Annotated in this window: 91 protein-coding genes, 11 tRNA genes and 2 pseudogenes (2 of these 104 cut by a window edge); 57 read left to right on the top strand and 47 right to left on the bottom strand. The window is 37.5% G+C overall.

What is annotated here, in order from left to right; genetic code table 11:
- The 8 genes from CXF85_RS16080 to CXF85_RS16045 all read left to right on the top strand — a co-directional run.
- Positions 1–61 (top strand) — tRNA-Leu (locus CXF85_RS16080) (it extends 24 nt beyond the left edge of the window).
- A 41-nt stretch (positions 62–102) separates the two neighbouring features.
- Positions 103–178: transfer RNA gene (locus CXF85_RS16075), tRNA-Gly, on the top strand.
- Positions 179–247: 69 nt separating this feature from the next.
- Positions 248–332: transfer RNA gene (locus CXF85_RS16070), tRNA-Leu, on the top strand.
- Positions 333–496: 164 nt separating this feature from the next.
- Positions 497–572 (top strand) — tRNA-Gly (locus CXF85_RS16065).
- Positions 573–699: 127 nt separating this feature from the next.
- Positions 700–784, top strand: a tRNA-Leu gene (locus CXF85_RS16060).
- 210 nt (positions 785–994) lie between these two features.
- Positions 995–1,930, top strand: a complete 936-nt coding sequence (locus tag CXF85_RS16055) for a trypsin-like serine peptidase (RefSeq protein WP_232771234.1) — start codon at positions 995–997, stop codon at positions 1,928–1,930.
- A 143-nt stretch (positions 1,931–2,073) separates the two neighbouring features.
- On the top strand, positions 2,074–2,340 hold the full coding sequence (locus tag CXF85_RS16050; protein ID WP_101229661.1) for a hypothetical protein: 267 nt from the start codon (positions 2,074–2,076) through the stop codon (positions 2,338–2,340).
- Positions 2,341–2,665: 325 nt separating this feature from the next.
- Positions 2,666–3,124 (top strand): hypothetical protein, encoded by a 459-nt coding sequence (locus CXF85_RS16045; protein ID WP_101229660.1) that lies wholly within the window; start codon positions 2,666–2,668, stop codon positions 3,122–3,124.
- A 338-nt stretch (positions 3,125–3,462) separates the two neighbouring features.
- On the opposite strand, the gene CXF85_RS16040 is transcribed toward CXF85_RS16045, so the two are convergent.
- The 9 genes from CXF85_RS16040 to CXF85_RS16000 all read right to left on the bottom strand — a co-directional run bounded on the left by CXF85_RS16040 (position 3,463) and on the right by CXF85_RS16000 (position 13,928).
- Positions 3,463–4,671, bottom strand: coding sequence for an IS256 family transposase (locus tag CXF85_RS16040; protein WP_101229659.1), 1,209 nt, complete (start codon positions 4,669–4,671; stop codon positions 3,463–3,465).
- Positions 4,672–4,779: 108 nt separating this feature from the next.
- Positions 4,780–4,986: a hypothetical protein gene (locus CXF85_RS22820; protein WP_157829122.1), complete on the bottom strand. Its 207-nt coding sequence runs from the start codon at positions 4,984–4,986 to the stop codon at positions 4,780–4,782.
- Positions 4,987–5,656: 670 nt separating this feature from the next.
- Positions 5,657–7,345 carry a hypothetical protein gene (locus tag CXF85_RS16030; RefSeq protein WP_101229657.1) on the bottom strand — a complete coding sequence of 563 codons (1,689 nt, stop codon included), beginning with the start codon at positions 7,343–7,345 and terminating at the stop codon, positions 5,657–5,659.
- An 11-nt stretch (positions 7,346–7,356) separates the two neighbouring features.
- Positions 7,357–8,022 carry a ParA family protein gene (locus CXF85_RS16025; RefSeq protein WP_101229656.1) on the bottom strand — a complete coding sequence of 222 codons (666 nt, stop codon included), beginning with the start codon at positions 8,020–8,022 and terminating at the stop codon, positions 7,357–7,359.
- 279 nt (positions 8,023–8,301) lie between these two features.
- Positions 8,302–8,964: a molecular chaperone TorD gene (torD, locus tag CXF85_RS16020; RefSeq protein WP_101229655.1), complete on the bottom strand. Its 663-nt coding sequence runs from the start codon at positions 8,962–8,964 to the stop codon at positions 8,302–8,304.
- The gene (gene torA, locus CXF85_RS16015) at positions 8,961–11,453 is read right to left on the bottom strand and encodes a trimethylamine-N-oxide reductase TorA (RefSeq protein WP_101229654.1); all 2,493 of its coding nucleotides are present in this window, start codon (positions 11,451–11,453) and stop codon (positions 8,961–8,963) included. The genes torD and torA overlap by 4 nt, the downstream gene beginning before the upstream one ends.
- Positions 11,454–11,482: 29 nt before the next feature.
- Entirely contained in the window at positions 11,483–12,661 is a 1,179-nt protein-coding gene (gene torC / locus CXF85_RS16010; protein ID WP_101229653.1) for a pentaheme c-type cytochrome TorC, read from the bottom strand.
- A 36-nt stretch (positions 12,662–12,697) separates the two neighbouring features.
- A complete protein-coding gene (torE, locus tag CXF85_RS16005; RefSeq protein WP_101229652.1) occupies positions 12,698–12,871 on the bottom strand; it encodes a trimethylamine N-oxide reductase system protein TorE in 174 nt (57 codons plus the stop codon).
- Between the two features lie 295 nt (positions 12,872–13,166).
- Positions 13,167–13,928 carry a TorF family putative porin gene (locus tag CXF85_RS16000; RefSeq protein WP_101229651.1) on the bottom strand — a complete coding sequence of 254 codons (762 nt, stop codon included), beginning with the start codon at positions 13,926–13,928 and terminating at the stop codon, positions 13,167–13,169.
- 407 nt (positions 13,929–14,335) lie between these two features.
- On the opposite strand from CXF85_RS16000, the gene torR reads away from it, so the two are divergent.
- Positions 14,336–15,064, top strand: a complete 729-nt coding sequence (torR, locus tag CXF85_RS15995) for a two-component system response regulator TorR (protein WP_101229650.1) — start codon at positions 14,336–14,338, stop codon at positions 15,062–15,064.
- Between the two features lie 18 nt (positions 15,065–15,082).
- On the opposite strand, the gene torT is transcribed toward torR, so the two are convergent.
- Positions 15,083–16,099 (bottom strand): TMAO reductase system periplasmic protein TorT, encoded by a 1,017-nt coding sequence (torT, locus tag CXF85_RS15990; protein ID WP_232771233.1) that lies wholly within the window; start codon positions 16,097–16,099, stop codon positions 15,083–15,085.
- A gap of 53 nt (positions 16,100–16,152) precedes the next feature.
- Between torT and torS the strand changes: the two genes are divergently transcribed.
- The 3 genes from torS (at position 16,153) to CXF85_RS15975 (ending at position 22,095) form a co-directional block, all read left to right on the top strand.
- A complete protein-coding gene (torS, locus tag CXF85_RS15985) occupies positions 16,153–19,161 on the top strand; it encodes a TMAO reductase system sensor histidine kinase/response regulator TorS (protein ID WP_101229649.1) in 3,009 nt (1,002 codons plus the stop codon).
- A gap of 266 nt (positions 19,162–19,427) precedes the next feature.
- Positions 19,428–21,098, top strand: coding sequence for a glutamine--tRNA ligase (gene glnS / locus CXF85_RS15980; protein WP_101229648.1), 1,671 nt, complete (start codon positions 19,428–19,430; stop codon positions 21,096–21,098).
- A 193-nt stretch (positions 21,099–21,291) separates the two neighbouring features.
- Positions 21,292–22,095 carry a hypothetical protein gene (locus CXF85_RS15975; protein WP_101229647.1) on the top strand — a complete coding sequence of 268 codons (804 nt, stop codon included), beginning with the start codon at positions 21,292–21,294 and terminating at the stop codon, positions 22,093–22,095.
- 147 nt (positions 22,096–22,242) lie between these two features.
- Here CXF85_RS15975 and ilvN read toward each other — a convergent pair whose 3' ends face one another.
- From ilvN to CXF85_RS15965, 4 genes are read right to left on the bottom strand one after another with little or no spacing between them, the layout of a single operon-like run.
- The gene (ilvN, locus tag CXF85_RS15970; protein WP_101229646.1) at positions 22,243–22,740 is read right to left on the bottom strand and encodes an acetolactate synthase small subunit; all 498 of its coding nucleotides are present in this window, start codon (positions 22,738–22,740) and stop codon (positions 22,243–22,245) included.
- Entirely contained in the window at positions 22,733–22,861 is a 129-nt protein-coding gene (locus CXF85_RS23335; protein WP_269801193.1) for a hypothetical protein, read from the bottom strand. The genes ilvN and CXF85_RS23335 overlap by 8 nt, the downstream gene beginning before the upstream one ends.
- Positions 22,854–22,982, bottom strand: a complete 129-nt coding sequence (locus CXF85_RS23330; protein ID WP_269801192.1) for a hypothetical protein — start codon at positions 22,980–22,982, stop codon at positions 22,854–22,856. Before CXF85_RS23330 ends, CXF85_RS23335 begins: the two co-directional genes overlap by 8 nt.
- A complete protein-coding gene (locus CXF85_RS15965) occupies positions 22,982–24,709 on the bottom strand; it encodes an acetolactate synthase 3 large subunit (protein ID WP_101229645.1) in 1,728 nt (575 codons plus the stop codon). Before CXF85_RS15965 ends, CXF85_RS23330 begins: the two co-directional genes overlap by 1 nt.
- 486 nt (positions 24,710–25,195) lie before the next feature.
- Here CXF85_RS15965 and CXF85_RS15960 point away from each other — a divergent pair, with 486 nt between their 5' ends.
- Together CXF85_RS15960 and CXF85_RS15955 are read left to right on the top strand one after the other, a co-directional pair.
- Complete coding sequence (locus CXF85_RS15960) at positions 25,196–25,774, top strand: DUF4136 domain-containing protein (protein ID WP_101229644.1); 579 nt, start codon at positions 25,196–25,198, stop codon at positions 25,772–25,774.
- A 169-nt stretch (positions 25,775–25,943) separates the two neighbouring features.
- Positions 25,944–27,500 (top strand): HD domain-containing phosphohydrolase, encoded by a 1,557-nt coding sequence (locus CXF85_RS15955; RefSeq protein WP_101229643.1) that lies wholly within the window; start codon positions 25,944–25,946, stop codon positions 27,498–27,500.
- Between the two features lie 205 nt (positions 27,501–27,705).
- Here the strand turns inward: CXF85_RS15955 and CXF85_RS15950 are convergent, their stop codons facing one another.
- Complete coding sequence (locus CXF85_RS15950; RefSeq protein WP_101229642.1) at positions 27,706–28,932, bottom strand: pyridoxal phosphate-dependent aminotransferase; 1,227 nt, start codon at positions 28,930–28,932, stop codon at positions 27,706–27,708.
- Between the two features lie 259 nt (positions 28,933–29,191).
- Between CXF85_RS15950 and CXF85_RS15945 the strand changes: the two genes are divergently transcribed.
- Positions 29,192–29,599, top strand: coding sequence for a GFA family protein (locus CXF85_RS15945; RefSeq protein WP_101229641.1), 408 nt, complete (start codon positions 29,192–29,194; stop codon positions 29,597–29,599).
- Between the two features lie 96 nt (positions 29,600–29,695).
- Here CXF85_RS15945 and CXF85_RS15940 read toward each other — a convergent pair whose 3' ends face one another.
- Together CXF85_RS15940 and CXF85_RS15935 are read right to left on the bottom strand one after the other, a co-directional pair.
- Positions 29,696–31,393, bottom strand: a complete 1,698-nt coding sequence (locus CXF85_RS15940) for a proline--tRNA ligase (protein ID WP_101229640.1) — start codon at positions 31,391–31,393, stop codon at positions 29,696–29,698.
- Between the two features lie 133 nt (positions 31,394–31,526).
- Positions 31,527–32,525 (bottom strand): ion channel, encoded by a 999-nt coding sequence (locus CXF85_RS15935; RefSeq protein WP_101229639.1) that lies wholly within the window; start codon positions 32,523–32,525, stop codon positions 31,527–31,529.
- A gap of 45 nt (positions 32,526–32,570) precedes the next feature.
- Here CXF85_RS15935 and CXF85_RS15930 point away from each other — a divergent pair, with 45 nt between their 5' ends.
- On the top strand, positions 32,571–33,053 hold the full coding sequence (locus CXF85_RS15930; RefSeq protein WP_101229638.1) for a GNAT family N-acetyltransferase: 483 nt from the start codon (positions 32,571–32,573) through the stop codon (positions 33,051–33,053).
- Positions 33,054–33,138: 85 nt separating this feature from the next.
- Here the strand turns inward: CXF85_RS15930 and CXF85_RS15925 are convergent, their stop codons facing one another.
- Together CXF85_RS15925 and CXF85_RS15920 are read right to left on the bottom strand one after the other, a co-directional pair.
- Positions 33,139–33,570, bottom strand: coding sequence for an RNA-binding S4 domain-containing protein (locus CXF85_RS15925; RefSeq protein ID WP_101229637.1), 432 nt, complete (start codon positions 33,568–33,570; stop codon positions 33,139–33,141).
- A gap of 24 nt (positions 33,571–33,594) precedes the next feature.
- Positions 33,595–34,014 carry a hypothetical protein gene (locus CXF85_RS15920; RefSeq protein WP_101229636.1) on the bottom strand — a complete coding sequence of 140 codons (420 nt, stop codon included), beginning with the start codon at positions 34,012–34,014 and terminating at the stop codon, positions 33,595–33,597.
- Positions 34,015–34,168: 154 nt separating this feature from the next.
- Here CXF85_RS15920 and CXF85_RS15915 point away from each other — a divergent pair, with 154 nt between their 5' ends.
- The 10 genes from CXF85_RS15915 (at position 34,169) to CXF85_RS15870 (ending at position 41,763) form a co-directional block, all read left to right on the top strand.
- Complete coding sequence (locus tag CXF85_RS15915) at positions 34,169–36,382, top strand: carbohydrate-binding family V/XII (RefSeq protein WP_101229635.1); 2,214 nt, start codon at positions 34,169–34,171, stop codon at positions 36,380–36,382.
- Positions 36,383–36,504: 122 nt separating this feature from the next.
- The gene (locus CXF85_RS15910; protein WP_101229634.1) at positions 36,505–37,197 is read left to right on the top strand and encodes a DUF3313 family protein; all 693 of its coding nucleotides are present in this window, start codon (positions 36,505–36,507) and stop codon (positions 37,195–37,197) included.
- A 649-nt stretch (positions 37,198–37,846) separates the two neighbouring features.
- Positions 37,847–37,922, top strand: a tRNA-Val gene (locus CXF85_RS15905).
- A 28-nt stretch (positions 37,923–37,950) separates the two neighbouring features.
- A tRNA-Val gene (locus CXF85_RS15900) sits at positions 37,951–38,026 on the top strand.
- Positions 38,027–38,087: 61 nt separating this feature from the next.
- Positions 38,088–38,163, top strand: a tRNA-Val gene (locus tag CXF85_RS15895).
- Positions 38,164–38,219: 56 nt separating this feature from the next.
- A tRNA-Val gene (locus CXF85_RS15890) sits at positions 38,220–38,295 on the top strand.
- A 30-nt stretch (positions 38,296–38,325) separates the two neighbouring features.
- Positions 38,326–38,401 (top strand) — tRNA-Val (locus CXF85_RS15885).
- A 61-nt stretch (positions 38,402–38,462) separates the two neighbouring features.
- Positions 38,463–38,538 (top strand) — tRNA-Val (locus tag CXF85_RS15880).
- 700 nt (positions 38,539–39,238) lie between these two features.
- A complete protein-coding gene (locus CXF85_RS15875) occupies positions 39,239–40,462 on the top strand; it encodes a hypothetical protein (RefSeq protein WP_101229633.1) in 1,224 nt (407 codons plus the stop codon).
- A gap of 668 nt (positions 40,463–41,130) precedes the next feature.
- Complete coding sequence (locus CXF85_RS15870) at positions 41,131–41,763, top strand: TetR/AcrR family transcriptional regulator (protein ID WP_101229632.1); 633 nt, start codon at positions 41,131–41,133, stop codon at positions 41,761–41,763.
- 148 nt (positions 41,764–41,911) lie between these two features.
- On the opposite strand, the gene CXF85_RS15865 is transcribed toward CXF85_RS15870, so the two are convergent.
- On the bottom strand, positions 41,912–45,118 hold the full coding sequence (locus tag CXF85_RS15865; RefSeq protein WP_101229631.1) for a TonB-dependent receptor: 3,207 nt from the start codon (positions 45,116–45,118) through the stop codon (positions 41,912–41,914).
- 311 nt (positions 45,119–45,429) lie between these two features.
- Here CXF85_RS15865 and tkt point away from each other — a divergent pair, with 311 nt between their 5' ends.
- The 3 genes from tkt to deoD all read left to right on the top strand — a co-directional run bounded on the left by tkt (position 45,430) and on the right by deoD (position 50,261).
- Positions 45,430–47,421: a transketolase gene (gene tkt / locus CXF85_RS15860; RefSeq protein WP_101229630.1), complete on the top strand. Its 1,992-nt coding sequence runs from the start codon at positions 45,430–45,432 to the stop codon at positions 47,419–47,421.
- A 251-nt stretch (positions 47,422–47,672) separates the two neighbouring features.
- Positions 47,673–49,304 (top strand): HNH endonuclease signature motif containing protein, encoded by a 1,632-nt coding sequence (locus tag CXF85_RS15855; protein ID WP_101229629.1) that lies wholly within the window; start codon positions 47,673–47,675, stop codon positions 49,302–49,304.
- 252 nt (positions 49,305–49,556) lie between these two features.
- Positions 49,557–50,261 (top strand): purine-nucleoside phosphorylase, encoded by a 705-nt coding sequence (gene deoD / locus CXF85_RS15850; RefSeq protein WP_101229628.1) that lies wholly within the window; start codon positions 49,557–49,559, stop codon positions 50,259–50,261.
- A 668-nt stretch (positions 50,262–50,929) separates the two neighbouring features.
- Here deoD and CXF85_RS15840 read toward each other — a convergent pair.
- The 4 genes and pseudogenes from CXF85_RS15840 to CXF85_RS23185 all read right to left on the bottom strand — a co-directional run.
- Positions 50,930–51,667, bottom strand: coding sequence for a substrate-binding periplasmic protein (locus tag CXF85_RS15840; protein WP_101229627.1), 738 nt, complete (start codon positions 51,665–51,667; stop codon positions 50,930–50,932).
- A 183-nt stretch (positions 51,668–51,850) separates the two neighbouring features.
- Positions 51,851–54,271, bottom strand: coding sequence for an endonuclease (locus CXF85_RS15835; RefSeq protein WP_101229626.1), 2,421 nt, complete (start codon positions 54,269–54,271; stop codon positions 51,851–51,853).
- Between the two features lie 80 nt (positions 54,272–54,351).
- A pseudogene (locus CXF85_RS23190) lies at positions 54,352–55,569 on the bottom strand (alkaline phosphatase); the annotation flags it as partial.
- A gap of 30 nt (positions 55,570–55,599) precedes the next feature.
- Positions 55,600–56,754 (bottom strand): annotated as a pseudogene (locus CXF85_RS23185) (endonuclease/exonuclease/phosphatase family protein); the annotation flags it as partial.
- 673 nt (positions 56,755–57,427) lie between these two features.
- On the opposite strand from CXF85_RS23185, the gene CXF85_RS15825 reads away from it, so the two are divergent.
- The 6 genes from CXF85_RS15825 to CXF85_RS15800 all read left to right on the top strand — a co-directional run bounded on the left by CXF85_RS15825 (position 57,428) and on the right by CXF85_RS15800 (position 63,837).
- Positions 57,428–58,648 carry a NupC/NupG family nucleoside CNT transporter gene (locus CXF85_RS15825; protein WP_101229625.1) on the top strand — a complete coding sequence of 407 codons (1,221 nt, stop codon included), beginning with the start codon at positions 57,428–57,430 and terminating at the stop codon, positions 58,646–58,648.
- A gap of 80 nt (positions 58,649–58,728) precedes the next feature.
- Positions 58,729–59,700 (top strand): transaldolase, encoded by a 972-nt coding sequence (gene tal, locus CXF85_RS15820; protein WP_101229624.1) that lies wholly within the window; start codon positions 58,729–58,731, stop codon positions 59,698–59,700.
- Between the two features lie 21 nt (positions 59,701–59,721).
- Positions 59,722–61,365: a glucose-6-phosphate isomerase gene (gene pgi, locus CXF85_RS15815; RefSeq protein WP_101229623.1), complete on the top strand. Its 1,644-nt coding sequence runs from the start codon at positions 59,722–59,724 to the stop codon at positions 61,363–61,365.
- Positions 61,366–61,531: 166 nt separating this feature from the next.
- Positions 61,532–62,710, top strand: a complete 1,179-nt coding sequence (locus CXF85_RS15810; protein ID WP_101229622.1) for a multidrug effflux MFS transporter — start codon at positions 61,532–61,534, stop codon at positions 62,708–62,710.
- A gap of 520 nt (positions 62,711–63,230) precedes the next feature.
- Positions 63,231–63,626, top strand: a complete 396-nt coding sequence (locus CXF85_RS15805; protein ID WP_101229621.1) for a hypothetical protein — start codon at positions 63,231–63,233, stop codon at positions 63,624–63,626.
- Positions 63,619–63,837, top strand: coding sequence for a helix-turn-helix transcriptional regulator (locus tag CXF85_RS15800; RefSeq protein ID WP_101229620.1), 219 nt, complete (start codon positions 63,619–63,621; stop codon positions 63,835–63,837). The genes CXF85_RS15805 and CXF85_RS15800 overlap by 8 nt, the downstream gene beginning before the upstream one ends.
- Positions 63,838–63,950: 113 nt before the next feature.
- Here CXF85_RS15800 and CXF85_RS15795 read toward each other — a convergent pair whose 3' ends face one another.
- From CXF85_RS15795 to CXF85_RS15785, 3 genes are all read right to left on the bottom strand, one after another.
- A complete protein-coding gene (locus CXF85_RS15795) occupies positions 63,951–65,162 on the bottom strand; it encodes a phosphopentomutase (RefSeq protein ID WP_101229619.1) in 1,212 nt (403 codons plus the stop codon).
- 104 nt (positions 65,163–65,266) lie between these two features.
- Entirely contained in the window at positions 65,267–66,583 is a 1,317-nt protein-coding gene (gene deoA, locus CXF85_RS15790) for a thymidine phosphorylase (protein WP_101229618.1), read from the bottom strand.
- 9 nt (positions 66,584–66,592) lie between these two features.
- Positions 66,593–67,018, bottom strand: a complete 426-nt coding sequence (locus CXF85_RS15785; protein WP_232771232.1) for a cytidine deaminase — start codon at positions 67,016–67,018, stop codon at positions 66,593–66,595.
- Between the two features lie 263 nt (positions 67,019–67,281).
- Here CXF85_RS15785 and CXF85_RS15780 point away from each other — a divergent pair, with 263 nt between their 5' ends.
- Positions 67,282–67,902: a hypothetical protein gene (locus tag CXF85_RS15780; protein WP_101229617.1), complete on the top strand. Its 621-nt coding sequence runs from the start codon at positions 67,282–67,284 to the stop codon at positions 67,900–67,902.
- Between the two features lie 94 nt (positions 67,903–67,996).
- On the opposite strand, the gene CXF85_RS15775 is transcribed toward CXF85_RS15780, so the two are convergent.
- Positions 67,997–68,611 (bottom strand): hypothetical protein, encoded by a 615-nt coding sequence (locus CXF85_RS15775; RefSeq protein ID WP_101229616.1) that lies wholly within the window; start codon positions 68,609–68,611, stop codon positions 67,997–67,999.
- 592 nt (positions 68,612–69,203) lie between these two features.
- On the opposite strand from CXF85_RS15775, the gene gltX reads away from it, so the two are divergent.
- The 7 genes from gltX to CXF85_RS15740 all read left to right on the top strand — a co-directional run bounded on the left by gltX (position 69,204) and on the right by CXF85_RS15740 (position 81,089).
- Positions 69,204–70,616, top strand: a complete 1,413-nt coding sequence (gltX, locus tag CXF85_RS15770; RefSeq protein WP_101229615.1) for a glutamate--tRNA ligase — start codon at positions 69,204–69,206, stop codon at positions 70,614–70,616.
- Positions 70,617–70,706: 90 nt separating this feature from the next.
- Positions 70,707–72,053, top strand: coding sequence for a DEAD/DEAH box helicase (locus CXF85_RS15765; RefSeq protein ID WP_101229614.1), 1,347 nt, complete (start codon positions 70,707–70,709; stop codon positions 72,051–72,053).
- Between the two features lie 218 nt (positions 72,054–72,271).
- Entirely contained in the window at positions 72,272–73,915 is a 1,644-nt protein-coding gene (locus tag CXF85_RS15760; RefSeq protein ID WP_101229613.1) for an FMN-binding glutamate synthase family protein, read from the top strand.
- Positions 73,916–74,293: 378 nt separating this feature from the next.
- Positions 74,294–75,586: an ammonium transporter gene (locus CXF85_RS15755; RefSeq protein ID WP_101229612.1), complete on the top strand. Its 1,293-nt coding sequence runs from the start codon at positions 74,294–74,296 to the stop codon at positions 75,584–75,586.
- A 46-nt stretch (positions 75,587–75,632) separates the two neighbouring features.
- Positions 75,633–79,181, top strand: coding sequence for a response regulator (locus CXF85_RS15750; RefSeq protein ID WP_101229611.1), 3,549 nt, complete (start codon positions 75,633–75,635; stop codon positions 79,179–79,181).
- A gap of 9 nt (positions 79,182–79,190) precedes the next feature.
- A complete protein-coding gene (locus CXF85_RS15745; RefSeq protein ID WP_101229610.1) occupies positions 79,191–79,553 on the top strand; it encodes a response regulator in 363 nt (120 codons plus the stop codon).
- Positions 79,554–79,571: 18 nt separating this feature from the next.
- Positions 79,572–81,089, top strand: coding sequence for a response regulator (locus tag CXF85_RS15740; RefSeq protein ID WP_101229609.1), 1,518 nt, complete (start codon positions 79,572–79,574; stop codon positions 81,087–81,089).
- Positions 81,090–81,095: 6 nt separating this feature from the next.
- On the opposite strand, the gene CXF85_RS15735 is transcribed toward CXF85_RS15740, so the two are convergent.
- Positions 81,096–82,043 carry an ion transporter gene (locus CXF85_RS15735; protein ID WP_101229608.1) on the bottom strand — a complete coding sequence of 316 codons (948 nt, stop codon included), beginning with the start codon at positions 82,041–82,043 and terminating at the stop codon, positions 81,096–81,098.
- Between the two features lie 53 nt (positions 82,044–82,096).
- Between CXF85_RS15735 and CXF85_RS15730 the strand changes: the two genes are divergently transcribed.
- Complete coding sequence (locus tag CXF85_RS15730; RefSeq protein ID WP_101229607.1) at positions 82,097–83,869, top strand: hypothetical protein; 1,773 nt, start codon at positions 82,097–82,099, stop codon at positions 83,867–83,869.
- Between the two features lie 69 nt (positions 83,870–83,938).
- Here CXF85_RS15730 and CXF85_RS15725 read toward each other — a convergent pair whose 3' ends face one another.
- Together CXF85_RS15725 and CXF85_RS15720 are read right to left on the bottom strand one after the other, a co-directional pair.
- Positions 83,939–84,790, bottom strand: coding sequence for a 23S rRNA (adenine(2030)-N(6))-methyltransferase RlmJ (locus CXF85_RS15725; protein ID WP_101229606.1), 852 nt, complete (start codon positions 84,788–84,790; stop codon positions 83,939–83,941).
- 94 nt (positions 84,791–84,884) lie between these two features.
- A complete protein-coding gene (locus tag CXF85_RS15720) occupies positions 84,885–86,477 on the bottom strand; it encodes an ABC-F family ATPase (RefSeq protein WP_101229605.1) in 1,593 nt (530 codons plus the stop codon).
- A 248-nt stretch (positions 86,478–86,725) separates the two neighbouring features.
- Here CXF85_RS15720 and CXF85_RS15715 point away from each other — a divergent pair, with 248 nt between their 5' ends.
- The 6 genes from CXF85_RS15715 (at position 86,726) to CXF85_RS15685 (ending at position 92,083) form a co-directional block, all read left to right on the top strand.
- Complete coding sequence (locus tag CXF85_RS15715; protein ID WP_101229604.1) at positions 86,726–87,223, top strand: Sbal_3080 family lipoprotein; 498 nt, start codon at positions 86,726–86,728, stop codon at positions 87,221–87,223.
- Positions 87,224–87,641: 418 nt separating this feature from the next.
- Positions 87,642–87,986, top strand: coding sequence for a hypothetical protein (locus tag CXF85_RS15710; RefSeq protein WP_101229603.1), 345 nt, complete (start codon positions 87,642–87,644; stop codon positions 87,984–87,986).
- Positions 87,987–88,528: 542 nt separating this feature from the next.
- Entirely contained in the window at positions 88,529–88,867 is a 339-nt protein-coding gene (locus CXF85_RS15700; RefSeq protein WP_101229602.1) for a hypothetical protein, read from the top strand.
- 145 nt (positions 88,868–89,012) lie between these two features.
- A complete protein-coding gene (locus tag CXF85_RS15695) occupies positions 89,013–89,369 on the top strand; it encodes a response regulator (RefSeq protein WP_101229601.1) in 357 nt (118 codons plus the stop codon).
- 29 nt (positions 89,370–89,398) lie between these two features.
- Positions 89,399–90,022, top strand: coding sequence for a chemotaxis protein CheC (locus tag CXF85_RS15690; RefSeq protein ID WP_101229600.1), 624 nt, complete (start codon positions 89,399–89,401; stop codon positions 90,020–90,022).
- A 9-nt stretch (positions 90,023–90,031) separates the two neighbouring features.
- The gene (locus tag CXF85_RS15685) at positions 90,032–92,083 is read left to right on the top strand and encodes an ATP-binding protein (RefSeq protein ID WP_101229599.1); all 2,052 of its coding nucleotides are present in this window, start codon (positions 90,032–90,034) and stop codon (positions 92,081–92,083) included.
- A 42-nt stretch (positions 92,084–92,125) separates the two neighbouring features.
- Here CXF85_RS15685 and CXF85_RS15680 read toward each other — a convergent pair whose 3' ends face one another.
- Complete coding sequence (locus tag CXF85_RS15680; protein ID WP_101229598.1) at positions 92,126–94,429, bottom strand: YgiQ family radical SAM protein; 2,304 nt, start codon at positions 94,427–94,429, stop codon at positions 92,126–92,128.
- 298 nt (positions 94,430–94,727) lie between these two features.
- Between CXF85_RS15680 and CXF85_RS15675 the strand changes: the two genes are divergently transcribed.
- The gene (locus tag CXF85_RS15675; protein WP_101229597.1) at positions 94,728–96,629 is read left to right on the top strand and encodes a DUF885 domain-containing protein; all 1,902 of its coding nucleotides are present in this window, start codon (positions 94,728–94,730) and stop codon (positions 96,627–96,629) included.
- Between the two features lie 159 nt (positions 96,630–96,788).
- Here CXF85_RS15675 and CXF85_RS15670 read toward each other — a convergent pair whose 3' ends face one another.
- The 4 genes from CXF85_RS15670 to purM all read right to left on the bottom strand — a co-directional run bounded on the left by CXF85_RS15670 (position 96,789) and on the right by purM (position 100,378).
- The gene (locus tag CXF85_RS15670; RefSeq protein WP_101229596.1) at positions 96,789–97,280 is read right to left on the bottom strand and encodes a hypothetical protein; all 492 of its coding nucleotides are present in this window, start codon (positions 97,278–97,280) and stop codon (positions 96,789–96,791) included.
- A 447-nt stretch (positions 97,281–97,727) separates the two neighbouring features.
- The gene (locus tag CXF85_RS15665; protein ID WP_101229595.1) at positions 97,728–98,489 is read right to left on the bottom strand and encodes a DUF3108 domain-containing protein; all 762 of its coding nucleotides are present in this window, start codon (positions 98,487–98,489) and stop codon (positions 97,728–97,730) included.
- 89 nt (positions 98,490–98,578) lie between these two features.
- On the bottom strand, positions 98,579–99,220 hold the full coding sequence (gene purN / locus CXF85_RS15660) for a phosphoribosylglycinamide formyltransferase (protein ID WP_101229594.1): 642 nt from the start codon (positions 99,218–99,220) through the stop codon (positions 98,579–98,581).
- 117 nt (positions 99,221–99,337) lie between these two features.
- Positions 99,338–100,378 (bottom strand): phosphoribosylformylglycinamidine cyclo-ligase, encoded by a 1,041-nt coding sequence (gene purM, locus CXF85_RS15655; RefSeq protein WP_101229593.1) that lies wholly within the window; start codon positions 100,376–100,378, stop codon positions 99,338–99,340.
- Positions 100,379–100,630: 252 nt separating this feature from the next.
- Between purM and CXF85_RS15650 the strand changes: the two genes are divergently transcribed.
- Both CXF85_RS15650 and hda read left to right on the top strand, forming a co-directional pair.
- Positions 100,631–101,980 (top strand): DUF2066 domain-containing protein, encoded by a 1,350-nt coding sequence (locus CXF85_RS15650; protein ID WP_232771231.1) that lies wholly within the window; start codon positions 100,631–100,633, stop codon positions 101,978–101,980.
- Positions 101,977–102,684 carry a DnaA regulatory inactivator Hda gene (hda, locus tag CXF85_RS15645; RefSeq protein WP_101229591.1) on the top strand — a complete coding sequence of 236 codons (708 nt, stop codon included), beginning with the start codon at positions 101,977–101,979 and terminating at the stop codon, positions 102,682–102,684. The genes CXF85_RS15650 and hda overlap by 4 nt, the downstream gene beginning before the upstream one ends.
- A gap of 136 nt (positions 102,685–102,820) precedes the next feature.
- Here hda and CXF85_RS15640 read toward each other — a convergent pair whose 3' ends face one another.
- The 5 genes from CXF85_RS15640 to CXF85_RS15620 form a co-directional block, all read right to left on the bottom strand.
- Positions 102,821–104,761 carry a hypothetical protein gene (locus tag CXF85_RS15640; protein ID WP_101229590.1) on the bottom strand — a complete coding sequence of 647 codons (1,941 nt, stop codon included), beginning with the start codon at positions 104,759–104,761 and terminating at the stop codon, positions 102,821–102,823.
- Positions 104,762–104,802: 41 nt separating this feature from the next.
- Entirely contained in the window at positions 104,803–105,210 is a 408-nt protein-coding gene (locus tag CXF85_RS15635; RefSeq protein ID WP_101229589.1) for a DUF2069 domain-containing protein, read from the bottom strand.
- 42 nt (positions 105,211–105,252) lie between these two features.
- Positions 105,253–105,603 carry an arsenate reductase (glutaredoxin) gene (gene arsC / locus CXF85_RS15630; protein ID WP_101229588.1) on the bottom strand — a complete coding sequence of 117 codons (351 nt, stop codon included), beginning with the start codon at positions 105,601–105,603 and terminating at the stop codon, positions 105,253–105,255.
- A gap of 69 nt (positions 105,604–105,672) precedes the next feature.
- Entirely contained in the window at positions 105,673–107,142 is a 1,470-nt protein-coding gene (locus CXF85_RS15625; RefSeq protein ID WP_232771230.1) for a M48 family metalloprotease, read from the bottom strand.
- Positions 107,143–107,182: 40 nt separating this feature from the next.
- A complete protein-coding gene (locus CXF85_RS15620; protein WP_101229587.1) occupies positions 107,183–107,791 on the bottom strand; it encodes a hypothetical protein in 609 nt (202 codons plus the stop codon).
- A gap of 135 nt (positions 107,792–107,926) precedes the next feature.
- Between CXF85_RS15620 and CXF85_RS15615 the strand changes: the two genes are divergently transcribed.
- From CXF85_RS15615 to CXF85_RS15605, 3 genes are read left to right on the top strand one after another with little or no spacing between them, the layout of a single operon-like run.
- Positions 107,927–108,175 carry a sulfurtransferase TusA family protein gene (locus tag CXF85_RS15615; RefSeq protein ID WP_101229586.1) on the top strand — a complete coding sequence of 83 codons (249 nt, stop codon included), beginning with the start codon at positions 107,927–107,929 and terminating at the stop codon, positions 108,173–108,175.
- Positions 108,176–108,181: 6 nt separating this feature from the next.
- The gene (locus tag CXF85_RS15610) at positions 108,182–109,261 is read left to right on the top strand and encodes an AI-2E family transporter (protein ID WP_101229585.1); all 1,080 of its coding nucleotides are present in this window, start codon (positions 108,182–108,184) and stop codon (positions 109,259–109,261) included.
- A gap of 32 nt (positions 109,262–109,293) precedes the next feature.
- Positions 109,294–109,758 carry a methylglyoxal synthase gene (locus CXF85_RS15605; RefSeq protein WP_101229584.1) on the top strand — a complete coding sequence of 155 codons (465 nt, stop codon included), beginning with the start codon at positions 109,294–109,296 and terminating at the stop codon, positions 109,756–109,758.
- Positions 109,759–109,954: 196 nt separating this feature from the next.
- On the opposite strand, the gene bcp is transcribed toward CXF85_RS15605, so the two are convergent.
- Together bcp and CXF85_RS15595 are read right to left on the bottom strand one after the other, a co-directional pair.
- Positions 109,955–110,428 carry a thioredoxin-dependent thiol peroxidase gene (bcp, locus tag CXF85_RS15600; RefSeq protein WP_101229583.1) on the bottom strand — a complete coding sequence of 158 codons (474 nt, stop codon included), beginning with the start codon at positions 110,426–110,428 and terminating at the stop codon, positions 109,955–109,957.
- A 48-nt stretch (positions 110,429–110,476) separates the two neighbouring features.
- Positions 110,477–111,004, bottom strand: a complete 528-nt coding sequence (locus tag CXF85_RS15595; protein ID WP_101229582.1) for a glycine cleavage system protein R — start codon at positions 111,002–111,004, stop codon at positions 110,477–110,479.
- 217 nt (positions 111,005–111,221) lie between these two features.
- On the opposite strand from CXF85_RS15595, the gene bamC reads away from it, so the two are divergent.
- Positions 111,222–112,391 (top strand): outer membrane protein assembly factor BamC, encoded by a 1,170-nt coding sequence (gene bamC, locus CXF85_RS15590; RefSeq protein ID WP_101229581.1) that lies wholly within the window; start codon positions 111,222–111,224, stop codon positions 112,389–112,391.
- A 369-nt stretch (positions 112,392–112,760) separates the two neighbouring features.
- Here the strand turns inward: bamC and CXF85_RS15580 are convergent, their stop codons facing one another.
- The 4 genes from CXF85_RS15580 to CXF85_RS15565 all read right to left on the bottom strand — a co-directional run.
- Positions 112,761–113,474, bottom strand: coding sequence for a M15 family metallopeptidase (locus tag CXF85_RS15580; protein ID WP_101229579.1), 714 nt, complete (start codon positions 113,472–113,474; stop codon positions 112,761–112,763).
- A gap of 52 nt (positions 113,475–113,526) precedes the next feature.
- Positions 113,527–114,717, bottom strand: a complete 1,191-nt coding sequence (gene dapE / locus CXF85_RS15575; RefSeq protein WP_442871877.1) for a succinyl-diaminopimelate desuccinylase — start codon at positions 114,715–114,717, stop codon at positions 113,527–113,529.
- Between the two features lie 75 nt (positions 114,718–114,792).
- Complete coding sequence (locus CXF85_RS15570) at positions 114,793–115,143, bottom strand: arsenate reductase (protein WP_101229577.1); 351 nt, start codon at positions 115,141–115,143, stop codon at positions 114,793–114,795.
- A gap of 188 nt (positions 115,144–115,331) precedes the next feature.
- On the bottom strand, positions 115,332–115,343 hold the final stretch of the coding sequence (locus CXF85_RS15565) for a LysE family translocator (RefSeq protein ID WP_101229576.1). It continues 630 nt past the right edge of the window; the window shows 12 of its 642 coding nt (coding positions 631–642); the start codon falls outside the window, past its right edge; its stop codon occupies positions 115,332–115,334.

Here is a 115,343-nt window from a genome sequence, read left to right as displayed (position 1 = left end):
ACAAGGGATTTAAAATCCCTCGCCGAAAAGCGTGCCGGTTCAAGTCCGGCTCCGGGTACCATTTGTTTAGATAATTAGTAGTAAAAGTAAAGCTCTCATGAAGCGGCTGTAGCTCAGCTGGTAGAGCATCACGTTGCCAACGTGAATGTCACGAGTTCGAGTCTCGTTAGCCGCTCCAAATTTTACTTAAGAATAAGTAGGTAACCAATACTTACTATAAAAAACCCTTTATCTTATAGATAACGATGCCCGGGTGGTGGAATTGGTAGACACAAGGGATTTAAAATCCCTCGCCGAAAAGCGTGCCGGTTCAAGTCCGGCTCCGGGTACCATTTATTTAGAAATAAAGTAGTAAAAGTAAAGCTCTAATGAAGCGGCTGGTGTCAGCTGGTAGAGCATCACGTTGCCAAAAGCGAAGTGAATGCCACGACTTATGTTGATGAGAGTAGTCTCGTTAACCGCTCCAATAAAGCTAGTAAACGAAAATATCTATGAAGCGGCTGTAGCTCAGCTGGTAGAGCATCACGTTGCCAACGTGAATGTCACGAGTTCGAGTCTCGTTAGCCGCTCCAATTTTTTATAATTTTATGACAAGAGTCAGTCATTTTAATAAAATGATAAGTAAATTTATAAAGAGTAGGTACCAACCTACTATAAAAATACTCCCTTATCTTTTGGTGCAAGCTAAAAAGATACAATGCCCGGGTGGTGGAATTGGTAGACACAAGGGATTTAAAATCCCTCGCCGAAAAGCGTGCCGGTTCAAGTCCGGCTCCGGGTACCATTCTAGTAAAATTTAATTTTATTAGTACTGAAATAGTAAAAGTTAATCTCCTCATAAATACCACATAAATACCACATAAATACCACATAAATTAAAACTTAATCGAGAAAACCACGCTAATATAAAACTGTAATGCTCTGCATTTACATAGATTTTAATTCCTATATAATATGCTCGAATTTTAAACTATTATCTCTGGTATATCTTATTTTGATGTTAAATCTCCTTTTTTTATTAATACTCATTACTTCTGGTCTTGTTAACGCAGAAAAAAATGTAAAACCCCAAGCCTTAGTCACAAGTATTATACAGTCATCTACTCTTGAAAATGTTAAAGGCTTCATAAAAACAACAGGATTTAGAGACTCTCACTTATTTCCAAAAGGTTATAAGGCCAGAAGGGGAGACGATAGGAAAGTTAGAAGTAGTAGTTCACCTAAATGGATGGAAGCTGTTGGTAAGTTAAATGTTGATGGTGTTAAAACTTGTACTTTAACACTAGTAGAAGAAGATGAAGATAAGGATTCAAGGATCGCTATTACGGCATATCATTGTATTGATATAGTTTTAGGTAATAAAAATAAAGAATTAAATGCTACTTTTACTTCTAATTCTGGGAAAGTAATAAAAGCAACGGCAAAAGTTTTGAACCATGGTGGGGGAGATCTTCATGATTGGGCCATACTTTTATTAGATAAAACTATTTCGAAGGAGGATGTTAGGCCTCTTCTTATCTCTGGAGAAAGTGTTGTTAGTCTTCGCGAGGGTGTTGAAGATGGAGACTACGAAAATCTTGTTGAAACAGCAGTGGGGCATTCAGCTGATGCAACTCGTAGTTTAGGAAATAAAGGAAAAAATCTTACATATGACAATGACTGCAAAATAAACATGGATCAAAATAATTACAGTTCAAGTCGTTGGGCAAAAGATTGTGACATTTACCCAGGTGCATCTGGTGGAGCTTATGTAACAAGCATCACATTTGATGATGGTGAAACTGAACATTACATTTCGGGGATAATAGAGGCTTCTTCAGGAAAAGGTCTTATGACATATGTAAGTTTAAGCTCTGAAGCATCTCGATATAATAGTACGCCTGTAATCGATATTCTATCTAATATCCTTGAGGATTATAATGAATATTAATAGAAAATATATACTTGAGTCATTAAATTATTTATCTCTTGGAACATGTAAAATTTTATAATTAATCTGGCTAATGCAGGGCGTTACCACTCTTAATATTATTCATTGTATAATTTGAATATATTAATGACCCAGGAGACCTCATGAAGTATCTATTACTTTCATCATTGTCTATTTCTACTTACGCTAATACCGATCTTTTTTGTAAGGTAAAAGGCGATGGAACTACTCATTATAAAACTAACAAAAGTCACTATATATTTAAGGGTAGAAAGCTTTATAAATTTGAAAATGAGATGACAACCCTTTTTCCATCTAAGTATCCAATAAAAGCAGTTAAAGAATATAACGACAAAATCTATATTCTGACTGGAGAGAAAAATAGCAGGACACCCAGAAGATTCGGCTAAATATTGAGCAATAACTATAATTAATAAACTGCTTATTTCTTTGTAGTGGCTTTCATCATGACTCAATCACGTAGTACACAAGTTTCCCTGCAAAATATCACTTAATTTTACGTCGTGTTCGGCGTACTTATCTTTGTGGATTTGATCCCTACAATCACGCCAATTATAAACACTGCAGGCAATGGATGGTCGATCGTATTCGTTGCCATTCATGGCACTCACCCTTCGGGCCAGCTAAAGCTGTTCTAATTTATTCCCTATAAATTAGTGGGGAGGACGGTTTAAATTACAGGCGTTATTAGATGAAAAATAGGTGTTAGCGTGTATGACCTACGTTGACTTAAATCCTATTCGAGCCAACATGGTCGATTCGGTTGATACCGCGCAGTTTACCGCTATATTTGAGCGTATTCACGACATAGCCAGCGACCAAGACGATAAAACCGCATTACCTTTTTCGGTAAAATCCTTACTTGGTTTTATTGGTAACGATCATCAACAAAGCCCCAGAGGTATTGCCTTTTCGCTACTCGATTATTTACAGTTAGTAGAAGAAACAGGCAAGGTGATTAGGGCAGATAAACGCGGTTATATTGATGAAAGCGCTTATCCTATACTTCAACAGTTAGGAATAACAGGGGATGATTGGTTAGATCTCGCTCAGCATTTTGGTAAACAATATCACCAAGCGGTAGGCTCAATCAAAGCGCTATCAGCTTTTGCCGCGCATACCAATAAAAAGTGGATAGGCGGACACCGACAACAAACAACGATATTTCACTAAATTCATTGTTATAAATTTAATTGAAACACTGTTGTCATTGATAGTGGTGTTTTTGTGTCTGTAAAGCACACTAATTGAACTTTTTAGCCTTTGAAAACCGAGGGTTACACCTTAAGGTTGAGCCGTTATTACTGAGTGTTTTTCAATTATTTAAGAAGACATGTTTTTATTATATTATCAATTAATGGCTGTCCTCTTTTCTCTGTTATTTGTAATCGTACTTGCTTATTCAGGGAATCAACGCTTATTTATCAGCCCAATACACCAGTATATAAGGAGAAAGTATCTAAGGATTACTTTTTTCAGACCCTGTAACAGATTTTGTGTAACTGCCAGTTTTAAATAAATTCCTTTAGACGGTCTTCGAACTCAATCATAAATCGATTCAAGGCCGTTTTCCAGTTTCTTATCGGCATCGTCCATTTTTTGGATGCCGCACCTATTGCAAGATAAACTACTTTTCTCGCTGAATCATCAGAGGGAAATAGTTTACGTTTCTTAACTGCCTTTCGAATAACACTGTTCAGTGACTTTATCGCATTCGTCGTATAGATGGCTTTCCGTATGTCTTGAGGGTATTTGAATAACGTATTTAGGTTCGTCCAATGCGCACGCCAAGACCGACTGATTTGTGGGTATTTACCATCCCAACGTAAGCAGAAATTATCGAGTTCAAGTAGCGCCTCTTCTTCTGTCACTGATTGATATATGCGCTTTAAATCACCGGTGACAGCCTTGTAATCCTTCCAGGGCACATACTTCATAGAGTTACGTACCATATGAACAATACAGAGCTGAACTTGGGTTTGAGGGAATACGGTATTAATTGCTTCAGGGAAACCTTTCAGGCCATCGACACACGCAATGAGGATGTCATTTACCCTTCGGTTTTGAAGTTCAGTCAGTACGTTCAACCAGAACTTAGCCCCTTCGTTTTCCGATATCCACATGCCGCGTAGCTCTTTATGACCTTCGGTATTCACGCCTAAAGCCAGATAAATAGCTTTATTGATAACGTGTTTGTCTTGTCTGATTTTTACGACTAAACAGTCGAGGTAAACAATGGGGTAGACTGAATCTAAAGCTCTGGCTTGCCATTCAATGACTTGCTCGATAACCGCATTGGTGACACGAGATATCAGTGTGGGTGAGATATCTGCATCATACATTTCCTTGAACGTATCAACGATTTCCCTTGTCGTCATGCCTTTGGCATATAGATACAAGATTTTGTCGTCCATTGAGGTAAACCGCGTTTGGTTCTTTTTGACTAATTTAGGTTCAAAGTTTCCTTCTCTATCACGTGGTGTTTCAAGGTCAACTTGACCATCTTCAGTGCGAATAGATTTAGAGGGGTAGCCATTTCGGCTATTGTTCGTGGTGGATTGCTCATGAAGAGCATAAACAAGATGTTCTTCAAGCTCTGCGTTTAAAGCGGCTTCAACGGTTATCTTGGTTAATATTCTACGAAAGTCGATTAAGTCTTGTTCTGACTTAATACCTTTGGCTGCTTGTTTAGCAAATACCTCTAGTTCTTTCTTGTTCATAGTCTGCCTATCCTAAACCCTATATGGGTATTAATGATAGGCAGTTACACAGATTTTGTTACAGGGTCGTAATTTTGATTATTACTTATCATTATCTGCGAATGAATGTTAGTTTTCTAGTTGTTGTATTTCTTTTTTCCTTTTGAGTTGTGCTCTTTGGTTTACTCGCTCTGAAGATAGCACTGATTCAGTTTTGGCTGTTGATACTTCAATTACCCGTTTATGGCAGTTTTTATTAGTATCGTCAGTTGATTCTAGGCAAACGGCATCGGTGCTTAGGTTATTATTTTTATGTGGTGCCCACATCTTCAACATTGAATCTCGCAGATTTCCGCATGTATCTGAGTTGATCGATGTTGTCGTTGCACATGCAAGATTGGTAATCATTATTGAAATAAAAAACAGTAAAACTCTTTTCACTTTGTGCGTTATCTTCATATTGTTATTTTGTCGTCATGGCATAAGTTACTTTATAGCTATATTGTACGCTGATTCATGTGTTTAATTGGAAAATCAGTATCTAATAAGTAAAGTATTAATTATAAAACCATTTAATATCAATGAGTAAACTATTTATGTTTGCGATTACACGAAGAATTTAAAATCCCTCGCCGAAAAGCGTGCCGGTTCAAGTCCGGCTCCGGGTACCATCTTTTTACTAAACACTCTGTTTAGTACAATCATAAAATAATAAAACTATATTGCTACAATAATTACCCATATAATATAATTGAAGACTATAGGACTATCTCGCGGCAATAATGTCTAAAAATTATCAATACCTAAATCCCTCAGAATTTAATACTTTTTCTTTATAAGAAAAAACGTCATGTTAAAATTGATACAATTCATAACCGCGCTTATTAGATACACAGATAGACACTTACTTCGTATCCATTACTTACTTCTTCTACGTCATCTATATACCTTGCTACGCTCTATACAAGGCCTAAGTCTTTTAATTCCCGCTAAGTAACCAAATAAATTACTCTGCTTGATATAACTCGGCTGACAAAATTAGCGCTTCTTGGTATAAATCAGCATCATTTTCTTGAAAATATTTAACTCTAGTCACAGCGGGAGGTAAATTCTGCTCAGCGGCATTAATTAACCAAGCGAGGCCTGATAATTGATCTTCGTCAATACCTTCTCCAAGAAAGTATGACCTTCCCATCGCGCCCATTGCTTTTGAATGTCCTCGTTTTGCTGCTTGTTCAAATAATAAGAAGGCTTTTTCGCTTTCGGCTTCTTGCCTCATGATCACCGCTTGAGCAAATAACTGCTCGGGTTCAGGTAATATTTGTTCACTAGGGCAGAGGGGAGCAGTTATTTCTATGTCAGCGGATTGCAGATTATCTTCTATGTCAGCGGATTGCTGATTATCTGCTATGTCAGCGGATTGCTGATTATCTTCTATGTCAGCTGATTGCTGATTATCTGCTATGTCAGTTGATTGTTGATTATCTGCTATGTCAGCGGATTGCTGATTATCTGCTATGTCAGCGGATTGGTGATTATCTGCTATGTCAGCGGATTGTTGATTATCTTCAATGTCAGCGGATTGCTGATTATCTGCTATGTCAGCGGATTGCTGATTATCTTCTCTGTCAGTTGATTGTTGATTATCTTCTATGTCAGTTGATTGTTGATTATCTTCAATGTCAGCGGATTGCTGATTATCTGCTATGCCAGCGGATTGCTGATTATCTGCTATGTCAGTTGATTGCAGATTATCTGCTATGTCAGTTGCTTGCTGATTATCTGCTATGTCAGTTGCTTGCTGATTATCTGCTATGTCAGTTGCTTGCTGATTATCTGCTATGTCAGTTGATTGCTGATTATCTGCTACCTCTGGTGTGGTCATCAGTGTACTTTGAGGTGACGTAGCGAGTTCTTTTAGCCTTTCATTATTTTTATCTATTTCAAATCCAGCGTCGGCGGACAATTCTCTTATATTATGATCTATTCTTTTTTCCTCTAATAAAGAGGTCATAACCGTATCATAGCTGTGATGTAAGTTATCAATGGTTTGCTGTTGTTTATCTATTTGCTGCTTATAATAATCAATGTCTTTTCGAAGCTCTGTGATATGAGATTCTTGCGATAAGCCTTGTTTATCTATTTGCTGTTTATAACTTTCAATGTATCCACGAAGTTCTGTGATATGAGATTCTTGCAAGAGCAGTTGTTTTTCATGAGCGGCTTTTATATTTGAAATATGCTCATCGTTGGATTTATCAATAGGTATTTGCTGAGCAGCGCTATAATGTTCCACGCTTTTTAAATCCAATGCGGCACTATGATCTTCGCTTGCTTTAATTTTTTCGACCGAGGAAAATGTTGTTTTTAACTGTTTATCAGTTTGACGCTCTAATGCCTTTATTGCCGTTCGGAGTATTTCACTCTTATTCAATGTCATGCCTTGAATAGCAAAACGTAGCTTAATGCTGTCAATTAAGTTGTCTTCTGATTGTAGTAACTTGAATTGACATGGCACAACGGAATCTTGAACAATGTCAGCCTTCTTTTTTTTGACTGTATTTTTTGTATTTTTAGCAGCAAAACTCACTTCTTTTTTTGCAAGTAAGATATCTGCTTTATCGAAGCGGTCTTTACTTGTTTTTTGCGCTTTATTACTTGTATTTCTAGCGGCTTGACTGAGATCTTTTGCCATGATGTCTTCCTTTAAATTAATTCAATAATTTCATCAGTGAGTGCTGTAAAGTCTTCCTGCAGTTTTTTACCCTTTGCCCCCATCTCGAAAATAGTTAATCCAAGCAACTGTGATTCTGGAACTAGCGTACTAGTCCTAATACGGGCATTAAAAACAGGAAATAATTTATCGCTTTCTACCACATCAATAACGGCTTTTACCAATCGAGTATTATTGACCATGTTATAAAATAACCCCCCCTTTAGCGGGTATGAGTCAATTTCAGAACGCATAATATCAACATCTTCGATATAAGCTTTAATGGGGGGTAATGCAGATAATTCTAAGCTTTTAGGAATAAAAGAAAGCACGTAAGCATCACTAATTAGTAAGCATCTTCTTAATATACCATTCTCTAAATTAGGCGGGGAATCGATAATAATATAGTCATAGCTATCGAAATACTTCTTTAGCTCTTTACTGATGAATTTAGCATTATTTTCTAGTACTCTTATTTCAACAGGAAAACCATCAGTTTCTTGAGATGCCCCAGCCCAATTGTAGGCACTGAGCTGTGGGTCAGCATCAAACATCAATACACTATGACCTCTACGCTGTAAGTCTACAGCGAAAGTGACTGCTGATGTTGTTTTCCCTACGCCACCTTTTTGATTACAGTAAGTAACTATTTTAGCCATGACTTTTTTATCACTCTATTAGTGTATTTGTTTTTATTTGTCATAGTACACTTTATACGCTAAATCTTTATTATACAAACCATGCAATCGATGGGTCTTATCTGACGTCGATATATTAGTTAGAGTAAAGGAGCTTATTGTAAGTATAAAAAATTCAATGCTTTACTGATAAAAGTGTTATCGGCTAAATTTTGGCAATAAAAAAAGCTGAACGAGTCAGCTTTTTTTCAATGGTAATTAACTTAATTTCTACACAGTAGGATCTACTTAACGAGTTATTTAGTCATTTACCTCTAACTTAACCCATTCAAACGTTAGCTCTGCCACTGCCGCGTAGAAATGACCCGCATCATGCTTTTTTACTTGCTGAGTAAAATCAGCTAACCAAGTCATCAAATATGTTTCGATGAAGTTGATTTGGTTATCTACACTGGTGGATAAGCAAAGGTGGCCAAGATACGCAAGTATAACTGCAAGATGATCGGCCGGCTCTGGAAAGTCACTGTGTATCTGCATATTACTGTTTGTTAAAAACTCAGTCATCTGCTGATGTAATTCGCCAAAGATCTGTATTTTATCGGCTTTATTATTACCACTAATCACATCACTAGGCTCATTAGCAATATACTGTCCAGCATAAAGTGAAACACTTGTTCTACCATCAACTAAGAATAAGCCACAAAAATCAGCGGCCAGTTCTAACAGCGATTCTTCACTATTTAGCTGAGTTAATTTAGTATTAATATCATCTATTGGAGCGGCTAACTTTGCTTCAAGGGAAAGCGAGCTTAAAAAGCGCTGGCCTTCTTTCGAGGTAAGTTGTTCAACTAAATCTGTATTTACTTCTTTAGCAAATAAAGAGGAGAGAAAATTATAAACTATGGCTCTCGCTTGATTTTCTTCAGCTATCTCTTTTGTCATATCGGGTATTTGTTGCTTCATGCGCCAATCTCCAATGGTCCAGAAAATGAAGTTACCTGCGGCAATTTACCGGTAAATTTCTCATAATCTACTAAACATGTGTAAGCAGAGCAAGCTTGAGCTAATTTAGATGAGCCAATATCTTGGGTTAAAGTATTTGGATCGCCATAGCTACAAAGTGCGCCAATTTCAGCTCCACCTGTGGTACTGCCATCGTCTCCTACAGGACCATACCAAGCACCTTCATGTATACGAATAACACCTTCAGGGAAGTTATCACTTACTACTGCGCCAGCAAGTAATTGGCCACGGTCGTTGAATACTCTAACCACGTCGCCATTTTTAATGCCGCGGTGTTTAGCATCCGCTGGATTTAAATAAACAGGCTCTCTGTCTTGTACTGTATAAGTAGAACGATATTCTTTTGATTCACACATTTGTGAATGCAAACGTTTGTCCGGGTGGCAAGACTGCATCCAAATAGGATGTTTTTCTGAGCCAGGACCACCGTGGCTACGTTCACTTTTTTCCATCCACGTTGGATGGCCTTTACAATCATCATATTGATAACGTTCTATTTTTCTACTGTGTATCTCAATCATTCCTGAAGGTGTGCCTAACGGGTTTATCTCAGGATCTTCTCTAAAATCTGCATGACGAGTCCAGGGTTTACCTTCGCCAAAGTGTACATATCCATCTTGCCAAAATTGTTCAAACTCAGGCATAACAAACTTACCGTCATTAGCTTTTTTACAATCATTATAGAGTTTTGTTAGCCAATCAAACTCAGTCATACCGCGGGTGTATTCTTTTTCTTTGCCTAAAACTTTGGCAAAGCGAGTGAATATTTCATAGTCGGATAAGCTATCAAATAGTGGCTCTACCATTTTCTGCATGGCAAGCAAACCACGATTAGCATAACTCCCATAAATATCGATGTCGTTTCTTTCCATGGTAGTACAGGCTGGTAGAACAATATCTGAGAAACGACAGGTTGCCGTCCAGTTGATATCGATACTGACCACACATTCCAATTTATGAAATGCTTTTTTCATACGATTTCTATCTTGATGATGATTCCAAGGATTATTACCCGAGAAAATCATCATTTTTATATCAGGGTAAGTCACTTTGGCACCATTGGCATCAATGACTTTACCTGGTGCTAATATAGCGTCAATCCAGCGCGCGACAGGAATAGTACTACTGGCACCTTTAAAATCATTATTATCAAATATTGGCTTTTGACCTTCGTCTACATTACGAGGGAAAGCTCCCGGTGCTGCTGCGCCAGAAGAGGGCACACCAATACTTGAATAATGGTGACCATAACTAATGCCGCCACCAGGTAAACCAATTTGACCTATCATGGTCGCTAATACAGCAGCCATCCAATAAGGTTGTTCACCATGTTGTTGACGCTGAATACACCAACCCATTAATAATTGTGTACGACCAGCGACCATGGTTTTAGCCAGTTCTTTAATTACCTCGGCAGGTACTGCGGTAATTTTCTCTGCCCACTCGACTGTTTTTGGAATACCATCTTCTTCGCCGGTTAAATACGGTACAAAGCGGTCGAAACCGAGGCTGTAACCTTCAATAAATTCTTTGTCATGTAAGTTGTTGCTATAAAGTTCATAAGCAATAGCCAGCATTAAGGCAACATCAGTTTGTGGATTAACATAGATTTTTTCACAACCTAAGTAATCTTGTGTTTTTGATGCCACGGGATCTATGCTGATCACACGGATCTTACCTTGTTTTACTTTTTCTTTTAGCTGAGCAAGATATTCAAAACTTTCATGAGTTTCCGCATTCCAGCCCACTTGTAAGTTTTTATAAGGGTCGTTCGCCCATAATACGATTGTCTTAGCATTGTCTAAAATTAATGGCCAAGAAGTGCCTTGAGCATATACTTCGGTTGAGCCTAAAACATACGGTAAAATTGTTTGACCTGCGCCGGTAGAGTAATCACCAATCTTTTTAACAAAATTACCGTGCATACCAACAGCGCGTTGCATGTGGCTAGTACTAGAATGTAATTGCCCAGTGGCACGCCAGCCCGTTTGACCTGCGTGCAAACCAGAGGGGCCATAATTCGTTTGTATTTCATCAAGTGATTGTTTAAATAACGTTAAGGCTTGATCCCAAGTAACTCGTACAAAACGAAAATCACCACGTTGGGTAGTATCACTTTTATGGCCCTTGAGCAAAAAGTCTAAGCGCACCATTGGGTAGCGAATACGTGAAGGGTTATAAACTAGCCCTTTAACTCCGTTGATCATATCGGTTGGATATTTATCTAAATCAAAGGGTTTTACTTGATCAATAACACCATTTTTCCGTTTGATTTTAAAGGCTCCAAAATGAGAACCTGTTGTTAGCCAATCATCACGGTTTTTAGCCCCTATTTTTGCTAAAGCGGTCAACGGTGTTAAAACCGATGCCGTACTAATAACGGTAAATGATGTCGCTAAAATGCCCTTTAAAAAATTTCTTCTTTTCATGATTATTTCTTTCATGGGATAGGCTCCGATTAATGTTCTTTTTTAACAAAAGTAGATGAATGTTGTTGCAGGTATTTTTGTACCAGCGCTTGTGTGTCTTGATCCATGTTGACAAAAGCTATCATGCCTTGGAACATACCTGGCCAAGTATTGGCGTCAAAGTGAGCTTCGTCAGGTTGGGTGTGACAAACACTACAGCTGCTTCTAAACGTGGTACGAGCATAATCCCAAAGCGGTTGCTGTTCGGTAATTAGGTATTCGGCATCAGTCCATAATGTCGTTTCAACACGTTGCCATTTCAAGCCTGTCATCTCGTCTTCTTTTTCTTCAAAACCATTGATGACACCTTCAGTTTTTGCCGCTTCTTTTGATAATTGTGCTGTCAGCATATTGATACCAAAATCAAAATAAATGACTCGACCAGCACCAATTTGTTTACGCCAACCACTAATGGAAACTTTCACTCTATTTTCTTTACTTTCTAATATTTTAACCTTAGTCGCGACATTCAATGTACCTGCTTCTACATCACCTTTAGCGCTAAAAAACAATGGCTTGGTCAAGGCACTGAAGTAGTATTGTTCATTGGTGAACTTACTTGGCCCAGTACCCACTTCAGCGATTAATTGTGGTGCTCTTGCGGTGCCCATATCAGGCAACGTATGGGCTATGCCTTTGTGGCAATCGACACAGCTTTGATCTTTTTCTGCGGCACGTTTCATTTGTTTTTGTGCCAACTTAGACATGCTTTCCCATTTCATTGAGTCATAGTTATGACAATTTTTACACGCCAATGAGTCATCTCTCTCGAAACGTGCCCATTCACGAGATGCCATTTCTAAACGTTTATCTTCGAATTTTTCACTGGTGTTAACTGTGTTAAAAACCCAGCCCCAAACATCACTTGATGCTTCCATTTTACGCGCTATTTTACGTCCCCAATTATGCGGTACATGACAATCCGGGCAGGTCGCGCGTACACCTGAATGATTAGACCAATGCACTGTCTGTTGTAATTCTTGATAAGGTTTGCTTTCCATACTGTGACAGCTGATACAAAACTCTTCAGTATTTGTCGCTTCTAGTGCCGTATTGAAACCGCCCCAAAAGATAATGCCCATGACAAAAGCGGTTAGACTAATTGAGCCTAATGTTAAGTATTTGGCAGGTTTGTTCAGTGTTTGCCAAAGATTCATTAACCATTTCATTGTATATTCCTTATTTCTTATCGTTTTATCGTAATATTAATGAGGTGTTACGCCGCCGAATATTTGCATTAACCAAATAATCAGACCATAACCACCGACAGCGAAAACACTTAACATGGGAAATAACACCACAATAATAAAACCTAGTGCTTTGAGCTCTTTACGCTTTCTTTTTTTACTTTCTTCTTGATCTATTTGTTTCGTTGTCATGCTGAAACTCCTGTCATTCATTAGAGGAATTGGTTTGATAGTTTATTATAGTTAAGTGATATGAATGACGATGAAGGGGTAAATGTCAGCTTGGGTAAAATTGTGAAAAAATATGAACAGTATTCTGTTGCATTAATTAAGTCTCGAAGTGAGACATCACGGTATTTGGTAAGAATTTTTTGGGGGGAGAGGAACGCTTAAAATGCTTTAGCAGCAATAAAAAACAGCTTAACCTTTAGGTTCAGCTGCTTTAAATTGGGTCAAATATGATCTATGAATTATTGAGAATTCAGCACTAGAAGCTTTTGCTGACACTAAAAACAAAACGTTGGTCAAATATCTTTTGTCCTTCTTCTGACCCGTAAACTTTATGGGAACTATCAACATCAGAGTCGTGATAACGTACATCAACATTTAAGCCATATAAATTCTTACTCATACCTAAGTTCCAGTGAGTCCAGCCTTCAGCACCTTCACCAGATAGCTCCTGATAACCAACAGAGCCCGACACTTTTATGCCATTATCAAAGGTGGTACTTGGGTGAATGGCATAGTTAACGCCACTCCAGCCTTCAACACCAAACCAGTCATTTAGTGTTGGGGTTATTTCAAGCTTCATGTTTACCGGACCAAAATCTTTAGCAACTTCCATCCAAAGTTCGGTGTAATCCATGTTTTCAACACCAGGATAGGTATAGTGGAATACAAAAACATTGTAGCTAATGTCGGTATCACCAAAGGTGCCGAATTTTCCAATATAAGGCGCAAGCACTGCTCTTATATCAGGTGACGATTCAAATTTATTGGTTGCGCCGAATACACCGGCATAAACACCATCTTCATGCGTCCAAGTAAAGCTACCTTTAATAGCAGGAATGTCACCATCGGCTGTTTCTGACTCACCACGGAAAACATAATCAGAGGCCATTTCTAACGATCCACTGAAGGTGCCATTAAATAATGTTTCTTTACTTTCTTCGCTACTTGCTAAAAAAGGGCAAGTTAGTAACATGGTGCCAACTAGAAGACGATTTGCTGTGTTTATTATTTTACTCATAACTTAGAACTCCAAGATTGATATACATCAGATAAACTATTTGTTGATTGAGTTATTGTAACGGTCAGTTATGAACAGCGTTGTGTAGTTAAATGAACGCAATATGTAAAAATGTTACTCGATTTTTGATAATACCAATTACGCTAATTAATTGATCAACGTCGAGTTGTATTAGCCAACTTAGAACAAGCGAAATTACTTAAACATAGTTATTCTATATTTATTTAATTTTGTGCCGTTATTAGTTTGCTAATGAACTCCCAAAGGGCGAGTGCCTAATTAAAGGTAAAGGCTTACATGCGTCGTTATTAATTTCAATCAATGCCTTGCCTCTAAGCCTTTTAACTCTCGCTAAGTGGTCAATTAATTAATGTACTTGGTATAAATAAGCTAATAGGAAATAAAGCTTGAACAATAAACATATTTTAGTGGTTGAAGATGAAGCGATAACGCGAGCCAAGTTGGTCGGTTATTTTCAACATGCCGGCTATCAGGTAAGTGAAGCAGAAAATAAAACACAAATGGATGTGGTATTAGAAAAGCATCACATTGATTTAGTCATGTTAGATATTAATCTGCCGGATGAAGATGGTTTGATGATCACGCGCAATTTACGTAGTCGTTCTAATATAGGCATTATATTGGTGACGGGTCGTACTGACTCTATAGATAAAATAATCGGCTTAGAAATGGGCGCAGATGATTATGTTACTAAGCCGTTTGAATTAAGGGAGCTATTAGTTAGAGTTAAAAATATTTTATGGCGAATTTCTTTGACTGAACAAATGCCGGCGATTACAACGCAAGCGACGCCAATTGAAGATGATGATTTATTTCGTTTTGGCCAATGCACGTTTGATATTCCTAAGCGTAAACTACTCAAAAACAATGTCCCAGTGAAGTTGACTAAAGCTGAATATGACATGTTAGTCGCTTTTGTTGCTAACCCAAGTAGGGTACTAAATCGGGATCGATTACTTAATCTTATTGATCATCGTGTTGATGCCCCGAATGATAGAACTATCGATGTACTTGTTCGACGATTACGTAATAAAATTGAAGATAATGCCAAAGAACCACAAATTTTTATCACTATTCATGGTGAAGGCTACTTATTTGCTGCTGACGTAAGTTAAGTTAAGTTATTGTTAATGTTAATTATTATTAACCCGATAAATAGGTTTAAAATGACTGGGTGATAAGGATAACTCAGCATCCAGTGTATTTATATTGCTTTGGTCTAGAGTGATAATTTCAGGGCCTTGGTCTGCTTTTAATTTACCGGTTAACAAATAAGTGACAGCTTGATTGATGGCCATTCTCCCCTGTAATACCATCTGGTCTGAATTCGCCATTAAGATTTTTTGACGCTTTATGCCTCTATACACCCCGTGACTAAGATAATGGCTAAGGATTTTGGGTTGCTGATCTTTAGCTAATTGCGCAACTTCATTAATTGCCATTTCAGCCATGACCGCATTACCCGCTAAGTAATCGATGTTTTTATATTTTTTCAAGGTACTTTTTAGTAAAGAGAATTGGGTGATTTTTTCATTTAAACCGTGCTGTATCGTCACTATTCCGATATTGCTGTGCGCTAGGGCCGCTTGTAAACCTTTTGTTGATTGTGAACTACCACCACCACTTTTAGGTCCTGGAAACCAAGCAAGCTGAGCAGGAGATTGGTTAGCTTTTATTTTGTGCCTTTTAACCAGGTACTCTCCTAATTTATAGCCCATTTGATACCAGGAGACGCCTGTTCTTCCTGTAATGCTTTTTGGCGAAATTTCATTTACTAAGGCAAAAATTGGCGTATGCTGGTTTACTTGTGCAAGCTTTTGATTCAATTGCTCAAAATTAACTGAGCCAATTAATATTGCACTTGCTTGCCAGTGAATGCATTGTTCTATTTGTTTTAACTGTTCATTAGTATTTTGATAACCACCCGCTTCAAGCACTTTTAACTCAATTGAACTTTGTTTTGCTTGTTCAGTCATGCCAAAATTGATACTAAGCCAATAAGAATCTTTCAGGTGAGGATAGACAGCACAGATTTTTATTTTGTGCATTGGCTGTTTACTCTTTGTCACCGCTTCAGCAGAATAAGCTGCGGGTGACAGAAAAAGTAAAGAATTAACCATGGTTAGCAGTAAAATTAAAGATATTTTCACAAAGAAACTCTATTTAAAAACTAATTAATCGCTCAGTAAAAGAGGATATTACATTGCACTTTCGTCGAAGTATAGGTAACAAATTATTATTTGCCTTTAGCTTTGTAGCTGGTTTGTTATTGTTTGTCAGTATCGTTGCATGGAATGGTCTTAGCCTTATTGCAAGTACCGGCGATACCATAACGCAACAAACATTACCGACACTCTCAAGTGCCCGAGAGTTGGCAAATATTAGCTTGAAAATAACTCACGCGACCACGTTATTAAAAAACACCACAGATGAAGCACAGCGACAAAAAAACAGCCAACAACTAGTGCTGCTTAATCTAGCTATTGAAGATAAATTTTCAGCCCTTGCATTACTCAATATTAATAATGAAAAATTAGTCGATTTATTAGCACTAAAGAATGAAATTACTCAAGATATTGAGCAACTTGATGGTTATGCTAAAGATAAAATTACTAATCAACAACAGCTTGATGAAACTTTTTTTATAGTGAAAACGTCGGTACATGAAATTTCAGTGTTATCTCAATCACAAGTGGCGAATGCCAGTACATTTGCTTTAGTCCGTTTATCAGGGCTTTATGATTTGATTGAGCAGAAGGATAAACTCGAACAAGCGCAGCACGATATTGATTTAATCATTGATGAGGATCTTAACCTGCTTGATAAGATGGCCGCGTTAGAACGACATGCGTTGGAACTAGAACAAATTGCCAATTTAGTTATTACCTCGAAGCAATATCAACCACTCAGTGAACTTGCGAATGAAAAAAATGCCCATTTGTTATTAATACACCATTTAGTAAATGCCATTACTGATCCCTACCGATTTAACTTAGCTCGTTCAGCGCTAGATAAACTGAAATTATTTGACAATTTTATTGTCTATCAACAAAGAGCGATTGAATTAGAACAAAAACAAAATTTATTACATCAGCATATTTCTAATCAGTTAGACCAATTAAATCAAGAAATTTTGAGCTTAATTAAACGTCAAGGTGAGTTAGCTAAGCAAACCAGTTTTCAACATCAAAAGCTGGTTTCTTGGTCGCAGAATGTTTTTTTAATCACCACGTTATTATCACTTATCGTTATCATATTTGTGATGTGGAAAGTTGTATATCAAGGCATTGTGTTTAAATTACAAAAACACACCGATGCAATTGAAAAGCTGGCAGCTGGCGATCTTGAAGTCACTGTTGAATCATCAAACGATGAAGAGTTAAAATATATGGCCGATGCACTCGATGTTTTTAGAGAGAATGCCATTAAAAAGCAGCAACTTGAAAATGAGCAACGTCAGACAGAAAAAGAATTACGCTTACACAAAGAAAATCTTGAACAACTAATTAATGCTCGAACTCAAGAGTTAATATCTACCAATGAAAAGTTAAATAATGAGTCTGAAGCACATGCCTTAGCCAAACAACAAGCAGAGCAAGCCAATAGAGCTAAGTCAGTCTTTTTGGCCAGTATGAGCCATGAAATACGTACACCAATGAATGGCATGATTGGTACGTTAGAGCGATTAACTGATACCACGCTTACGCCAGAACAAGCTAAATATGCCCAGACTATTCTGTATTCAGGAGAAAGCTTACTCGATATTCTCAATGATATTCTTGATTACTCTAAAATAGAGGCAGGGCATATTGAACTCTCTTATCGCGCTATTGATTTAGCGAGGCTAGGACAAGATGTTATTCATTTAATGCAAGCTAGGGCGAGCAATAAGGCGTTAATATTACGCTTTGAAATAGGAGATAATCTTGACGCTTGGCGCCTTGCTGATTTGGGTAAGTTACGGCAAGTCTTAATAAACTTGATTAATAACGCCATCAAGTTCACATCGAGGGGGAGTATTGTCTTATCAATATCAAGCAGTGATGAAAGTAAAAATGGCTCTGCAAATATCACCTTTTCGGTGACAGATACCGGTTGTGGTATTGCTAAGGATAAGCAAGGCGGTGTCTTTCAGGCCTTTACTCAGGTAGCGAACTTACAAACGGCAACCGGTACGGGCTTAGGTTTGGCAATATGTCAGCGTTTAGTGAGTGCAATGAAAGGCCATTTATCTCTGCAGAGTGAAGAAAATAGAGGCAGTTGTTTCTCCTTTAGTATACCGATTGAAAAAGCATGTTCTGAATCTATTGCTGCACAACAAATAATAACGATGCCAGTAAATATGCCATTAAAAGAGTTATCACAACGTTATAAGGTATTGATTGTTGAAGATAATGAAATCAACCTTGATGTTGCCTGTGCTTTGGTTGGTAAGCTTGGCCATAGCGTAACAGCCGCTAGCGATGGCACTAGCGCACTAAAATGCATGTTAGAAAACCAGTATGATTTAGCCTTACTCGATATTAATTTACCCGATATTGATGGTGTAGAGCTTTCCAAGAAACTTAAAGCAATAGCGAAATCAAGAGAAGAACATTTTAAAACTATTGCGGTATCAGCGCATGTTTTTAATGAAGATATTGCTAAGTTTATCGCTTCAGGTTTTGATGGTTTTGTCGCAAAACCGGTGCAAATGAAAAAGCTAAAACCAAGCATTGCTCAAGTGATGTTAAATGTTACCGGCTTACTCAATCAGCGCCTTGAAAATGGTACGACTGCAATAACTGAAGAAGGTGAGGGCTTAAATTTAAGTATAGATACCGTGGCAGACGTTATAAAGAACAATGATTTATTAAGTGAAGAGAGTGACAACGATGATAGCAATGGGTTGTTATTTGATGCTGAAATCCCAAATCAAGATATTGAGTATTTAGGCAGTGATAAAGTAAAACAACTGGCGTTGTTATTTTGCCAACAAGTTAACAATGAATATCGTGACTTTGCTAACTTAACAATGAGTGAGCAACAGCAAAAGCTTCATAAACTCAAAGGCGCAGCTATTGCTTTAGGCTTAGTTAGGTTATATCAGCTATGCCATCACTTAGAATCACATTGCCAAGCCGAACCGCTAAGTGAAAATCAGTTACTAATGCTTGACGAATTAAAAACTAATTCACTCATGGTGTTAAACAAATATGCCGATAACCTTTAACTTTAGCTGTGGTTATCGGTTTAAATAAGAGTATGGCTGGAAGAGTGTTTAGCTACTATTAGATTATGTTGAGTGAGTTGTGAGCGAATATTCAGCCACTTTTATAATTAAGTAATTTACTCTTATCTAACGCTATTCTCCCCCGTAAACACTTGCTATAATGCCGCTTATCTTGGTGCGTTAAACGTACTTTATATCCAGCTTTATACCCATCGGACTAATAAATTAATCCGAGTGTATTAGGTTATTTTCAGAGGTTTATTTTCATGTCGGATACCGAAAACCGCCCAACAAACTTTATTCGTAATATCATTGATGCAGATTTGGCTAGCGGTAAGCACACCAGTGTGCAAACACGTTTCCCTCCAGAGCCTAATGGTTTTTTACATATAGGTCATGCTAAAGCTATTTGTTTGAGCTTTGGTATTGCCCAAGATTATAACGGTTTATGTAATCTACGTTTTGATGATACTAACCCTGAAAAAGAAGATATCGATTACGTTCATGCTATTCAAAAAGATGTAAAGTGGTTAGGTTTTGAGTGGGCAGGAGAGATTAACTACTCTTCTAATTACTTTGATCAGTTACATGGTTTTGCGGTAGAACTTATCGAAAAAGGTTTGGCGTATGTTTGTTTCTTAAATGGCGATGAAACACGTGAATATCGTGGTACTTTGAATAAACCAGGTAAAAATAGCCCTTATCGCGATACCTCTGTAGAAGAAAATTTAGCCTTATTTGCCAAAATGAAAAATGGTGAGTTTGAAGAAGGTATTTGTTCTTTGCGCGCGAAAATTGATATGACTTCAAGCTTTATGTGCTTGCGTGATCCTATTATTTATCGCGTACGTTTTGCTCATCATCACCAAACGGGTGATAAGTGGTGCATTTATCCAATGTATGACTTTACCCATTGTTTATCTGATGCAATAGAAGGCATTACTCATTCTCTTTGTACGTTAGAATTTCAAGATAACCGCCGTTTATACGATTGGGTAATTGAAAACGTTTCAGTACCAAGTACGCCACATCAGTATGAGTTTTCTCGCCTAAACCTTGAATACACCTTGATGAGTAAGCGTAAGCTAAATACTTTGGTAGAAGAAAAGTTAGTTGATAGCTGGGATGATCCACGTATGCCAACGATTGCCGCTTTTCGTCGTCGAGGTTATACACCTGCGTCAATGCGAGAGTTTGCCAAGCGAATTGGTGTAACTAAAATGGAAAACACTATTGAGATGAGTGTTTTAGAAGCGTGTATCCGTGAAGATTTAAATGATAATGCGCCCCGAGCAATGGCTGTTTTAGATCCGATTAAATTAGTGATTGAAAATTACCCTGAAGACAAAAGTGAAGATCTTGTTGTTAAGAATCACCCGAGTGATGACGAGCAAGGGACACGTATTGTGCCATTTTCTAAAACGCTTTATATTGAAGCGGAAGATTTTAGAGAAGAAGCCAACAAGAAGTATAAACGTTTGGTCATCGATAAAGCAGTACGTTTACGTGGTGCCTACGTGGTTACTGCAACACGTTGCGATAAAGATGCAGAAGGTAATGTCACAACGGTTTACTGTACTTACAATGAAGATACTTTAGGTAAAAACCCAACGGATGGCACTAAACCTAAAGGTGTAATTCATTGGGTTGATGCAACTAAATCACTTGATGCGACAATACGTTTATACGACCGATTATTTACCGTGCCTAACCCGGCAGCAGAAGACGATTTTAATTCAGTTATTAATCCTGAGTCTTTAGTGACGATTAGCGGAGCTAAAGTTGAACCGTCATTAGCAGAGGCAAAACCTGAATGTGCATATCAGTTTGAACGCCAAGGCTATTTCTGTTTAGATAATGATATTAAAGAGCCAGGTGCTTTAATTTTCAACCGTACGGTTGGCTTACGAGATACCTGGGCTAAAATTAGTCAGTAATATAAATTAGTAAAAACACAGTAAATTTATTTGTAGTATTTACAGTAATTTATTAAAAAAGTCAGTGATGAGTTATTTAAACTCACCACTGGCTTTTTTTTTGCTAAATCTGCTATTGTGACAGATAAATTACATACCATTAGTTCGAGCATATTGAGTGAAGAAACCGTTAGCTATAATAGTGAGCTTTTTTATGCTGTTGAGTCTTACTGTTACTCCTGTAAAAGCAGCAGAAATAGAACCGGTACATTATGCTTATGCTAATTACCTGGGTAGTGGTATTTATAAAACCACAGGGCAACATGCTAGTTTGATCAGTTTGCCTTTCTCATACGAAATAGGACAGAAAGATAAAACAAGTTACGGTTTACGTTTACCTATTTCTGTCGGATTCTTTGATTTTGGTTTAGCCGATTTACCTAACTTTGATTTTCCTGATGAAGTGGGTACGGTGACCTTTACTCCAGGGCTTGCTTTTAACTATCAATACAACAAAAATTGGCATGTAGAAAGTTATATTGATATTGGTTATGGTCGAAATTTAACGACTAAGAAGGGCGTTAACATCCACTCTTCAGGCATATCAGCACTTTATAATTTTGATATAAAAAATTATGATGCTATATGGGCTAATAGAATTTACTATGCACGTTATGACGGTAATGGTTATGACGCGAAAGATTCCTATGCTGCGATACAAACGGGTATAGATGTGGGGCTACCATTACAATATCAAATGTTTGGTTATCAATTTCAACCAAGGGTTTTTGCGATGGCATTTTGGTACTTTAGCGAAGTAGATTTTTTAACCCCAAGTATTCAAAGTTTTGATGAAGAGGAAAATGTGACATTGACTAACAGTGTCGAGTTTGGCTTTACTTTGCACTTTACTGAAACTATTGGTTATTCTTGGGCTGGAATTGAAAGGTTAGGGCTAAGTTACCGCTATAGTAAAAACTTCAGTGCCTTTCGTTTATTATTTAGCTTTCCTATATGATTATTATTTATATCTTGTTTAGTGCGCTAATATAGGCGATGTAACTTACTCTAAAGTAAATACAGCAATAAAAAAGAGGCATAAAGCCTCTTTTTCCTGTAACCAATATTCTGTAACAAAATCAGCGTTTCGACTTCACCTTATTGATTAAATTCTCAATGCTTTATCACCACGAGCCATACCGACACAACCTGAACGGGCAGATTCAATAATTTCAGTCTCATGCTGTAGAGCACTAATAAAGGCATTAAGCTTTTCAGCATTACCGGTGAGTTGAACCGTATAAACTTGCTTGCCAATATCGATAATATTACCGCGAAATATATCCGTTATGCGTTTTACTTCAGTTCGGGATTTATCTGTCATAGCTGCTACTTTTACTAATAATAGTTCACGTTCAATATGCTGTCTGTCGGTGATATCGATAATTTTAATCACGTCAATAAGCTTATTTACTTGTTTAACAATTTGCTCTAAAACCTTGTCGTCACCTTTAGTGGCAATGGTCATACGAGACAAACTATTATCATCTGTTGGCGCAACCGTTAAGCTTTCAATATTAAAAGCACGTTGAGAGAATAATCCAACGATTCGTGATAATGAGCCAGGTTCATTTTCCATCAATATAGCTAAAATTCTACGCATTATGGCTTTCTCCAATGCTGTGCTGGTCTTCTTTAGTAAATAATGAGTCGTTCAAAACGTGTGAAAATGAACTTGCTTCATTTTCCGTCAGCATAACTAACATAGCTAAAATTCTACGCATTATGGCTTTCTCCAATGCTTTGCTGGTCTTTTTTAGTAAATAAGGAGTCGTTCAAAACGTGTGTAAATGAACTTGTTTCATTTTCCGTCAGCATAACTAACGTAGCTAAAATTCTACGCATTATGCCTTAACTCCTTTTTTCAGCCACATTTCATCAATTGCACCCGTACGTATCTGCATAGGGTAAACATGTTCTTTTTCATCAACCATAACGTCGACAAAAACTAAGCGGTCTTTGATATTAAAAGCTTGTGTCAGTTTATCTTCTAACTCATCTAAGTGATCAATCTTAATGCCGACATGACCGTAAGCCTCAGCGACTTTAACAAAGTCAGGTAAGGATTCCATATATGAAGAGGAATGGCGACCACCATAAACCATATCTTGCCATTGTCGTACCATACCAAGGGAGCGATTATTTAAGGTGACGATAACAACGGGTAATTTATATTGTGAACAAGTAGAAAGCTCTTGAATGTTCATTTGAATAGAGCCATCGCCGGTTATACAAATAACATGTTTGTCTGGAAAAGCTAACTTAACACCCATTGCAGCGGGTAAGCCAAAGCCCATAGTGCCGGCGCCACCGGAATTTATCCACCGACGCGGTTTATCAAAAGGATAATGTTGGGCGGCAAACATCTGATGTTGGCCAACATCAGAGCAAACGTATGCATCACCTTTCGTTATTTTATATAAAGCTTCAACAACACGCTGAGGTTTTATTTTTTCATTCTCAATTTGCTCATAGCTCATGCTTTTTACACTGCGCCATAAGTTTATTTGCTGCCACCATTGAGTTAGTGCCGCTTCGTCAGGAGCAAAGTTAATGTCATTTAACTCATCTAATAACTGCTGCATAACCACATCAACTAAACCAACAACGGGAATGTGTGCATTAATCGTTTTTGATATTGACGTAGGATCAATATCAACATGAATAATAGTGGCATTAGGGCAAAATTTCTCGACATTATTAGTCACCCTGTCATCAAAACGAGCACCTAAAGCTAAAATAACATCAGCATTAGCCATGCTCTTATTTGCTTCTAAACTACCGTGCATGCCCAGCATACCAATAAACTGTTCGTGGGTTCCTGAAATACCACCAAGGCCCATTAACGTATTGGTAATGGGTGCCTTTAATGTTTCAACTAAGGTGGTGAGTAATTCGGAAGCATCAGATAACACAATACCGCCACCAGAATAAATGACCAACTTTTTGGCGTTAGCAATAGCTTGTGCTGCTTTTTTTATTTGCTTAGGGTGGCCGTTAATATTGGGATTGTAAGACCGTATTTTAATATCAGTTTCGATACTAAATGGTCCTTTATTTTGTGGGATCAAGATATCTTTAGGTAGCTCTATCACAACAGGGCCAGGTCTACCGGTACTTGCAATATAAAAGGCCTTAGAGATAGCATCAGGAATATCAGCTAAGCTTCGACAGCTAAAACTGTGCTTGATGATAGGACGAGTACAGCCGACGATATCAGTCTCTTGAAAAGCATCATTACCGATAAGTGACGTGGCTACTTGACCTGCCAGCACTACCATAGGAATTGAATCCATATAAGCCGTCGCTATACCTGTTACACAGTTAGTTGCGCCAGGGCCAGAAGTCGCTAATACGACACCAACTTCTCCAGTTGCTCTAGCATATCCATCGGCCATATGCGTTGCTGCTTGCTCATGACGTACTAAAATATGTTCTATTTCATCTTGTTGAAATATAGCGTCATAAATATCTAAAACGGATCCGCCAGGGTAACCGAAAATGTATTTAACCTTAAGTGCTGATAGTGATTTAACTACCATTTCTGCACCAGTAAAAAGCTCTGTTGTCATGCCATCACCTTGATTCTATGTAAATTTAGTGTTTTAAATAAATATTGAGATAATAAAAAACCCTCGGTCTTAAAAAGAGCGAGGGTTTCTTGATATTATTGCTTAATCGTTTTTGTTAAGCACAAGTAATCCCCGCTAGTGGTGAAAGCACCACTACGACTAAGAGGACGACATTGAGGACAGTTGTTTTAAAACTCATACAATTAACAAAAACTTAAATATTATAATTAAGTCTATTTTTAAAGACTTTCACTGCTTGTGTCAACCAATAAATACAAAACAGTTAAAAAAGCATGTTTTATTTTTAGTCAAAAGTATTGACCACTACATTGTTTAGATGAACATTCATTTTTATTACAGCTGAAAACAATTTTAAACACTGTTTTACCTGTATTAGTGAAACATTATGATTTATATTAACTGGAGTATTATACCGCCGACCGCAAGACTTAAAATATTGGTCTTACTACAATAAATGGAATAAATATGACCCCAATTAAATTATTAATAATTAGCACCTTAATTGCTTTTACCGCAGGTTGTGCGACACATTCAGCTAAAGTAGATTTTGACAGAAATACTGAGATTGAAACGGTTCATTATAAAACCTTTGCCTGGCTAACCAACGCAAAAATAATGGCCGCACCTGTTGATATTAATCCTGTAATGAAAGAACGCGTTGATACCAGCATTGAGCAAGCTTTTATCGCTAAAGGCTATCAATTAGTTGAGAATGCTGAAGATGCAGATTTTACTATTTCTTATACGGTAGGTAGTCGCGATAAAATTAAAGTGAACAGCTACCCAGCTACATATAACTCTGGTTTCGGCTGGGGACGCGGTTATTATGGTGGTCGAGGCTACTATGGTTCTATGTCTATGGGCACAGAAACTAGCGTTAGACAATATACTGAAGGTAAGTTAGCTATTGATATTTATGATGTTAAAACTCACCAACCCGTATGGCATGGCTGGGCGACTAAACGTATAACGTCTGAAAATAGTGAAGATCCTTTAGCCGTGATAAACAAAGTAGTAATAAAAGTAGTAGATATGTTTCAATAGTTACAGTCTTACTATCTTCATTTAATTAAGCGGCTTATGCCGTTTTTTTTGCTCCAAAGGTAACTAATTTACACTGACAAGTTTCAATAGACTATTTTGTAATCGTCCTAGTAATTTAGCATTTCTGAATTACACTAATATTATGGTTTAAATAACAAAATAGACATCAATGAGTAACTTTATTTTTCAAGACGAAGTCGAAGACGAAATTGATGATACATCAAATAAAGCTGATAAGTATTGGCGTATTTTGGTCATAGATGACGATGAGTCTGTACATCAAGTAACTAAGCTAGTACTTGCAGATGCTGAAATAGAACACAGAAAACTGGACATAGTTTCTGCTTATTCAAGTAAAGAGGCGAAAGAAATTCTGCTAACGGATGATACTTTTTGCATGGCATTTGTTGATGTTGTTATGGAAACTGACCATGCAGGATTAGAGCTTGTGGAGTGGATTAGAAAAGAGAAAAAGAATCAATCAATTCGTTTAGTCTTACGAACAGGGCAAGCGGGCTCTGCCCCTGAAGCGAAAGTCATTAAAGAGTTTGATATTAATGACTACAAAGAAAAAACTGACTTTACCGCCAATAAAATGATCACCACTGTCTATGCAAGTATACGTGCATACCGCGATATCATGACCATTCAGCGCAGTCTTGACGCTTTTAAAAAGCTTATTGAAGCGACTCACGATTTATTAAAAATCAACCAGTTAAAGAGCTTTGGTTCAGCAGCACTCAATCATTTACTGGCGTTAATGAACGTTGAAAGCTCTGCACTTTATATCGCCAGAACCCAAACCGATTTCGCACATAACTCTACCAGTTCAATCATTGCTTGTACGGGTAAATATGTCTGTGAGTCAGATTCATTAGAAACATCAGATATTAGTGAGCAAGTTAAAATACGTATCCAACAAGTATTTATTGATCAAAACCATTATCGTGATGAGAGTTGTTTTGTCGGTTTCTACCGTGGTTCGAACAATGCTGCATCGGTATTATATATTGAGTTTGAAGATGATAATGAGCACTTTAAAGCTAATTTGGCTGAGTTATTTGCCACTAATGTAGCGCTGATTCTTGAAAGTTTCACCAAACAACAAGAAATAGAAAAAACTCAAAAAGAGTTGTTATTCATTGTTGGGGAAGCCGTTGAAGCACGTAGTAAAGAAACAGGTGCTCATGTACGTCGTGTTGCCATTATTTGCGAGATGCTAGCAAAAAAACTAGGCTTAGATGAAGGCTTTGTTGAAGCGATACGATTAGCGGCACCATTACATGATTTAGGCAAGATAGCTATTCCAGAGCATATTTTACATAATCCTGGAAAATTAGCAGGTGAAGACTGGAAAGTTATGCAATCTCATGCACAAATAGGTGCTGATATTTTAGAAAAATCTACCGTCAGTATTTCTCAGCTTGCTGCTAGGCTTGCTAATTACCATCATGAGAATTGGGATGGCACGGGTTACCCAGAAGGATTAAAAGGGGAACAAATACCTATTGAAGCACGGATCATGGCAGTAGCCGATGTTTTTGATGCTTTGGGTTCAAAGCGCTGTTATAAAGAGCCTTGGCAAGCTGAAAAGATTAAGGATTTTTTGTTATCTGAAATCGATAAGAAATTTGAGGCTAAAATGGTTCATCTTATTGTTGATAACTTTGATGAATTTTTAGCGATCAGAGTAAAATACCCTGATTATATCGAGGCAGAACATTAATTATTTAATTGCTAAGCATTGTTCAACCTGATCAAACTCAGGATTTTTATGATTAATCTAATCGAGAGATTTAAAATACACAGCGGCTATGATTACAGAGAAGGGATTAACGCTTCTCTGTAATCATAGCCTTGATTTATTGCTGCTTATTGTTGTTTATAGCAAAAAGATAAAATCAGAAACTAACCGTTAGTATTTAAGTTTCTTAATTAACATCAACTTGTTTATAAGTAGCGAAAAAACTTTTTAGTTTTTCAAGAGCGGGTATCAATTCATCGACATGCGGTAAAAATACTAATCTAAAATAGTTATTTTCTTTAATATTAAACGCTCGACCATGAACCAATAGTATTTTCTCTTGTTTTAGTAAGTCCAAAATCATACGTTCATCGTCGGTGATGTTGAATTTTTTATTATCTACTTTAACAAATAGATATAAAGCGCCCATGGCAGGATTACATGATAAACCATCGATATCATTAATCATTTCGTAAGCAATATTACGTTGCTTTATCAAACGACCGTCATCACGAATTAATTCGTTAATACTTTGGTAACCGCCTAAAGCAGTTTGTATAGCGTGTTGGCTAGGCACATTCGCACACATTCTCATCGATGATAATAAAGTAATACCTTTAATATAATCTTCTGCGTGTAGCTTAGGGCCAGAAATAACCATCCAACCCGATCTAAATCCAGCAATGCGATAATTCTTTGATAATCCACCCAGTGTAATGATAAACACGTCTGTCGCTAATTTTGCCGTTGGGACATGCTTAGCTTCATCATATAGAATCTTATCGTAGATCTCATCGCTATAAATTATTAGCCCATGCTTTCTTGCCAGAGCAATTATACCCTGCAATATTTCTTCTGAATAAACCGCACCAGTTGGATTGTTAGGATTAATTAATACAATCGCTTTGGTTTTTTTTGTAATTTTACTTTCCATATCCACTAAGTCTGGAAACCATTGATTTTCATCATCACAGCGATAGTGTACAGGTTTACCACCTGATAACGCTACCGCAGCAGTCCATAACGGATAATCTGGAGAAGGAATTAATACTTCATCGCCATTATCAAGCAATGCTTGCATGGCCATAACAATCAACTCACTAACACCGTTACCAATAAAAATATCATCAACCATGACATCTTTAATGCCTTGCTGTTGGAAATATTGCATTACAGCAACTCTGGCTGAATAAATGCCCTGGGATTCAGAGTACCCCTGTGAACTAGGTAAGTTATGGATAACATCTTTTAAAATATCATCAGGGGCTGCAAAGCCGAAAGGGGCAGGGTTACCAATATTCAACTTAAGTATTTTATGACCTTCATCTTCAAGGCGCTTGGCTTCATCCGCTATTTGACCTCTAATATCGTAACAAACATTGTTTAATTTAGATGACTTGGTAATAGCTTTCATGAGTGGGCAACTTCTTAAGTTAAATAGAGAGAAAAGTGAACATGTCATTGTTGCCAATAATACGCTGTTTTGAAAGCCTTATTTTAGCTTTTTTTAATGATAAATTTTTTGTTTTTCTCTAGAAAAGGCATATCGAAATAATGAGTTTATGCTTAACAAGATTCAACTGCCTAATACATTAAAAGAGTGTTAAATTATTTACGTAGAAATAAGCCCTAATACAATATGTGGGTAAGCTTAATAAAGGGAAGACATTGGTATGTATCTTGGTAAATGTTTATGTGGTGAAGTTCACATTAAAGTGAATGGAAATATTAGTGAAATCATTCACTGTCATTGTTCTTTATGTCGAAAAAATAGTGGTACTGCATTTGCCACTAACGGTTTCATTAATACGGCAGATTTTGAAATAACGTCAGGAAAAACAAGTTTAAGTTCGTTTTCGTTTAAGCCAGGACGTAGTCGACATTTTTGCCGTAAATGTGGCTCACCCGTTTATAGCGCTAATGAAGATGATCCAACGCGTTTAAGAATACGCTTAGGTATTTTTGATAGCGACATAACCGAAAGACCCATTTCACATAACTTTGTTAGCTCTAAAGCAAACTGGGAAGATCTCGATGCTAATTTACCTCACTATGATGCTTTTGAGCCAAGCCGTCAGTAACGTTTGTTTTTGCGATTGAGAGTCATAAAAGTGGGACAACAAAAAAGGAGCCTAAGCTCCTTTTATAGTATTAACGCTGTTGCCAACTGAATTCGATTAGTTGAATAAAGACATTACGTCATCAATAGCAATTAATGACTTTTCACCGGTAATACGGTTTTTAAGTTCAACCTGCTGGGCATCTAAATTACGTTCACCAATGATTAGTAATAATGGTGTGCCCATTAACTCATGATCAGCAAACATTACACCTGGACGTTCCTTTCTGTCATCAAACAATACTTCAATACCTGCTTGAAGTAATGAGTCATATAAGGTGTCAGCCGTTTCTTTAACGCGAGCCGATTTTGCCATATTCATTGGTACAATTGCCACTTGAAATGGTGCAATCGCTTTAGGCCATTTAATACCGTTTTCATCGTGGTTTTGCTCTATAGCTGCAGCAACAATACGAGAAACACCAATACCGTAACAACCCATGGTTAAGGTTTGGTTTTTACCACCTTCATTTAGAACAGAACAGTTCATCGCTTCGGCATACTTACGACCTAACTGGAAAATATGACCAACTTCGATACCACGTTTTATTTCGATGTACCCTTGGCCACATGGGCTTGGATCACCAGCAACAACATTACGGATATCTTGAATGTTGATCTCACCACAATCTCGTTCCCAGTTAACACCAGTGAAAGAGTGGTTATTTATGTTAGCACCACAGACAAAGTCGCTTAAGTGAGCAGCACTATGATCTACAATCACTTCAATAGATAAACCTTTAGGTCCTAACGAAGTACTATGGCAGTTAGTAACAGCTGATACTTGTTCATCAGTCGCGAATGTTAACGGTGAAGCAATGCCAGCTAAGTTCTCAACTTTAACTTCATTGAGTTGATGATCGCCACGAACAACTAGTGCAACGATTTTTGTTGGTTGACCATCAGCAACAGAGCCAAGTACTAAGTGTGTTTTAACAGTAGTCTTTACATCTATTTCTAAGGTTTTTACTAATTTCTCAAGTTTTAATTCTACTGTAGCTAACTCTTGAGTCGGCTCACCGCGTTCACCTGTAGGTGCTAATGCTTCAGCTTTTTCAATGTTGGCTGCAAAATCACTGGCATCACTAAAAGCTATGTCATCTTCGCCTGAATCAGCAAGTACATGAAACTCATGTGATTTCTCACCACCAATAGAACCAGTATCAGCTATGACAGGTCTAAAGTTCAATTCTAAGCGTTCAAAGATACGACAGTAAGTATCAAACATTATTTGATAGGTTTTTTCTAAACATTCGTCTTCTAAATGAAATGAATACGCATCTTTCATCAAGAATTCACGGCCACGCATCACACCAAAGCGAGGACGAATTTCGTCACGAAATTTGGTCTGAATTTGAAAAACATTTAAAGGTAACTGCTTATAGCTGCTAAGTTCATTAGCGACTAATTTTGTTACTACTTCTTCATGTGTTGGTCCTAAAACGAAAGGACGCTTATGGCGATCGCTTATACGTAATAACTCAGGACCATAATCAGCTAGTCTGCCAGATTCTTCCCATAAGTCTGCCGGTTGTACCATTGGCATTAATACTTCATTACCACCAGCACGTTGCATTTCTTCACGGACAATGTTTTCAACTTTTTTCAAAACGCGTAAACCGGTTGGTAACCAAGTATATAAACCAGAAGCAAGGTTACGAACAAGGCCAGCTCGTAACATTAGCTGATGGCTGATCACTTCTGCGCTAGCAGGGGTTTCTTTAAGAGTAGACAGTAAATATTGACTGGTACGCATTGTAAAGGTTTCCGTAAAATAGGGATAAATATAATTGGCGGTATTCTATCAGGGGCTTAGCTTATGAAAAAGTAATATATGTAATATTTCTGACTTAGTTACATCAAAACTAATAATGTAATATTTTATGTCTTTATCGGGTCATTTTTTTTACAAAAACTACCACAAAGAGAGCGATAGTAAAACTACCCGTAAAAGCCTCTATCGCGGCAATAGCACGAGATATACCTACGGGAGTAAAATCCCCATACCCTAGGGTAGTAAAGGTCACCACCGAGTAATAAAGTGATGAAAAGAACAAGGATGTATTTTCAGTTAACGTTAGGTCCCCGCTGATAGCTTGAATATTACCGCCGAAACTTAGCCCAGTAAAAGCATAAATAATGGCACATATAAAAATAATCGCGAGAGATAGACCTATGATACGTAATGGTGCCTCGCCGTAACCACAAAATATATCGACCATTTTAGATAAGGTACGTTTAAGACTGTAACGCGGTAATTGTAAACGACGCATAGTAAGCTCTTTTTGAATAAAGTAGCCTGACAGGGTAAAGATTCCTTCGTGTTCAGCATGTTTGCGTAAATCTCGATAAATTTCTTCTGCTTGTTCTAAAAAATCAATATTTCCTTGTTGATCTTTATTTTTCAGTGCTGACTTAGCTGAATGCTCTTGTTTAATTTTTTTACCTATTTTTACATTTTCAAATTTACTGCCGGTCCACTTTACCCCTAACATATTGGTGTCTTCTAAATTAGCACAGTTAAGGTTAGCATCTCGTAAATCCGCTTTCATAACACTGGCATGTTTTAGGTTAATATTAAATAGGTGACCACTGTTGAGATTGGCATGATAAAAGTCTGCATAGGAGAAGTCATAACCCATTTTTTTATGATGATTAACAAGATCTACGCCTTTGAGTTGGGCTTTTGTTAGTATAATACCTCTCAGCATTCCACCGCTTTGGGCATAGTTTTCTAAGCGTGCTTTAATCTCTGAACCGGATTTATCACTGCTTTTATCATGCCAAAAACAAAAGCCAGAACTATTAGCTTCACCTTGGCAGCAAAAGGCTTGTTGCTCCGTGCTATCGGGGTCTTGGTATTGGCACAACAATTTTATTTTAGTCATTTAAATAGTATAGTGCGCTCTATCAAAAAGTAAAAAGGAACTGGCGTGCAAATAACTTTAATTCAAGCAGATTACCATAATGAGCAACACGGAAAAGATTTAGTGATGTTGTTAAATGCCTACGCACTTGACCCTATGGGTGGTGGAACAGCACTAACCGACGATGTTCAACAAAACTTAGTTGCAGCTTTAGCAAAAAGAAATGATTTTTTAACCTTACTTTGTTATGTCGATGGAAAACCCGCGGGCATACTTAACTGCGTGGAAGGTTTCTCTACTTTTAAATGCAAACCTTTACTTAACATCCATGATTGTGGTGTATTAAAAGAGTTTCGTGGTTTAGGTTTAAGTCAAAGATTATTTATTGAAGTAGAGAAAATATCACGAGAACGTGGCTACTGTAAATTAACGCTTGAGGTCTTAGAGGGCAATGTAGTAGCGCAAAATTCTTATAAAAAATTGGGTTTTACTGGTTATGAATTAGATGAAAAAACGGGTAAAGCAATGTTTTGGGAAAAAGTCCTATAAATATAGGATTAAACGTTAATGATTGCCCAAATGGCTTTCATTAACGTTTATTAATCAACAAGTGATATTAATTACCATTTAATTACTAAAACGAGATAGGTTTTCTTTTTCTTGGTACTTTAACTATTTCAATCTCTTGCGGCTGAGCTATAAAATCATTTTTAGCTTTTTTTGCGGCATTTTTTTTAGACTTAGCCTTTTTCTGTGCTGTTTTCGTCTTTGGAGCATCGTCAGCAACTTCACTAACATTACCGTCTAAATTCTCAGGCGTTGCTTTTACTTCAACAAGTTCTTCATTGATGATTAACTGCAATACTTCACCATTAAACTCGACCACATCCTCATGATAAACTTTCTTACGCTTTTGATATTCAACTTCACCATTCAGTAAAACATAGCCTTCACTGATAACGACTTTTGCTTCACCGCCACCACTGACAAAATTTGCTATTTTTAATAGCTTACATAACTCAACCGGTTGGTGGTTTAATTCAATAACTAAGTAACTTTCTGACATGGCTTTCTCGATAATAAACAGATTTTAGTCTTGTGATAATTGTGCTAAAAGTTCAGTGATTTCAGTTTGTAGTTCTTCGCTATCAACCGTTTGTGCTGCTTCGTTCGCTTTATTAGCAAAAATGAGTGCTTGCTCTTTTTCTTCAAATTCCACTTGGCGTTGTGCCATTGCTAAATAAGCAGATGCAGTAAACGTTGGTAAAGCTAATTTTTCTGCTGTTGCTAAGGCAACTTCATAAATGTCCATTGCTTGTTCACCATCTTCGGTAAAGTCAGCAAGAGCTTCCCATTGTAGCGGGTGATCTTTCGATGAATCTTGGTTTGTAGCACACAGAACTTGTAATTTTTTACAGCTGGCTAGTCTCAATTCATCATTGTCTGTGTTTGATGCGTTAGCAATCTCTTGGCAAATGGCAAGAATGTCGTTATATAAAGGGGCTTTCATAGATAATCCTAGTGTATATAAGTAGTTACCGACTTAACTTTTAATGTAATTATATTTACAGCGGCATAATTTCAAGCGATATTATCATACTGGGGCTTTTTATACATTAGACAGCGCTTATTTTACGTTAACTGGCACAATACAGGATTGTATGATGAATACTCGCTTTAATGTTCAAACACATAAGTTTGTTAAAACATGGTTTATAGGATGTTTTTTACTACTTCTTTCTTTACCTAGTTTTGCAGATGATTGGCCACAAGAATTAACGGGGGACAAAGGCACAATAGTCATTTATCAACCTCAACCGGAAAAACTCGTAGGTAATATACTGACAGGTCGAGCGGCAATGGCACTGGAATTAAAAGAGAGTTCATCGCCAGTATTTGGTGTTTTTTGGTTTTCGGCACAAATAGCCACCGACCGTGGTGAAAATACCGTAACGATTAGCCAATTAAAAGTGACTAAAGTGGGATGGCCAGAGTCAGACGAAACGGGAGAAAAGAAATTTACTCAATTTGTCGAAAAGCAATTAGCCAACTCATCATTTACAGCTTCCTTATCTAAATTAACGGCGAGTTTGACCAGTGCGGAGCAAATGAAAGCAAGTCTTGCCAATATAAAAAATGACCCGCCAGCTATAGTATTCTCAAATACATTATCTGTATTACTGAGCTTTGATGGGGAGCCAGTTTTTAGAGATATTGAAAACAGCTACTATCAGCGGGCATTAAATACGCCATTAGCGGTAATAAAGAAACAGAACCAAGACAAATTTTATTTAACCAGTGGTCACTTATGGTACCAAGCGACAAATGCCTTAGGACCATGGTCAATTTTAGCTAATCCTCCGACAGACCTTAAAGCTTTGATCCCAAAAGGTGAGAGCCAAAGTGATACCCCGCAAGTGCTAACAGCACCTAATATCATCGCTACAACCAAACCTACTGAATTAGTGGTTTCAGAGGGTAAAGCAAAATGGACTAGTTTGGTTGGTGGTAAATTACTTTATGTAGAAAATACTGAAACGCCTTGGCTGCGTGAACTGAGCAGTGGCGATATGTACGTTTTGTTATCGGGCAGGTGGTTTAGCAGTAAAAGTGAAAAGGGTCCTTGGGCTTTTGTTCGTGGTGATAAATTACCGCAAAGTTTCAAAGAAATTCCCCCTGAATCTGCTATTGGCGGGTTAAGAACCTCTATCGCGGGTACAGATGAGGCGGAGCAAGCGGTTTTAAATGCACAAATTCCTCAAACAGCAGCGATAAAACGTAGTAAAGCAAAACTGACTGTGCACTATGATGGCGAACCTACTTTTGAGAAAATTGTTAATACCCAAGTTGAATATGCAACGAACACTTCAGCACAAGTACTTAGGATTTCAGATAAGTATTATGCGGTTGATAATGGTGTCTGGTTTGTAGCCAGTGCACCTAAAGGTCCTTGGCAAGTTGCAGATAACATCCCTAAAGAAGCTATAGCGAAAATCCCGCCTAGCTCACCTATGTATAACACCACTTATGTCACTGTTTATGATTCAACCCCCGAAGTTGTCTATGTTGGTTATACTCCGGGTTATTTATGGTCTTATCCTTATTATGGCGTACCTATTTATGGCACAGGTTGGTATTACCCGCCTTATTATGTTGGTGGTTGGTATTATCCTCGACCACCAACGTGGGGTTTACATGTTGGCTATAACCCCTGGACAGGTTGGAATGTTGGCGTAAGTTGGGGCAGTCCGTTTTTTCGCGTTGGTGTTGTATGGGGCGGCGGTTATCACCATCATCCTAGACCTTGTTACGGAAGGTATTATGGCGGTGGTTATAGAGGCGGCACTAACATAAATATTAATGGTAATGTCAATATTGGTAACTCGGTTAGTATTGCCAATCGTGCTCAGGCACAAAAAAATATTGCAACAAATCCTGCCAATAGAGCGGGTGGAAAAATCGCACAAGGTAATCGACAAAATAATTTATATAATCAAGGAATAAATAAAAAGCGCAATGTCATAAAAAAACCATCAACGGGCAAAATAAACAGCGCCAAAGTGTCACCCAAACGCGCTAATAATGTTTATGCCGATAAAAAAGGTGGAGTGGTTCGTCATGAAAATGGTCAATGGCAAAACCGCAGTAATAAAAACTGGAAGACAATACCTAAACAAGGTGGCATTAACTCGCCTGCTAGGGCTAATCAGCAGCCTCGTAATCAGCCATCTAGGAATAATCAGCCAAGTACTATGCAGCGCCAGAATAACCGTTCATTTGACCACAAAACGATGAATCGTGATTTACATGGCCGACAAATGGGGAATATGTCGCGAGGTGGTCATCAGCCAAAGGGAAATGTTCGACGAGTAAGATAGCTCCATTTCTTTGGTGCTAGTGCTATAAAAACACTAAAGCGAAAACTGATTTAATATTACCCATGTGTTAATCCGGTTGTAAGGTAGTCTTCGCATTACATTTAAAATAAAAGGGAATGAAAATGAATAAACAACAAGGTCTAAAACTCAGTGTTATCGCATTAGTTGCATCTTTGGCTATTGGCTGTACTTCTACTAATCCAACAAGTGCGCCTCAAGTTTCGCCTGATGGTATGGAGTTAAAAAAATCAACACGATCTACCGTCGCTTATAAAAAAGAAGGTGTAGATTTTTCAGAATACGACAAAGTACAAATATTACCGAGTGCAGTAGCTTTTAAGAAAAATTGGAAACGAGATTTCAATCGAAATCAAACATCATTATCGACACGTATACGTGATAACGATGTAATACGTATTAAGGCGGATGTTGCTGAATTGTTTGATGAGGTATTTAAGGACGAATTTGGAAAGGATGCTAAATTCCCTCTTGTCGATAAAGTGAGTTCAAATACGTTAGTGATAAGACCTGCTATTGTTGATTTAGATGTTGCGGCACCGGATATTAAGTCATCGGGTAATGTAAAAACCTATGCCAGTGATGCAGGACAAGCAACTTTATTTTTAGAGCTTTATGATGGTGTTAGTGGTGAAATATTAGCGCGAATTTTGAGTGCCTCGGTTGCCGGTGATAACAGTCATTATCAGTGGGCTACACGGGTTTCTAATCGAGCAGATGCAAAACGTATGATCAGAAAATGGGCTCAAGCATTACGAACTAAATATGATGAAGCACATATGGCAAAAACTAATTAGGCTAAGGTTAAACCGATTTTAACTCAAGTTGATATTACAATACCAACTTAAGTTAATCCTAGCCAAGAGGGGTCGCAATATATCGCACTCTGTACTTGGCTTGGATACTCTTTGAGTTAACATGTATGGGTTACGAAGATTTTGGTAAAACGCTTTCATGATAAAGCTGTTATATATTATACAGCTGAGTATAGGATACCCTGGGTTATAATCTTATTGTAGATGTACGCTGGTTAACGTTTTATATATTGATTGGTATCAAGCGGTATTTTTTGTCGAGGGAGGCAGAGTTTCACCGACTATACATCGAGATACATTGTTATTGAGTGGATATACCATGGAGGAATATCATTCATGGCACTAACCGCTGGTCTTGTCGTAAGGTTAGACTTCCTACGGTCAAAAAAATACATAAGTATTTGGTGATGCTTGGACACACATTTTAGTTTCTTAGCCGAAACTACGAAAAGTAGATTTTAATGCACACTAATCCAGCGTTATGGCTGAAAATAAATCAAGCGGCTAATATTTTGAAAAAAAACACTATATTTACCGATTTTCTGTTGACAGCTTTTTCTATCTCCCTATAATACGCCCCACTGAAACGCAGACGGTTTAGCCTAAAACGTTGCAGTGTTAGAATTAAAATGGACGATTAGCTCAGTTGGGAGAGCACCGCCCTTACAAGGCGGGGGTCACTGGTTCAAGCCCAGTATCGTCCACCATCTTTCCATAAAGATGTAAAACTAAAATGGACGATTAGCTCAGTTGGGAGAGCACCGCCCTTACAAGGCGGGGGTCACTGGTTCAAGCCCAGTATCGTCCACCACTTTTTACCAAAAAGGTGGTTGTAGAAAACATTCTGTACCATAAAGAATTAAAACTAAAATGGACGATTAGCTCAGTTGGGAGAGCACCGCCCTTACAAGGCGGGGGTCACTGGTTCAAGCCCAGTATCGTCCACCACTTTTTATTTAAAAATAGAAAGTACATTCTTTACCATAAAGAATTAAAACTAAAATGGACGATTAGCTCAGTTGGGAGAGCACCGCCCTTACAAGGCGGGGGTCACTGGTTCAAGCCCAGTATCGTCCACCATTCTTTACCATAAAGAATTAAAACTAAAATGGACGATTAGCTCAGTTGGGAGAGCACCGCCCTTACAAGGCGGGGGTCACTGGTTCAAGCCCAGTATCGTCCACCACTTTTTCCAAGAAAGGTGGTTATAGAAAACATTCTTTACCATAAAGAATTAAAACTAAAATGGACGATTAGCTCAGTTGGGAGAGCACCGCCCTTACAAGGCGGGGGTCACTGGTTCAAGCCCAGTATCGTCCACCAATTTTATATTCAATAATATTCCTCGTATAACGCTTAAATAATTCAGAATTAACTCAATTGCAAAGCACCTTCTACCTTTTACATCCTGCGGTATTTCGCTAGTTCAAGCCCAGTATCGTCCACCAATTTTATATTCAGTAATATTCCTCGTATAACGCTTAAATAATTCAGAATTAACTCAATTGCAAAGCACCTCTACCTTTTACATCCTGCGGTATTTCGCTAGTTCAAGCCCAGTATCGTCCACCAGTTTTATATTCAGTAATATTCCTCGTATAACGCTTAAAAAATTCAGAATTAACTCAATTGCAAAGCACCTTTACTTTGAAAACCGTCATATATTTTTAATTTCATATGAATGTTTAAGTTTATTTTAAATTTGAACAGAGAACATTTAATAACTAAAAATATATAACTGAAACTCCCATTGAAATGATCATCAGTCTCGAAATCGACTAAAAATGATAATATTATCTTTATACCAATCAAATTGTAATTTGGTATACAATATACTTAGCTTCAGGGTGATAGTATGATGCATAGCATAGTCACCGCGCCCACGGGTTTTCACAAATTCCAACACCACAAAGGCTTGGGAAACAGCTAACAGGCAGTACAGTCAATGCTGATATTGTTCGTTTTAATCGTTGCTAAGTAAAAAATTACTAACCGATAGGCAGTGAATAAGGAATAACACTTGATGAACACAATAAACCATATTGCAGAGAGTTACGTTAAACTGTCGCTTAACATTGGCCAGCATTGCGAATATTATGTTGACGCATATTACGGGCCCGAGCAGTGGCGACCGAGCACACAAAAGATCACCTTGGCTCAATTGAAAGAAAATGCCCTGACTATAATCTCTGCTGCAGAGTTGTTGAACGACGTTCAGATAAATGGCCAACAGGCGAGGCTTGATTATTTGACCGTTCATTTACGTGCTTCTCTGGCTTACATAGATAAACTAGCCGGTGTTAAGCTCGATTTTCGATCAGAGTGTAAAGCCCTATACGATGTGGTACCGACTGAGTATGACGAGGCACATTTCGATCGGGTTTTAATTGAGTTAGATGCCTTGGTGCCAGGAAAAGGTGAACTTAATCAACGATTCAATGAATACAGATCTGAATTCATTATTCCAAAAGATAAACTCAGCGAAGTATTTGATGCGGCCATTAATGAAGCCAGACGGCGAACGCTGCAAAATATAGATTTACCGACCAATGAAAATTTTGATGTTGAACTGGTACATGACCAAGTATGGACTGCTTACAATTGGTATAAGGGCGAGAGTTACAGCTTGATCCAGCTAAATACTGATATTCCAATCTATATTGAACGTGCGGTTGATCTTGCTGCTCATGAAGGTTACCCAGGCCATCACCTGTTTAATTCGTTACTTGATAAAGAGCTGTATAATGATCGCGGTTGGGTTGAGTATTCTATTTATAATCTATATGGGCCAACATCTTTACTCGCTGAAGGCAGTGCCAATTATGGCATCGAAGTCGCATTTCCATGGCAGCAAAGAATTATCTTTGAACGTGATACTTTATTTCCGCTTGCTGGAATAGATCAGAGTAAAGCCGAAGTCTATTATCAAACTCAGACAGTGTTACATAAATTATCTTATGCAGATAATATGGTCGCACAACGCTATATTGATAATGAAATAACTGCGGAACAGGCTATTGGGCTATTGATGAAGTATTCATTATTTAACGAAGAACGAGCTAGACAACGTCTGAGTTTCATTGAACGTAATCGCTCTTATGTTATCACCTATAATTATGGACAAGATCTGGTACGTGATTACCTTGCCACACAAGTAACTAATGACAGCCATAAAGAACTATGGTTGGAATATTTAGTATTACTTGCCTTACCAAAGACGGGATCGATGATGGAAAAGCCAACCTAAGGGCGGGCTTGAAGACAATACCACCTACGACTTATTAAAGATATGGAACAGATCCGTGCACATATTTGTGTAGATATATGGCTCGCAGTTACGGTACTCGTCGTTTCTATATTGTGGGTAAGTAAATTAAAATAAACCTGACCATTTGCTCTGTTTTATTCTATAGTTAAATTTAAGTAGCTATAGTGTAATATTTAAATATTTACATAGCTACTCAAATAGCCAAGTAAAGAGAAGAGGGTGTTTGATGTTCTTGTTTATTATATGTATATATAATAGTGACTTAAGTAGGAAGTGTCATAGCTGTAGTTAATGAAGGGAATTATTGATTTCCCTCTCTATAATAAAGTTACAAAATGAACAATTTGAAATATTAAAAAACTATCCATTTGGTTGGTTTAGGAATATCATCCACTTTTACCAGGTAAATTAACCGTATTTATTAACAGCATAAATATTGCTATATAAGATCAGTTTAAAATTGAGTGAATATTTTATAAATATAATTTATGAGTCGAGGGTTTTAGCTATCTCATCATAAAGTATATCGCTATCTAACCAGACTATACAGACTAAGAAATTAGCTTACTATATTTCAATACATGTGTGACTTTACCGGTACCTCGTGAAGGTCGCATGTCAATATTAACGAACACCGAGCCTAAAGCATGACTAGCGCTAATCAAACAAAAAAAACGGGTAGTATTCGAGAAAAAAGCCGAGTTAAAATTCTCATGGCAGCTAGGACAGAGTTTGTTCTACAAGGCTATAGAGGGGCAACGGTACAATCTATTGCTGATAGGGCTGAACTACCCAAAGCAAACATTCTCTATTATTTCAAAAATAAAGAGAATATATATCACGCCGTTCTTGAAGATACACTAGAAATGTGGGACCAAGGTATCGGTGATATTGAGCCTAATCAAGGCCCGAAAGTTGCTATAGAAAAATTTATTGCGGCCAAAGTGAGGATGTCATTCAAGGAGCCTGAAGCATCAAAAATATATGCCATAGAAATTATCCAAGGCGCTCCGCATTTAAAGGATTATGCTCGTACATACCAACGTCAATGGGTAAGAGAAAAAGCTAAGTTATTTCAACAATGGATAGATAATGGTGAAATGGCCAACGTTGACCCAATACATCTCATCTTTCTTATTTGGTCTGCTACCCAGCATTATGCAGATTTTGATACTCAGATTTTGACCGTAATGAATAAAGCAGATTTTGAAGAGGATGATATTGAACAAGTTATTACTTTTCTATCTAACATGATTTTACGAGGTTGTGGTTTAATTTAATAATCGGTGGTGAGCTGAGCTTCAATAATTTCGTGGATGTTACCTGATATATATGCCACTTAATAAATAAAAAAACGGTTTTGAATGACTTCAAAACCGTTCACATATTCTATAGTAAACTGTCATTAAACAGTTTTATTCATACCTGCTAGAAACGGTAGTTTACACCTACCTTCATTTGCCAGCCGGAAGAACTTAGGTTAGTGCCAGTATGGTTACGAGTATCCGCACCACCGTAAACTTTATCAAGTTTATACTTGCCATTGTCATCAAGTCCGCCAAAATCATAAATCGCTTTACTACTATACTGCATTGATTTTTCAACACCCCAATCATCATTCAAAAGGTTAGCAAAATTATCAATCATGAAGAATATTTCACCTTTATGATCCGCAGAGATACCAGCAAATTCTTGTTTAATACTTAAGTCCATCGTTGTTACCCAAGGTTGAGTCGCAGTATTACGATCAAGTATTTCGCCACGTTCGCTGATACCAGCTTGGTTTAAAAACCCTTCTAGCTCATCCCAAGATATACCAGACTCATCCCAATTAACATTTACGTCATCAGCACCTGTTGGAATATAGGCTAAATATGCTGAATTACTGTAAAAGTCACCTGTATCACCTAAATCATCATCTTTATACATGCCCATAGTCCAGCTAAATGGACGACCTGAGCGACGTTCAAAGAATACGTTAAGATTAGTATTATATCCTTCGAAAATTTGCACAACATAGTTAAAGTTAAACTTGAAGCTATGTTCAACTTCGTAACCACCGCGAGCAGCAAAATCTTTGTTTCTGCTCTTAACAGTATTATGCTTATAGTTACTTTTAGCGACTGACGCGCTACCTACATGATTTTCAGTAACATCTTGATGTGCATAAGACATTGTCATGCTTATGCCATTATCCCATTGTTTGGCAAGTGCTGTTGAAATGATAATTGAACTCGCATTTTCGGATGCATTGGTCATTTGAATATCATAATTAGCGTATTTACCACCAGGGTAAAGGTTTTCATAAATGAGACGTTCGCCATCAGCAGCAGTTGTTGGGTTTATCATCGCAGTATTTTTCCAAACTGCATCGTTTTCTTTAACTTGGTGCATTAATTCGGTTGACCAATTATAACCATTGCCTAGGCTTGGGATATCAAAAGTGTAATTAGCAGCAATACGAGAACGCCAGCTAGAAGGTAATTTAAAATTAGGGTCTGTATAGTTTGTGCTACCGGTACCTTTTACTAAAGAATCAGTTATTTCAGTAGGCACGCCAAAGCTAGGATCAACAAGGTTGTTATCACCGTAATAATCTTCAATAACCGTACTTGATGCGTTTACAAGTGTAATACCATCATATTGGAATGGGTTATTATAGAAAACATTTGGAATACCACCTTGGAAGCGACCAACACCAGCCTCTAGTGTTAGAGATTGTGAGGCAACCCATTCAATATTTAAACGAGGTAAAATGATATCTAAACCGTCAAGGTTTTCTTGGTTAGTGTGACCGTAAGTTTCTTCAAAAGCGGAATTGAGTGTAGGTTTGTCACTCGATCCGAGTCGCTCATAACGAACACCCGCGGTGACAGTAATATCATCAGTTAAATAGAAAACATCTTCAACATATAATGATAATCGGCTACGTGTTATATCATAAGCGAGGTCTTTGCTATCTCCCGTATAAGCATTTGCATAAGTAAACTCACTATATCCTTTTATTTCTCTTGCCTCAAATGCGTCAATACTATCAAATTCCCACGAGCCAAGTGAATGTTCAGCAAATAAATTATATAAATTTAAATTTTCATATTGAAGACCAAAATTAATCTCATGTTCTTCCATTAAATAAGTAGCATCTAACGATAACGTTAAGTTTTTGGTTGCTGATTCATTCGCGTGGCGTTTTTGCTCTTGTCCAAAGATAAATTCTGGACCTTTGTATTTAGTAATTGCCGTGACTTGACCAATATCGCTGTTGGTATCGCTATTATTAGTCGTATCTTTATAGCTTAAACCTACTTCAGTACTAAAATCATCACTCCAATCTGAATAGATTTTAGTAGAAAAATTATTTAATTTACTAACGGAGTTATAACGGCCTGATGCTAATTTTACTCTATCGCCACCGGTGCCAAAGTTCTTTTCAGCTTGGTCGTCTTGCCATTGGTAAGTGAAATCTAGTCGGTGATTATCATTGATGTTCCAACTTAACTTAGCTAATAAAGTTTGATTACTGCTTTCTGGATCACCACCTAAAGAATCGGTCAGGCCGTAAACATCACCCAAAATAGTGTTAAATTCATCAAACTGTTCTTGAGTAATATCATATTCGTGCGTCGCGTCGCTGCCGGCAAAACCATAATCGAGCGCTAGCTCACTAGCCCAATGGCTATAGTTAACAAAGAAAAACAATTCATCTTCAATGATAGGGCCACCGACGTTAAAACCAAAACGAGATTCGGATTTTATCGGTGCAACATAACGTGTCTCAAAGGTTTTATGCTCCTTATCATCAAGGACATCATCTCCGTATTCATTAGTAATTGTTTGGATGTCTTGAACATCACCAGCCATATCAGGTGTAGATGTTTCGGCAAAGCCTGAAAATTTAAATTCATTCGTTCCTGATTTAGTTACCGCATTAATAAGGCCGCCACCAAAATTACCTTTTTTGGCCGAGAATGGTGATACATCAACAGAAATTTGTTCGATGGCATCTAATGAAACAGGAGGCTGCGAAGTTGGGTAGCCACCGAACTGTAAACCAAAATCATCATTTTGCCCGATGCCGTCAACCGTTAAGCTGTTTGAGCGAGGGTTAGCACCGGCAAGCGTTAATTGGCCACTACCATTTATGCTAGCAAGCGGATTTAAGCGTGCAATATCTTTAATATCACGGTTAAAGCTTGGCGCATTATTAATCAAGTCTGCACCAAAAACACTATTTGAACCACCTGCAGTTTGCAACAATCTTGAGCCTGTCACTTGTATGCGTTCTACATTATTTACTTGAAGTTGCTCACTAATACGGTGGGTATTACCTAAATTTAGAAATATATTATCTAAGGTTGTATCGCTATAAGTGTCTGAATCGATAATTACCGTATAAGGGCCGCCTACACGTAGGCCTTTAGCACTAAAATTACCCGCGTCATTTGTTGTAAACTCACGGCTTGTTTTTGATGGCTCATGAATGACAGTGATTTTTACGTTAGAGGCAGCTTCTCCAGTAGGGCTGAGGATTTTACCACGCATGGCGGATGAGGTATCGGCAGCCATTGCTGATGTTGATAAGCCAACAGCGATGACAATCGCACTCGCTATTTTGGACAATTTTGGTTTGTTCATCTTCGATTTATTCCCATAATGTTGTAAAAGGAACTAACGTAATTTTTAATATTCGGCCTTGAAAAATAAACATTAAGTTAGTTCGTTAATCTCTAAAAGTTATCAATGTTTAAAATAGTTTTTTTTGCTCTTAAGCCATATTTAATAATATGTCTTTAATACCGAGCACCATTGGTCTTGTATAGAGGCATTACTAGACTCTACTTTCTAAACACGAGTGTCAAGTTTTTCTTGACCAAGTGGACAGGAAAGTATTATTTTAATAATAGAAAATAATTTAATTTATAAAATATCGTTAAGTAGGGATAAAAATGTTGTCACGTAAAAAACGAGCAAATGCTATAAGAATATTAACTATGGATGCCATTCAAAAAGCAAAATCTGGTCATCCAGGAGCCCCAATGGGTATGGCCGATATTGCCGAAGTGCTGTGGCGAGATTTTTTAAAGCATGATCCAAACAATCCCGATTGGTGTGATCGTGACCGTTTTGTTCTCTCGAATGGTCATGGTTCTATGCTGATTTATTCTTTATTACACCTTTCAGGTTATGACCTCTCGATAAATGATTTAAAGAACTTTAGACAGTTGCACTCTAAAACACCAGGGCACCCAGAATATGGCTATACCCCTGGCGTTGAAACGACAACGGGGCCATTAGGCGCTGGTATTTCTAATGCCGTCGGCATGGCAATAGCCGAGAAAACACTCGCTGCACAATTTAACCGAGAAGGGCATAATATTGTTGATCATTTTACCTACTGCTTTTTAGGTGATGGCTGTTTGATGGAAGGTATTTCTCATGAAGTTTGTTCTTTAGCGGGTACGTTAAAGTTAGGGAAGTTAATTACCTTTTGGGATGATAATGGTATTTCTATTGATGGTGAGGTTAAAGGCTGGTTCACCGATAATACCCCTGAACGCTTTGCTGCATATGGCTGGCATGTACTTTGTGTGGATGGTCATGATGCTATGGCAATACATAATGCTATAGAGCAAGCTAAAGCGGTTACTGATAAGCCAACGATGATTTGTTGTAAAACGGTGATTGGTTTTGGCTCTCCTAATAAATCAGGCTCGCATGATTGCCATGGCGCTCCTTTAGGTGATGATGAAATCTCTGCAACCCGTAAGTTTTTAGAATGGCCCGATGAAACGCGCTTTGCCATCCCTGAAGATATTTATGCTCAGTGGGATCATAAAAAACAAGGGCATAACAATAGCCTTAGCTGGTCAACAAACTTTTTAGCGTATAGTGCCGAGCATCCAGAGTTAGCTGAGGAGTTTAAGCGCAGGGTTATTGAAAGAGATCTACCGAACGACTTTGATAAAAAAGCTAATGACTATATAGCGTTGTGCCAAAGTAAGGGCGAAAATATAGCTAGCCGTAAAGCGTCACAAAACACCATTACACAGTTTGCAGCAATTTTACCCGAAATACTCGGGGGATCGGCAGACCTTGCTGGCTCAAACTTGACGTTGTGGCCTGATGCCAAGGGTATAGAAACGGATGCGGCAGGTAATTATATTTATTATGGTGTCCGTGAATTTGGTATGAGCGGCATAATGAACGGTATTTCTTTACATGGTGGTTTTATCAACTATGGCGCTACCTTCATGATGTTCATGGAATATGCACGAAATGCTGTGCGTATGTCAGCATTGATGGGCATTCAAAATATTTTTGTTTATACCCATGACTCAATTGGGCAGGGAGAAGACGGACCAACACATCAACCAATCGAGCAACTAACCAACTTACGCACCACGCCTAATCTCACCACATGGCGCCCTTGTGATGCGACAGAGTCTGCAGTTTCTTGGAAAATGGCAGTAAAAAATAGACAGGCACCTAGTGCATTAATTTTTTCTCGTCAAAATTTATCAGCAATAAGCCGAAACCAAGTACAAGTGGCTAACATTGAAAATGGAGCTTATATACTGACGACCTGTGAAGGTACACCTGAGTTGATCTTAATTGCCACGGGCTCTGAAGTGCAGTTGGCCTTAGACTCTGCCAAAGTACTCTCGGCACAAGGACAAAAAGTCAGGGTAGTTTCTATGCCATCAACCACTGTATTTGATGCTCAGAGTGATGATTATAAAGAAGACGTTTTACCATCAATAGTCACTAAACGTATAGCCATTGAAACGGGCCATGCTGATTTTTGGCGGAAATATGTTGGTTTACGTGGTGCTGTTGTCGGTATCAGCCGATTTGGTGAATCTGCACCGGGTAAAGTGTTACTAGAGTACTTTGGTTTTACCGTTGAAAATGTCGTTAATACGGCTAAATTATTATAAATGTAGCCGTTGTTTTATTGCCTAGCGCTGTAACTTAAAACTTGCAGCGCTTGGCTTAAAACGAATAGGCAATATGTTATTTTTTTGTTACTTACTAGTTGACTATGTGGTCAGTTTTAATTAGGTTGTACCTGTACTGATTTTGTACTGGCTCTGTATGAACTTTATTCGATTTATGAATAAGACAACCTACAAGGCCAAGAGGAACATAAGGAGGTGTAATCATTATTCAATAAAAGTGAGATCAATAAATGAATTATAAAAATAATATTGCTGCTTTAATACTAGGTGTTGTTAGTAGTTATGCAACAGCAGAGGTTACTAATGGAAGTTTTGAAACATGGTCTGAGGGATTACCTACGGGCTGGACTACAATTGATTCGGGCATAAGTATTAATCCAAATGCGAATTTAACGCAAGAAGGCTCTAGCTCTGCTGCCATTACAGTGAATACAGGTACTCAAGGTTCAACTGACTTCAGGCAAATGGTTAGTGTTGTCGCAGGACAAAGTTATGATTTTTCTGTAGGGATATATCATACGGAAGGTGGTGTTAAAGCGCGTTTATATGTTGATGGTTACCAAGGCTACTCTAATGAAAGCTTAATTAATCAATGGCAGCAAGTTACTCATAGTTATGTTGCAAGTGCGACGACAGACATTGCGGTTGGTTTGCGTTTTTATGATACGCCGGGCTTTGATGGCACTGAAATTGTTTATGTTGATTATTTTCAGCCGACCCAAGCATCAAACGATGGAACGGGAGACGGAAGTTGCAGCAGTAATGATGTTGCGTTTAGTTTAGCTACCGACAACTACGGTTATGAAACCAGTTGGACGTTAATAAATGCAAGTAATCAAGAAGTGGCCAGTGGTGGCAGTTATGATAATTCTTCCAATTATAATGAAAATTTTTGTTTAGCTGATGGCGATTATTCCTTCACCATTAATGACAGCTATGGTGATGGGATTTGTTGCAATTTTGGCAATGGATCTTATGATTTATCTTTGGCTGGTACAACGCTAATTTCAGGTGGCAGCTTTGCTAGTACTGAAACTAAAAGCTTTACACTAGGAAACTCTGGCGGTGGAGGAGGTGGCTCAGGTACCTACACGGGCACGTATTACGATACGATAACTTCTCAAGTGGGCTATTCTTTAAAAACAGAATTACATAACTTAATCAATGGCCATTCAGGTCAAGGTTATTCTGCGCTATGGACATTTTATGAAAATCATTCACTCGATGTTTATTTTGAAAAAGATGGTTCAATTTTAGATATTTATTCTGAAAATCCTGTTTCAGCTGACAATTATACTTATACTAAAGTAAGCGATCAATGTGGTAATTATAGTGGCGAAGGTGGGTGTTACAATAGAGAGCATACTTTCCCTAAGAGCTGGTTTGGTGGCAAAGTAGAACCGATGAACTCTGATGTGCATCACATTTATGCAACCGATGGCTATGTCAACTCAAAACGTAGTGGTTTCCCCTATGGAGAGGTGGCAACTGCTTCTTTTACCTCAACAAATAATAGTAAATTAGGCTCATCAACGAGTACTCTAGGTTATAACGGTACTGTTTTTGAACCTATTGATGAATTTAAAGGTGATTTAGCGCGAGCGTACTTTTATATGGCGACTCGTTATGAAAATGTTATTAGCAGTTGGCAGAATAATTCAGTTTATGGTGATGCTATTTTAGATGGTAGTAGTAATCAAGTGTTTGAATTATGGCAATTGGAAATGTTGATACGTTGGCATGCTAACGATCCCGTTAGCCAAAAAGAAATAGATCGTAATGAGGCTGCATTTGGCCATCAAGGAAATCGTAACCCTTTTGTTGACCATCCTGAGTATATTGACAATATTTGGGGGAACTAATAAACAGTTAGTTCATAAAAAGATATAAACACATAATAATAAGGTATTTAGTCTTAAGGATTAAATACCTTTTTTATTGATAGATGCTAAAACGTTGCGAACTATTGAAGTTTATTTTTATAACGTGCTCAGTATTTTTATTACCATTAAACTTGACTGTATGGTCAGGTATTTACTATTATGTAGTTCTACTAAATAACTAACTATTATGTAAATGTAGTTAAATAATATATTAACGATTAGGACATTCTTATGCCAACAGCACATATATCCGCTCATGCAGGTGATTTTGCCGAAACAGTTATCATGCCTGGCGATCCTTTACGGGCGCAATTTATCGCTGAAAACTATCTAACCAATGTAAAGCAAGTCACAGCGGTTAGAAATATGTTTGGCTATACAGGAGAATACAAAGGAAAACGTATCTCAGTAATGGGCTCGGGCATGGGCATACCTTCTATGTCGATTTATGCTACAGAGTTATATCGAGATTACGGCGTTGAGAATATTATTCGTGTAGGTAGCTGTGGTTCAATTCGTGATGATATACAGTTAGAAGATATTGTTATTGCGATGGGAGCAAGCACAGACTCTAACGTAAATCGCCAACGACTTAACAATTTCGATTTTGCTGCTATAGCAAATTATGAATTATTGGAAAAAGTTGTTACTACCGCGAAACGATTAGGAAAAACACCTAAAGTAGGCAATGTTTTTTCGGCTGATTTATTTTATGTACCAGAATTTGAGGTCTTTGAAAAACTTGAAAAATATGGAATTCTTGCTGTAGAAATGGAAGCTGCTGGACTTTATGGCGTAGCTGCTGAACTAGGAAAAAAAGCACTTTGTTTACTTACGGTAAGTGATCATATCAAATCAGGTGAAAAAATGTCTGCAGAAGATCGCCAATTAAAGTTTGGTGAAATGATAGAAATGACACTTGAAAGTATTGTTTAGTTATTTCCACACATTTTGTACACGCTAGTGGAGCTGGTTATCAGCTTCACTAGTTTATCTTTATAACGTAAAGGAAGTCGAAACTTTTTGTTAGCCATATAAAACAGGGATGTCGTCAATTTGAAGCCTTTAATATCAGTGTTAGCGCTTGTAGTTCATCATATAAATACGCAACTAATGTATCAGTAACGAGTACGATGAACTTAATTGCCCAGACGGAAGCAATAGCGCCACAAGGAGTGAAAGGCACATTTCAATTTGTCATAAAAGCATCAGGGGTTAACAATGGTGTTGTTTATTGACAAAACTATTGGCGTTACAGGGGAGGTTAAACGTGTGAAGATATATTTCATTGCGAACGGTAAAAGCACTAAAAAATATTATTATCAAACACAGTTAACAGTAACGTCGTTAAAACAAGTTAACGTTATAAGTTAAGTCTATCGACAAATATCTTCATTGGTTCGGAACAAACACTGAAACCATTAACTGTTAGCTGTTCGCTTCTCTTTATAGCGTCAGTTAATTTTTTTATCGAAATAAAAGCCACTTCCTTTGCCAATCAAAGGCCTTTACCGACAAACGGAACGTTTTACCGTTACTTCACTGAGGTTCTTCTTATTCATTTAGCTACTATGAAAATTAAATTATTAATGTGAGGACCGCTATTATTTCGTGGCAGCTAATTGGTATTTTTGATAAATTGCTTTGATTTTTCCAGTAGTTAACATTTGTTGTAGAGCTGCGTTTAATGCAGGTAAAACATGCACTTTTTTTGGGTGGACCCTAAGCGCAACGTCTACTGATAAAAGCGTATTGCCGATTTCTAACTGGCGATAAGTTTTATCTTTAAGCATATAATATTTGATTACGCGTTTATCAATGAAAATTTGGTCAAAGCGTTGATAAAGTAACTGTTTTAAAATAAGACCTTCATCTTTGTTATCTTGACGAAGTACTTCTGGGTGATCATATTCACCGTACGTATAACCTCTAACGGTACCAACAATTTTTCCAAATAAATTTTTGGGTGTTTGTACACTGAAAGCCATACCTTTTCGAAACACTATGACATCTTCAGCTTTGGCAAAAGTAATCGAGTATTGACCATATACTTTTTCATTAATGCGCCAGCCATGGAAAATACCGGGCTCTATATCAACATTTCCTAGGAAAAACTCGTGCTGCGCTCTAGCAAAAGGATAATCAATTAATATGAATTTATAGGGGCTGATTATTTCTAAATGTTGAAAAATATCAATAAAAATGCCTTGTCGCTTACCCTCTTTTTTAAACGAGTAGGGCGGATTATTGGTATCGTAAAGCATTACACTTAGGGTTTCTCCATAGCTTGCTAGTGATAAAAACAACAAGTATGAAATGATAGAGTAAACAATAAAGTGCATCGAAATAATTACCTTTTAGGGATATTTACTCATGTAAGTATAGTTGTTGTTGTCGAAGTAAAGGTGGAGAGGATATTTTGAGATAACAAGGAGGTGTATGGTTATAAAAAATGAAGCAAGTGGCATTGAATAAATGCAACTTGCTTCACTAAAGTAAATTGGAGTCGTTTAAATTAAATTCAACTACCTTTTAAATCTTCTTACTGTTAGTAAGGTAAGTCCAGCAAGTAGAAAGTAAAAAGTACCACCACTAGATTCAGTCTCTATCACTTCAGCGGCCACATTTATAGTAACAGGGGCTGTACTCGTTTTACCTAGGTCATCAGTTACGGTAACGCTAAAAACTAAGCTTTCATCTTTACCTACTTTTGGTACTACAAAAGTTACAGTAGCGCTATCAGCATTAGTAATAGTTGCCGTTTTACCACTTATTTGTGTCCAAGCATAACTAACAATACTGCCATCACTATCTGTAGCAGTTGCGGTTAGCGTAACGTTGCCAGCAGAGGCTACTGATTGTTCATCACCGGCGGAAACTGTTGGCGCTACGTTAGCATCACCATTGTCAGTACCACCACCGTCAGTTCCAGTACTTCCACCACAAGCTGAGGCATAAAGGCTATCAACCCATTCTGGGTGATCGATAAAAGGGTTACGGTTTCCTTGATATTCATAGATGTTGTGGTTACGGTTTGTTTCAACGGTATCAACAGGATCTTGAGAATGCCAATCAAATAATGTACACAATTTACCTAGCTTACCAGTGCCATCACTTAAAGTACTAGTCGCTGTACCAACACTATCAACGAGTATTAAATCGGGCATGGTGCTTTCTGTACCTGCATCGTAACGTACATCCATATAAAACATCATACGGGCAACATCACCTTTAACGTTGTCTCTTGGTTCCCAAGTATCTGTTGTGCTCATATTTTCAGGTGCTTCATCGTTAGGTGTACCCCCGATATCAAAATCACGATTGCCACGGTCACTGTTCATAGAAACATCAGTAGGGCGTAAATGATGAATATCGGTATAACCTAACTGACTAGTCTCTGGAAAACCATGAGATTTTGCCCAAGTATGTTCGCGATTCCAGAAATCTTGATTACTTGAAGCTGAACCACTACCGTTGTCTGCTTTAGCAATAGATCGCCCTGTGTAGAGTAAAATTATATTGTTACTATTAGCAGGGTCTTCATCGGTATAAGTTAACGCTGTCCATACCTCTGAATAACTCAGTTGCTTATGCACTGCACTGATGTCTGTCGTGATTGCGGCACGTAAAGCATTCGCTTCAGCGGCATTTGCATTAGCGTAATAACTGGCTTCTACATAAGTAGCACGGTCAGCAATTTTTGTTAGATCAGGACAGTTTGTACAAATTCCTTCAACAGGCGTAGAGCTGTCAGCGATTAAGGTACCGGCAGTAGGTAGTGGCTGTGAACCATCACAAGCGATTTCGCCAGTGCAACCTAAACCATCTGCAGTGTCTTTAGCAAAGGCCGACCATTCAGTTGACGGGTCAAAAGCATCATCCGTTGTTATATCTCCTTGAGTAATCGATACTTTGCGACGTAGGGTATGATCATTAGTAGCAAAATCAGCGTCACCCCAGTTACTACCAGGATCTGTACCTAATTGTCCAAAGCTATCAATAACGCCATCAGCATTTGAAAGTATTATGGCATCATCGCCATTGAAATAAGTAGCACTCGCATCAGCAAGACCTTGAGGTGCTGACAGCTTAAATGCATCTGTCGCATCTTTGTTATAAACAACAATGCTGGAGTTAGGAATTAATAAACCTTGTAATAAAATTCCATTAGTACTTTCTGTTTTACCATTAGTAAAAAGATCGAGTTTATATCCTCTGGCGGCTAAGTCGACGTCTGCTGTGCCTAGGTTAGAAATTTCAATGGCTTTATTGCTGCCACCTCCTTCGACATATTCAGTGATTATTACTATGTCTTCACTATCGGTAGAATCACCTATTGCAGCACCCACAGACGGTAATGGTTGTGAACCATCACAGGCTATCTCGCCAGTACAGCCTAAGCCATCAGCCGTGTCTTTAGCAAAGGCAGTCCATTCAGTAGACGGGTCAAAAGCATCGTCTGTCGTTATATCGCCTTGAGTAATAGATACTTTGCGACGTAGGGTATGATCTTTAGTTGAAAAATCAACATCACCCCAGTTACTGCCGGGATCTGTACCTAATTGACCAAAACTATCAATAACGCCATCAGCATTTGAAAGTACTATGGCATCATCGCCATTGAAATAAGTAGCACTCGCATCAGCAAGACCTTGAGGTGCTGACAGCTTAAATGCGTCCGTCGCATCTTTGTTATAAACAACAATGCTGGAGTTAGGTATTAATAAACCTTGAAGCAAAATTCCGTTAGTACTTTCTGTTTTACCATTAGTAAAAAGATCGAGTTTATAACCGCCAGCGGCTAAGTCGACGTCTGCTGTGCCCAGGTTGGAAATTTCAATGGCTTTATTGCTGCCTCCACCTTCAACATATTCAGTGATCACGACATTAGCATGACTTGTGAGTACGCTAAGGCCAAGTACTGCAGATAACATTTGTATTTTCATAATTTTCCTTTGGGTTGTTTGCTCAATGGTATTGAGTCTTTTAGTTAGTATTTGTTGATGTATGTATTAACGGGTATTAGTTAATTTGATTTCAGTACAGTAAATAGCTTGTTCGCTATGTCCGTATTGGTTTGATGTAGCGTAAAGTCGTTAGCGCCAGTGCCAGCAGAAAACACTTGTACATCGATGCCTGTATGACCGCTTGAGGTCCAGCCAGTATTAGTTTTTTTATCGATTAAGTGTTTTATTTGCTGATAAATTAACTTTTCACTTTTTCGATTAACAAATAAATTGGCTTCTTGCACAGATACAGTAAAACCAAGTAAATCTGATAGTTTTTGTGCCGTGATAACCTCTTTATCTTGTGCTAATTTTTCAGCAATGCTTTGCGGGGACAGAGTTAAATTTTTCAAATACTCAGGCTGCCAACGATAATCACCTTTAGCGCCAAGCGTTAAACCGCCAGTGCTATGATCTGCTGTGGCAACTAATAAAGTATCTTCGCTATTTTCTACATAATTTTTTAGCCAAGTTAAGGTTTGTGCTAAATCCGACATTTCCCCCATAGCGGCAGCGATGTCATTGCTATGGCCAGCCCAATCTATTTGACTTGCTTCTACAAGTAATACATAACCATCAACGTTTTCTAGCTGTTGTACCGCACTTGTGGTCATCGTTAATAGATGATTATTATTTTTATTATCGAGCGTCCAAGGCAGGCCCACTTCTGCAAACAAACCTAATACCGCTTGTTGTTTATTGAGTGAAGCAAGTTGTGAAAAATCATCAATATATTGAAATCCAGCATTCTTAAATTCGGCGACTAAGTTTCTATCTTGGCGATTAAAATATTTTGTTCCGCCGCCTAACATAATGTCGGCTTTAAAATGACCATTTATCCGCTTATCAAAGTAACTGTCAGCAATTTCATTGTAATTTTTACGACTTTCATTGTGAGAAAAATAAGCGGCAGGGGTCGCATGGTTAATTTGTGAGGTGACTACTAATCCCGTTTTTTTACCTAATTGTTTAGCTAATTCCATTAGGGTTAATAAAGGTTTCTTATCTGTATCAACACCGATAGCACCATTATAAGTTTTATGTCCGGTAGATAGCGCAGTGGCTGCGGCAGCAGAGTCAGTTACATAACCTTGAGTGTTTACTGGATAAGTACTAACCATGCCGGCTAATAAATCATCAAATACAGTTGTTTCTACCAGAGGCGTACTTTTATCATCGATAAAATAACGGTAACCAGTGGTATAGGCAGGTCCCATTCCATCACCAATAACCATGATAATATTTTTTGCGACTTTTTCTTTCGTTGTTAGGGTTAAGTCAGCCCAGACTAAACGGTGGTCTGATGAAGCTGAACGGCGATCAATCAAACGATAAAGAGGGGAGGTTTTCTTTGGCCAAAACACACCATTTTTTTGTAGCTTTAAACCTGCTCGAGAAGGTAAAACATAATCTGCTCGCATACCCCAACCAGCAGTATGGTTGGCAGCAAAAGGGCTGTCGCTATTGTTCATTCCTCCAATGCTAACAGGCGTTATATCATTATTTGTTAAAGGGCTAGCGAGTAAGTTTGCTATGCCTTCTTTACGTGCGGAACCTTCATCTTTAGAGGCATTTTGATCCCCTAAAATGACGAAGCGGCTATCAATTTTCATACCTCCTTTGAGACCTTCATCATCGTAAATATAGTTGCCTTTGTTCGGGGTAATATAATCTTGCCAGAAGCGAATTTCATCGTGGTTTCTCGCGCCATTACGGTCTTCCTTGCCATCAAATACAGGGGGCGTTGGATGGCTTGCCAATATGTGAACAATTTTTCCTTGCACATTGACAGGAATATCCCAGTGAGATTTTGAAGATAAGCGCAGTATTTGCGATTCTTGGCTGTTATACCAAGGTTCGTTAGTGTTCGGATCTATAGGCACAATGGCATTGGGCATATCTTTCCACAGGAATTTTTGGAAGGTTCTAATTGCTCGTTTGTCTATTGGATATTTAGACAACAACACCATGCCAAAATGCCCAGGGAAGTGGCCAAAGCCTTGAGCATCGCCAAGGTTATTTGTTTTTTCACCGTTATTATCTAAATCAAATGGCGTGTTAAGCCCTGTATTTACTGGGGCGTAGTAATAATAAGGGTAATCAATGGCTTGGCTTCCTTGTTGAGCTTTCCCTAAGTATTCTTTCAAAAAAAGTTCAACACCTTGTTTGGGGTTCGCAATATAGTCAAATTCATTGAGTAATATGATGTCAGGACGAGAGCGTTGAATGATTTCTGCAATATTCTTGATTTGTTGATTATTATTATTAAGTGCATTAATCAACTCGATACCTGTGCCTATTTCATCTTTAGGCAAATAGTTTGTTGCATCCATACTGACATTAAAAGTTGCCACCTTGATGTTAGTGTCATTATTTTCGAGTGTTTCAGCATGAATTACAGGATTGAGTAATAAAGTGGCCATTAGGGTTATTAACACCCTTATTGCCATGGCTGGATGTGTGAATTCTTTTTCTATTTTTCTAGGTAAAAAATCAGTTCGAAATATCATGTTTTGAGAGCCTAATCATAAAGTTCTGAGTAAACATTCCCTACAAAAAGAGGTCAGTTTATTTTTAGTAATTAACTTGTCACTACTGTCAGGTTGCATTAAGAATGTAAAGTAACTTGACCATGTGGTCAATATATTTCAATAAATAAATATTATTAGTATTTTAACCGGTTAATTTGGCATTAAAGCTTGTTTCGAAACGCTTTAAGTATGCACGCTCATAAACCCCCACAATAACGCTGAATTTATTGGTTGATGAATTAGGAGTATTAGACAGCGCAAGAAAGTTATTTATTAACGCGTAATTTTGTTGTGCTAAGCAGGCTGAACGTCAATGTTAATGAGGTTTAAGCTGATGGTGAAGAAATCTAGGATAAATACGTTAATAAATTATATGTGACACGTACAGGTCATGACATTGACATTTTATTCAAAAATATCCTATTGACCTAGCTAGTTTCTTAGTTTAAATTAAAAACCTGACTACCTAGTCAGGTTTTTGGTTAGGGTTAACACTCAATAATAAATTCTTCATACAAGGGTACTTTCTCTAGTACCAATGTCATAAGAAATAACAAGGAATAATATGGATACCAATATTTTACGTAGCATCTTGGGGATTTTTCTCCTCTTAGGTATTGCATATTTAGCCTCCTCAAATAGAAAAAGTATTAATTGGCGTACGATTATTGGTGCACTAGCGTTACAAATATCTCTCGGCGCTTTTGTACTCTATATGCCCGCAGGCAAAGATATTTTGCTCGGAGTTACCAATGGTGTATCGAGTGTTATTGGTTATGCCAATGCCGGTATTATCTTTATCTTTGGAGAACAAATAGGGCAGAAAAGTTTGGGTTTTATGTTTGCCTTTCACGTTTTACCTGTAATTGTATTCTTCTCATCCTTGATCGCCGTACTCTATTACATTGGTGTGATGGAACTGGTGATTAAGTTTATTGGCGGTGGTTTACAGAAACTACTAAAAACCAGTCAAGCAGAGTCTATGTCTGCTACTGCCAATATTTTTGTTGGTCAAACCGAAGCGCCCTTAGTGGTTAAGCCTTTTCTTCCTAAAATGACACGTTCTGAACTGTTTGCTGTGATGGTCGGTGGCTTGGCTTCAGTCGCTGGCTCTGTTGTAGCGGGGTATGCTGGAATTGGCATTGATTTAAAATATTTAATTGCCGCTAGTTTTATGGCAGCACCCGGCGGTTTGTTGATGGCGAAAATGTTAGTGCCTGAAACAGAGCAACCCAATGATGATTTAGCTAATTTAAAAACCGATGCTAAAGAGGCTGTTAATGTGATTGATGCTGCAGCGACAGGCGCATCAAATGGCATGATGTTAGCGCTTAATGTTGGTGCCATGTTATTAGCATTTGTTGCTTTATTAGCAATGGTAAATGGTTTATTAGGTGGTTTTGGCGAATTATTTGGCTTTGAAAACTTAAGTTTACAACTCATTTTAGGCTATGTTTTTCAGCCTGTTGCCTACCTTATTGGCATTCCTTGGCATGAAGCGAACATGGCAGGTAGCTTCTTAGGACAAAAAATTGTTATCAACGAGTTTGTCGCGTATTTAGATTTTATCACCGTGGCTGATCAGTTAAGTACCAGAACTCAGGCGATTATTACTTTTGCCCTTTGTGGTTTTGCCAACCTCTCTTCGGTCGCTATTTTATTAGGCGGTATGGGTAATATGGCACCTTGCCGTCGCCATGATATTGCCAAACTAGGCATGAAGGCTGTATTAGCAGGTGCTATGGCTAATTTAATGAGTGCGACTATCGCGGGTATTTTTATCTAATAGCTTGTCTTATACCAAGCAGATTAAAGCAAACGAATTTAACCTAACTAAACATACAAAACTTTCTAACAGGAATTATCATGCAAGCACATATTTCTCAATTTTCTCAACTTGAACAATTAAAAACAATGACAACGGTCGTTGCTGATACCGGCGATATTGAAGCGATAGCGCAGTTTTCGCCGATGGACGCTACAACTAACCCGTCATTATTACTAAAAGCGGCGGCCATTCCTGCTTATCAAGCTTTGTTAACACAGGCAGTTAATTGGGCTAAAAGTCAAACAAGTGATAAGACTGTGCAAGTGAGTCTTGCGGCGGATAAATTATCGGTATTAATTGGTTTAGAAATATTAGCGATTGTACCTGGCCGTATTTCTACGGAAGTAGATGCCCGTTTATCTTTTGATAAAGAAGCCAGCATTGTTAAAGCTCGCCAACTCATCGCTATGTATAAAGAAGCGAATATAGACAAAGAACGTATCTTGATTAAATTGGCGTCAACGTGGGAAGGTATTCAAGCAGCCAAACAACTTGAACAAGAAGGCATTCAATGTAATTTAACGCTGTTATTTAGTTTTTCGCAGGCAAAAGCGTGTGCAGAAGCCAAGGTATATCTGATTTCACCTTTTGTTGGTCGTATTCTAGATTGGTATAAAAAAGATACTGGGCGTGAAAGTTATCTAGCGAGTGAAGATCCCGGAGTGATTTCAGTCACTGAAATTTATAACTATTACAAACAGCATAGCTATAACACCGTTGTCATGGGAGCAAGCTTTCGTAATGTTGATGAAATAATTGCACTTGCTGGCTGTGACCGTTTAACCATCAGTCCACCCTTAATGGCTGAGTTGGCTGTAAATCACGAAGTGATAAAACAAAAATTAACAGCGGCAACCAGTTTACAAGACCAACCAGCGACCTTAACCGAAGCTCAATTTCGTTGGGAAATGAACCAAGACGCTATGGCAACAGAGAAACTAGCGGAAGGTATTCGTAACTTTGCCATCGATCAGTGCAAGCTTGAAGTACAACTAAGCCAGTTATTCTAAAATAACGTAAGGATATTTTTAATGCGATTAGATACCTTTAATGATAACTGGCGTGAACTTCAGCAGCACTTGAGTGAGATTGAAAATAGTCATTTACGTGATCTTTTTGCCTGTGACTCTCAACGAGCTGAAAATTTATCAGTGAGCGCATGTGGATTAAATCTTGATTATTCAAAAAACCGAATCACGTTAAAAACCCGCGCCTTATTAATGGCGTTAGCTGAGTCGGCGCAACTGACACAAAAACGTGATGCGATGTTTGCTGGCGCAGCGATTAACAATACTGAAAATAGATCGGTATTGCATACAGCTTTACGACAACAAGATAACAAGCCAGTGTTTGTTGATGGTGTTGATATAGTGCCTCAAATCAAAGCCGTGCGACTTAAGGTAGAAACCGTAGTAAACCAAGTACGTAATAAAGAATGGCTTGGTTATAGTGGGAAATGCATCACGGATGTTTTGAATTTAGGTATTGGTGGTTCTTTTTTAGGGCCAAAAATAGTGACGACCTCTTTAAAACCTTATGTTCAAGGTGGACCTAAGCAACACTTTGTTGCCAATATTGACGGTAACCATCTTCATGATGTATTAACTAAGTTAAATCCTGAGACGACTTTGGTGTTGATTGCCTCCAAGTCATTTAATACTCAGGAGACATTAACTAATGCTGAATCGACCCGGCAATGGTTCTATGATTTTGGTGTTACTTTTGAGCAGTTAAGTTGTCACTTTATTGCCATCTCCTCTAATGTGAGTAAAGCCGTAACCTTTGGTATTAGCAGTAATAATGTTTTTCCTATGTGGGATTGGGTCGGTGGTCGATATTCTTTATGGTCCGCTATTGGCATGCCGATTGCGATGGCAATTGGTAATGCAGGCTTTGCAGAATTACTTAAGGGAGCAGCTGATCTTGATAATCATTTTAATGAGGCGCCACTTGAGAAAAACTTACCGGTATTAATGGGTATGTTAGGCGTATGGAACCATAATTTCTTTGGTTGTCAAACTCATGCGTTATTACCTTATAGCCATTATTTACGAGGCTTTCCTGCTTACGTGCAACAAATGGACATGGAGTCTAATGGTAAAAGCTGTCAGCTTAATAATGAAATGGTGAGTAGTACAACAGGCCCTGTTATTTGGGGAGCTGAAGGTACTAATGGTCAACATGCTTTTCATCAGTTATTACATCAAGGCACTTCAGTAGTCCCAGTCGATTTTATTCAACCGCTAGTGGCTGATCATAATATGGATGGTCACCAAGATATGTTAGTGGCCAATTGTTTCGCACAAAGCAAGACCTTAATGCAAGGGAAAACGCATCAACAAGCCTATGATGAGCTTGTTGCATCAGGTATGGATGGAGCCTTAGCTAAAGTGATTGCTAAGCATAAGGAAATGCCGGGTAACCGACCGTCTAATACGCTGACTTTTAACCGCCTAACACCCTATCAATTAGGGACACTGATTGCTTTGTATGAGCATAAAGTGTTTGTTCAAGGGGTCATTTGGAACTTAAACTCTTTTGACCAATGGGGAGTCGAACTAGGTAAAATATTAGGCGACGATATATTAGCCCGTATTGAGCAACCAGAAAACACAGAGCTTTCTGATAGCTCTACTGAGTTATTACTTACCCAATATAGGTATGCAAATCAGTAATACTTTTAACGAGCTATTTAACTGCCGAGTAATATTATTACTCGGCATTTTATTACGCTGATAGATCATCGAATCGGTAATTTTGACTCTTTTAATTAACGATAATTCTCTTCTGCTTATAACCGCAATATCCTATAATACGCAGTCATTATTATGGAGGCTTTAAATGACAAATAAACAACTTTTACCACTACTGATTTTAATGGTTATTTTTAGCCCATTAGCCATAGATATCTTTCTGCCCGCTTTACCTGTTATGGCTGCAGAATTTGTTGTTCCTATGAATCAAATTCAGTGGAGCATAACGATATTTATTTTAAGTATGGGATTTGGCCAGCTAATAAGTGGTCCACTCGCTGACCGCTATGGTCGACGACCAATTGCGTTAGGCGGTATCCTTATTTATGGCTTAGCTTCTATTATTTCTGCTTATTCAGACAGCCTAACGTTTTTTCTTTTTAGTCGTTTAGTACAAGGCCTTGGGGCTTGTGCGATAGTCGTTGCAGCCTTTGCCAGCGTACGTGATAAATACAACGCGATTGAAAGTGGCGTTATGTACTCTTATTTAAATAGCGCTATTTGTTGTATTCCTGCGCTTGCACCTTTGTTAGGTAACGTATTAACTGAATATTTTGGCTGGCGTAGTAACTTTGAATTTATGGCAGGATATGCTGTTTTTGCAGGTTTTATTTTGTTTTTAATGCTTAAAGAAACAAGACCAGAGCACACAGTGCAGCATAAAAAACTTATCACCTTAGGGCACTTTATACCGGTAATAAAACACCCGGTATTCCTGTTTAATGCAGTACTTGTGATGTTAGCCATGGCAATTATTATTGCTTACGTCAGTAGCTCTCCAGCTTGGTTAATGGTGCGGTTAGGTTTAGACCAGCAGAGCTTTGTTTATTGGTTTAGTTTAAATGCAGCGATTAACATTGTTGCATGTTTTATAGCGCCTAGAATCTTAGTGAAGTTTGGCGCAAGAGTAACGATAGGTTTTGGTATGGTTTTATTGATTAGTGCCGGTTTGTTAATGTTAGCCTTGTTGGCTTGGCAAACTCCTATCGCCTTTATGTTACCAATAATGATTAGTTCACTGGGTTTTTCATTGTTGATGGGAGCTTGTGCAGGACAAGCGCTTGCGCCTTTTGGCGAAAAAGCGGGTTCGGCGTCAGCACTGTTAGGCTTTGTGCAAATGAGCGGCGCGGCAGTTATTGTTTACTTATTACAATTGTTACCACTAAATGAAGCTGAGCAATTGGCCTTGTTGATGCTGACCATAATCCCAGTGTATGTAATATGGAAATTACCTCAGGTGAAAATACATATTATGTTGAAGAGTTAATTGGCTGATTTATCGTCCTTTTTTATAAAAATGAGGCCGTTTCAGTATGGCTTCTATTGTTCATTGAAATATGCGGTTTACCCTTGATTATTGCTGCCACAACAGCGATGAAACTCTCTCTCACAATCATCTAACCTTATGTTCACTTAAATACGAAAGTGGACCTTTAAGTTTATGGACTTGTCAGTAAACAGGGCAGAAGTAAGTTTTTGAAATATTGGTGTATATTTAATTCATTAGTATACCCATTAGATGACCTAAACATGTCGAAAGATAAATTAACATCTTCTACTTAGTGGACGTTGATGAAATCAGTTTGAGACTCACTTTTTGACATTCACATTGCTGCTTAACTACACACTTTAAGGAAAACATGAACCTATTATTTTATTGTCAGGCTTACTTGACATTGTCATGACTTGGTGACAATGTGTAATGGTAGCCTGACATAGTGTCAGGTTTGTAAGTCATTTGTACTTGCCCCATCAATATTAAGGGCACACACTTTAAGGTAAATATTATGGAAAGCACTAAACAAGAACCTTTGTTCCTAAAACTTTTTATGACAGCTATGGTGTTATTTCTCATCCTGATTGCGGTGCAAACATTTTCTTTAGAACTCTTAGACATGCCAACTTGGCTAAAAGTTGTGGTTACTCTAATGCCAGGTTTACCGTTAATCTGGGCTTTTTTCATCTTTAGAGCTCGATATAAAGCATTTGATGAATACATGAAAGCACTCACCGGCGAGGCTTTTTTATGGACGCTAGGTTTTCTGTGCGTTTCGTCTTTTATCTATGGCATGTTGGCAATGAAGTTCCCTATGCCTGAAGTAGAGTTAGCGTTAGTTACCCCTTTTGTATTTGGTAGTCATGGCTTGATAGTGCAATTATTAATTTGGAAAGACAATGAATAATCGAATTAAGGTATTACGCGCGGAGCAAGATTGGTCACAACAAGCTCTTGCAGATAAAATAGGGGTTTCTCGACAGGCTGTAAACGCTGTTGAAAGAGGAAAACATGATCCTTCTTTGCAATTGGCGTTTGATATAGCCAACCAATTTAACCAGCGTATTGAAGATATATTTTTTCCAGAGAAATTAACAAATTCTGAAGGATGCGAGTAAACAATAAAATTTTCCTAAGAAATAATTATGGTTTGATCTGCTTCTAGCGATCAGTTGACCTAAAGAACAACCGATCGCGAATGCATTCAATGGATACTAAGAAGGCATATCCTTTAAAGCTTCAATTCGTTTAAAAAAGACTGACCGTAATTCATGGCTTCCAATTTAAATAAACTTGCTAAGGTTTGACCCAAGTCGGCAAATGTATTGCGTTGCCCTAGATTAACGGAATCGATATGGTTGTGATAGGCAATAACGGGTACAAATTCACGGGTATGGTCATTACCAGGCCAAGTAGGATCGCAACCGTGATCAGCCGTTAATAAGAGTAAATCATCATCCGCCATTTGCGCTAAGAATTCAGCTAAACGTTCATCAAAATATTCTAAGGCTTCACCAAAACCAACAGGGTCACGTCGATGACCAAAGTCTTGGTCAAAATTCACTAAATTAGTAAAAATAATGCTGTTATCGTCTGCGGTTTTCATATGAGCAAGGGTTGAGTCTACTAATGCTGGAATGCCCGTCGCTTTAGTCTTAATACTGATACCTTGGTGAGCAAAAATATCGGCAATTTTACCGACACTAATTACTGTACCACCGGCTTGCGTTAATTTCTCTAAGACCGTCGTTGCAGGGGGTAATACCGAATAGTCTCTGCGATTACCTGTGCGCTCAAAGTCAGCAGGGCTTTCACCAATAAAAGGACGAGCAATGACACGACCAATATTCATTGGGTCGAGTATTTCACGTACTTGCTCACAGTATTTATAAAGATTGTCTAAGCCAAAGTGCTGTTCATGTGCTGCAACTTGAAAAACACTATCGCCAGAGGTGTAACAAATAGGTAAACCAGTTTTTATATGTTCCTCGCCTAAATCAGCAATTATATTGGTGCCAGAAGCGTGGCAATTACCTAATAAATCGCTATAACCTGTTACTTGGTTTATTTGAGCGATTAGCTCAGGTGAGAAGCTATTCTTTTTATCAGTAAAGTAAGTCCAATCAAATAAAACAGGCACGCCTGCCATTTCCCAGTGACCACTGGGGGTATCTTTACCAGTACTAATTTCAGCGGCATAACCATAGGCACCTTTACATGGAGCTACTGCCTCTACGCAAAGTGTTCGTTTTGATGCTTGCTCACACGCTTTTACTAAACCTAGTTTGCTTAAGTTAGGTAGCTTTAATGGTCTGTTTTTACTTTGCTGAAATTTTTCAGCCAAATTGGCGAAGGTGTTGGCATTAACATCACCAAAAGCGTCGGCATCAGGGGCATGACCTAAGCCAAAACCGTCTATTACAAGAATAATAGCTCTCGACATGATTTTTCTCTTTTTAAAAATTTACTTGAATCTAAAGTTAAGGCGACAATAAAGTCGCCTTAACTAAGGGGGGCTGTACAACAAATATTGCCCTAACTAGATAACTAGGTAATTAGTTGATGGATCACTGGCTCAATAGTAACTTGGGAATCTGAAATTTCAACCGCTGTTAAATACTGTTTAATCGCAAGTGTTGCTTGGGATTCGTCATTGGCATGCACAATCGCAATAATATCACCTTCAGTTACTTTTGTGCCTTTAGGTTTAATGTTACTAAAGCCAACGCTATAGTCTAGGCTTTGATTGTGATCGACACGACCACCACCCATTTGTACTAAGGCCATACCAATCGCTCGGGTGTCCATAACGCCAATAAAACCAGCACTCGGAGCTACTATAGTTTTTATAACATTCGCTTTAGGTAGAATATTTTCAGCATTTGTTAATAAATCAGCAGGGCCACCCATCGCAATGATCATTTGGCTAAATATTTTTGCTGCTTTTCCTGATGTTAGTGCTTCTTCGGCTAAACCTGTTGCTTGTTGAATATCATCGGCTATTTTACTGGTTAATAACATGCGAGCAGCAAGTGCTATGGTAATTTCATGCAACCTTGGCTCGCGGTATTTTCCCGTTAAATAGTCAATAGTTTCTTGTATTTCTAGTGCGTTACCTACGGTTGTACCAAGTGGTTGGTTCATGTCGGTAATTAAAGCTTGAGTTGGAGTACCAGCTCCGTTAGCCACAGACACTATAGAATGGGCTAACGCCTGAGCTGATTCAATATCAGCCATCATGGCACCATTACCAACTTTGACATCCATCACTAAAGACTCTAGACCCGCGGCTAATTTTTTCGATAAAATTGACGCCGTAATCAACGGGATTGACTCTACCGTACTGGTAACATCTCTGATGGAGTAAAGACGTTTGTCAGCAGGCGCTAAATCTTTGGTCTGTGAAATAATTGCCGTGCCTTGCTCTTTAACTGTCGCTTGAAACTCTGGCAGGCTAGGGCGGACATTAAACCCTGGAATAGCTTCTAATTTATCAACCGTGCCACCGGTGTGACCTAAACCTTGGCCTGCAATCATGGGCACATTAGCACCACAAGCAGCAACTATTGGCGCTAACATCAAACTAACTTTATCGCCAACACCACCGGTTGAGTGTTTATCAACAATCGGTTTATCTAATTTATTCTGCCAGTCAACCACTGTGCCTGAGTCGCGCATAGCCATAGTTAGGTTAACAACTTCATCTGTTGTCATACCATTTAGCCAAATGGCCATAGCCATAGATCCAACTTGTGCGTCGGTGAAATCACCATTTTTAAGACCATCAACAAAGCTTTGAATTTCATCGATTGTTAAGGTTTGTTTATTACGTTTTTGACGAATAATATTTTGAGGTAAGTGCATAGTGAGTCCTTAAGATAATAATTGTGGTGTAAAAGCATCGGGAAGCAATTCTGCAACCGTCCATACTTTCATGTGGTCTAGGTGGTTAGCTGATGCGACTAAAGCATCTTGGCTAAGAAATTCAGCGATTACTTGTCTGCAGGCTCCACAGGGGGGCGTTAATTTTTCTTGTTGAGTGTAAACAAGTAGTGCTTTTATTTGGCTTGATTGTTGGTTTACGGCAAAAGAAAGACAGTTACGCTCAGCACAAACCGTTAATCCATAAGAAGCATTTTCGACATTACAACCAGAAAATATTTGATTGTCGGTATTGATTGCCGCTGCGCCTACATGAAATTTACTGTAAGGGGCGTAAGCATTTAACGCTGATTTTTTGGCTTGTGTGATTAGTGGCTGCCAATCGGTTAGCTTCATGTTGCTGTTATCTAGTTTCATATTTATGCCGGTAACTTACTATTCTATAGAATTTAATAGGCATATATTGTGTTTATTTGACTCATGTGTCAATATTATATTTATTTAATTGACCTTTTGGTCAGGAAATATTTTATTTCTGTTTGTGTTTGTATTTAAACTTAACTACTTGTCAGTGGCGTTTTTGTTGGTTTTTGTTATGCCTATCTATATTTATTAAGTTTCAATGTTGTAATACTTGCCCATATGGTCAAGTAAATTTATTTTATTTAAAGAGTGTTATCATGTCCCTGTTAGAAATGTTTGGTTATGTTGCTAGTGTGTTAATTGCTTTGTCATTGATGATGTCTAATATCAAGCGTTTGCGTTGGCTCAACTTTTTAGGTGCTGCCGCGTTTAGTGCTTATGGTTATCTTATTGATGCCTATCCCGTTTTTATTCTCAATGGTTGGGTTGCTTTAGTGGATGCTTACTATTTAGTGCGTATTTATCAGCAAAAAGATCAATTTAATTTAGTCAGGTTAAAGTCAGTAACTTCGCCATTATTTAATTTATTAAAAGATAGTTACGGTAAAGATATGATGCAGTTATATCAAAAATTCCAATGGCAGCAGCTTGATGATGCCGTAGTATTATTAATATTTAGAAACATGAAACCCGTTGGTGTTTTTGCTTATAAAGAGTTAGATATTGAGGGGAGAGTAGAAGTGCTATTGGATTATATTATTCCGGAAAATAGAGACTTTAAAGCGGCAGAATTTATGTTTACTGGTCAGAGTAACCCGCTTAATCAAGAAGGGGTTAAGCACTTAATAGTGCAATCGATTGATAATCAGCATGAACATTATTTAAAGCGTGTTGGGTTTATCAAAAAATCTCAAAACTTTGAGTTAGTATTGAATTGACGTGGAGGTGATTTTTAGAGATGACTTTCTTAGTAAGGTTACCCACGTACATACTTAACAGTACATACTTTCAAGTAAAATAGCAGAATCACTTTTATTTGATAAGCGACTCTATTCCCTTATTAACACCATAAATATCGCTAGGAGAAAACCCTAAGGTTACATGGAAATCTTTATTATTTAGTACTAAGTTTTGACGATAACTTGTCGCCTGTGAGGATTGAGCAACAACAAAATAAGTGGTTTTGTCATTCAAAATCACCCGTCCTAAACCACTTAATGATACGGACAAGGTTGTTCCAATAGCGATATCCTTTTTTAACGCCTGATATTCATAGGGATTAATTAAGGTCATGTGGAAACTTTGATGATCTCTCGCGCTCTGATTTTGTCGGTAGAGTGCAAAGTCATTTCCTAGTATTTTCTTCATTTGTGATAAATATAGCTCAAGATCAGCTGGATTCACTTTCCCACCGATATAAATTAAACCGCTATTATCAGTTAATTTAACCGTCTCTATTTGAATTAATTTAACCAATGGTTGTTCTAAAGCTAAATTAATATCAGGCATAGGTATTTCTTCAATTTGATTATCGTGATTATTAACTAGATACTCTGGTGTTGTATTGGCAAATACACTCGTTTGCCATAAGATTACCAGCGTGAATAAAACACGTTTTAAACTAGCTATGTCATTGATTTTTATCATCGATAATGTCCGGTTAATTATAACTTAGATTGAAAAATATAAAGTACTAGCATAACATTATTCATCTTTGTAACCACTAGTACCTTCTAATTCTAACGACTAACTCGCTATACAACTTTATGCTGATTTTATCTCAGTGGAAAATTTAGTGCTTATAAAGGTTTGTCTCTAGAGGCGCAGAATTATATCTATGCAGATCATAACAAGCACTTTCCCAGTAATGTCTTAAAGCCAAACCAACAATATCAGCGGAAAATTACCTTTGAATTCTCAGCGATAAGTAGCTGAACTGTGTGAACAAACCAAGTTATACCAATTACATTGTAGATTGATTCGGCTTAAATTATTCCCTTCAGTTAAAGTCATTCTAACGTCCTCTCAAATCCTCAACTTTCAAGGGCGGGGACGTATAATTATCGTCCAATAATTTATAGCTATCACCCATCAATATACATGTTGTAAAGATTCACTATTTAATTACATCAAAGTGATGAATTAACTTAGGCGCGATGCTAAAATGCCCCCAATTTTATGATTCATACTCCTGATGTCGTCAATTAGACGCTGTTAGTGACACCCTGTAGAGATTTTTATGACTTTAACAACACGTTTTGCCCCAAGCCCAACCGGTTATTTACATGTTGGTGGTGCTCGTACTGCCTTATATAGTTGGTTATATGCCCAGAAAAATGGCGGTGACTTTATTCTTCGCATCGAAGATACCGATTTAGAGCGTTCAACCCAAGCTTCTGTTGATGCCATTATGGATGGTATGAACTGGTTAGATCTTAAATGGACACATGGTCCATATTTTCAAACGGAACGTTTTGATCGTTATAAAGAAGTGATTGAACAGTTACTTGCATCGGGTAATGCTTATCGTTGTTATAGCACCAGCGAAGAAGTAGATGTAATGCGTGAAGCAGCCAAAGCAGCAGGCGGCATAGAAAAATATAATGGTTTATGGCGTGACCGTACTGATCACCCAACAGATAAACCTTTTGTAATTCGCTTTAAAAACCCTATTGGTGGCGACGTTGTTATCAAAGATATGGTTAAAGGTGATATTACCATCAGCAATGACCAATTAGATGATTTAATCCTTGCTCGCTCTGACGGTACGCCAACGTATAACTTAACGGTTGTGGTTGATGACTGGGATATGAAAGTATCACATGTTGTTCGTGGTGATGACCATATTAGTAATACTCCTAAGCAAATTAACATCCTTACAGCATTAGGTGCAGATATTCCTGAATATGCGCATATTCCAATGATTTTAGGTGATGACGGTAAGCGTTTATCTAAGCGTCATGGCGCTGTTGGTGTTATGCAATATCGTGATGACGGTTATTTACCTGAAGCCTTACTAAACTACTTAGTACGTTTAGGTTGGTCTCATGGTGATCAAGAAATATTCTCTCGTGAAGAAATGATTGAGTTATTTGATTTAAAAGATTGTAACCGTGCAGCGTCTGGTTTTAATACCGACAAGCTTATTTGGGTAAATCAACATTACATGAAAACCATGGATCCTGAATATGTTGCTAAGCATCTTGCATGGCATATGGCTGACCAAGGTATTAATACTGAAAATGGCCCAGCGTTGGCTGATGTTGTTAAAATTCAAGCTGACCGTGTAAAAACGTTAAAAGAAATGGCTGATATTTCTCGTTATTTCTATGAAGACTTTACTGAACTTGATGCCAAAGCCGTTAAAAAACATTTACGTCCAGTTGTTAAAGAGCCAATGATTTTAGTTAAAGAAAAATTAGCAGCATTAACTGATTGGTCACCAGAGCCTATTCACGCCGCAATTAATGATACAGCGGTAGAATTAGAATTGGGTATGGGTAAAGTTGGAATGCCACTACGCGTTGCAGCAACAGGTGGCGGTAACTCACCATCACTTGATATTACTTTAGCGTTGTTAGATCAAAGCAAAGTAATCGAACGTATTGAACAAGCTTTAGTCGTAGTAGAAGCACGAATTGCAGCGGGTTAATGACATCTCTAACGATTAGTCAAAAGAGTTTTCTAAAGATACGTCTAATGATTAGTTTAACCATTTTAAATAAGTTTAGGAGAAAGCCGAGTGCAATTTAGTGATTTTGGTTTAGACAGTGCTTTAATGAGTACCATTGAGCATATGGGTTTTAACGAACCAACACAAATTCAGCAACAGGCCATTCCTGCGGCAATGGCGGGGCATGATTTAATTGCTTCGTCTAAAACCGGCTCAGGTAAAACCTTAGCGTTTATTATTCCTGCTTTACAGCGATTAAATAAAAATCGTGCGCTGTCAAAGCGTGATCCACGTGTGGTGATTTTAACGCCAACACGTGAATTAGCTAAACAAGTTTTTAGTCAGCTGCGTTTGTTTACCGCGAATACTCAATATAAAGCGGTATTAATTTTAGGTGGTGAAAACTTTAACGACCAAGTAAAAGTTTTGCAGAAAGAGCCTGAGTTTATTGTTGCTACACCTGGACGCTTAGCCGATCATTTAACGCAAGGTCACTTTCATTTAAATGGTTTAGAACTGCTTATTTTAGATGAAGCAGATCGCATGCTTGATTTAGGTTTTAGTAAAGAGCTTACGCAGATAAATAATGCAGCCGATCACCGTAAACGTCAAACGTTACTGTTTTCAGCAACGTTAGATCATGCGCAAGTTAATGACTTTGCCAAAGAGTTATTAAAAAAGCCTAAACGTGTTGCTATCGAGTCGGCTCATACTGAACATGAAGACATTACTAAACGTTTCTACCTTGCTGATAATCTGACGCAAAAAGAAGCGTTGTTACAGCACTTCTTGGTCACTGAAAAGTCACGACAAATCATTATTTTTACGGCAACACGCAGTGATACTGACCGTTTAGCTAAGTTACTTACCGAGCAAGAGCTTAATGCGGTTGCCTTAAGTGGTGAGTTAAACCAAGGTCAGCGTAATCAAATTATGGACAGCTTTGCTAAAGGCCAACATAAAATATTGGTAACGACTGATTTAGCCTCGCGCGGTCTTGATTTAATTAATGTATCGCACGTGATTAACTTTGATATGCCAAAACATACTGAAGAGTTTGTTCACCGTATTGGCCGTACCGGCCGTGCAGGAACAAAAGGTGATGCGATTTCATTGGTCGGCCCAAATGATTGGTTGAGCTTGAAAAACGTAGAAGCATTTTTACAGCAAAAAATAAGCTTTACTAAAGTTGAAGGAATAAAGGTTAAGTTTAAAGGCTTAAAACCGAAAAAACCTAAAGCGGTTAAAGCGAAAGAAAATGTAGTACAAAACAAAAAGCCGCTAGTGAATAAACCAAGAAAAGTAATCAAAAAAACTTTCCTTGATATACAAGATGCTGGCGCAATGAAAATTATTAAGCGTAAAAAGTTAACACCAGATCAAATTGAAGATGCGACTAAAAAAGAACAGGATTAATACTGTTTAGTTAATATCTTTAGCTAGCACCTTAAGTTAACATTGAGATAGAAAGGCAACTACGGTTGCCTTTTTTTATGTCTGAAATTTGGCTTAATTATCGTATTTATTAAAATAGCGTATTCAACGAAGTCTGAATAATGGTAAGTTATTACCATTAAACTTTTTAATTAATGCGTTTGATTTATATAATAATTATAATTTTATAAGGACATTTTATGACCATCATGCAAAAAATTCTGTGGCTAATTGTCAGTATTGGCAATTTTATCGCTGGTTATTTTTATATGTACAACCCGAGTTTTTTAAGTGTAGCGTTATTAGTCTCTTCATTAGCCTATAGTCTTATTGGACTTTATGACGTTTTTTACAGTCCCCATAGCTTGAATCGACTTTATCCTGTAGTGGCTTATTTACGTTATTTTCTTGAATCTTACCGTGTTGAAATACAACAATACTTTGTCGCTAATGACACCGAAGAGCGTCCATTTAACCGAGAGCAACGCACCTTAGTTTATCAGCGTGCTAAAAATATACGCGATACCATTGCTTTTGGTACCCAGCGTAACCTCGTTGAGGGGAACTATTTAAGCTTGTGGCACTCATTATCACCGGTGCATGTATCAGAGCAGGCTAAATGTGTATTGATAGGTGGAGATAGTTGCTCTAAGCCTTACTCCGCATCTTACTTAAATATTTCAGCGATGAGTTTTGGCTCATTAAGCACTAATGCTATTGAAGCGCTTAATTTAGGCGCTAAAAAAGCTGGTTGTTATCATAATACTGGTGAAGGTGCTGCGAGCCCTTATCATTTAAAACATGGTGGTGATATTGTTTGGCAGTTAGGCACTGGGCTTTTCGGCTGTCGTGATGACAATGGACGGTTTAATCCCACTACCTTTGAGCAAACAGCTAAGCTGCCGCAAGTAAAAATGATCGAAATAAAGTTAAGCCAAGGTGCCAAACCAGGGCATGGTGGTGTATTGCCTAAAGAAAAAATCACTGATGAAATTGCTCGTATTAGGCATATTTCAAAAGACCGTGATTGTATATCTCCAGCGGTTAATCCGGAGTGTACCTCTCCTAAAGCACTGTTGGCATTTGTGCAACAATTACGTAGCTTAAGCGGTGGAAAACCTGTTGGTTTTAAGCTCTGTATAGGAAATCCTGCAGAATTTTTAAGTATTTGTAAGGCGATGTTAGAAACGGGTATTACTCCCGACTTTATTACGGTTGATGGCGCAGAAGGAGGCACAGGCGCAGCGCCGGTTGAGTTCTCTAATCGCCTTGGTATGATTTGTCTTGAAGGCGTACACTTTGTCAATAATGCATTAGTGGGTGTTGGTCTACGGGATAAAGTTAAAATTATTGCCTCAGGAAAAACAGCCACAGGTTTTGATTTGTTAGCAAAAATTGCTGCAGGTGCCGATTTAGTTAATGCTGCAAGAACCATGATGATGGCAATAGGCTGTATTCAATCAAGGCATTGTAATACAAATAATTGCCCAACAGGGGTTGCTACACAAGATCCCGCTAGAGCCAAAGCAATTAATATTGACGAAAAAAGTGAGCGTGTTAAAAATTTTCACCATAATACCTTAGAAAGCTTTTATGAATTGGTGGGCAGTATGGGGCTTGATGATCCCTGCAAACTTTTACCGCAAATGATCAAACGCCGTTCTCCCTACGGTACATTAATGTCTACAGGTAGCCTTATTGCGCCGCTTAAAGATAATGCTTTATTGGATGGAGATATAGCCAATGAAACATGGAAAAACTGGTGGCAAAGTAGTAGTGCAGAACAATTCTATGTTAATGATGTCTACATTTTAACTTCACCTGAATTTCATCGGAAGAAATAAGGGCTCTTCAACTTTAGTAATATTATTTTTTTATAAACGAATAATGCTATTTTTTTGATAAATATGGGATTGTAATCTAATCTGTTAATAAACAAGAAAGATAGGCTAACTGCATGAAAAATTCACAAATACTGATATATCCAGCCATATTAATAGCTGGTATGTGCTAATTACCAAGACAAGTAACTGGTTATGGCTTCTCTGTTAATGTCGCGGTAATGAATAACTATCTTAGCACTTGAATTTCCAATTATTTTTGGTCATACGAATGACTTACTAGCCATGTTTTTTGCTGGCTATACTACGAATTAGAAAGCTTATACTATTGATCTTTAATCGAAACTAATTACAACAAGGTCATATGGTGGGTCAGTCTATATGCAGCAAGAAGTAGATTTCCTTTGGATTATTATTTGTAGTGCTTTAGTTTTTCTAATGCAAGCTGGGTTTTTATGCTTAGAAAGTGGCTTAACGCGCAGTAAAAATAGCATTAATGTTGCCATCAAGAATTTGGCTGACTTTTGTCTAACAACATTTATTTATTGGCTCTTTAGCTTTGCCTTAATGTTTGGCGTTAGCGCTAATGGAATTCTTGGTACGACAGGTTTTGCCATAGACTTTCAATCCACACCAATGATGGCAGGGGCATTTTTTGTTTTTCAAGTCATGTTCTGTGGTGCTTCTGTTACCATAATTTCTGGCGCTATCGCTGAAAGAATTAAGTTTGGTGCTTACCTCCTTATCACCTTAGTGATTGCCGGATTGGTCTACCCAGTTTTTGGTCATTGGGCATGGGCGGGCTTAGATCAAGGAGTAGCTAACGGTTGGTTAAATTCCAAAGGCTTTATTGATTTTGCTGGCTCTACTGTTGTTCATAGTGTGGGTGGTTGGGCAGCTTTAGCTATTTTATTAATTGTAGGCTCTCGTCATGGCCGCTTTAATGAAAATGGTAAAGCTATCCCCATTAAACATTCGAGCTTATCGCAAGCCACACTAGGCACGGTTTTTCTTTTTATAGGCTGGTTAGGATTTAATGGCGGTAGCACTTTAGCATTGAATAGCCAAGTATCCCTGATTATTGTTAATACCGTAATTGCAGGCTCTGTTGGTGCGTGTTCCGCAGGGTTGCTCGGTTATGCGGTACAAAACAAACTCAATGTCACTCAATTTATGAACGGCTGCTTAGGTGGTTTAGTCGCTATTACTGCGGGTTGCTTTGCTGTATCGACACCTGCAGCGGTAATGATAGGTTTGGTAGGAGGTATGATAGTCATTGGTGTTGAGCAATTTTTAGAATATCGACAAATTGACGATGCAGTTGGTGCTATCCCTGTACATTTAGGTGCCGGTATATGGGGTACTTTAGCCGTAGGTCTATATGGCGACTTAGAGGTTTTAGCTACAGGACTTACCCGTTTTGAACAAGTTCAAGTACAATTTTTAGGTGTTGTTAGTTGTGCCGTTTGGACACTAGGTGTCACCTACTCTTTGATGTTTCTCATTAACAAGGTTTATCCAATTAGAGTGAGCTTATCTCATGAAATTATCGGGCTAAATGTTTCTGAACATGGCGTGGTTGAAGAAAACTTGGCTGATGAAAACCTTTCAGATAAAAATGTACCGAAAGACCTAAACGCTAAAGAAGATGTTAATAGTCTTAAAGTGATATAAAAATTTTAATGTATCACTATTATAAAAATATCCAAGGAAATCATTTATGTTTGGTAGTTTTAAGATAGGCACTAAGCTTTTATTAGTTACCGTTATTATTACCGTAGTCGTTATTTTAGTTAATGGACTTTATTCTAGTCGCAGTATTCGCGATACAGTCAAAGAGCAAACCTTTGCGAAGCTAACCGCTGTTAGGGAAATGAAAGCTCAGCAAATAGAGGATTACTTTGCCCAAATTAGTAACCAAATACTAACATTTTCTGAAAATAAGATGATTATCTCTGCAATGGCTGAATTTACTCAAGGGTTTAACACAATAAATAGTGAAATTAATAAAGATGAGCAAAAACTACAATCAAGCCTTAAAAACTATTACCAGCAAGAATTCGTTTCCCGTCTAAATAAAGCAGAGCAAACTAAGTTTTCAGTACAAGAATACTTACCTCAGCAGCAAAATAGCAAGTTACTACAATCATTATTCATAGCAAACAATGTGAACAAAACAGGTGAAAAATATCTACTTAATAACGCCAATAATGGTTCTAGCTATGAAGACACCCATCAAAGCTACCATCCTACTATACGCTCATACTTAGAGACTTTTCATTATTATGATATTTTTTTAGTCGATGCTAAAACGGGCAATATAGTTTATAGCGTTTTCAAAGAAATAGATTACGCGACCAATTTAATTAATGGGCCCCATAAAGATTCAAATATTGCACAAGTTTTTCAATTAGCGAATAAAAGCCAAGACAAAGACTTTGTAAAAATTGTCGATTTTAGCCCTTATATCCCTTCTTATTATGCTCCAGCCTCATTTATCGCTTCACCTATATTTAATGGTAATGAAAAGATTGGTGTATTGATTTTTCAAATGCCGATAAATCGTATAAACGACATTATGACCAACAAAGAAAGTTGGAGTAAAGTGGGTTTAGGTACCTCAGGTGAAACCTATATTGTTGGTGAAGATTTAACTTTACGTAACCAATCTCGTTTTTTAATTGAAGATAAAAGTAATTATTTAGCGATGATCAAAGCCATTGGTACCGATGAAAAAACGTTAAGTTCTATTGAAAGTTTAAATACTTCCATTGGCTTGCAAAGAGTTGACACACAAGGCACTAACGCTGCCCTGACAGGTTTAAGCTCAACAGCAATATTTGATAATTATCGTGGAGTAAGTGTGCTATCTGCATTTTCTCTTCTTGATATCAATGGGCTTCATTGGGCGATAATGAGTGAAATAGATGAAGCAGAAGCCTTTCAATCTTATAGTAAGTTGCGTGACCAAGTCATTATGCTCTCCTCGGTATTAATTGCGCTAGCTATTTATATTTCCTATTACTTATCAATTTCTTTAACTCGGCCATTAAGGAAGCTTGAACATTCTGCAGAGTTACTTACTTCGGGCGATTTAGAAACAAAAATAGAGCGGGTTAGTAATGATGAAATAGGCGATTTGTCTACTAACTTCGAAAACATGCGTCTTGCGTTGAAAAAATCGTTTTTAGACGTCGAGCATAAAAAAGAAGAGTTAGAAGTTAGGGTAGAAGAGCGTACTCAAGAGTTAAATAAAATTTTAGCTGAGCAAGAGCAGCAAAACTTACTCTTAGGTCAACAAAATGTAGAACTCGAAACTATTCAAGAAGATTTGTTAAATTCTCGAAAAGCTATTGAAAATAGTGAACAGCGTGTTGCCACCATTATACAATCAAGTCCTGATGGCATTATGACCATAGATAAAAAAGGCACTGTTTTAAGCTTTAATTATTCGGCAGAAAAATTATTTGGCTATCAAAGTGATGAAATTATAGATAAAAATTTAAAAATATTAATGCCAAAACCTATAGCCTTAGAACATGATTATTACTTAGAAAAATACATCCCTAATTCTGAATCAACCATTGTTGGTAAGAGCAGAGAATTAGTAGGTCAAAGAAAAGATAGCAGTCAGTTTCCGTTAGAGTTAAAAGTTGAGTCGGTATTCATTGATGATGAGTTGATGTATATCGGCCAGATCCGTGATATTACTGAACAAAAACAACTACAGCAAGATGTGCAAGACGCCTTAGATGCAGCTCAAAAAGCTAGCCAAGCTAAAAGTGGTTTTTTGGCTAATATGAGCCATGAACTGAGAACACCAATGAATGCCATTATTGGCTATTCAGAGATGTTAGCTGAAGATGCTGAAGATGATGGTTTAGATGATATGCTGGATGATTTAAACAAAATCACTGCTGCAGGTAGGCATTTATTATCCTTGATTAATGATGTGCTCGACATTTCAAAAATTGAAGCGGGTCGTATGGACTTATACCTTGAAGACTTTACTTTAGGTGAAATTATTATCGATGTTGCCTCTACCGCGCAATCTCTAGTGGGAAAAAACAATAATAAACTAACGACTAACATCAGTGATGATCTTGAATTAATGCATGCCGATGTGACTAAAGTAAGGCAGATACTGTTTAACTTAGTGTCAAACTCAGCCAAATTTACCACCGATGGTGAAATAACAATATCAGCAAAACCTCTTTACCAAGCGGGCGAGAAAATGGTGAAAATTTCAGTAGCTGATACTGGTATAGGTATTCCCGCTAATAAAATAGAGACCATTTTTGAAGAATTTTCACAAGCGGATGAGTCAACAACGCGTAACTATGGCGGTACAGGTTTAGGTTTAGCTTTAGTTAAAAAATTCTGTGAAATGATGGGCGGAACTATTTATATTGAAAGCGCTGAAGGCAAAGGCTCTACTTTTATTTTTGAATTACCCACTACGGTAATTAAGCAAGATGAAGAACTAGAAATCACCCCCCAACAAACGCTTAATCAGGTAACTGAAAACAGACAGGATTCATCATTATTAAAAGATGTATTAGTGATTGATGATGATCCACAAGCGCGTGATTTATTAAAACGAAATTTAGAAATGGAAGGTTATAGTGTTATTACTATTGATAATGGCAAGGACGGTATTGAGCTAGCCAAAAAGTATCATCCCTCTTTAATTACCCTCGATATTATGATGCCTGAAATGGATGGCTGGGAAGTATTAAGGGCATTAAAAGCAGAAAACAAAACTAAAGATATTCCCGTGGTGATGATCTCCATTGTTGGTGATAAAGCCATTGGTGCCTCACTGGGTGCCGTAGAGCATTTAAGTAAGCCCGTTGACCGAAACCTTCTCAAAGAAGTGGTATTAAAATTTGCCACTCGAGGTAAAGCTTTAGTGATTGACGATGAACAAAATTCTCTAGATATTGCTGAGAAGTCATTATCGTCAATCGGCTGGAAAACAGTTACAGCGGTTAATGGACAGGATGGACTAGAAAAGTTTTCAGCAAATAAGGTTGATTTAATCTTACTCGATATCATGATGCCAGTAATGGATGGCTTTGAGTTTTTAACTCAGTTACGCGCATTACCAAAAGGTCGTGATGTACCAGTAATAGTATTAACAGCAAAAGACTTATCAGATGATGAAAAATTAATTCTTAATGGTAATGTTGAGCACGTTTTCTCTAAAGAAGAAACCAGTGTTGAGCAGTTAGTTGCCGATATAAATGAACAGTTTGGTAAAAGATAGAGGTGAAGTATGAGTAAGATTTTACTGGTTGAAGACAATGAGATGAATCGAGATATGCTATCTCGTCGGTTAATTCGTAAAAATTATGATGTAGTAATGGCAGTAAATGGCCAAATTGGCGTTGATATGGCAAGCTCCGAAAAGCCGGACATCATTCTACTAGATATGAGTTTACCTATCATGGACGGTTGGACAGCCGCAGGGTATTTAAAAGCAAACCCTGAGACTAAAGATATTCCTATCATTGCTTTAACAGCGCATGCAATGGCAGAAGATAAAGAAAAGGCGCTTGCTGCAGGTTGCGATGATTATGATACTAAACCGGTCGATTTTAAGCGTTTGCTCGGTAAAATAGCCGAACTTTTGGGCTAATATTTAGGAGTTACTGCTATGACTAAACTTTCAGTTTTTCAGCATAAACTGGCAGATCTTCGTCATGATTTAAAAACACCTATAGGCCATATTCTTGGTTACAGTGAAATGTTACAAGAAGAGCTTGAGGAAGATCCATGGGAAGAATTTCAAGTTGATTTAGTTAATGTTCATAGCTCAGGAGACAAGCTACTTGCATTAATAGAAGATAACTTAGCGGCCACCAAAAGCTCCGTTCATGATATAGATATTCCCTCTGCACAGTTTCAATTAAGAATGCAGCTTAACCATATCACTGGCTATTGTGAGTTATTACAAGATCTTGCTGAGGATGAAAAACGAGTAGGGCTAATTGGCGATTTAAATAACATTATTCAAGCATCAACTGTATTTGCTGAGATAGTTGAAAATAAGTTATCTATACATTATCTAGAAACAGTTACAGAACTAGAAAAAGTAAAACAAGAGTATGATCAGTCAACTGAAAAAACAAAAAATACAGATTTTTCAGAGAAAACATCCGCTACCACTAATATGACTGAGACAGATGATATAGCTGTAAGTACTATGGGAGAAGGCGGAATAATACTGGTTGTTGATGATAATCCAACCAATTTAGATTTATTATCAAGAAGATTAAAACGCCAAGGTTACCATCCCATCACCGTTGATTCTGGGCAAGCGGCGCTTGATTATCTTGCCGATAATATTGTTGATTTAGTATTGCTTGATTTAGTGATGCCGAAAATGAGTGGCACAGAAGTGTTAACTTTCATTAGACATAAGCCAAAATTAAGAAACTTACCTGTCATTATTTTATCTGCCCATGATGATATGGACATCATTGTAAAGTGTGTACTGCTAGGCGCAGATGATTACTTATTTAAACCCTATAACCCTATTCTACTCAAAGCCCGTTTAGCTGCAACACTAGAGAAGTACCGTTTAAGGCAAAATCAAGTGCCACGTTTAGAAGTATTTATTTCCTCCCCTGGTGATGTTATTCCTGAACGTAAAGTTATCAGAAGTATTATTAACGACTTAAATGTAGAACTTGCTGATAGGGTTCGACTGGTGCCTGTGTTTTGGGAAGATGAACCTTTACTTGCTTCTGATACTTTTCAAGCACAAATTCACCCAGCAAAAAATTCAGATATTTATCTGGGGATCTTTTGGTCACGTTTAGGCTCACCACTACCTGACTCTATTACTAGGGAGGACGGTTCTTTGTATGATTCAGGCTCTGAATACGAATATGAAGATGCCTACTCTGGCTATAAGAATAATGGCAAGCCTGAAATTTTGGTCTATCGAAAAATGTCAGAAGCTTTTGTTTCATTAGCTGATCGTGACAATGTAATGGCCGCCATAGCACAATTTGAAAAAGTCGATAGTTTTATTGAACGTTGGTTTATCGACCCCGAAGACGGCAGTTACAGTGGAGCTTACCATTGTTTTGAACAGCTCGAATACTTTGAAGATATGGTTTATAAGCACTTAAAAAAATTGGTAGTATCACAACTAGAAACCATGTAACTCTCTTTATTTTCCACAATAAGGGCACTTTCCACCGTGATGACTTTTCTTCAGTAATGCAATATTTCTATCTAAATCCTCAGGGCTAATCTCTAGTTGTGAGGCTAACTCTTCTAATGCTGTGTATTCATCTTTGTCAATAACACCATCGGCTAAGGCATGTTTAACATGAGCATCAAGATTCCGTTTACGTTCACGCAGTTCATCACCAAAGCGTGCCGCGAGCATACCCGCAGGTAACGCCACTAAACCAACTCCAATGAGCATAATAAAAGTAGCCACCATTTTACCCAATAAAGTAACCGGAGTAACATCACCGTAACCTACAGTGGTCATTGTCACTACCGCCCACCATAATGAGTGTAAAATATTACCAAATACTTCAGGCTGAGCTTCATTTTCTAAGGTGTACATCACACTTGCAGCAATAATGACTAGAAACATCATAACCATGATAGCAGCGGTAATACTTTTTAACTCCTTCCTTAATACAGTAAGAAAAACATTAAAGCCTTTAAAATAATGGGTTAATTTTAATAACCTTAATACGCGAATTAAACGTAAATAGCGTAAATCGACCATCAAGAATAATGAGAGGAAAAATGGCAGAATCGCTAATAAATCAATTAATGCAATGGGGGAAAAGATATAGCGAACTCTAGCTTGAGCAGATGAATATTCTTTAAAGCGAAAAGACTCGGTACAAGTCCACAGGCGCAGTAAATATTCAACGGAAAAAATACTGATAGAAAATAATTCAAATAGCATTAATTCTTCAGAATATCTTGTACTTATATTTTTATCAGATTCTAAAATAACTGCGGAAACATTGACTATAATGAGGATGATTAGAAAAAGGTTAATCAATTTAGCTTTAGACGATTTATGAACCGAGCCTTCAATGAGTTGAAAAATATAATTTCTCATTTTTGCTAAGTTAATGGCTTTAGGCATGAGTTTTCCATAAAAGATTAAGTTACAAATAATTAAAGCATAAGGTCATAATAATGAAAGTAAAATCCTATGTTATTGGCATAACTGGTCATAGAGATTTTGATGAAACAGGTGATAAGCGGTTATCTGCAAAGCTAAGTTCCTTTTTAAATGAACTAAAGGAGTTATTGCCTAATACTCCTATTGAAATTATTTCAGGCATGGCTGATGGCGCTGATCGCCTGTTAGTTAAAGAAGCCTTAAAGAAGAATATTGCCGTTAGTGCGGTATTACCTATGCCTGAAGAGCAGTATAAAACGGACTTTTCGACAGCGTCTTATCAAGAGTTTAAACAAATCATTACCGACAAAAACGTTAAGGTAACAACCTTGTCTGTAGCAAATATTGATTTAACTGTCGCGCAACAGCAAGGCGATGAACGTAATAAACTTTATCATGCACTCGGGAAGTATATTGTTGAGCAATCAAATTTAGTCGTTGCTGTTTGGGATGGTATTAATTCAGGCTTTAAAGGAGGCACCAGCGATGTAGTATTAAGCTATTTACAGGCTAAAGATATTTCTGCAGAAATTACTAATGAATGTATTGATATACTAGGTGAAAATATTGCTGTTAATCGAAGTTCTCCTTCAGTGTTTTGGCTGCCAGTAACTAAACACACTCATGATAAAAAAAGTTTTCATCAAGTAACAAAAAGGGATAATGCAAGTTATTTAACAGGCTTGCAGGGACCTTATTCGATAAAAACACAGAATGATATGCCGAAAAGTCTCTATCGAGAAATTCAAGAGTTAGATGAATACAACCATCAATACCAAACATTGTTATCTCAAAATAAAATTAGTACAGAGTACCGTTTACTATCAGGCTATCAAGAAGTCGAAAACAATAACAATGCAGAAATATTAAAGAACATTGATGATGAATTTCTTAAAGCAGATTCCATCGCTTTAGCCAATCAAAAAAAATCAGACGGACAATTTAAGTTGTTTGCTTATATGGCGGCTATGATGGGATTATTCTTTTTGGTTTACGCTAAAATAGTTGCGAGCAAATTTCTATTAATTGGCTACTTGATATTATTTCTTGCAGGGTGGTTGTTTTTTAGACGTTCTGAGAAAAGTAAATACTTTACTCGTCATTTAACGGCACGAGTTTTAGCTGAGACCCTAAGAACGCAATTTTATTTAACCCTAATTAAACGACAGAATACTTCAAAAGCAGTTGATTTGATGGCTACAACAGGGGTCAGCCAATTTTCAGGAGCCAGCTGGCTTAAACAAATAGTTACTTCAGTATGCGCGGATAAAGATCGGCAAACTATTGGGCAAACTGATAAACAAAAAAATGACAATATGGCTTTTGTTTGTCAACACTGGGTAATAGATCAAGCAGAGTATTTTGATAAAAAAACAGAGCAGTTATCGTCACATCATCATCAGTTAGAAAAAATAAAGGGCCTGCTATTTATCGGTTCAGGTGTGGCAACTATTTCATTAATATTATTTAAATATCAACTCGTAGATATTATTTTATTTGCCCATGTTGACGCTAAAACTTTTACCGTTTTATTGATGGGGTTATTGCCTTTTTGGTTGGCTGTGTGGGAACTTTATCAAAATAAAATGGCGATAAAAGAATTATTATGGCAATACCGCAATCAGTCACTTGTCTTTAACCAAGCTCAACAACAGCTTCAAAACGCAACAACCCTAGAGCAAAAGTCTGATATTTTAGCTGATTTAGCTCACCATTCAATGATGGAAAATTATATTTGGATTATCCATCGTTATCATCGTGAGCATGAGCCGCCGACAGCAGGGTAAGCAACATTTACTTATATTAACCTAAAGTCGGCTTAACGCATATCGGTCTAGTCGCTATTTTACTTACTTCTACTCAGCAATAAGTTGGTTTAGCGTATAGCTCGAGCCATTATCACCTAACTTAGTTTTCATATATGGTAATATCTCTTCCAGCTGTTGAGACAACTGCCATGGCGGATTAACAATAAACAAACCAGTACCTGTCATGCCATACTCTTCTGTATCACTTTCTAGGCAAAACTCTACCTGCAATACATTCTTGACCGAACTCTTAACGAAGTTATAACTCATTTGCTCAATGAGCTCGCGTTTAACAACGGGATACCAAAGTATATAAGTACCGGTAGAAAACTTTTCATAAGCCTTAACGATAGTCTTAACTGCTTTTTGATAATCTTCTTTAAGTTCGTAAGGTGGATCAATAAGCACTACACCACGACGGCTTGGTGGTGGTACTAAACCAAGTACACCCTTATAACCATCAGCTTGTTTAACAAAAACTTTACGCCAGCGCTGACAAAAATCTTCTAAGTGTTGAATATCTGTCGGATGTAATTCAAATAAATGACTACTATCTTGGCGACGTACAAAGGCTTTAGCTATGCCAGGGGAGCCAGGATAAACTTCAAGCTCATCACTACTGTTTGAATTAAGGTTAAGACTCTTAATCAATGATAAATAAGGTTCTAGTGACTCAGGTGCATCATCATCATTAATGATTTTGGCAATACCGTCTTTATATTCACCTGTTTTTTGAGCATATTCTTCGGCCAATTGATACATGCCAGCCCCAGAGTGACTATCGATATAATGAAAGCCTTTTTCTTTACGAGTCATATAATCTAAAACAAGTGATAAAACACTGTGCTTTAGTACATCGGCAAAATTGCCAGCATGAAAAGCGTGACGATAACTAAGCAAGGTAATTCCTTAAGAGGGAGTAATGGTAAACAATGAAATACGGCTATCAAAAGGTTATTGATAGCCGTTATATATTTTAAACTTAAACTTAAACTTAAACTTGGCTTGCTAAGTATTCATCATAAGTACCAGCAAAATCAATATAGCCGTCTTTGGTTATTTCAATAATACGGGTAGCAATGGTGGAAACAAACTCTCTGTCGTGACTAACGAATAAAAGTGTGCCTTCGTATTGCTCTAACGCCATATTTAATGATTCAATTGATTCCATATCCATGTGGTTGGTTGGTTCATCAAGTAACAATATGTTTGGATTGTGCATCATTAGTTTGCCAAACAACATACGGCCTTTTTCACCACCAGATAATACTTTAACTGACTTATTAATATCATCAGCAGAGAAAAGTAAACGACCTAAATAACCACGAACTGCTTGTTCATCATCTTCTGGTTGACGCCATTGGCTCATCCAGTCAAATAAGGTCATGTCATTTTCAAATTCGAATTCATGATCCTGTGCGTAATAGCCGATATTGACATTTTCAGACCAAGTGAACTCGCCTGAATCTTGTTGGTAAGCTACTTCGTTCATTAACGTACGTAATAACGTGGTTTTACCAATACCGTTTTCACCGATAATGGCGATACGTTCACCGACTTCAATTAACGCTGAAATGTTTTTAAGAACATGGGTATCTTCAAAACTTTTATTCAATTTTTCAATAACTAAAGCATTACGGAATAATTTCTTTTCTTGCTCAAAACGAATAAACGGATTACTACGACTTGATGGTTTTACTTCATCTAATTGAATTTTATCAATTCGCTTAGCACGAGACGTCGCTTGTTTTGCTTTTGATGCGTTAGCTGAGAAACGAGCAACGAAAGCTTGAAGTTCACCAATTTGTGCTTTCTTCTTAGCATTATCTGACAATAAACGGGCTCTTGCTTGTGTGGCTGCCAACATGTATTCGTCGTAGTTACCTGGAAAAACACATAGTTCGCCGTAATCTAAATCGGCCATATGCGTACAAACACTGTTTAGGAAATGTCTATCATGCGAGATTATGATCATGGTTGAATTACGTTCATTTAACGTTTCTTCTAACCACTGGATAGTGTGAATATCCAAGTTGTTGGTTGGCTCATCGAGTAACAAAATATCAGGATTTGAGAAAAGTGCCTGAGCAAGTAATATACGTAACTTAAAGCCAGGGGCTATTTCGCTCATTAAACCGTAATGTTGCTCAATTGGAATACCGACACCGATTAACAATTCACCTGCACGACTTTCAGCACTGTAACCATCCATTTCAGCGTATTCAGATTCTAAATCGCCGACTTTCATACCATCAGCTTCGCTCATTTCAGGCAAAGCATAGATACGGTCACGCTCTTCTTTTACTGCCCATAGTTCGGTATGGCCCATGATCACAGTATCAATAACGCTGTTAGCTTCAAAAGCGAACTGGTCTTGGCTTAATTTACCTAAGCGTTCACCGGTATCAAGATTAACGTTACCAGATGTTTGCTCTAAATCACCACCTAGAATCTTCATGAAGGTAGATTTACCACAACCATTTGCACCGATTAAACCGTAACGATTACCGCCACCAAATTTTTGAGAGATGTTTTCAAAAAGAGGTTTCGCCCCGAATTGCTGGGTTATGTTATTTGCTTGTAAGATAAGTGGCTCGATAGTTGATATATGAATCTAATTAGGCGCATTATACTTAAAGCGGTTAATCAATACCATCTATAGCAATTAAATATCTAGCTAGAAATCCCCCCTTATGCAACGTCCTGAAAATTATAAAATTTAATAGAAAACTGATAAATTACAGAATAAAACCGTTTGTAGCTACTTTGTTATATTTCCTTAGTGCAAAATGCGCGATTAAAATTGCCCCGACCCAAACAGGAATACAAATAGAAATGAAAAAATTAGTCGCTGCTTTAGCTGTCATTACATCCATTGCCCTTAGTGGCTGTTCAGGCAATGGAATGTCAAACGTTAAACAACTTAATACAAATGAATTCAAACAAGCTAAAACTCAAATTGTCATGATTGATGACGACAAGCAACGGACGTCAGTTAAAAATGTATTATCTGATTGGATGCTTGAAAATGACTATGATGTTGCAGATTATAACGTGAGGGTCAAGCAGAAGCTTAAAGATGGACAGGTGCTATTTAAATACAACGCTAACTGGTGGTGGGATATGGCGTCATATATGCGCTATGCGAACCTAGAGTTAGTTGATAAAAATGGCAGTGTTTTAGCTAGTGTAGATTTTGATTCCGTTGAATATGGTGGGATGGATAAATTTGGCAATGCGGAACGACGCTTGATAATCTTAATGGAAGTCTTAATGAACGAAATGGATATTAAGGCGGCAGAAAAGTGTTTGGAACTTGGCTGCGGAGATTGACAACCAAGTCGGTAGTTCATAGACGATAACATACGAGTGTTATTTTTAAGGTGTCATTTTTAGTCTTTTAAATACAGAGCATTCGCTGAATTAATTATTTTAAATCCCTCACTATAGAGGGATTTTTAGCCGTATTAATAATCATATATTCTGCTAGCATGCGGTACTTACCATAATCCCTTGAATTGATATTCTCTTCAATAATTATAAATTTATAGTTAATAAAGCAAAAAACGTGAATTGGCACTAATTGCACGGTACTTGTCGCAAGATGCAAAGCACAGTTTAGAACACTTCAGTATCATACTCCTATAAATGACACCTTATTACATATCTCGCAATGTTTGCTGTGCTTTAGGTGTACCTAGTGAATGAATAACATTCAAACAAATTAATAACGTTTAAGGGTTAACAAAACATGAAAAAATTAATTATAGTGGTTTCGGTTGCAATGGGTTTGGTGATGAGTTCTTTTGGTGCTAGCGCTCATGACACAGGTAGATATCACAAACATCAAGCGACCAAGAAAGTGATTGTTGTTAAGCCAAGACATACTCGCGTTTTAATTGCGCCAAGACATAGCCACCACAATACATGGTTAGCGGTAGCGGCAACTGTTGGTATAGTGTTAGCACTTAATGCTGATGGTGATACGGTCGATAACAATGGTAACAAGGTTGTTTTTCTAGATGCTAATCGCTATCAAGGCGGTGATGATGTTCAAGTTATTAATCAAAACGGTATTACGTACATCATCAAATAGTAATAAATTTAGAATAATGGCGACTAATTACCACCTATTATCAATATAGGTGGTTAGTTGCTCGTGTATTTTCGCTCAGTATAAGCCATTTCATATATCCCCCTTTAACAATCTAAAGTCTATATACGTAAATTATAAATGACTGTTGTTTATCTATTTTTTTAAGCACTTCAAGTAAAGCATTGCTACTCAGCAAATCTCACGATTTCATATATACCCGCTCCACTTGAAGATGTTCGTTTCAGGAAACCTGAGCGAATCATAATCAAGGTACATTTTTTTGTTAAGGGTTACTCCCTTAAAAACAAATTTAACGACGGGTATGCTTTGCTCAGTTTTCCCCAAAGGGCTGGTTTATAGACGCTTTATACTACGTTATGGATTTCGACAATAGAATAACTATTCTCTTCAATCAATGCCTTGTCTAAAGGCGTTTATAATTCCAGCTGAATCCTGCATTTTCAAGAAGAACGGGTATATACTTATAAGATAGTACTTTAGGGACGAAGTTAGCAGTATAACGTTAAAGTCGAGGTAGTATTATGAAAGCAATAATGAAGTTTTTGTATTTAATCTTATTCGTATTTTTTGCGATGACATCCAAGCCGTTAAGATTAGTTGGCTTATATCATCAAGAACGATTTTTAACTGTGGCGAAAGAGGTCGGCGTAAAATTATCTTCAGATAAAGCGATTTGGATAACAGAGAAAATCAATAACAAAGTAAATGAATTAAAGGACTTTATTAGTGAGCAAGAACTTTTCGACCCAACGCATAAGGTCGCTATATCATTAACGGAGGAAGTTAATGAACTTGTAGGAGCACTCGTTGCTGAAAACACTAAAAGCATACTTTATCGATGCTTTGTCTGGTTTACCTAATCTTTCATCCAATACATATCCCTAGATACATTCTAATACCAAGATAAATGTAACTATTTTTTTGATTTACTTGATAAAAAGCAACTCCCTGCATAAGCTTTTTAGCAAAATCATGAGTTTTATGGTTTAACTTTTAGGGGGCGCAATGAGTAAAACAATATTAGTAGTAGATGACAGCATAGTTTCACGCATGATGATAAAGGCAATTATTGAATCTCATGTTCAAGATGTGAATATTATTGAGGCTGGTAATGGTGAGCAGGCGCTTGAAAGGGTTGAGCGAAATAAGGCTATTGATATTGCCTTTATTGATTTCAATATGCCGGGTATGACAGGTTTAGAATTGATTAGTGCATTAGCCGACAAGCTGACAATCCCTAAAGTTGCGTTATTAACTGCCAACATTCAAAATGAAATCAGAGAGCAAGCATTAGCTGCTGGCGTGACTTTTTTGAATAAACCCGTCAATGAAGAGGTTATTGCTACTTTTTTACATAATTAGTCGCATCCTTAACTCACGAGTAATCCTATATGCAAGATAATTTAACTCCCCTGGAAATTGATGCTTTAACCGAAATTTTTAATATTGGTATTGGCCGTGCAGCTAATTCTTTGAATCAAATGGTTTCTCAAACAGTTGATTTAACCATTCCTGAAATTGAAATATTACCGAATAAAGAAGCTAAACAAAAACTAGATTTTGATTCAGGCATAGAAATTAGTGCCGTGACGCAGCGATTTTCTGGGGATTTTCAAGGTCAAGCGTTGTTAATGTTTAGTAAAGAAAATGGCTTACAGTTAGTCAGTTTATTACTTGGCAATAAAATACCGATTGAAGACTTATCCGAATTAGAGCAAGACTCCTTGGTGGAAATAGGTAATGTCATTTTAAATGCATGTTTTGGTACTGTAATTAATTTTTTGCAATCATCTATATCAATCGAAATGCCTGAGTTCATACAGGGTAATATTGATAAAATATTCACTTATAGCAGTGATAATGATTGGTCGCTGTATATTAAAGTTAAATTTTCTTTGCCAAGCAAGCATATTGCCGGACATATCTCATTTATTATGGACATTACCTCATTAGAAGTATTTCAAGAGTCAGTAAGAAAATTTGTCTTTGGGATCACAAACAAAGCTGGCGCGTAGGGGATAGTTATGGCTTATCTATCGAATGATATTTTATACTCCGCTTTAAACCAGTTATCAGTTGGCATTATTATTATTGATGAATCCCAAAATGTCGTTTTTTTTAATCAATGGCTTAGTGATTATTCAGGTTTAGAATTAATAGAGCAGGAAGGTAAGTATCTAGGTGATATTTTCCCACAATATCAGGATTCTAGGTTAAGCAATGCCTGTGAATCTGCTTTAACATTAGGTTTACCCTCGCGCTTATCCCATACCTTTAATCCAACGCCTTTACCCTTGTACCAAAAGAACTTTATTGGCGAAGAGAAATATATAATTCAGCAGCAAATCAGTGTTAAAAGAATTCCCATCAAGTCATCACAACAACTTTGCCAAATAGTGATTGATAACGTAACTTATATGGTTAAGAAAGAGAAAACGTTACAAAAACTAGCTGATGATAATAAAATTCAAAGGCAAAAGGCAGAAGTTGCTAACGAATCAAAATCTCAGTTTCTCGCCAATATGAGCCACGAAATAAGAACGCCGATTAACGGTGTTTTAGGTATGCTCACTTTATTAACGGATACTCAGTTAAGTAAAGCACAAAGCCATTTCTCTCAGCTTGCTACGGTAAGCGCTGAAACCTTATTACATTTAATCAACGATATATTAGATTTTTCAAAAATAGAGGCTGGTAAACTTGATATAGAGAAAGTAGCTTTCAATCTAGTCGACTGTATTGCTGAAACAGTGCAAACCATGGCTATAAAAGCACAACAAAAAGATATTGAAGTTATTATCGATAGCACGGTTTCAGTTGAAGGGCTTGTCATTGGCGATCCGAGTCGATTGAAGCAAGTAATCACTAACTTGCTAAGTAATGCCATTAAATTCACTGACAAAGGTGAAATAATTATCACCGTTAAAACGGTAGACGTTGATGCAACTCATCTTAAGCTTTTGGTCAATATAGCGGATACCGGGATAGGTATTCCCAGAGAAAAATGCGCTGATCTCTTTGATGCCTTTACTCAAGTCGATGCTTCTACGACCAGAGAGTATGGCGGAACTGGACTTGGCTTAACTATTGTTAAGCAATTGTGTCAACTGATGGGCGGAGAAATTGACGTTGAAAGTGAACAAGGCCAAGGTAGCCAATTTATTTTTAATTTGATTTTAGACAAAACAGAGCAAGTAACAAAACCTCTCAAACAGTTTAATCAGAAGCCAGTAATGGTGATTGACTCGAACGTAAATAGTGGTGATATACTGAGTAAACAATTGCAACTATGGGGTCTCAGCGCTGAATTTAGTGACGCAAAAACTGATGTTAAATCGTTATGTGACAATATTGAAAAGAACCATTTTTCAGTGCTATTACTTGATGAAAACCTTGATGAATTTTTACTTAAAAAAGTTTTTGATTCTTTGGTTAATAGCAAAAAGTCTCAGCTCAATAAAACACAAGTTATCTTATTAACCCTGATGAGTAATACCCGCGCTAGCAAAAGTGCATTGTTGACATCATTAATGACACAAGAACAGCCTTATACCCTAACTAAACCTATTGTGGCTAAAAACCTACATCAAATATTAACCCAGACTTATTCATCTGTAACAAAGGCGGTAGATAGTGGTTCTACAAAATCACTGATAGAGCCTAAGGTGATAGCGGATAGTGATAATGAGCAGGTGAAAATATTATTAGTTGAAGACAATAGAATTAATCAAGAAGTTGCACTGGGACTATTACGTAAAATGGGGCATCGAGCGGATGTGGCTAAAAATGGTGTACATGCTTTAGAGCTACTGCAGCAACGTCAACTGACACAACCATATACGTTAGTTTTGATGGATTGCCAAATGCCTGAAATGGATGGTTATCAGGCAACGATAGCCATCCGCTCAGACGATAAATATCAGCTGACTAGTCAGGTTAATATTATTGCTATGACGGCTAATACCATGAAAGGCGATCAAGAAAAGTGCATAGCCGCAGGTATGAATGATTACCTAGCTAAGCCAATTAACCCAAGCTTATTAGCCGAAAAGATATCCTTTTGGCTAGTTAACTAGTGTAATGCTCTGATCTTCATTCAGAGCATTACTAAACTGCTATTACTTGCTATTTTTCCTATCAGAGAACTGATTGTCACTAAAACGCGTTAAACCTTTTTTGTGTGTTGGCGTTTTCTTCTTCTTGCCATTTCCTTGCTCTAATTTAGGCTTGTTTTGACCTGGACTCGTTTTAAACCCTTGCGAGTTGTTCTTACCTTGTCTATCTTTATTTGCTAATTGCTGCTCGCCACGTGTTTCTCTTGGTACAAGACAATTTGGTGCAGAGCCAATCAACTTGGTTAAACCCATTTTAGTTAGTGCTTGGCGAACTTGTGCCCAGTTAGCTGGATCGTGATAACGTAAGATCGCTTTATGTAATCGACGTTGAATAGTCCCTTTAGGCACGTTAATTTTCCCATCTAACTTGGCTAAATTTTTACTGGTAACATTACGTAGCGAATTAAGCTCGGTATGATACAAGGTCGTTGCATTCGCTAAAGGTGAAGGGTAAAAATTTTGTACTTGATCTAACTTAAAGTTATTTTCTTTTAACCAAAGTGCTAAATTCACCATATCTCTGTCAGTGGTACCCGGGTGTGCAGAGATAAAATAAGGTATTAAATATTGTTTTTTACCAGCAAGTTTTGAGTAATGATCAAACATTTCTTTAAATTTGTCGTAGCTGCCCATGCCAGGCTTCATCATATTATCAAGCGGGCCTTGCTCTGTATGTTCAGGTGCAATTTTTAAATAACCGCCCACATGGTGAGTTGCCAGTTCTTGCACATACTCCGGATGCTCAATAGCTAAATCATAACGAACACCTGAGGCAATCAATACCTTTTTAATACCTTTAACTTTACGGGCTTTACGGTACAGCTCTATAGTTGGCGTATGATCTGTATCTAAGTGACCACAAATTGTTGGCCAAACACAGGAAGGTTTTCTACACGTTGCTTCAGCCTTTTCACTTTTACAATTAAGCTGATACATATTGGCAGTTGGACCACCAAGATCTGATATAACACCCGTAAAACCAGGTACTTTTAGCTTAATATCTTCAATTTCATTGATGATGGATTCATGAGAACGACTTTGAATAATACGTCCTTCATGTTCGGTAATTGAACAAAAAGTACAACCACCAAAACAGCCGCGCATGATGTTAATCGATGTTTTGATCATATCGTAAGCAGGTATTTTTGCTTTACCATAACTTGGGTGAGGTACGCGTTTATAGTCAAGACCAAAAACACCATCCATTTCTTCAGTTGATAATGGTTTAGCTGGCGGGTTTAACCAAATAAGACGTGTACCGTGGCTTTGCACTAATGGCTTTGCAGAAGTTGGATTAACTTCTTGATGAAAAATACGTGAAGCATGAGCATAAAGCACTTTATTTTCTTTTACTTGTTCAAAAGTGGGTAAATAAATGTAAGTTGTTTCCCACGGTTTAGCTTTTTTATCCCAGGTTTTATTTCGATAATCAGCAATTTCAATTGGCTGTGCTGTTTTAGTTATATCGTTATCTGAGATAGATGCTGCTGTTTGAGCTTCGTTATCACTACAAGACTCTGGCGTAATTTCTTCATAAGGGCTATGAATAGGATCAATTTTACCAGGTCTGTCAATATCGCGTGAATCAATACCTTGCCAACCAGGGAGTACTTCATTGGTTAAAAAAGCGCTACCTCTAACATCGGTAATGTTTTTAACATCTTCACCGCGGGCGATGCGATGGGCAATTTCAACTAATGGACGTTCGGCATTACCAAAAACTAATAAATCAGCTTTTGAATCAAACAATACTGAGCGGCGTACTTTATCTGACCAATAATCGTAATGCGCTATTCTACGTAAGCTTGCTTCTATTCCACCGATAATTACTGGAACACCTTTAAAGGCTTCTTTACAGCGTTGAGTATAAGCAGTTACAGCACGATCAGGACGCTTACCACCTTCATCATTCGGCGTATAAGCATCATCATGACGCATTCTTCGCTCTGCGGTATAACGGTTAATCATTGAGTCCATGTTACCTGCAGTAACACCAAAAAATAAATTAGGCTTTCCTAATTCCATAAAGGCATCTTTTGAGTCCCATGCGGGTTGTGAAATTATACCAACTCTAAAACCTTGTGCTTCAAGCATACGACCGATAATAGCCATACCAAAACTTGGGTGATCAACGTAAGCATCACCAGTAACAATAATAATATCGCAGCTATCCCAGCCGAGTATGTCCATTTCTTTACGAGACATAGGTAAGAACGGTGCTGTGCCGTAGCACTCAGCCCAGTATTTTGGATAATCAAATAACCCTTGCTGAGTTTTCGAAATTATTTGTTTTTTTACTGAAGTCATATCACCATTCCCGTTGGGGGTTAACCGATTTTAAATCGTTGTACTGCTAAGTAACTGTACCGCAAATAGCGGGCGCGAGATTATATCAGATAATTCATCTTATCCCCAAATATATCTGTTTGTTTTTTGAACAGCTAAGAGATGTCATATTATTTAAATCTGGGATTGTATAATGTTTACAATGTTAGTGGCATTTGTTCTAATCTATATGTGATGAAATGCAGTACTAAACGAATAAAAATAGTTAATAAATAAAATAAAAATAACCCATATTGATAAAAGATTTTTTGAGGAATATATGAATAAAAATTTAAAGAATAGCTTATTAGCGACTGCTATTATTGCCGCGTTAGGCTTGACCGCATGCGATAAAAACAATGATATTGCCACCGAAACAAAAACAACTACAGCGCCATCAGCGACTAATGAAAAACAATCGGTTAACGCAAAGCAAGAATTAGCGTCTTTATATTTACAAGCTAAGCAAAGCCTTTTTAAGCAGCGCGCTTTATCAGCCACTATGTATGGTTTATCCGAAGAAGATGTGGGTCAAGCCGTTAGTAGTAAAATGGAACTTTATAGCCCTGAAAATGAAACGAAACTCAGAACAGAGTTATTATCATTATCCAATAAAATTGCTAATATCAAGCTAGATGATGCAGATATAACCACGAAAAACAATCAACAAGTTATGTCTGGATTAGCGCGGTACTTTGCTGGGGCGCCAAACTTTACTATAGGTTTTATTGATACATGGATGGGCCTTTCTCCTTTTATTGTAAATCAAATCAATGGTCCGTTGATTGATATCCCGCGTATTATGCAAAATGATCAGCCAATTACAACTGAGCAAGAAGCATTAGATTACATCGCACGTTTGGCACAGTTTGATCAATTGGCTGCAAGTATTATTGAAAAACAAGCGGCAGATGCGGCTCAAAACTGGTTGCCATCAAAAGTTACCCTAAAAGGTGCAATCAAGTATTTGAAAGGCTTCACTCTTGTCGCAGCTGAACAGCATTCATTTGTTAGTGTTTTTCGTGAGAAAGTAGAAAAAATTGAATCACTTAGTACAGAGAAAAAACAGTCTTTAACAAATCGAGTTATCGCTGAAGTAAGTCAGGTGGTTTATCCAGCCTATCAATCAGTTGAAAAGGCCAGTGAACAATTACTAGCTAAAGCTCGTACTGAATCGGGAATATGGGCACAGCCAAAGGGTAGTGCTTACTACCAAGATGCGATTAAGCAATTAGGTGATAGTGAATTAACGCCGACTCAAATTCATCAACTTGGCTTAGAAGAAGTAGCGCGCATTAGTAGTGCTATGGATAAAATTTTACTGGAACAAGGTTATAACAAAGGCTCTGTTGGTGAACGCATGGTAGCGTTAAATGAAGAGCCAAGATTTTTGTATGAAGATTCCAAAGCAGGACGAGAAGAGTTACTCAGTGATATTAATGGTTATATCACCGACGTAACTGAAAAAATGGCGCCTGTATTTAAAACTACGCCAAGTTACCAAGTAGAAGTAAAAGCATTCCCTGTAGAAGTACAAGATGGTGCTCCAGGCGGTCAATATACATCACCAGCTGTTGATGGCAGTAAACCCGGTATTTATTGGATTAATTTGCGTGATATGAAAGCCAACCCTAAGTTTGGTTTAAAAACGCTAACTTATCATGAGGCAAATCCTGGTCATCATTGGCAAATAGCCTTGAATTTAGACCAAGCTGAATTACCTTTTTTACGTAGAATTGCACCGTATAACGCCTACGCCGAAGGTTGGGCCCTTTATTCAGAGCAAGTCGCTTATGAACTTGGCATGTATGAGAATGATCCCTTTGGTGATTTAGGTCGTTTACAAGCTGAGTTATTTAGAGCTGTACGTTTAGTCGTTGATACAGGTCTACACGATAAGCGCTGGACGCGAGAGCAAGCTATTACCTATATGTCTGAGCAAACGGGTACCGCAGAGTCGGATGTTATTGCAGAGATTGAGCGTTACATGGCTTGGCCGGGTCAAGCGTTAGGTTATAAGCTTGGCATGTTAAAAATCTTAAGTTTACGAGAGCAAGCTAAAAACCGCTTAGGCGATAAGTTCGATTTAGCAGAGTTTCATGATGTAGTACTTTTAAATGGTGCGGTACCGATGACGGTTTTATCACGTAATATAAACCATTGGTTAGACACTAAGTTATAAGTTACTGAAGCCCAACACGCTCGTTTTAGTAGGGTGGCACATATTATAAAAGCCGTATTGTTTTAAACAATACGGCTTTTATTTTTTATAATTTAAATAAATTGTATCAGTGATGGCTTGATTCGATTTTTAGCTTTTAGCTTTTAGCTGTTAATTACTTTAATGTAATTTTTTACTGTTTAACGACATTTCATTCTTTCGATTATTTTTAAGTAGTACACATTGAGTTTCACCTAAACGTGCGCAGTTATCGAGCGCGATAATTTCATCTGCTGCAAAAGATGCATTTGAAAGAATAACAGCAGAACAATTACCGCGGCATAAAACATTTTTTATTTGCTCTATATCTAAATGAGCAGACTTTTCATCAAGTAAGTTATTCACTTTATTTTTGCCTTTAAAACTAACACAAAGCACTTTAGAAATATCAACACCATGTGTTTGTGCTAACTGCTCTAATGATGATTCTTCAGGGTTGATAAACAGCACCCATTTTTTTTCTTGATTATGCTGTTGGCAAATAGTTGCATAGTGCGACGACAATTCTTGATGGTTTTCAACATTAGCTAACTTTAACCAAACCTGCTCTGTAAGTGGTGTACTGATGGAATTCTTTATTACATTACTGTTAATTGCATTGGTTGTGAACATAGTTTTGCCTCGAGTTGAATAGTGATATATAACTATACTGTATGGATGTACAGTATATGGTATTTGGTGGCTATTCAAGCATTATTTGTTGTTTTTTGAACAAAACATTCAATTGATATCACTATCCTTTGGTTTGTTATCTTGAGCTGTGTTTAAAAAGCATCTGATGCTGGGCAACCGATAGACTCAATAATTATTAACTAACAGGTTTGAGGGCAATACAGGTTCCCGTTCTTTAATCAGCAAAATAATTCTAATAAAGTTTAATCACATCATGTGCTAGGGAAGTTAAGCCAGTAGTAAATTTTAGGTATGGGTAACCAGTAGATGTAGTCGAGAACGTGCATTTATGAATTACTAATTAAGTAATTAAGTAATTAAGTCAGGACAAAAAAATGAGCATGTATTATGCTCATTGATTGCTGTACTTATTAAATATGGGTGTTGCTACTTAAGTTCTAATGTCGATAATTGTGCTTCAAATTGTTCTGCGCCTGCTTTTACTTGATAGAGTTTTACCAGTAAGTAATTTAACTCTGGGGCAAACCAAGCATAAGTAATGCGTTTTTTCTCAATGATTTCACGTTTTAAGCGAATCGTTTTAACTAAGCCATAAGGGAGGATAATCTCCTCTTCACCATCATACTGATATTGATAATTTTTGATCGAGCCTTTAGTGCTAATTACCGGATAGACAAAGCGCTTTTGATCTGGGTTATTAATTAAGTCTATGCGGTTTTGTAAGTGATAGCTCAATTTATCTAACAGACCATCAGTGAAATCTAGTGAGATCTTGTTATTTTTTTTCAAATCTGCTGCCGTTTTACCTGCTAAATCATACTGCCATTGATAGTATTTATCACGGCCTGTTCCCTCGCGCTGATAATCATAATTTAAGGGGATAACTTGATTGTTTTCTACCTTAACTATCGATGTTTCGCTGCGTTTATCAGAAAAAATCAACCAATTTATATCCGTTTCATAATGATATTCAATTTTATCATCTTCAAGGTAAGTTAATTCTCGGATCGCGTTGCCAACGGGATCTGATTTACGTAATAAGGTATAAGTTGCACGATAAGCAGGGATGATCGCCGAGAATGATTTTTTTTGTTCTACAATGCTTGGTGTTGAAGGCGTTTGAAGCTCTGTGTTCGCGTAAGCTAAAAAAGGTAATGTTAAACAAAGTAGAGTGAGAGTTTTTCGCATAAGAAAAAAATAATCCAGAAGCAATTAGTAGCGAATATACTAACAGCTTCTGTAGAACGGGTATAGCTAACTGTATTTAGCCACAAAGGCTAATCGTTGGCATAACCTGAAGCAGATAAAATATTATCATCTAATATTGCATTATCGCCTTGCATGCTTAGTCGTTGTTCAGCAAACCACTTTACTACCAATGGGTAGATGCGGTGTTCTTGTTCATGTACTCGGGCCGCTAAATCATCACAGTTATCACCTTCAAATACAGGCACTTTGGCTTGAAGAATAACAGGGCCGCCATCAAGTTCTTCAGTAACAAAGTGAACACTTACACCATGTACATCATCACCGGCATCTATAGCGCGTTGATGGGTATTTAATCCCTGATATTTAGGTAAAAGAGAAGGGTGTATATTGAGCAGTTTACCTTGATAATGTTGAACAAAGTTAGGCGTCAGAATACGCATAAAACCTGCTAATACAATTAAATCAGCATCAAAACAATCAATTTTCTTGATGAGCGCTTGATCGTAATCTTCACGGCTATCAAAGTCTTTATGAGAAAGTGCTACCGTGGCAATATCAGAATCTTTAGCACGTGTTAGGCCATATGCATCGGCTTTATTTGATACTACCCCAACCACTGTCGCGGGGTAATTACTATCAGAACAGGCGTCTATAATGGCTTGTAAGTTAGTGCCACCACCAGAGATCAAAACTACTATTTTGCTCGACATATATTTTCCTCATATATTAATAAAGGGTGAATAAACAATTAATAAAACGGAGATAAATAAAAGGGGCTAGTAAATAGCCCCTTTATAATATATTCGCTTGTTTAAACAGTTAACTGTTTAGGCAAAAACAACAGGCTCTTCGCCGTCAGCTTTATCAGCGATTTCGCCAATGTGCCAAGCATTTTCACCATGTGCTGCTAATATCTCAATACTCTGAGCTACTTTATCAGCTGGTACTACGATAACCATGCCAACACCACAGTTGAAAGTGCGGTACATTTCATGTTCAGTGATGTTACCGTTTTCTTGTAACCAGTTAAAGATGCTCGGCCATTGCCAGCTATCACCTTTAATAACAGCTTGTGCTGTTTCAGGTAATACGCGTGGGATATTTTCCCAGAAGCCACCACCAGTGATATGAGAAAGTGCGTGAACATCTACATTTTTAAGTAACTCAAGTACAGATTTAACATAAATCTTTGTTGGTTCAAGTAAATGGTCAGCAATTTTCTTGCCTTCAAGTAATTCATTCGTATCAGTGTTGTTCACTTCTAATACTTTACGAATTAAAGAAAAACCGTTTGAATGTGGACCTGAAGCGCCAAGTGCAATCAATTGATCGCCAGCTGCAACGTTAGTACCATCAATCAAGCGAGACTTTTCAGCTACACCAACACAAAAACCAGCGATATCGTAATCGCCTTTGTGGTACATACCTGGCATTTCGGCAGTTTCACCACCAACAAGAGCACAACCTGCTTGAATACAACCTTCCGCAATACCTTCAACTACTGATGACGCAACAGCAATATCAAGTTTAGCCGTAGCATAATAATCAAGGAAGAATAAAGGCTCTGCACCTTGAACGATAAGATCGTTAACACACATAGCAACTAAGTCGATACCAACAGTATCGTGCTTAGCTAAATCAATAGCCAAACGTAATTTAGTGCCAACGCCGTCGGTACCTGCAACTAATACAGGTTCTTTATAACCTGTAGGTAATTGACATACCGAACCAAAACCACCTAGACCACCCATAACTTCTGGACGTGTTGTGCGCTTTACCGCACCTTTAATGTTTTCTACTAGTGCATTACCAGCATCAATATCAACACCAGCATCTTTATAGCTTAATGATTGTTTTTGTTCGCTCACAGGAGACCTCAGAAATTACTGACAGTATTTAAAGGGGCGTATTCTATCAGCGCAAAGGCTCATACTCAAGACGATAAACAGTATCTTCTGTTAGTTTTATTTTATTGGCCGATTTACAAGGTATTTATTCTGTTTTGCGGGTATTAATTGCTGACAATGTGGTAAGATAATACATATGAATTCATTGAGTTTTTGAAATTTTTAGTAGATATGTTTAGATTTTCATCTGTAATAATTATATTGGTTTTTTCGGTGCTTAGCGCGAGCTCGACAGCCCTTGAAGTAAATGATCTGTACCAAGCCAAAGTGGTGGTCGACTCACAAGATCGAGCGCAACGTGAACAGGCAACAAAAAAAGCACTGCAAGGTGTTTTTTTGAAAGTTGGCGGGAAAAAGAGTGTTTTAGCACATGATGTGTTAAAAAAAGCTCAAAAAAGAGCCAGTCGCTACGTTAGTCAATATCGATATCAACGTAAAGATGATCAGCTAAGTTTAATTGTTAGCTTTAACGAAGACAAAGTGAATCAATTATTTGAAGAAGCTAATCTGGCCTTATGGGGCAGCTTACGCCCACAAGTTCTCTTGTGGTTAATTGATGAACAAGGCGTTAGTCGCAGTATTGTCGCATCCGATGCTGATTCAATAATCCCTAGTAGTGTTAATGATTTTTCCACACAACGTGGTTTACCTATTATTATGCCTTTAATGGACTTAACTGATAGTACACAAGTGGTATTAAGTGATTTTTGGGGTTATTTTCCTGAACAAATTCAGCAAGCTTCTTTGCGTTATTTTGCTGACACTATTGTGGTGATGAGGGTTTCTGACTCGAGCTTAGTTGATGTGAATGAAAATACGGTCGAGTCAAATACGCTTAATGATGCTTCCTGTGGTTTATTATGTGAACAACAAGAGCTTGTTATCCCTAAAGTACTGGATTGGCGTGTGTTCACTCAAGGTATTCGTTATACCCAAAAATACCAAGGCGTTGATAAAGTCAGTTTGATTAACCAAGGTTTATCCGATATTACTGAATTGATTTATCAATCTTATGCGTTATTAGCTTCAGCAGAGAGTGACTTTGTTATTGAAGTGAAAAATGTCACCTCATTAACAAGTGATACCCAGTTGTTTAATTTCTTAACGGATTTATCTGCAGTTAAGGCGGTCACTTTAATTAGTGCCCAAGGTGATGTTCGTCAATTTAAATTAGATTTAATTGGCTCGAAAGCTTCATTTTTAGCCTCATTAAGACTTAACAATAAGTTAACGCAACAGTTTGATGGTTTGCTTGATGACTTTTCTCAAACGCAGCAATTTAATAACCCGGAAAATGTCACGGTTGATCTTAATAATCTTAACTCTGATCCTGCTCTAAGCGAGACTCTTGATAACTCAGTAACACCTTCTATTAGTAACCCTGATGTACATATTGATAAAATCACCCAAGAGACTAACCCTACGGTAGAGAATAGCGGTACTTTGAATGCTAACTCTGTCGATGAACTAACCAAGAATGATCCATTGCAAATATTAACCGAAACAATAACACCACCTACCATTGTACCCAAAATGCCCGTTTTTTATTGGGAGCAAGGATGAAGCAAGTCGCTCAATTAACCTTGATGGTGCAATTACCCGATGATGAAACTTTTACTAGTTTTAAAAGTGATATTAATCAGAGTATTGTTAGCCAATTAAAGTCTTATATAGACCCACAGCAATCAACACCACACAGTTTATATTTGTTTGGCTTATCAGGTACGGGTAAATCGCACCTAATGCATGCCAGTAGTACTTATGCTGCACAAATTGGTAAGTCGTCCGTTTGCTTATCTTGTGCAGAGTTAAAACAATTACCGGTAGAAGTTTTAGATGGCTTAGAGCAAATTGATTTAATCTGTTTAGATGATATCCACTTAATTGCCGGTGATAAGCGCTGGGAACAAGCTGTTTTTGATTTATATAACCGGGTATTAGAACAAAATAATTACTTATTAATTTCAGGGGATGAAAGTGCTCAACAGTTAGGTATAAGTTTACCTGATTTAGTCTCAAGGCTGACTTGGGGGTTAACGGAGCAGATTAAGCCACTTGATGATGACGAAAAGGTTATTGCTATACAACACCGTGCCACTCAGCGAGGTTTGTTTTTGTCAGATGAAGTGGTTAAGTTTTTACTTAATCGTTTAAGTCGAGATATGGGCAGTTTAATTACTTCACTTGATATATTAGATAAAGCTTCTATTCAAGAACAAAGAAAAATAACCATTCCCTTTATTAAAGAAGTGCTTAGCCTTAGTTAAGTAATATTATCGAAAAAATGGACCTTACAAAATAAAAAACGCGACTAAATCAGTCGCGTTTTTTGTTTGAGTAGTATTTAGAGTCGTAGCAATAATACTAAGTCGATGTATTATTCACAGGTCCTAATCGTTACAGCTAATGAACAGGTAACGGTTTTTGATAATAGCGGTTAAAGTTATTTACTGGCTGTGTTTTAACATCTTTTGATGATGAACGGGTAAAGTCGTCAGGATTAGTATAACTTTTCAGCTGTTTTATTAAATTACTCAGAGTTGGTTCGCTTGGACTAATGGTTAAATTATCAATCCAGCTATCTCCTTCAACCATTTCAATAGGCGTTGTAACTAAGTTCATTGCAGCTTGACTGTCAAATTCAGGCAATACTCGACTGGCGCTAAAAAGGACTCTAGCTCTTAATTTATCGTCTCCAATGCGGCCACGTTGTCCCCAAGTGACAATATAATCAGCAGCGGAAATGTTTTCACCTGTGGGCTGGTTCGTGATAGCAACATCACGTATTACCGCAAAGCGGTTTTGCATCATTAACTCTTCAAATAACATGGCGTAATCTTCACGTAGACTTGAGTAAGCATAAAAGTCTGAGGCACGATCAGGACTGAAAAATCCTTTTATATCTATAGGTAAATAATCTTTTTGCGTTTCATTTGCTGTCTCACCAGCAAAGCTCACTTGGCCCAAATTACGCATCTCTTGGCTTGCTAATGGCAAGGTAATAGCCAATTCATCTGACTCGAAATTTGTACTGACAGCAGCATCAAGCACTCGTTGGCTGCTATTATGCACATACCATTCATTACTTGGGAAAAAATCATTGGCATGAGCGAGTTCATGGTACATCAGTGATGTTAAGCGAAATAAACCCTCGGATGCTGTTCGAGTAACCCGGGATGATTTACTGTAACTGAAACTAGCATAGTCATTATCTTTGACATAGCGCCACGGCATCACGAATTGTAAGTCGTTACCAAAATCAGCCCTAAAATCAGGCGCTTCATTAATAGTATCTCGTTCTTGAGGAGTTAACCAAAAGTTTTCTGCGTCTAAATATATGGCGCCTGTGGCAGCCCAATAAAATGAAGGACGCACATCATAAGAGATAACGATTGCCGTTGTTGCTCTTAACAAGTTTTTTATATCGTTGTTAGTATCATTATTGGTCAAATATTCTTTAAAGCGATCACCCATCCATCGATGTGAAACAACAACGCGATCCATAATGTTTTCTATTGATGGTGCAGTTGAAACGCTTTTAACTTCTTCTGCTAATAGCGGTGTTTTCGCTAAAGTACACGAGCTGCTTAAGGTATTAGAGTAAACACAAGCAACTAGGTTATCAGCATAAGGGCTATTGCTGTTATAGGCAAAAACTGAGGCTTTACGGTCTGAAAAATAAGCATTACTTCCAATTGCAGCAGCAGGCTCTACTAATACTGCGACTTTATCACTGTAAGTGGTGTTATCTACATCAGAGGCTGTAACATTAAATACAATGATGGTATCTAGGCTAACGTTTGGCGCATCAAAAAATATAGCGAGTTCACCGTTAGTATTTTCTGTGGTTAAGGTAACACTAGGACCAGAAACTTGTTGCCATACTAAAGTATCTGCATCAATCGTTGCGTCTATTTCACTTCGAAATGATACCTTGTTGTCAGCTAGTGCCACATGAGATAAACGGTTAGTGACTTTATGGGAGTCTTCAGTGACAGATATACTTTTGTCCAAGGTTTTTTCAAGTTCATTATTAAGCGTGAAAGTGACACTAAAACTGTAATCGCCTGGAAGACTAGGAGTAAATGAAACTACTTTACTTGTTTTAGCTAAAATCGTAACTGGCTCCCCAGCGGTTTGCTTCCAGCTAATATTACTTAAACTGTCATTAGGATAGTGAAGAAGAAGATCTATGCCTTGATTAATATTTTGTGTTTCATCCAACTGTATTATGCTATCCACTGAGTAATCCGTTTCATTAAAAGAATTACCATTACACGCTGCTAATAACGTGATGAGTGCCAATGAGAGTAATAAGTAGACGTTTACAATATTTATGCGCATTCACTTCTTCCTTGTTATTTTTCGAGAAAAAACGGGTAGATCTATTTATTATCTGAATCTACGTTTTTCTTTTTTCGGATACTCAGACCAAGTTCCTGACCACGGAATTTAGCATAATAAGTGGCACCAAAAAACATAGTACTAGCAAATATCAACTCTAATATGGCCCATATTCTGTCTGCAGGCAATACCCAGAGTGTCGTTAAGCTATGTAAAAAGTAGATTAATACAATAAAGTTAGACCAAGCATAAGTAAAAGGGTTGCCTTGTAACATACCTTTTAACGGAAACAGTAATGGCAGAGTAAATAACAATAAAGAGGTAGAAACACTTAGACTCTCGCTGGGACTGAGAAGGATTAGCCATAAGGGCATGAAGATGAGTAATGAAAAGTATCCTGTTAGGGCTACTTTTTTGTAGTTACTCGTTGTCATTCTTTGTTTATTCATTGGGCTGCTTATATATTTTAATAGGTTAACTGGATTGTATGATTAAAAGAAATCTAAAACATTCTCTGGCGGGCGACCGATGATAGCTTTGCTGCCATTGGTTACAATAGGGCGTTCAACTAACTTTGGTGTATTAGCCATAGCGTTAATTAGCACTTCATCATTAGCACCTTTCAAGTTTTGCTCAGAAAATTCAGCTTCTTTAACGCGCATCATGTTAAGTACTGAGCAATCAAGCTGTACTAATAGTTGTCTAATGTCATCATGAGACAGTGGTGTTTTTAAATATTCAACAATACTAATGTCTTGGTTAGTCTTTTGTGCTTGATCTTCGAGTAATGCTAAAGTTTGACGACTTTTAGAACATCTAGGATTGTGATAGATAGTGAACATTGGTTTTCCTTTGCTAATTTAATGATAGTTAAACGGTCATTACATGGTAATTAAATGCTAATAACAAGACTATAAGCGTTTTAAACGATTTTCTTGTTCTTGTAGTTGTAAGATACGGGCCTTTACTCTTCTTTGCATTAAAGGTTGCTCTTCAAGAAATCCATAACTGGTTTGTAATTCGTCAACTGCTTTTGGATAAGCGCCAAGTAAAGCAAATACTTCAGCTTTACTCATATGCATTAAGCCGGTTTTCTTTTGAGTACGGTATAAAGTGGTTAATATATCATAAGCGATAAAGTTACCGGGATTGACTAACAAAAAGTCTTGTAATATTTGTGCTGCAAGGTCATATTCTTTAACTTTGAGCAGAGCGTTGGCATAGTTCAAACTCACAACTTGGTTGTTAGGCATGAATAAATTTAATTGCTCAAGCATTTTGACCGCTTTAGTTGCTTGGTCATTTGCTATGTAGACATCCGTTAACGCATCGACATAAAATAAATTACTTTTGTCCTTTTGCTTTAATGCCTCTAATAACTGTAAAGCTTCAATCGTTTGTTTGTCTTCAAAATAGGCTAGGGCTAAACCATATTGCGCAGCATCTTTGATGGCATAGCGTTTTTTAGCTATTTGTTGCTTAAAAAATGCTATGTTTGATTTTGCATCGCCTTGGTAGCGAGCCTTTAATCTCGCTTTAGTGAGTTCAAAACCTAGGCTAGGTGGTAGTGGTCTTGCTGGATAATTTAAAGCTCGTTGGCGAGCATCGGCTATACGTGATTCTGGTAATGGATGAGTCAGTAACATGGCTGGTGGTTTACTAGCATAGCGATATTTAGTCGACATTTTGCTAAAAAAGCTTGCCGCACCTTGGGGATCAAAATTACTACTGGCTAACAAGGCAATACCAACTCGGTCAGCTTCTTTTTCGTTACCGCGTGTGTAGTTAATACTCGCTTGTTGTGTTACGGCCATACTAGCCGTAAGCGCTGCCATACCTACCGTAGGATTAACTAAAGTAAGTAGCACACTAGAAAGCATAGCTGCCATGGTTAAACTTTGGGTTTGGCTTTGTGATTCTAAGCGACGTGCTAAATGGCGCTGGGTAACGTGAGATATTTCATGCGCAATAACCGACGCTAATTCACTTTCGGTGTCAGCAGTGGTTACTAAACCACTGTGAATACCTACATGACCGCCAAAAAATGCAAAAGCGTTTAATTCTTTATTATTGATAAGGAAAAATTCAAAAGCATAATTAACTCCTTCAGCATTTTTCACTAAGGTATTGCCTAAGTGATTGATGTATTCAATGAGCACAGGATCTTGAACGAGTGGTTGTGAACCACGTAATTGGCGCATCATCGCTTGACCAATTTGAGGCTCTTTATCGGTTGATAATACGCTGTAACCAGAAATACCTATATCAGGTAATTTATTTTTGTTGTTCTGATTATCGATGGCGCTAGCATTAAAACTAGTCGCTGTAGCAATACCTAATGTTAGTAACAAGGTAATAAACATGGGTTTTAGGTTAAACAATATTACATCCTATGGTCATAATTGAAGTGATTAAGCCCACTTAGGCTTCTTGAGTAAGGATATTACCATTTCTTTTAGCAATTTCTTGGTAAAACTCGGCAATACTATAACCTTTGACCGTAATAATTTGAAAAGATTCGCTCAAAATTGTAATCAATTGTTCAACTTTGTAGTGCGCGAATTTTAAGAGTGCCATATCTGCATCATCACCGTGTTGAAAACAGTGAATCGCGAAAGCAATTAAGCTATTAATGCGAAAGAGCAATTGCATTTTTTCAGGTAACCAATTATTAAAAGGACAGTTGCCTTTCTTAAGCATGCTCATAGAGACAACTTCACCATCAATAACCGGGAAACAATGCAACTCGTAGCCCATGTCACTGAACTCATGACGCAAGCTAATTTGTGGCTTGTTTTTTACGTGAATACTACCATCAGTATTTTTGCTTGCACCTAACAGGGGTAAGTTCCATGAGTTTGGGTTTAAAATTTGTTTATAGGCACTATCAAACCCATGCGTTAGTATGCCGTCTAAATCACCTAAAGACGAAGAAAATAGGTGATAAATAGCTGACGTTTCACCCCAGTTAATTTTCTTTTTATATGCATTGATTTCTTTTAAGTTAGCAGTTCGGCTTAATGAACTCATTTTATTAATATTCCTAGCAAAAAATTGATTTTCATAAGACTTCCCCATAGAGGTAGGCTATTATAACTTGAATTAGCACAATGGATTAATTGTCGCAAATTAGTGAATTAAATTAAAGCGATGTTTTAAGATTATATGATTTATAAATATGATGGTAGCGGGGAAAAATGTCCTGTACCTTTAGTCAATTTACGTTTGTTACTAAAAAAAATGCAAGGTAGCGATCAATGTATAATTAGCATTGATGATATCGGTTCTATTAGTGATATTCCTAAGTTATTGGATAAACAGGGGTATTGTTATCGAGAACATGCTATTGAAAATGGTATCGTAGAGCTAACAATCGATGCACTCAAGCGCAATGAGCACAAATTAAAGAAATAGGTAGTTATGTTTAAGTTATTTAGTGATTGGTACACCCGTAAATTCTCAGACCCTCATGCGGTCACTCTGGTTGTTATTTTAATTTGTATTGCATTGTTTATTGCTTTGTTTAGTAGCCTACTGATGCCGGTATTTGTCGCTATAGCATTAGCTTTCTTGTTAGACCTTCCGGTCAATAAACTAATGCAGAACTCAATGTCGCGCTCTAGTGCAACCGTTGTGGTTGTGGTTACTTTTCTAGGATTTTCCTTGTTAGCGGTCTTAGGGTTAATGCCGATTATATGGAAACAAAGCAGTAACTTATTGCAAGAAATACCCCATATGATCACCCAGGTACAAGTCTATTTAATGACCTTACCTGAAAAATATCCAGACTTAGTCGATGTTGCTCAAATAGAAAGTTTTATTGTCCTAGTAAATGATAATTTACTTGAATGGGGGCAGGTGGCACTAAAAGCGTCATTAAATTCCATTTCTGATATCGTCGCTTTAATGGTTTACTTAATTCTTGTGCCGCTAATGATATTTTTCTTCTTGAAAGATAAAACAGAATTAATGAGCAGTATTGCGCATTTCCTTCCTAAAGAACGTCGTATGGCAATTAAGGTAAGCCAAGAAATGAACCAACAAATTTTGAATTATATCCGTGGTAAAGTCATTGAAATTCTTATTGTTGGTACATCAACGACAATTGCTTTTATGTTCCTTGATTTACAATATGCACTATTATTAGGGGTTTTAGTTGGTTTGTCGGTACTTGTGCCTTATGTCGGTGCTACCGTTGTAACCCTACCAGTCCTGTTGGTAGCACTTTTTCAATTTGGATTTAGCAGTGAGTTTGGCTACGTTATGCTTGCTTACGGAATAATTCAAGCCGTGGATGGCAATGTTATTGTACCGTTACTTTTTTCTGAAGCGGTTAATTTACATCCTGTTCTTATCATTATCGCAGTAATATTTTTTGGTGGTTTATGGGGCTTTTGGGGCGTATTTTTTGCCATTCCGCTAGCAACCCTAGTGAAGGCGGTAATTAATGCTTGGCCGACAATACCGGATACGGAAAGTACAAGTGAAGCCCAATCATAGTCGAGTTATAAAGCAAGTAACATGGAGCTAATATGGAATTAACGTACACCCAAAGACTGATGCCAGCACATAAGCGTATGGCACTTGTTGCTCATGATAATAAAAAAGCTGATCTGATCGCTTGGGCACAGAAGCGAAGTGATGATTTAAAGTATCACCATTTATTCGCTACCGGCACCACAGGAACCTTATTAAGTACGGCTATTGGCCTACCGGTAAAGTGTTTATTCTCTGGCCCAATGGGTGGTGATCAACAGTTAGGTGCATTAATCGCGGAAGGCGAGATTGATGTGATGATTTTTTTCTGGGATCCGTTAGATGCGGTACCCCATGATCCCGATGTAAAAGCGTTGTTAAGATTAGCTGCCGTATGGAATATTCCCGTAGCGACCAATAAATCAACGGCCAACTTTCTAATGGACTCAGAGTTGATGACACAAGAAAGTTTTATTGAAATTCCAGATTATGCTGCTTACCTAACTGAGCGTACGAAGTAAAATCAACCTGTGATAAGTAAAGTGACCTAATCAGTTCCTGTCGCTCATATATACCAGCCCTTTGGAGAAACCTGAGCATCTTCAAGTAGAGCGGGTATATAAAGTAAAAAAGCCCTAAGCTAATATTACCTAGCTTAGGGCTTTTTATTTGTTCTTTTAGTGCTGAGTTAGCCACTTGTAAATACTTATTAAGCGACTAACTCAATTCATTTAAAACAGCTAAAACAACATCATGATGTTCTTTCGTTTTAAATTTATTGAAAACATGGCTGATTTTTCCATCAACGCCAATTAGGAAGCTTAAACGATGAATACCATCGTATTCTTTACCCATAAATTTCTTTAAACCCCAAACACCAAATTCATCGGCTACTTGGTGATCAACATCAGATAAAAGTGAAAAGTTTAAGCTATCACGTTCGCAAAATTTAGTTAGGCGTTTTACTTCATCAGGACTGATACCAAAAACAACCGTATTTAAGGCGGCAAGTTCCGCCTTTATATCGCGTAACCCTTGCGCCTGAACGGTACAACCTGGAGTCATCGCTTTAGGGTAAAAATATACCAGTACTTGCTGTTTACCAATATAGTCAGCCAATGAGATTGACTCATCATTTTCATTGTTTAGGGTAAATAGTGGTGCGGTATCACCAACGTTTAGAGTATTCATAATAAGGTCACTTTTATTCGTTTATTTTAAAGTTATTATTGCTGAGAGCTACAATAAGTTAGTATTGGCTTTTTTGATACAACCTTGTACGTCGGTTTGCTGACAGAGCTCTAGGAAATCACGCTCTAGCTCATCAATACTAATTTTTTCAGTTAGAGCAAACAAGATATTGGCGCTCATATGGTTGGTTTTCGGATCTATTTCTGACTTTAACGAAGAGATGTCTATTTTACGTGTGGCAAAGAAGGCGGTCATTGATTTTAGAATGCCTGGTTGGTCGATACCTGAATATTCGGCTTGGTAATGTTTTACTAAATCAAAAGTTCTGTGACCAGAGGTGCGTTTCATCATAGTGATTAAATCCAAACTATGCGCAAGTTTCGGAATTCTAGCTTCAATCTTATTAATCGCTCTGGTATCACCAGTAAGCAACATAATAAAGGTAAATTCAGAGCCGAAAATGGCCATTCGGCTGTCTAATATATTACATTCGCATTCACTTGCTAATTTAGTTAATTCACTAACACAACCAGTTCTGTCCGATCCCATCGCTGTTAGTACTAAATACTTTGACATTCATTGCGCCTATGTTGTCATGAAAGGCGTATTGTAACTGATCATGATTAAAGTTGGAATCATCTTACATTTTTGTGGTCATATAACTTGTGTTTGTAAAATCAGCCAAGTACCATGGGGCGCTGTATTTGCCCTGTATTATATCGAATTATTTTTAGTATTTTTTAGTGAGCTTAGAGGGTTTTGACTATCAATAACCTAAGCCACAGGAGTTTTAATGAGTTGTAGAGCATTTTATTTATCACTGTTAGCCTTGTCACTAACAGCTTGTGGATCTGTTAATAATAAACAAGCACAAGGTAGTTTTGATTATCAGCATAAGCCTGAAGCTAACGATCTCGTTATTCCTGCTAATTTGAATAAACCAAAGCAAACTAAAGATTTTTTTATCACAAATAAGATAAACCATCAAGGTCCTGTCGGAAAGGACATGGATATTCGAGCACCTTCTTTAGTTATGCCTGTTGCTGCGTCTTCACGTGTTGTTGATGAATCAAATATCGCCATCATTTGGTTTGATAAGGTATTGGAAGACAAAGATTTATTAGAATTTATCGAAAAGGTGGTCAAAGAACAGTTAACGGAAGACGAAATTACCTATAACTACGTTGAAGAAGATACGGAAGTAACCTTAAGTAAAGTTATTGAAGGATCGACCAGTTTAAAAGAAACCAGTATCAAACGTGAAGGTATTAAAACGGCTATAATTGAGTCTGATTGGTATCATAATGAAATTGATGCTGGTTGGATCTTCACTGACATTCAATTCTCTAAGAGTTTGCGCTTTCGTTACCAATTACTTGCTAAACCGCATGGTCGTAGTGTTTCATTACGTGTTTCATTAATCGATTTCATTCAAACGGATGAAACAGGTGGTAGCAAAACAATGGATCCTATTGATAAGCAACGCGCCGAAAAAGCGATGCTTAATGAGTTAATAGCCGCCGTTGATTATAACTATCGTGTTCAACAACGTGCAGATCGTTTAACTCGTGCGAATCAAAAATTAGTAACCCTAGGTAAAAATATTGAAGAAGAGCCTGCTTATGTGGTTGAAATGGGCTTAGAGGATTTATGGGGTAACATGCCATTATTCTTCGAAAACAATGGCTTTACTATTAACGATCTTAATGAAGATAAAAAGATTTATTATGTAGACTTCGTTCAACCGGATACAAGTATATGGGACAGTATCTGGGGTGATGATGCGCCAGTAGTCGATGTTAATGATGCTAATTATCAATTTGTATTAGCGCCGCTTGACGAACTTAACCATAAGACATCAGTAACTATTTATAATGCTGCAGGTGAGCCATTACCACTTGAAACATTAGAAAGAATATTCCCAGTAATAGAAAAAGGTTTATCGTTTAGAGATGTTTTCTAACGTTAGATTGATCTAAGTAAAGTATATCCCTAAACTGGTTTGTGAGGCTTGGGGATATAACTTTACAGACATAAAAAAACTCCGATAGTTGGAGTTTTTTTATGTCTGAATTTTGCTGTTTATTTCAGAGGGTTTTTCTCGACAGGTTTCATTTTATGAGCACTTTTATTTGTTCTAGGTAGTGTCTCTTCTCGGTCGTTTAAACTTTTTTTACGCATTCTTTGTTTTGAGCTTTTTTGAAATGTGCTCAAATTTCCTATGATAATAACGACTGTTATTACTATCATAAAAATAGCTAACCAATTGTCCATTGGGCTGCCTCTTGGTAAGTTGGTGGAGTTAATTCGCTAAAATTAGTACCTTCGATGACTATTTAGCCAGTATAACATTGCTTGGTGCATCACAAACATTGTTAATATAACGATTTGCTATGTCATCTATATTTTCAATAATGACATCTTTACCTAATATAGCGCTGTTTTTTAGTGCTTGTGTTAATAGTTCTACATCAAATGCTTGTTGGTATTGTTGAGCTAATGGCAGGTATGATAAATGCCAAGGCTCTTTGGCAACACCACCTTGAAAGCGTGCGTAAGGGAAATAAAAGCCAAACTGGTGCGCGTATTGACCAAGCCAAGCTGATAACTTTGCTAATGGTCCTTGTTCACTGTATTCCCATGGTTCAAGTTGTAATTGATAATCTTCAGCTAATAGATTTGGCGCGTACACATCAATGTCACAACCCCAATGATGGCGGCTTGCCCCAGGTAGGGCAGAATAAAGTAAAATACTGTGAGTTAGTTCAAGAGGAGATAAGTCTCCTAGAGAAACTACTTCTCCGTCACTATCTTTAATCGATGTTTTCCCCGAAAACTTGTTATTCCATAACATAAGTTGTCGATCAAATGAGCGAAATCCACTGGCAATTTCTAGCTCGATGCCATCACCTTTAGCCGCTGCCACCATCACATCAAAAGTGGCTTTCATCTCTTTATGAATGGCAACTCGTTCATTTACATAGTGTAAGTGAACGTCGGTTTGACCCAGTAATTGAGCTGGATTGATGTGCTTGCTCGTTAGCATAGCTAAATTAACCCTTATGACTAATTAAATAGAGAATTAACTAAAGAAAGAACTAAGTATTTGTTTTATGCGTACATAGAACATTAACTAAACAATGATAGTAAATATCAACGAGCTTTTCTAAATCATCACAACAAACCGACTCATTTACTTGATGGATAGTGGCGTTACAGGGTCCAAGTTCAATAACTTGTGCCCCTGTTGGCGCGATAAATCGACCATCTGAAGTGCCACCAGACGTAGATAACTGCGTCTCTTTACCGGTAACCGACAATATTGCTTGGCTAACAGCGTTTAAAAAACCGTGCTCTGATGCAACATGTTCAGTAATAAATGGCTTACCATTAAAGGTCCACTTTATATCATAATCAAGTTGGTGTTTATCAAGGATAGACTCTACTTGTTTTACAATAATTTGGTCTGTTAATTCAGTGCTGTAACGTAAGTTAAATAAGGCATTGATATGGCCAGGTACAACATTTGTTGCACCAGTACCGGCATTAATATTAGACAGTTGAAAGCTGGTAGCAGGGAAATAATCATTACCTTGGTCCCATTCAACTAAACTTAATTCGGTTAACGCAGGCATAGCTAAGTGAATGGGATTTCTCACATGCTCAGGGTAGGCAACATGGCCTTGTTTACCTTTAATATCTACCTCAGCTGAAATCGAACCACGACGACCATTTTTGACAATATCGCCGACAGAGTGAGTACTTGAAGGCTCACCAACAATACAGTAAGTTATTTTTTCATTACGTGCTTCTAAGGTATCAATAACTTTAGTGGTGCCATTGATAAATGGCCCTTCTTCATCACTTGTTATTAAATAAGCAATTGAACCTTGATGATCTGGGTGGTCTTGAACAAAGCGCTCTGTCGCTACTATCATTGCCGCCAGACTACCTTTCATGTCCGACGCACCGCGGCCATATAACATACCATCGATAATTGTTGGTTCAAATGGCGGCGTATTCCATAATTCAAGATTACCGGCAGGCACCACATCTGTGTGACCAGCAAAACAAAACACTACATCGTTTTCTTTCTTGGTTTCAGTGCTATCACGACGAGACCAAAGATTTGTGGTATCAGCAAAAATCATACTTTCATTAGTAAATCCGAGCTTTGCTAATCGCTGTGCCATCAGTTTTTGACAACCAGCATCTTCAGGGGTAACTGAAGCTCTAGACATTAGATCTATTGCCAACTCGATAACAGCGCTTTGATTTTTTTGTTCAATTTGACTCACAAGGACTACCTTTACTTAATTACAATGAAGTGGTTTTAGTGACGTATTTTTAATCGAAAAAATTAATTATTTATTAGCGAAAAGAGTTTGGTACTGATCTACTTTAAAACCAAGGTTGAGTTCACCATTTAATGGCAATAGCGGTCTTTTAAGCAGTGTAGGTTGCTCAAGCACGGTGGCAAATATAACTTCATCTGTTAAGTTGTTTTTTATCTCATCAGGCAGATTACGAAAGGTTGTGCTGCGCTTGTTTAATAATAAAGACCAATCACTTTGGCTAACAAATTCTGTTAATAACTCGGCGGTTAACGGTTGCTTTTTAAAGTCATAAAGCTGATGTGCAATGTCATTTGCTTCAAGCCATTTAGTGGCCTTTCTCACGGTATCGCAATTTTTTATGCCGTATAAGATAATCATCTCTGAGCGTTTCCAATGTCTAATAATCAAGGCTTAATATGATATCAGAAACGATAGGCTATATCCGCTTTTCTTCGGATAGCTGAATGCCTAATCACCAGAGATGCTATGGCTCTTTAATATCGATAACCTGTGCTATTTCGGTAGTAAATTTATTGTCCAAATCGAAATATGAAACAGACTTTTACTTAAATAGAATT

This window comes from Colwellia sp. 75C3 (assembly GCF_002836255.1).
Classification (GTDB): Bacteria; Pseudomonadota; Gammaproteobacteria; order Enterobacterales; family Alteromonadaceae; genus Colwellia.
Note: the sequence above shows the minus strand (reverse complement) of the source record. Positions and strands in the feature narration are given on the sequence as shown.

What these genes read in the sequence shown, in the direction of transcription:
- CXF85_RS15865 (WP_101229631.1), bottom strand. Translation starts at nt 45,118, where the DNA reads ATGAACAAACCAAAATTGTCCAAAATAGCGAGTGCGATTGTCATCGCT.
- CXF85_RS15835 (WP_101229626.1), bottom strand. Translation starts at nt 54,271, where the DNA reads ATGAAAATACAAATGTTATCTGCAGTACTTGGCCTTAGCGTACTCACA.
- CXF85_RS15855 (WP_101229629.1), top strand. Translation starts at nt 47,673, where the DNA reads ATGAATTATAAAAATAATATTGCTGCTTTAATACTAGGTGTTGTTAGT.
- CXF85_RS15870 (WP_101229632.1), top strand. Translation starts at nt 41,131, where the DNA reads ATGACTAGCGCTAATCAAACAAAAAAAACGGGTAGTATTCGAGAAAAA.
- CXF85_RS15965 (WP_101229645.1), bottom strand. Translation starts at nt 24,709, where the DNA reads ATGACAACAGAGCTTTTTACTGGTGCAGAAATGGTAGTTAAATCACTA.
- CXF85_RS15925 (WP_101229637.1), bottom strand. Translation starts at nt 33,570, where the DNA reads ATGTCAGAAAGTTACTTAGTTATTGAATTAAACCACCAACCGGTTGAG.
- CXF85_RS15875 (WP_101229633.1), top strand. Translation starts at nt 39,239, where the DNA reads ATGAACACAATAAACCATATTGCAGAGAGTTACGTTAAACTGTCGCTT.
- CXF85_RS15825 (WP_101229625.1), top strand. Translation starts at nt 57,428, where the DNA reads ATGGATACCAATATTTTACGTAGCATCTTGGGGATTTTTCTCCTCTTA.
- CXF85_RS15810 (WP_101229622.1), top strand. Translation starts at nt 61,532, where the DNA reads ATGACAAATAAACAACTTTTACCACTACTGATTTTAATGGTTATTTTT.
- glnS (WP_101229648.1), top strand. Translation starts at nt 19,428, where the DNA reads ATGTCGGATACCGAAAACCGCCCAACAAACTTTATTCGTAATATCATT.
- CXF85_RS16025 (WP_101229656.1), bottom strand. Translation starts at nt 8,022, where the DNA reads ATGGCTAAAATAGTTACTTACTGTAATCAAAAAGGTGGCGTAGGGAAA.
- CXF85_RS15700 (WP_101229602.1), top strand. Translation starts at nt 88,529, where the DNA reads ATGAAAGCAATAATGAAGTTTTTGTATTTAATCTTATTCGTATTTTTT.
- CXF85_RS15940 (WP_101229640.1), bottom strand. Translation starts at nt 31,393, where the DNA reads ATGCGTACCAGTCAATATTTACTGTCTACTCTTAAAGAAACCCCTGCT.
- CXF85_RS15795 (WP_101229619.1), bottom strand. Translation starts at nt 65,162, where the DNA reads ATGTCGAGAGCTATTATTCTTGTAATAGACGGTTTTGGCTTAGGTCAT.
- tkt (WP_101229630.1), top strand. Translation starts at nt 45,430, where the DNA reads ATGTTGTCACGTAAAAAACGAGCAAATGCTATAAGAATATTAACTATG.
- CXF85_RS15740 (WP_101229609.1), top strand. Translation starts at nt 79,572, where the DNA reads ATGACTAAACTTTCAGTTTTTCAGCATAAACTGGCAGATCTTCGTCAT.
- deoA (WP_101229618.1), bottom strand. Translation starts at nt 66,583, where the DNA reads ATGCACTTACCTCAAAATATTATTCGTCAAAAACGTAATAAACAAACC.
- CXF85_RS15960 (WP_101229644.1), top strand. Translation starts at nt 25,196, where the DNA reads ATGACCCCAATTAAATTATTAATAATTAGCACCTTAATTGCTTTTACC.
- CXF85_RS15730 (WP_101229607.1), top strand. Translation starts at nt 82,097, where the DNA reads ATGAAAGTAAAATCCTATGTTATTGGCATAACTGGTCATAGAGATTTT.
- CXF85_RS15805 (WP_101229621.1), top strand. Translation starts at nt 63,231, where the DNA reads ATGGAAAGCACTAAACAAGAACCTTTGTTCCTAAAACTTTTTATGACA.
- CXF85_RS15800 (WP_101229620.1), top strand. Translation starts at nt 63,619, where the DNA reads ATGAATAATCGAATTAAGGTATTACGCGCGGAGCAAGATTGGTCACAA.
- CXF85_RS15945 (WP_101229641.1), top strand. Translation starts at nt 29,192, where the DNA reads ATGTATCTTGGTAAATGTTTATGTGGTGAAGTTCACATTAAAGTGAAT.
- CXF85_RS15755 (WP_101229612.1), top strand. Translation starts at nt 74,294, where the DNA reads ATGCAGCAAGAAGTAGATTTCCTTTGGATTATTATTTGTAGTGCTTTA.
- torD (WP_101229655.1), bottom strand. Translation starts at nt 8,964, where the DNA reads ATGAAGCAACAAATACCCGATATGACAAAAGAGATAGCTGAAGAAAAT.
- CXF85_RS15915 (WP_101229635.1), top strand. Translation starts at nt 34,169, where the DNA reads ATGAATACTCGCTTTAATGTTCAAACACATAAGTTTGTTAAAACATGG.
- gltX (WP_101229615.1), top strand. Translation starts at nt 69,204, where the DNA reads ATGACTTTAACAACACGTTTTGCCCCAAGCCCAACCGGTTATTTACAT.
- CXF85_RS15610 (WP_101229585.1), top strand. Translation starts at nt 108,182, where the DNA reads ATGTTTAAGTTATTTAGTGATTGGTACACCCGTAAATTCTCAGACCCT.
- torC (WP_101229653.1), bottom strand. Translation starts at nt 12,661, where the DNA reads ATGAAATGGTTAATGAATCTTTGGCAAACACTGAACAAACCTGCCAAA.
- CXF85_RS15670 (WP_101229596.1), bottom strand. Translation starts at nt 97,280, where the DNA reads ATGTTCACAACCAATGCAATTAACAGTAATGTAATAAAGAATTCCATC.
- CXF85_RS15920 (WP_101229636.1), bottom strand. Translation starts at nt 34,014, where the DNA reads ATGAAAGCCCCTTTATATAACGACATTCTTGCCATTTGCCAAGAGATT.
- CXF85_RS15595 (WP_101229582.1), bottom strand. Translation starts at nt 111,004, where the DNA reads ATGTCAAAGTATTTAGTACTAACAGCGATGGGATCGGACAGAACTGGT.
- CXF85_RS15955 (WP_101229643.1), top strand. Translation starts at nt 25,944, where the DNA reads ATGAGTAACTTTATTTTTCAAGACGAAGTCGAAGACGAAATTGATGAT.
- CXF85_RS15640 (WP_101229590.1), bottom strand. Translation starts at nt 104,761, where the DNA reads ATGCGCATAAATATTGTAAACGTCTACTTATTACTCTCATTGGCACTC.
- CXF85_RS15635 (WP_101229589.1), bottom strand. Translation starts at nt 105,210, where the DNA reads ATGAATAAACAAAGAATGACAACGAGTAACTACAAAAAAGTAGCCCTA.
- CXF85_RS15975 (WP_101229647.1), top strand. Translation starts at nt 21,292, where the DNA reads ATGCTGTTGAGTCTTACTGTTACTCCTGTAAAAGCAGCAGAAATAGAA.
- CXF85_RS16050 (WP_101229661.1), top strand. Translation starts at nt 2,074, where the DNA reads ATGAAGTATCTATTACTTTCATCATTGTCTATTTCTACTTACGCTAAT.
- purN (WP_101229594.1), bottom strand. Translation starts at nt 99,220, where the DNA reads ATGTCGAGCAAAATAGTAGTTTTGATCTCTGGTGGTGGCACTAACTTA.
- CXF85_RS15605 (WP_101229584.1), top strand. Translation starts at nt 109,294, where the DNA reads ATGGAATTAACGTACACCCAAAGACTGATGCCAGCACATAAGCGTATG.
- CXF85_RS15785 (WP_232771232.1), bottom strand. Translation starts at nt 67,018, where the DNA reads ATGAAACTAGATAACAGCAACATGAAGCTAACCGATTGGCAGCCACTA.
- torA (WP_101229654.1), bottom strand. Translation starts at nt 11,453, where the DNA reads ATGAAAAGAAGAAATTTTTTAAAGGGCATTTTAGCGACATCATTTACC.
- CXF85_RS15840 (WP_101229627.1), bottom strand. Translation starts at nt 51,667, where the DNA reads ATGCACTTTATTGTTTACTCTATCATTTCATACTTGTTGTTTTTATCA.
- CXF85_RS16040 (WP_101229659.1), bottom strand. Translation starts at nt 4,671, where the DNA reads ATGAACAAGAAAGAACTAGAGGTATTTGCTAAACAAGCAGCCAAAGGT.
- CXF85_RS15745 (WP_101229610.1), top strand. Translation starts at nt 79,191, where the DNA reads ATGAGTAAGATTTTACTGGTTGAAGACAATGAGATGAATCGAGATATG.
- CXF85_RS16045 (WP_101229660.1), top strand. Translation starts at nt 2,666, where the DNA reads ATGACCTACGTTGACTTAAATCCTATTCGAGCCAACATGGTCGATTCG.
- bamC (WP_101229581.1), top strand. Translation starts at nt 111,222, where the DNA reads ATGAGTTGTAGAGCATTTTATTTATCACTGTTAGCCTTGTCACTAACA.
- bcp (WP_101229583.1), bottom strand. Translation starts at nt 110,428, where the DNA reads ATGAATACTCTAAACGTTGGTGATACCGCACCACTATTTACCCTAAAC.
- CXF85_RS16000 (WP_101229651.1), bottom strand. Translation starts at nt 13,928, where the DNA reads ATGAGTAAAATAATAAACACAGCAAATCGTCTTCTAGTTGGCACCATG.
- CXF85_RS15690 (WP_101229600.1), top strand. Translation starts at nt 89,399, where the DNA reads ATGCAAGATAATTTAACTCCCCTGGAAATTGATGCTTTAACCGAAATT.
- CXF85_RS15580 (WP_101229579.1), bottom strand. Translation starts at nt 113,474, where the DNA reads ATGCTAACGAGCAAGCACATCAATCCAGCTCAATTACTGGGTCAAACC.
- CXF85_RS22820 (WP_157829122.1), bottom strand. Translation starts at nt 4,986, where the DNA reads ATGTTGAAGATGTGGGCACCACATAAAAATAATAACCTAAGCACCGAT.
- deoD (WP_101229628.1), top strand. Translation starts at nt 49,557, where the DNA reads ATGCCAACAGCACATATATCCGCTCATGCAGGTGATTTTGCCGAAACA.
- CXF85_RS15695 (WP_101229601.1), top strand. Translation starts at nt 89,013, where the DNA reads ATGAGTAAAACAATATTAGTAGTAGATGACAGCATAGTTTCACGCATG.
- CXF85_RS23335 (WP_269801193.1), bottom strand. Translation starts at nt 22,861, where the DNA reads ATGCGTAGAATTTTAGCTATGTTAGTTATGCTGACGGAAAATGAAGCA.
- tal (WP_101229624.1), top strand. Translation starts at nt 58,729, where the DNA reads ATGCAAGCACATATTTCTCAATTTTCTCAACTTGAACAATTAAAAACA.
- CXF85_RS15750 (WP_101229611.1), top strand. Translation starts at nt 75,633, where the DNA reads ATGTTTGGTAGTTTTAAGATAGGCACTAAGCTTTTATTAGTTACCGTT.
- CXF85_RS15935 (WP_101229639.1), bottom strand. Translation starts at nt 32,525, where the DNA reads ATGACTAAAATAAAATTGTTGTGCCAATACCAAGACCCCGATAGCACG.
- CXF85_RS15685 (WP_101229599.1), top strand. Translation starts at nt 90,032, where the DNA reads ATGGCTTATCTATCGAATGATATTTTATACTCCGCTTTAAACCAGTTA.
- CXF85_RS15780 (WP_101229617.1), top strand. Translation starts at nt 67,282, where the DNA reads ATGTCCCTGTTAGAAATGTTTGGTTATGTTGCTAGTGTGTTAATTGCT.
- CXF85_RS23330 (WP_269801192.1), bottom strand. Translation starts at nt 22,982, where the DNA reads ATGCGTAGAATTTTAGCTACGTTAGTTATGCTGACGGAAAATGAAACA.
- CXF85_RS15760 (WP_101229613.1), top strand. Translation starts at nt 72,272, where the DNA reads ATGACCATCATGCAAAAAATTCTGTGGCTAATTGTCAGTATTGGCAAT.
- CXF85_RS15675 (WP_101229597.1), top strand. Translation starts at nt 94,728, where the DNA reads ATGAATAAAAATTTAAAGAATAGCTTATTAGCGACTGCTATTATTGCC.
- CXF85_RS15615 (WP_101229586.1), top strand. Translation starts at nt 107,927, where the DNA reads ATGATTTATAAATATGATGGTAGCGGGGAAAAATGTCCTGTACCTTTA.
- CXF85_RS15710 (WP_101229603.1), top strand. Translation starts at nt 87,642, where the DNA reads ATGAAAAAATTAATTATAGTGGTTTCGGTTGCAATGGGTTTGGTGATG.
- CXF85_RS15570 (WP_101229577.1), bottom strand. Translation starts at nt 115,143, where the DNA reads ATGATTATCTTATACGGCATAAAAAATTGCGATACCGTGAGAAAGGCC.
- CXF85_RS15715 (WP_101229604.1), top strand. Translation starts at nt 86,726, where the DNA reads ATGAAAAAATTAGTCGCTGCTTTAGCTGTCATTACATCCATTGCCCTT.
- hda (WP_101229591.1), top strand. Translation starts at nt 101,977, where the DNA reads ATGAAGCAAGTCGCTCAATTAACCTTGATGGTGCAATTACCCGATGAT.
- arsC (WP_101229588.1), bottom strand. Translation starts at nt 105,603, where the DNA reads ATGTTCACTATCTATCACAATCCTAGATGTTCTAAAAGTCGTCAAACT.
- CXF85_RS15735 (WP_101229608.1), bottom strand. Translation starts at nt 82,043, where the DNA reads ATGCCTAAAGCCATTAACTTAGCAAAAATGAGAAATTATATTTTTCAA.
- CXF85_RS15620 (WP_101229587.1), bottom strand. Translation starts at nt 107,791, where the DNA reads ATGAGTTCATTAAGCCGAACTGCTAACTTAAAAGAAATCAATGCATAT.
- CXF85_RS15950 (WP_101229642.1), bottom strand. Translation starts at nt 28,932, where the DNA reads ATGAAAGCTATTACCAAGTCATCTAAATTAAACAATGTTTGTTACGAT.
- pgi (WP_101229623.1), top strand. Translation starts at nt 59,722, where the DNA reads ATGCGATTAGATACCTTTAATGATAACTGGCGTGAACTTCAGCAGCAC.
- CXF85_RS15775 (WP_101229616.1), bottom strand. Translation starts at nt 68,611, where the DNA reads ATGATAAAAATCAATGACATAGCTAGTTTAAAACGTGTTTTATTCACG.
- torE (WP_101229652.1), bottom strand. Translation starts at nt 12,871, where the DNA reads ATGACAACGAAACAAATAGATCAAGAAGAAAGTAAAAAAAGAAAGCGT.
- CXF85_RS15680 (WP_101229598.1), bottom strand. Translation starts at nt 94,429, where the DNA reads ATGACTTCAGTAAAAAAACAAATAATTTCGAAAACTCAGCAAGGGTTA.
- CXF85_RS15910 (WP_101229634.1), top strand. Translation starts at nt 36,505, where the DNA reads ATGAATAAACAACAAGGTCTAAAACTCAGTGTTATCGCATTAGTTGCA.
- CXF85_RS15665 (WP_101229595.1), bottom strand. Translation starts at nt 98,489, where the DNA reads ATGCGAAAAACTCTCACTCTACTTTGTTTAACATTACCTTTTTTAGCT.
- CXF85_RS16030 (WP_101229657.1), bottom strand. Translation starts at nt 7,345, where the DNA reads ATGGCAAAAGATCTCAGTCAAGCCGCTAGAAATACAAGTAATAAAGCG.
- ilvN (WP_101229646.1), bottom strand. Translation starts at nt 22,740, where the DNA reads ATGCGTAGAATTTTAGCTATATTGATGGAAAATGAACCTGGCTCATTA.